We start from the raw sequence: 114,185 nt of genomic DNA on the forward strand, positions 1-114,185 counted from the left end.
TTGGTCATGCCCTTCGCGCTGACCCTGATCCTGCAGGTGGCGTTCGGCTCCCTCTTCGACCCAGAGCCGCGGCTCGGGATCGTCGACCGGGGCGACTCCCAGATCACCGCGGAGCTCACCGCGATGGAGGGCTTAAGCGTCATGGTCCTCGACGACCCGGAGGTGCTCCGCTCGCAGGTGGAGGCGAACGACCTCGACGCCGGCCTCGTCCTTCAGGCGGGGTTCGACGAGGCCGTGCGCGCTGGAGACCAGCCCGACCTCGAGTTCTGGATCGGGGGTGAGAGCCTGGCTGCGAACCGGATCATCCTCTCGGTCACGACGATCGACCTGGTCCGAGCGCTGGAGGGCGACGATCCGCCGGTGGCGGTCGAGGTCGTCAGCTTCGGGGAGGAGGGCCTGCCGATCGCCATCCGCCTCATTCCCGTGATCGTCTTCTTCGCACTCGTCATGGCCGGTGTCTTCCTGCCGGGCTCGAGCCTGGTGGAGGAGAAGGAACACGGCACGCTGTCGGCGCTCCTCGTCACCCCGGTCCGCGCGAACGAGGTCCTGGTCGCGAAGTGGCTCCTCGGCCTGCTGCTCGCCGGAGTGATGGCGGTCGTGACCCTCGCCCTCAACCGTGCCGTCGCCGGCAACTGGCTCGCGGTGCTGGTGGTCGTCCTCGTGGCCGCCGCCCTGGCCTCGGTGTTCGGGCTCCTCGTCGGCGTTGCCGCGAAGGACTCGGCGGTGATGTTCGCGATCGTCAAGGGCATGGGGTGGTTTCTGTTCGCCCCCGCGCTGTTCTACATCTTCCCCGACTGGCCGCAGTGGATCGCGATGCTGTTCCCGCTGTATTGGATCGTCGAGCCGATCTGGCAGGTCGCGGTGATGGGCGAGGCGCTGTCCTCCGTGGGGCTGGAGCTGGGGGTCGCTGTGGTCATCACCGCCGGACTCGGTGTCCTCGCCGCCAGGCTGGCCCGGCGGATGCAGGCTCAGCTGGCTGGGGCGTAGAAGCCGGCGTCACCACAGTGGGGGTCGCTCTCACACGACGGGGGTATGCGCTGGGCACCGGCCCGTGGATCGGTCACTTCCAGGGGGCACGGGTCATGTCAACGAACGGGTCGCCGCCTGCATAGCCCCGATCACCATCGACGGCAACCCCATCCGCAGCACGCCTGCATCGACTGCCCCGAGATCGACGCCCACATCATCGACTGAGAGAAGTTCCTCCCCCGCTTCGGCCAGTTCCGCGCGCAGGAGCAGGAGAGCCGCGTGAGGAACGGGCTGGCCTGGGCTGGTTCTCGCGAGGCTCACTGCTCTGCGTTGCCGACGGTGTTGCGGCATGCTTCTGCCATGGGGGTGGCGGGAGCATCGAGTCGAGACAAGTACAAAGAACTGTCGCGCCGATGGCACCGGATCAACCGGCGCTTGTTCATCGTCATTGGGGCGATTTGCGGAGCCATCATCGTCGCCTCCCTCGTGGTCGCGGAGCTGTGGCCTGACCAGGGCTGGATGGCAGGCTTCTTCGGTGGCGCAGCCGCTGCCTTCTTCATGGCCGCGTGGCTCAGCCCGCCTGGGTGGATAGAGAACTGGCAATCCGGAGCGTGGGGCGAGGAGGCCACCGCCAAGGCACTGCGACCACTCGAGGGTGAGGGCTGGGTCGTCCTCCACGACTTGCCTGCTGAGCGTGGCAACGTAGACCACATCGTCATCGGACCACCAGGGGTCTTCCTCTTGGATTCGAAGCGCCTGTCAGGCACGGTCCGAATCGATGGGGACGGCTTGGCTAACGTGGATCGTGCCGACGACAACTCGCTGAGCTACCGGCATCCTGGGGACAGGCACCTCCTCTCCTTGGCACGCGAAACTCACTCCCGCGTACTGGCTAGCAGCCGAATCCGCCTCTGGGTGGCACCAGTCATGGTGATCTGGGCTGACTTCCCGCAACGTGTCGTCGACGAGAACCGATGCGTCTACGTCCATGGGGACGAGCTCGTGTCCTGGCTTCGGGGAAGGGAACAGAAGATCGCTCCGAGCCGAATGCAGACCATCGTTGAAGCGGTGACGGCGGCGTGGACGAGCGACATAAGCACCACTCAGCAAGGTCAAGATAGATGAGCGATCCGCATGCTGGGGGCGGCGACCCCAACATCAGCTTTGGAGAGGTCGGCGTCATTGAGCGTCTGATGAACCTGCGTCAGCATCAGCAGAACGGCAAGCGCTCGCCTCACAAGCCTCTCCTTGCCCTGCTCGCCCTCGCCCGGATCGAGGCCGTCGGATCGAGCGCCATTCCCTGGGTAGAGGCTCGCGAGCAGCTAGGGAATCTCCTGGTCGAGTTCGGGCCCACATCCACCGCGAGCGCGGCGCAGTCGGCGGCGTACCCCTTCACTCGGTTGCGCTCTGACGCCCTGTGGGTTTTGGACGAGGACGTTCCCATGGATCGCATCGGTCCGCTGGAACGCCATCACGTCACCGGCCGCTTCGTGGCGTCGGTCGAGCATGCGATGAAAGACCGCCAAGCCCTGTTTGCCACGGCGCGCGCGCTCGTGGAAGCAGAATTCCCGCCTTCGATCGCCAGCGATATCCTCGCCGCGGTCGGGTTCGACCCAGATGAGATCTTGGGCCGCCCGGGCGCCGCGGCCAGCGCGGGCACCGATTCGACTCAGGTGCGTCGGCGTTCGGCGAACTGGCGTGGTCGGATCCTGGCGGCATGGGACCGTCAGTGCGCCTTCTGTGGCTTCGACGGACAGTTGGGCTTTGGGTCAGTGGGTCTGGAAGCGGCGCACGTGCGGTGGTTCACCTACGACGGGCCCGACTCCCTCGACAACGGCGTGGCGCTGTGCGCTCTCCATCACAAGCTGTTCGATCGGGGTGCCCTCGGCCTGACCGAGGACTACCACATCGTGGTCTCGAATCAGTTCACCGCGAGGACCGAAGCAGGCCAACGAGTCTACGAGTTAGCCGACCGCCCACTTCGACCGAGGCCAGGAACGAAGCTCCCCTCGGCGGAGCATGTTCTCTGGCACACGACTCAGGTCTTCAAGGAGCGCGTGGGGGCCGAGTAGGGACCGCGCCAGATCGATCTTTGGGTCGGCGCAACTGGCGATATCCGGCGAGAGGGGTCGCTCATCGCGGGATGTAGCTAGGCGCGTCCTCCACCGCTGCCGACAGAGTCGAGCCAGCGGCGGGTCACTTCGTGTGACTTGGCGACATAGAGAACGATCTCAGCCCGAAGCGGTGAACCCTTGAGAACGGCGCGGCACAGGGGCACTTTGTCACGCTCTGCCACGTACTGCACGATGTCCGTCAGCTTCTCTGACATGGCCTTCGTCAACACGCCGACTCGGTGCCCGTCAAGGCGCACCTCGACGCATTGATACGGCTGGGACCGTTCTGTCTTCTGCTCTTGCACGACGTGGAGCGTGACCGCCAGGTAGCGCTCGCCTTCCGACACGTAGCGACCGAGCACGTCCATGTGCTGCTCCTCGCCGCTCACTTGGATCGCTCCGCCGTGAGGGAGCACCTCATAGGGCTGTTCCGGGAACTCGTTGAACGATTGCACCCCGTGCGCCGGCGGAAGCTTCAGGGTTACGCTTGCCGCTCGTTCCGTATCGCTGGTCGGTGCTACCCACACGCGGGCCTCGACCCTCAGACACTCGCCTCGATCGGCCAAGTCCTGCAGCGATGGCGAGTAAACGGCCGCGTCATCACGAGGCAGGTATCCGACGAGGCGTCCTTGAACAAGCACGGCTACAGCGTTTGGGTCGAACGGATTGTCGGGCTCGGCGATCACCGTGGCTGAAAGGTCACGCATCTCCGCGCCAAAGTCGCCCGCCCGCGCGTCGTTCTCGAGCAGCAAGGCCCGAAACGCCTCTGGGTACTGATTCTCACCGACCACGCGTTGATGCTCGGTGGCCTTCGCCCATGGCCGAACCGGCCTCAACTCTGAAGCTGCCAGTTCGGACGGCGCTTCTGCTTGGCGCTGAACGTCCTCGACGATGGGGTGGTAATGATCAGTCCACTGAACACCATCCCACCAACGGACATACCCCGGACGGTCCGCGGCCGGATGCCACCCCGCCGGAGGCTGCTCGACCTTCTCGACGGATCTGCGACTAAACAGCCCCATGAGTCCCCTTCCTCAACGTACCTGCGTCCCATGCACTGTAACCAGGCGACGGGCAATCGCTTCAACGAGGCCGGCGGTTCTTTGCAGGCTACGGGGGCCGGTGCCGGGAAGGCGACGAATGAACGGCCACTCTGACGGTGGGACGTAAGCCAGCCGCGAATGAGTCAGTGCGGACTCATAGAGGAGCGATAGCCGGCGGAGTGTCGCAGCAGTCTGATCAGTACGAACAGTCTCCGTCTGCGAGAAGGAGGCTGGCATCTCCCTCGTTATCAGGATCGCCCAGGGTCGGCGCCCGCATCGGCACCCCTATGAGCAGGACTCTCTCCAGCAAGTTCCTCCGTCGCTCCTTCCGGATCAGAGAAGAGACCCTCGGGGATCACGTCACCATGAACCCGGGAGAGATACTCGCGGGCCTCATCAATGGAGGGGTCGTGCTGCAGACGTTCTTGGAAGAGGGCGAGCCGTCGTCGGCAGTCCTCAATAATCTCGCTCCATGTGCGAACCCATACCCGGACCTTTGTCTCTGGTGCCGAAGGCAAGTCGGGTTCAAAGACGAGACCGCGGGGTCGGTCTCGTTGAGCCGCTTCTTGGCGGACGTCCTCGTCTATGTCGGTTACCACGAGCCAGAAGTCCCATATCGTCGCACTGTTGGCGAAGCGCGCGTCAGCGACGATGGCCTTGGCGTACGCCTTGATTTGGCTCAACTCCTTTTCTGTAGCCGTGACCTTCGGCGCCTTCAACTCGACCACTAGGTGTCGGTTCCGGTCATGCTCGGTTGCGGCCGCCGAGAGCAACAGGTCGAGACGCCCGGAAGTGCCGTCCAACTTCCGTACTCCAGCTGTACTGGTGCGCACAACGCCGAGTATTTCCAGATGGCGCTCGAGCACGGCCGACAGTCCTCGTTCACTGATCATCTGGTTGAACTGCTCCCCGAAAATCCAGAGCTCGTTCTCCAGGATCTTGTGGAGGTGATCGCGCTCGCCAACCAACTTGTTGGCGTCGGGGTCGTACACCATCAACTCGAGGGCGGCAATGAACTCGAGCCGATTAGCAACGCTCGTGGACGCCCGGATCACGCGTGAGAGCCCAGTTCGCTTCAGTAGGCGGTCCAGTTGATGTCGCTCGTCATCTGGGAGTCCGAGGAACTGGTCAAGCAGGTGCGACACATTGGCGGGACGCTGCTTGAGGCTGTCGCGGAGCAAGCCTAGCGTGAGTCCTTCTTGCTGCTTGTTCTTGCTGGGGATGTGCCGGCCTATCGACGTAGCCACGACATCGAAGGCTGCCCGCTCAACCTTCTCTTCCTCGGTCTCAGGTTCGCCCTTGTATGGATATGTCTTGCGTCTTTTCCACTCCTCGACCTGTTCCCTGCGACGTTCATCACGTCGCGAATCGAAGTGTTCCTCCAGGGCGTTCAAGGCAACGTCTATAAGGCCACCGAGCGGGGTGTTGTGACTCTCCAGGTCCGTTATCATCCACTCGTTTCTATGGGTTGGCATGTCCGCCCATAGAACGTACGCGGTGAAGGGGAAATCGGGTGCGGGAAGCCTCAGGTCGGGCTCATCTACCGGAACCCCCGCTTGGTCACACAACAGCAGAGATCGACTCGATCCGCTGCGCCACTCGATGACGCGGAGCGCCGCCTCGAAGGTCACTTCATCGGTTTGCCAAGACAGCGGAAGTGTGACATCGCGCTCCGCTTCCGCATTCGGATTGACATGTCGTCCGTTATATCGAACACTAACGCGGCTCTGCGCCATCAGGTATGGCGCGAGTTCTCGGGTAACGCGTTCGAACGCCTTGTCAGTGTCCAGACGGTTGAGGCTGTCGAGGCCGACAGCCTCGAACCGCGTGCCCGTTGGCTCGTCGGAGGCGTCTGCTTCTGAGCAATCGAACCCGTCCTTGGAAGACGCACGAGCGCGCACAATCGAACGGCGACGCGCGCCTGTCACGTCGTCGGCAACAGTGGTCCAAGTGACCTCGTTTCCGATCGCAAAGGCCCTCAGTCGCCCCTGACCCGCCTGCCCGTGAAGAGGACGCTTCTCGCCCTGGCTGACCCGAGAACCACGCTTCCAGGAATCCCCCACCCGCTTGAAGTAGGAGCGCACATCCGCCGGGCTGATCCCGTGGCCGTCATCCTCCACGCTCACGCCGATCACGCCATCAGCATCATTGCGTAGGAGATTGACAACCACGCTGTAGGCATCCGCGTCGAGACTGTTCCATACCAGTTCGATGACTGCACCCACCGGGTCGTGCGGCTTCGTGAGGGCCTCAACGAGGGTCCGACCTGCTTCGAGTTGGTAGTGCGTCATCTTGATACCTTGTCAGCCGGGTCCGACAGGCTTGTCGGCTTCAGTCGTGCTTCCATGCCGGTGGTCGCCTTGAAGCCCTCGGGTGTCCCGCACTTCTTGATCAGGTGCCTCACGTAAGCCCTTGTGTAGCGGTACGACCTCGTTGGCTCGTCGTACTCACAGAAGTCCGGATTGGTCCGATCTGGGTTTGAGTCGCCCCCGGGCGGGCGGACCTTCAAATGGCGCCAAGCCGCCGCAAAGTGGTTGAGGTTGAACACGTAGGGGATGCCGGCCTCTACTTCGGCTGCGGCAGGTTTCGGCATTAGACGACCAAGTCCGGAAACCGGCTGCCGTCGGTGGCGAACGATGACCTGCCCCTTGCGGCCCATCTCCTCAACGGCGGCACGCTCCTCCTCTGTCATGTCGTCGAAATGGGTGAACTGCACCGCAACGGCGTCGGGGTCCTTGGGCGCCAACTCCACCGTGGCGCGCAGCCGGAACTCATACCGGGGGTCATGTGACACATCACTGTCTAGCCCCGACTCGTAGTCGGTCAGGAAGCTACGTAGATCAGGGGGGAGGGACTTCCGGAGACGCCTCAGCGCCTGTTCTCCCTGCGCGCTGAACGTGCCGACGAAGAGAGGAATGCGTAGGCGCAGTGCGAGTGACTGTTCGTCTCCGAACTGGTTCGTGACCTCATCCTCGTAATTGAGAAGCAGCGCGTGAGCGTGTCCAGCCAGCGTGATCATCAAAGCTGTATCGGCGTGTGCGTGTCGGTGTTCGAGCCGGTTCCGCAATCGGATGAACAAGCTGAGATTTGCGCGCACTGGCTCCTGGTCGCTAGGCCAGCGCTCCCGTAAGCACCGCTCCAGCTCCCACCTCTTCGGCTCGCCATCGACGCGCAGTAGGCGCTTCTTGTAGCGCGAGTCCCAATAGCGGTAGTCGGTGCCATCGCGGATGAACTGGGCGTGCAGGAGGTAGAGCCAGGCGAGGTGCATGTGCACGACGAAGCCTTCGAAGGAACGACTTTCTGCGGCGTCGTTGTATAGGCGCACTGCGAGGCACGCTTCCTTCACGCTGGCATCCAGCGTGTTCTGCCAGCGTGGAGGTCGTGCCATGATTCGACGCTACCTGCGCTGCGGCGGCGACGCCCGCAACGACCCACGATGGGCCAGCTCATTCAGCCAATTGCGACGCCGCACGGCTGCGGGACGAGTTCGAAGTCGTCGGCTCTGTCCGACTGAACCCCGCGATCGCAACAGGCGGTGCGCGAAGTCGGCACCGCCTTCGTCCATGGAGTGCCTACGCCTGAGAACCGACCGGACGAATCTGCGCGTAGGGGGCGTGCACGCATCCCATTCTGGGCGAAGCGACGCGCCCCCCACCTGGTCGTTATCGAAGGAAGCGGGTGTCGAGGTGCCATGTGACCGCGTCCTGGTTGGGCCGGTCAGATCTGCGCCTCGGAACCCCGATCTCCGCTCCAGCCTTGGCGTAGAACTCCTCCCCGTTGCCGAAGTCCATACGCAGTCTGGGGCTCACCTGAAGCCGGTGGCGTGGATCAACGCCCAGGTAGCCGCGATCGAAAAGGATATGAACGTCTGAACGAAGCAGCATGCCGTTGTCCACCCGGTGCTCCCCGTTATCCGATACCGGCCGGATATGTGCTGCCTGCAGGACCGGCTTGACCCGACTACCGGTGATTGCGCAGCGACGTTCATACGAGGACAAGACCAGGGACTTAAACGCGTCCTGGCCGACGCGTGGCACAGTCAAGGTCGGCAGGCCCCTCGTTGGACCCGGCACCAAGAGCGTGTCTCCCTCGGCCAGGCGCAGGGTCGAGATGTCGAGAAGCCGACGCAGGTCAGCTTCGATCGGGCTCTCATTGGTGAGGTCATAGCCCTTGTAACTGACAATGTTCTTCGCGAAGTCGGCCGGCCCAGGTAGGCCACCGCCAGTCTCATCAAAGAAGAGGTCACGGAGGAGGATGCATCCGATCGGCAGGGAAGGGTCGGGCTGCACCTGGCGGTAGTTAGCGATCGTTTGGGTCAGTTCCGCAAGCGAAGAGACACCGTTGCTCTCACCGTGAATCTCCCACGCCTCGGCGACGGTGAGCTCCGCGAAGCCACTGAAGAACCCTCCACCGACAAGTCGATTGTTCGGCCAGTGAGTCTTGAAGAGGAACGGTTCTCCAATGGCCAAAGCGCGGAAGGTCCGTGCCGATGGCATCCAAAAGTTCGCCTCCGTGATGTGGGGTCTGTCCCGGAGGTACGCAGCCCACGCGTTGTCGGTCACGCCGACGACGGCCCTCATGGCCAGACCATATCGTCACGAACCTATCTAGAGCCGGATATGTCCGACCGCTCTCCCGCGACTCGGAGTGGCGGATTCGACGTGCCGTCAGACGGCCACTGCCGATTCAGCGAACAAGTCCGCCGGCATTGGGGTGCGCAGACGCCAAGTGATGGCAATCGGCCGCTCCCCTTGGTGGCTCACGTAGTCAACTGGGCCGAGGAAGACGTAGGGCGCGGTCCCGAAGTCACCATTTCTCTCGCGCCGGACAAACAGCAGCTTCTCACCAGACCCTTCGATGTAACGTTGCCCGGTCGGTGACCTAACCGACGTCGTCGACTGCGACTCCCAGTGGAACAGCGTCGGGCTGATCGGGTAATCGGCGTACATTGTCGTTGGCGAATACTCCGCCTCGCTCTTCTTCAGCGTCACAAGAAACGCGTCGATGTCGCCGTGCGGGCCATCCACGCGCACGACCCCGGCCATGAACGATGATGGCCGCCGCTGCAGTGACGCATAGCCGAGAGCACTGAGCACCTCCTCGCGCTGATACCGCGCGTGGACAAAGAGTGGGATGCCCTCGAGTGCGCCACCGAGCGGTGTCGGCACGTGCCGTGCCTGGTCAAGCCCGAGCTCGGTCACCTCGGCGATCTCGCCGGCGACGCTGAGCTCGCTGCGCACCTCCTGTAGCCCCTCCTCGATCGAGACGTGCTTCCCGCTTGGGAACAGGCTGAAGTACAGCATCGCCGAGAGTCGCTGCTCAGCAACGGACATCTCCTCCAGCGAGAGCGCAGTAGTCGGGTCAAGCAGCCGTCGATACACCTGCGCACGCAGCGGATCGTCCACATGCACCAACGCCCGCACCCGCTTCGACAGCGTCGTCTCCATCGGCGACGCGGCACCCGTCAACAACCCAGCCTCCCGCCGCAAGGTCGTGAACGACCGATCGGCCCGGATGACATCGGACAACTCCACCCCGGCCCTGGCCAGGAACTCGGTGAGCGCGTCGGTCGGATGCGCCCGCAAGGCATTGACCAGTTGCTCACGCCGCACCGCCAGATGCGACTTCACGCTCTCCAACGCCGCGTCCTGGGTCTGCCGATCGAGCACCACCTGACAACCTGACGGCAGGGTCGGAAAGCCCCGCTCGATCTCATGCACCAGCCGCCGGCGCGGCGTCCCAGTCATCGCGCGATAGCGCTCGGCGAGCTTGAACTCTCGCCGGTGCGCTCCGACGAAGTCCAGCACCGTGAGCACGGCCTTGTCGGGAGCGATTCGCAACCCCCGTCCGAGCTGCTGCAGGAAGATCGTCGCGCTGTCGGTCGGGCGGAGGAACAGCACGGTGTCGACCTCAGGGATGTCGAGCCCTTCGTTGAACACGTCGACGGCGAAGAGCGTCTGGACCGACCCCTCCCGCAATGCGGCGATCGCCTCCTGCCGCGCCTGCGGCGCCGTCTCCCCCGTCACGGCGCGCGCCGCCAGGCCAGCCGAGCGAAACCTCTCCGCCATGTACTCCGCGTGCGCGACGCTGACGCAGAAGCCGAGCGCACGCATACGGAAGGGGTCAGTGATCTTGGCGCGGATCTGCTCCAGGATGATCCGCATGCGGGCGTCGTTGCCGGTGAAGACGTTCTCGAGCTGGGCCTCATCGTAGCGTCCGGCCCGCCACGCAACCCGGGTCAGGTCGGTGCCGTCAGCGACGCCGAAGTAGTGGAATGGCGATAGCAGGTCGGCCTCGATCGCGTCCCAAAGACGTAGGTCGGCCGCGGTCCGCCCGTCGAACATGGTCCGCACATCGGTGCCGTCGCCACGCTCCGGAGTGGCGGTAAGGCCGAGCAGCTCCCGCGGAGCAAGATGGTCGAGGATCCGACGGTACGTGCGAGCTTCCGCGTGGTGGAACTCGTCCATGACCACAACGTCGAAGGCGTCGGCCGGGATGGAGCGGATGTCGTATGCGGTGAGCGACTGGACACTGGCGAAGACATGCTGCCATCGCTCGGGTCGGGCGCCCCCGACATACAGCTCGCCGAACCCAGCATCGGCAAGGACCTCGCGGTAGGTGCGCAGGGACTGAGTGAGGATCTCCTTGCGGTGGGCGATGAAGAGAAGCCTTGGACGTTCTTTGCGACCGGAGTCATGTGTCCAGTTCCGAGCCAGCCGCTGGTAGTCAAGGGCGGCGACGACGGTCTTACCGGTGCCGGTGGCAGCGACAACGAGGTTGCGGTGCCGGTCGTGGACTTCACGCTCGGCCTCGAGCGCATCGAGGATGGCCTGCTGGTATGGGTAGGGCCGCACCTGCAGACCGGAGAGGACCAGCCCAGCGTCGCGCGGACCTCCCCCGCCGCCGGCCGCCAGCCGCAAGGCGTCATCGAGTCGGTCCCGGTCGACGTCGGGGTCATAGGTCTCGAAGTGGTCTGAGTTCCAGTACGTCTCGAACGTCGCAGCGAACTTCGCGAGCAGACCCGGGGTGGCGACCTTGGACAGCCGGACGTTCCACTCGACGCCGTCGAGGAGGGCGGACTTCGACAGGTTCGACGACCCCACATAGGCGGTGTCAAAGCCGCTGTCACGCCGGAGGTGCCAGGCCTTGGCATGCAGGCGGGTGCGTCGCGCCTCGTACTGGATCCGGATCTGCGCGCCGTACTCCCGGACGAGTCGGTCAAGCGCCTGGCGCTCGCTGCCGCCGAGATAGGTCGTCGTGATGACACGGAACGGCACGTCTCGCTCCCGGATGAGCGCGAGTTCGGCCTCGAGGACTCGCAGCCCGTGCCACTTGACGAAGGCCATGATGCAGTCGACTCCGTCGGCGGTGAGCAGCTCCTTGCGCAGCTCTGAGCCCAGCTGCGGTTCGCCTGGTGCGTTGGTGAGGAGCGCGGACTCGGAGAGTGGAGTTGACGGGTGCGTCGTGTTCCTCACGGGAGCACCGAATGCGGTCGGTGTGACCACCGACTTGAGCATCCGAGGTGGGGCCTCAGGAGTCTCGTTTAGGTCTTCGACCATATCGAGGAGCGCGGTGACGAGGTTGACCTGGTGCTCCGGATTGCGAGTGTCCTTGAGGGCTCGCTCGAGCGATGCCGTCACATGACGACCGAGAGTATGGGGCAGGTCGGCTTCGTCGATTGCGGCGAGCTCCGCCACAAGATCGGGTCGAGCTGCCAACGCTCGCGCCAGTCTGCGCGTCAGCAGACGTTCGTGGATCCCCTCCGCCAGATGCTCTCCCCGCTCCATGACGTGACAGCTTGCCACGGGCAAGCGCGCGCCTCAGCCGCCTCCGTCGAATCACTCCGGGTCAGAGGCGCATTCGAGGTCCTCCGAACGGTGGATGCCGAGCTCGACAAAGACACGAAACGGTCACATTCGCAATGCACCCCAACATGCACATGTCGGGAAGAGCGCGAGGGGAAACCAATATGGGCGCTATGAGGAACACACGGGGAGCACTACAAGCATCGGTCGCGGCACTTCTAATTGGGGGCTTGCTGACTGGATGTGGATCCGTCGCCGAGACGGCCTCCACTGAAGGGGAGACTCAGTCTCAAGTCGTGGGGGGACAGGCCGCCACTGAGGACGCTACGACCGAAGCGGCTGAGCCAACCGAAACAGAAGAGACCGAGGCGGTCGCTGAACTTGAAGTCGCGGAATACGGCTTCACTCAGCTCGACGGCGGTGAGTTCGATACTCCAGGTGTTACTTACGGGGTGGTCATTGCGAACAACGGCACTGGGATCGCCAGCGACGCTCAAGCGCAGATCAGCTTTGAGGACGCAGACGGCGTCGTTGTGGATACCCGAGAGGAGTACCTCAACGCGGTACTGCCCGGAAGCTCCGTGGCCCTCGGCGACTTCGTCTACGACGCGACCGGCGTTGAGACGATGACTGTCCAGATCCTTCCTGGCACAACTGAGGAGCTGGAAAGCGAGCCCGCCAACTTCACTGTCAGTGACGTGACTACTCGTGAGCAGGAGTTCGGCGGCTACAAGACCACGGCAACTGTCGCGTCGCCGTTCACACGTGATCTGGAGGACCTGCAGGCTGTCGCGATCTACCGCGACGACGCTGGCGACATCGTGGGCGGCGCCTACACGTTCCTGAACTTCGTCCCAGCTGGCGGAGAGGCGGCCGTATCCATTGATGATACGGCTAGCGGCCTGTCGACGCCGGCGAGCACAGACGTGTACATCGCCATCACGAGCCTGACCCTCCTCGCAGACATGTGAGAAATGCGTACGGGGCATTGTCGTGGGACCAGCCTCGTAGGCTTCCAAGGCAGTCATCACCGTGGCCTAGCAGTTGCAGGGCGTCAGACAGCAAGTTCGTTCGAGGGGTCAGATGTTCGTAGGGAAGTTGGCTATTGGGGTTGCGGCGGTTCTCGCCGTCGGCACCGGCGTCGCAGTAGCAGGCGGCATTGGCTCAGAGCCCACTGTGGTGGTTGCCGTCGTCGACGGAGACACGATCGACGTCTCGACCAATGGTGACGTCCAGAGAGTGCGGCTCCTCAATGTTGACGCGCCGGAAAGCGTGCACCCGGACAAGTTCGTGCAGTGCCTGGGGCCTGAGGCAACGGCCTACCTCGAGGAGCTCCTACCCGTTGGGACGGAAGTGGAACTTGCCTACGACCGTGAAAGGACCGATCGCTACGACCGCGAGCTAGCGGGGGTCACGCTGGGAGACGTGCTCGTCAACGCCGAGATTGCCCGAGCCGGGCTCGGAATTGCTGTTCTGTTCGAGCCGAACAGCCGCTTCTACGAGGAGGTTCGCGACGCCCAACTCGAGGCCATCGCTGCCGGGCGTGGCCTCTACGACGAGAAGCTCGGTTGCACACTGCCAGGCCGGGTGGCAGAGGTCACCGCCAGCGCCGAGACGGTACTTGATGAGCCTGTAGGCGTTGAGAACGGACTTGAGGCCATGGAGTCCTACTCTGGGGTCCTTGCTGAGACGATGGTCGGTGTCGTCGCTCTGACCGCGTTGCTGGATGGGGATGGCGACAGCCTCTATGCAGTTGTGCACCGCCACAATGCCGGTCCACGAGACGCACTAGCACAGGTGCACCAGCGGCTCGAGAACGCACAGCGGCGGACGCGCGAGGCGATCCAGACCGAGAGGGACCGCATCGAGGCTGAGCGGCTCGAAGCGGAGAGGGTGGAGAGGGAGCGCCAGGAAGCGGAGAGGCGGGAGGCCGAAAGGGAAGAGGCGGAACGCCTTGCAGCCCAGGAGCAGCGTGAGCGGGAGCGTCGCGAGGCGGAGCGTCGCGAGGCGGAACGGCGGGCCGCCGCCCAACGCCCCTCCACCGGTGGGTCCAGCTCGGGATCTGGGTCCGGTTCATCCGGCGGAAGCTCGGGGTCCGGCGGCTACGACGGCTACACGGGTTGTCGAGCCTATGGAGGCAAGTACCCTCCCAACGCCATTGACGAGCAAGGGCGGCCGTACACGAAGATCGACTGCTCTACCAAGCGCCCCATCGGCGGCTGACCCGCTTCTTCCGCGCCGAGGAGACGCCCCAGACCTGGCGACCTGAGTGGTCAAGTCGACCAGCGCATACAGGTCATCCGAACCTGCACACGACCTTCACGTTTCCTCCCCCAGCCGGCGACCCCTCACTCCGTAGATTCCGAGTGATCCACAGCGACGACGCGACCGAAGCGAGGGACCCCATGATCAGAGTCGAGGGACTGAACAAGCAGTACGGCTCGGTGCGAGCCGTCGACGACCTCACCTTCACCGTCGAGCCGGGCAAGGTCACCGGCTTCCTCGGCCCCAACGGTGCCGGCAAGTCGACGACGATGCGGATGATGCTCGGGCTGGACCGCCCGACCAGCGGGACCGCGACCGTCCGGGGCAGGCGCTACGCCGACTTCCCCGCGCCGCTGCGGGAGGTCGGGGCGCTCCTCGACGCCGGCGCCATGCACCCCGGCCGCACCGGCCGGGCCCACTTGCGCATCGCCGCCCACTCCAACGGCATCCCCGGATCGCGGGTCGAGGAGGTCATCGACCAGGTAGGCCTGGAGTCCGCGGTCGGACGGCGGATCAAGGGCTACTCGCTCGGCATGCGACAGCGGCTCGGCATCGCCGCCGCGCTGCTCGGCGACCCTCCCGTCCTACTCTTCGACGAGCCCGTCAACGGCCTCGACCTCGACGGCGTGCGCTGGATCCGCGCGCTCCTGCGCGGCTGCGCCGACGAGGGCCGCACCGTGCTCGTCTCGAGCCACCTCATGAGCGAGATGCAGCTCATCGCCGACCGGGTCATCGTCATCGGCCGCGGCCGCCTCATCACCGACACCCCCACCTCCGATCTGCTCCGCGGGCTGGGAGCCGGCACCGTGCGAGTCCGCGGTCCGCGGCTCGACGAGCTCGAGCATGCGCTCGCCCCGCGCGCCGAGGTGACCCGGTCGGCGCCGGACGAGCTCGAGGTGACCGGCCTGACCGCCGCCGACATCGGAGACCTCGCGCACTCCCTCGGCCTACCCGTCCACCACCTGGCCGAGGCGGAGCAGTCGCTCGAGAGCGCATACCTGCGCCTGACCGAAGACCAGGTCGATCACCATGGCCGGCAGCCCGAGCCGGTCGGAAGCGGGGCCCTGCGATGACCGCCACGATCCTCGCTCGCACCTGCCGCGCCGAGTGGAGCCGTATGCGCTCGCTGCGGTCGACCTGGATCCTCGCCTTCGCCACGGCGACCGCCGTCGTCGGGCTCGGCGTGCTCATCGGGGTCGACGCGGCTGGCTCCGCGACCCCGCCGCCACCGGACGCGACGGCGTGGGAGGGCGCGCGCGTCACCGCAATGTTCGCGCTCTTCGGGGTGCTCGCGCTGGCGGTGCTCGCGAGCACCGCCGACCACGCGACCGGCGCCATCGTGCCGACGCTGCAGTGGACCCCGCGACGCGGTGTGCTGCTCACCGCCCGCTCGGCGATGATCGCCTCCGTCACGACAGTCCTGGGCGTCGTCCTCGTCGGGGTCGCGAGCGTCGTCGTGCGCTGGCTGGTGCCGGAGGTGGGCCTCCCGCTCGGAGAAGGGATGGAGAGCCTGGGCGGCCTGGCGTTCCTGTTCGGCACCTCCGCCCTCCTCGCGATCGGCCTCGGCCTGGCCCTGCGCAGCACCGCCGGAGCACTGGTCACCGTCATCGCGCTGATCCTCGTGCTGCCGCTCGTCCTCGGGAACCTGCCCCAGCAGTGGGCCCAGGACGTCGCCGCCCTCCTGCCCGGCTCGAACGTCATCTTCCTCATCTCCGGCGAGGGTCTCAGCGACGACCTGACCGTCACCTCTGCCCGCACCACGATGGCGGCCTGGGCCTGCACCGCCGTCGCCGCCGGCGGGTGGCGGCTGCTCCGGGCCGACGCGAGCCGATGACCGTCGCCGCCGGTCCCACCGAGCGGTTGTGTCATGGAGACACGCCGGTTGGAGACCCGCGGATTCAGCGTGTCCCCATGACACAACGGACGGATGACACCTGGCGACGCAGGCGGGAGCAACAGCGTGAGACGGCCACCGCATACCGAGTGTGGGCATGCCGGCCATGCCCTGGGCAAGGAGCATGCATGCGGCCATCTCTCGCGTTTTTGGCGTTTAGGTCTCAGGCTTCTCCACAGACGAGCGGCTCGCCCCTTCCTTAGTCTTGTTCCGTGCTGGCTCTGGACGTCGACCGGGATCGCTTGCGCGAGGTGTGCGAGCGATACGGCGTGGCGTCCTTGGAGGTGTTCGGCTCCGTAGCCCGCGGCGAGAACCGTCCTGACAGTGATGTGGATCTGCTCTATGTCCTCAAGCCCGGCACCAGGCTTGGCTTCCGGTTGTTCGACCTCGAGGACGAGTTGGCGGCCGTCTTCGGCCGTCCCGTCGACCTCGTGGCGCGCACATCGGTCAACAAGTACCTGCGCGAGCAGGTCCTCACCGATGCGCGCCCCCTCTATGCGGCGTGAACTCCTGCTGCTGCGCGAGATGCGCGATGCGGCCGCGACGATCCAGGAGTTCGTGGGTGAGCGCAGCGCCGACCAGGTTGAGGCTGACGGACTCCGGCGTTCGGTCCTCCGGGGCACTTCACGGTCCTCGGTGAGGCGGCCAGCCAGGTACCCGCGAACGTCAAGGATTCCCATGAAAGCCTCTTTCGACGTCGGTGGCGGAGGGTGTTATCTGATCAGATAATGTATAAGGATGGATGAAGACAGTGCAGAGGTCGTCAGGGGTCTCGAGCAGGCACTCGCTGCGAGCGGTCTCAACCAGGCCGAGTTCGCCGCGTGCCTGGGCACCTCGGCCTCCCGGTTCAGCGCCTATCGGGCCGGCCGAACCGTTCCTTCGGCTGCGTTCTACCTGCGCGCCCTGCGGCTCGCGGCCGCCCTCGAGTCCGCAAGGGACAGCGGGTGGATGACGCCGATGTCCACCGCGCGCGAGATCCGACTCGCGCTCCGTCAAGGCGATGACGTCTGGGCCTTGAAGATCGCTCTCCAGGGCCGGGACCATCTGCGAGAGCTCCTCCGAACCGACGACGCGACAAGCGACGCGTGGACCGCCTCGCCCCGGACGACTGGAGACCGGAGATGGGATGCGCTGTTGGGTGCTCTGACCAGACACGAGTTCATGACGGTCGGCCGCCAAGCCCCCACCTGGACGACCCGTCCCGCCCGACATCTGGACAGGGATGACGAGTGGGTTCTGCCCAGCCTCCTGCTCGATGAACCCGAGGTTCGCGCGACAACGCCGAACTGGCTTGCCGAGCATGGCATCTATGCGGCCGAACGTGACCTGGTGACAGCGTGACCCTGGTCCAGTTCGACCGCACTGAGATCGAGCGCCTGCTCGGGCTCTTGGACGAGCGGCTCCGCACGCGCGGTGTCTCTGGCAGCGTCTATGTCATCGGCGGTGCTGCCATCGCCGTCACTGTTCACGACGCACGTCGCACGCTCGATGTCGACGTCCTCGTCTCGGACCCTCTCATCCTGGAGGAGGCTCGGCTCCTGGCTGATGCTGAAGGAGTGCCGCCGACGTGGCTGAACGACAGCGCACGGCCGTGGGTGCCGCCTCGGCTACCTGGGTCGGACGCTCGTCCGACAGAGCCCGGACTCTTCGTCCACTGGGCGCCGCCAGAGCACCTGCTCGCGATGAAGCTCGTCGCCATGCGACCTCAGGATGCGCCGGACATCGTGGCGCTGGTCGAGCTGCTCGGGCTAGGCAACGATCCCAGTGCTTACGCCGACCTCCTCGAGCAGGTCTACGGCGGGGAAGGTGTCCTGCCGCTTGTCCTCGGCGTGCCCGATGACGCGGCGCGGGACGAGGCCCGTCGCCGGGGCGACATCGCCGTATCGCTTGTTCGGCGGGCCAAGGACTGACCCCACGCCGGGGGTGGGCGCCATGTGGTGCACGCGTCCAGGAGCTGTCGGTCGAACCTGGCAGGCTCGCACCGAGCACCCCGAAGGTGACAAGAGCGCGGGCCCGAGCCGCGCATACCGACGACGTCCAGCAACCACACGAGAACGGAACACACCCTTGGCGATCCCCGCACGGGCGCACCTGGCGAGGCTCCTCGCGGGTGCCGGCGAGAAGACCTCGCAAAGCGCCATGGTGCGCCTGCCCGCAGAGGTGCTCGACCTGCACGTCGACGGCGTTGGCACCGTTCCGCTGCCGGTGCGCGCGCCTCTCGCCAGGAAGCTCGTCGCCGCCTCCACACCCGCGCACTTCGGGCGGGGCGAGGACACGTTGCTCGACGCCTCGGTGCGCGACACCGGCGAGATCACGCCTGACCGGGTCACGCTCGCGGGCGACCGCTGGCAGGCCGGTCTGGCCGAGGCGCTCGAGACGCTCGGGACCCGGCTCGGCATCCGCGACCCGCGGCGACTGCGCGCTGAGCTGCACGCGCTGCTCGTCTACGGCAAGGACCAGCACTTCGCGCCGCACCAGGACTCCGAGAAGCACGACGCCATGGTCGCGACGCTCGTCGTCATGCTCCCCTCGAGCCATTCCGGCGGCGAGCTCCTCGTCAGCGACCAGGGGAACTCCAAGGTCTACACCGGGTCGACGTACGAGCTCACCCTCGTCGCCTTCTATCCGGACTGCCGGCATGAGGTGCTGCCGGTGCGCTCCGGGTGGCGGACCGCGCTGACCTTCAACGTCCTCCTCGACGAGCCGCCCGAGGCCGAGCCGGCCGGTCCGGTCGACCAGGTGACGGCGCTCCTGCGGGAGCACTTCGACACGCCGGTCCGCCTGTCGTACGGCACGAAGGACAGTGACCCTCCGCAGCGCCTCGCCGTGCTCCTCGACCATGAGTACAGCCGCCGCGGCCTCACCGCGGGCCGGCTCAAGGGCGAGGACGTCGAGCGTGTGGCGCTCGTGCGGGCGGCGGCGGAGGCGGCAGGTTTCGAGAGCGCGCTCGCCCAGGCGGAGATCGACGAGACCTGGGACGCCGACGTCGAGGACTATCTCGACGACGAGGACTACGAGCTCGGTGAGGTGCTCGACGGCAACACGGTCCTCACGTGGTGGGCCGACCGGGACAGCGCCGGCGAGATCTCCCTCGCCCTGGACGACGAGGAGGTATGCGCGCCCACCCCCTCCCATCGGCTCACCCCGTACGACAGTGAGTACGAGGGGTACATGGGCAACTACGGCAACACCGTCGAGCGGTGGTATCGCCGGGGCGCGGTCCTCGTCTGGCCGCCCGACGCGGGCTTCGGGATGCGCGCCGAGGCGAGTCCCGGCTGGGCATTGGACCGGATCGCGGAGTCGCTCGGCGGGGGTGAGCCCGACCGGGCGCGCGAGGAGGCCCGGGCGTTGGTGAAGGAGTGGGGGCCCGCCGCTCCGGCATTTCTCGCGCCCGCGCTCGAGGTGGCCTGCGGGCTGGATGACGCCGGGTTGGCCGCCGAGCTGCTCGCGCCGTTCCACCTGGAGATGCTGACCGTCGACAACGCTGAGTCGCTGGCGGCCTTGCATGAGGTCTATCCGCAGTCATGGTGGACAGCGCTGGCCCGGCAGTGGGACCGGCGGCGTCCTGCTCGCTTCGGAGCTGGTCGCCCCGGGGATGGGCCTCCGGACCGGCGGACCTGGGTCGCGACCGTGCTGCCCGTTCTCTGCGAGCGGCTGCGGGGCGTGGGGGCGCCGGCCGTTGCGGACTGGCTCACGGTGTCGCTGGGCGAGTGGGTGGCCGGGGAGGCGCAGTCGCTCAGTGCCATGACGCATCCGGCACGTCGTGCCGAGGAGCTCGAGCGGCTCGGGCCCTCGCTCGCCACGGTCCTCTCAGTCTCGACAGGTGAGGGGGCCGGCGAACTGGACTCGCGCATACGGGATCTCGGCGATTCGGCCCTGCCTCTTGTGTTCGCCGCTCTGCGCTCGGCCGGGTCTGTGGTGGGGTCGGCACCTGCGCTAGTGGCGCTCGCCTCGCACGCACGCGAGCGGCTCGAGGCGAGCCTCGCTGCGCCCCCGCGCGACCCCGGCGACTGGTCCATCCCCTGGGAGAGCCCCGGTGGTGACGACGCGGACCGGCTCGGCCGGTTCCTCACCTCCTCGACCGAGCGGACCCTCGCCTGGCCGCTGGCCGCACCGCGGCGGCAGGCCATCCATCGCCTCATCGACGAGGCCGGTCTGCCCGTGACGCACCGGACGATCCGTTCGGGAAGCCCCTACACCCTGCTGCTCGAGAAGACCGACGAGCTGTTCGCAAGGGAGGTGGCCGCCCGGCGGCGGGCGGAGGAGGACCTTCGATGGGTGACGTCGGGAGGATCCTGAGTGCGGGAAACAGTCTCAGTCCATGCAGTCCACGGCGACGGCGAGCGCAGCGCAGATCTGTCGCATTCGATCATCCGCCAGCCGTCCCAGGCGCTCGACGAGGATCCCGAGCGAGACACTCTCGACGGAGTCCAGGTTGACCGCCGAGCGCCGTGGCACCGGATCATCGTCGGGCTCGAGGACGACCTCGCTCTGCAGGCCCCGGATGGTCGTCGTGCAGGGCGCGACCAGAGCGCGTCGATGGCGTGGGATGACCGCGTCCCGCGAGAGGACGACGACAGGTCTGCGACCGATCTCAGCCATCTCGCACCACCACACCTCACCTCGGGCGGGCAGCTCCGTCATGAGGCCGCGGCCGCGCGACGGAACGACGCCAGGTCACCCCACTCGTCCGGCTCGTCGAGGGGGTGCGAGTCATAAGCGGCGTAGCTCGCGTCCACCTCGGCTGCGCGATGCCGGGCGAGCAGAGCGGCGAGGGCGTCGTCGATCATCGCCGAGTCGGGCTTGCCCGACGCTTTGCGGGCGCCGGCCAGGAGGTCGGCATCCACCGTGGTGCTCAACCGTGTGCGAGTCATGCCATCATCATGCCACTTCGCCGGCGGCCCGCCCTGGATAGGTCGTTCTGCCGGAACCGCCCTGACGACGGATGGTGTTGAGCACGCGTCCGGCTCGAAGGCGCCACCGCAACCATCCGTCAAGGCGACGACGTGAGGCGACCACCGCACACCCGCCATCCGAACCTGCACACGACCTGCACGTTTCCTCCCCCAACTGACGCACCCTCGCTCCGTAGATTCCGAGTCAGCCACTGAGGCGACACGACCGAAGCGAGGCACACATGATCACAGTCCAGAGCCTCACGGCCGACGTCCTCGTCGTCGGGGCCGGCCTCGCCGGGCTGCACACCGCCACCCGCCTCGCCGAGCTCGGCCACGACGTCCTCCTCGCCGAGCGCCGCGCCGACCTCACCGCCGGCATCCGCACGACCGGCATCTTCGTGCGCAAGACCCTCGACGACTTCACGCTCCCGGAGGAGCACCTCGGCCCGCCCATCCGCCGGGCCGTGCTCTACCCGCCGTCGCTGCGTCGCCCGGTCGAGCTGGGCAGCGACCGGGACGAGTTCCGCGTCGCAGACATGCCCGGCCTGTATGCGTCGGTCGCCTCCTCCGCCCTCGCCGCCGGAGTGCGGATGCGGCTGCGCACCCGCTTCGTGCACCACGAGGACGGCGTCGCAGGGTTGGACGGACCCGACGCGCCGCTGTCCGTGCGGGCGCGGTTCGTCGTCGGCGCCGATGGCGCCCGCTCGCAGGTCGCGCGCCGGCTCGGGCTCGACGTCAACCGCCGGATGCTCGTCGGTGCCGAGGAGGTCTATGCGAGCACCGGGTTGGCGGGCGGGCCGCCGACGTTCCACTGCGTCCTCGACCCCACGCAGGCGCCGGGCTATCTCGCGTGGGTCGTCGACGACGGCGAGCACGTCCATGTCGGAGTCGCCGGATATCCCGACCGGTTCCCGCGCGGTCTCACCGAGGCACTCGCCCGGTTCCGGCGCAGCGCCCCCGGTCTGCCGCCTGACCTGCCTCCCGAGCCGCTGGAGCGACGCGGCGGGCCCATCCCCGTCGGCGGCGTGCTGCGCCGGATCGGCTGCAGTGCCGGGCTCCTCGTCGGCGACGCGGCGGGCGCGGTCTCACCCCTCACTGCAGGCGGACTCGACCCCTGCCTGCGCCTGTCCGACCACGCGGTCGCGGTCCTCGACGAGGCGCGGCGCACCGGCAGCGCCGAGCCGCTGCGGCACTACGACGGAGCCGTCATGCGCAGCAACTTCCGCGGGCGCATCGCCCTGCGCTCGTGCCTCTCCAGCGTCCGCACCCCGGCGCTCACCGAGACGGGCTTCAGCCTGCTGCGCACACCACCGGGCCGCGCCATCGCCCGGCGCATCCTCTTCGGCGACCGCTCGTTCCCCGACGTCGATGCCCCAGCCACCTCCGCTCCCGCCGATCCGAGCGGTTGTGTCATGGAGACACGCCGGTGACGGTGGGGAGGATTCAGCGTGTCTCCATGACACAACGGCCTGGGGTGGGGGTGGCAACCAGCGACGCAGGTGCACCGAGAACGTGAGGCGAGCGCCGCATATCGAATGTGTCCTTCGGCATGGTCAGTCGACTCGCTGCAGCGGCTTGCTCGTCCACACGAACTGCTCGCCGACCCATCCGCGGAAACCGTCCGCGGTGAAGCGCAGCTCGCCGTCGTCGAGCGAGAAGCCGGCCTCGAAGTAGCGGTACGGCTCCGGCTCGCACCAGTACCCGCGCTCGACGGTGAAGGACGCGCGTCCCTCGTCGACGGTGAAGGACCCGACGCACACCGGGTCCTCCCGATCGGGGCGGCTCACCACGTATCGTCCGGTGTCCGTCAGTTCCAGGGTCAGGTTGGCGGCGAGGTCGGAAGCCCAGATCTCCAGCTCCTCGACCGAGCGGTCATCCAGCGAGCCGCCGGCGGCCGCTTCGAATTCGGCGACCATCGCCTCATGCAGCTCCTCGGTCTCCCAGGTCAAGTGGTAGGTGCCCGCCAGCGCCGCCTGGCCCTCGGTCGAGTCGTTCCTGAGCTCCGCGAGAACCGGGCAGTGCTCGAAGCCGAACCGCTCGCACTCGGCCGCGGTGAAGCCACGGGTCAAAGCCGACCGGCCGATTCGCAGCAGCTCCGCGGAGTCCGTCGTGACGACGATCAGGTTGCCGTCGCGCGGCGTGACGGCGAGGTGATGCTCGCCGACCCAGGCCACCCCCTGCAACGGACCGTGGTCGAGGGGCACTTCATGGCGCATCTCGCCGCTCTCGGTGTCCCAGACCCGCACCAGCCCGTCGTCGCCGCCAGTGGCCAGGCGAGACCCGGTCGGGTGCATCGCCGCCGCGCTGACCCGGCTGTCGTGGATGGTGAGCTTGGTGCGCAGGGGCTCGAGCGTGTCGGGGTCCAGCCAGTGCAGGGACCCGCCCGTGCCCTGCACCGCGAAGGTCCCGCCGGCGAGAAGCGCGCGGCCGTCGTCGACGTAGCCGAACAGACCCAGCGCCCAGGCTCCATCAAGGCCCTCCACATCGACCGTCTCGATCTCCCAGGTCTCCGTGGAGATGCGGAGGACCGTGTTGTCCCCGCTCGACACCAGCAGCTCGGCGGAGTCCGGGGTGAAGAGCAGGTCCCGACCCAGACCGGGAGCCGCATCCGCGAACAGCAGCGCGCCCGTCTCCGCGTCCCACACGACCACCGGTCCCTCACTGCTCACGGCGGCGATCATCGACCCGTCGGGTGACCATCGAAGCGCCCTGTGGAAGAGGAAGAACGGCGGTTCGGGGAACTCGGAACACGCGGACATGTCCGGTCCTTCAGCTCGGGCGTGAACGGTGCACACCCCCGACAGTGCGACCACCTCAGCACCGGAGCCGACATCGCGCACCGACAGCCCTCCGAGCGTGAAGGGCACCTCGCGTGGGTTGCCGATCCCGGTCTGCATGACGAACCTCGTCCCGTCGGGAGACAGCTCGACATCCTGGCCCACGAACCCCTCGACGATGCGTGCGGTCGCCCCGGACCCGACGTCCCATACATAGCCGGCGGAGACGGAGACCACCGTCCCGCCTCGGTCGAGGCGGGCGTCGGACGATGGACGCGTCCTCTTTGACTGCACCGGGGTGACCGAACCTCGCAGCAACTACGTCCGGTGCTGGTAGACGACTCGCGCCGAGAACGTGTGACCACGAAGCCGGCCACCGCTCGTCTCCCGACGTCGACCAGCCCGACGAGGGATGGTGTCGGGCACGCTTCGGGCTCGAAAGCGTCACCGAAACCATCTCTCGTCGCGTCGAGGGTGAGGCGAGCACCGCATACAGCTGAAGTGCCGGGTGCACTCCCTCGCGAGATCGACGCCAAGGCGCTCAGATCAGGACGCGACGGGCCTCGGCGCGTACCTCCTCGGCGACGGCGTCGATGAGGCTCGAGCGCAGGTTCCACTGCTGCCAGTGCAGCGGCACGTCGAGGTGCCGGGCGGGTGCGAGGTCGACGAGCTCGCCCGACTCGAGCGCCGCGGCGGCGTGCGCGTCCGGGAGCATCGCCCAGCCGAGGCTGAGCCGGACGGCCACGGCGAAGTCCGCGGAGGCGGGGACGAAGTGTCGGGGCGGGTTCGCCGCTCGTCGGGAGATCCTGCGGTGGAATCGCGCCTGCACCGTGTCCTTGCGGTCGAGGTCGATCCGCGGCGCCCGGGCCAGCGCGTCCGCGGTGAGACCGTCGGGGAACCAGTGCGACGCATACCCCGGGGTCGCGCAGGCGCGATAGCGCATCCGGCCGAGCGGAGTCGAGACGCACCCGGCAACGGGGCTGGCGTTGCTCGTGAGGGCCGCCATGACGGACCCGGAGGCGAGCAGCTCCGCCGTGTGGTCCTGGTCGTCGCGGATCAGGTCGACGACGATGGACTCACGCGCGGCGACCCGCGCCAGCGGCGGCAGGATCCACGTCGCGAGCGAGTCCGCGTTGACCGCGATGGGGATGGGCGTCGGCCTGTCGTCGGCGCGCTCGGCGCCGAGCTCGCGCAGGGTCTCCCGCTCCAGGAGCGCGAGCTGCTGCCCGAGGCGAAGCAGCGCCTCGCCGGCCTCGGTCGGACGCACCGGTTTGGAGCGCACGACGAGGACGCGGCCCACGCGCTGTTCGAGCGCCTTGATGCGCTGGCTGACCGCACTCGGTGTCACGTGCAGACTGCGCGCCGCGGCGTCGAAGGTGCCGTCTGAGACGACTGCGGACAGGGTCTGGATGAGCTCGGACGGAATCATCAATCTCACTAATGATGGCTAAGAAACCTGAACTGGATTAAGTACGGATGTGATCGTAGCGTCGCAGCATGACCTCCGCACAGCTCCTCACCTCCGCCCTCGCCGGTCTCGGCCTCGGGCTCGGCCTCATCGTCGCCATCGGCGCCCAGAACGCGTTCGTCCTTCGGCAGGGCATCCGCGGTGAGCATGTGCTGCCCGTCGTTCTCATCTGCATCATCTCCGACGCCGTGCTCATCGTCGCGGGGGTCGCCGGCGCGGGCGCGCTCTTCACGGCAATGCCGTGGCTGGCCACCGCGGCCACGTGGGGCGGAGCAGCGTTCCTCATCTCGTATGCGGTGCTCGCCGCCCGCAGGGCCGTGCGCCGGCCCGAGGGGGCCGGGGCGGGGGCGAGCCTGGACCTCGACAGCTGCCCCGAGCCGGCGATGGGTGGCTACTCGGCCCCGGCGGCCGATGACCTGCCCGGATCGACGGCAACTCGAGTGGACGGCACGGGTTCGACCCTCGTGCGGGAGCGACCCGCTGCCACGGCCGGCGCAGGGAGCGCCGGTCGTCGGGCCGCCGTGCTGGGCACGGTGCTGGCACTGACCTGGCTCAACCCGCACGTCTACCTCGACGCGGTCGTTCTCCTCGGCTCCGTCGCCGCCACTCACGGCGAGGGGCGCTGGGCCTTCGCGGCCGGAGCGGTCCTCGGGAGCACGGTGTGGTTCTCCGCTCTCGGGGTCGCGTCGCGGGCCCTCGCGCCGGTGTTCGCCCGACCCGCGGCCTGGCGAGTCCTCGACGGAGTCATCGCCGTTGTCATGACGGCGATCGCCGTCGCGCTCGTCCTCACGCACTGAGTACGCCCTCAGCACTGAGCACGCCCTCCCCGACGAGGGATGGTGTCAGGCACGATCCAGCCAAGGAAACGTGCGTGACACCATCCCTCGTCGAGTCACGGTGCACCGGCGAGCAGCATCGACACCGCGGCGGGGACGTCGGTCAGTGCCCGCGGCGTCTCATCGCCTTGTCGATGGCGGCCGTCAAGCCCTCCGGTTCCCGTCCGAGCTCGGCCACGACAGCCCGGCGAACCGCGGCCCTCAGCTCGTCCGGCGCCGGTGCCGGCGCGGCGCCGCCCGGCATGGGTGCGTCGGCCGCCCTGGAGGGAGCGGCCTGCTCCCGGACGATCCGCACCCCGAGGTCCTCCGCGCGCTGGGCGGCCTCGTCGGTGACGACGTCACGCCCGCCGACGTGGACCGCGGAACCGGAGCGCGCGGCATCCTCGACGTGGGTGCGGGTGATGAAGCGGCGTCGCCCTGCCCGGTCGGGCCGAGGCTGTGGGTCATTCGCGGCCATCGATGGCCTCCAGTGCCGAGACGGCCGCGTTGCGCGCCGCGAGGATGTCCGCCTCGGTGCCGGCCATCCAGAGCCGGCCATAGACGCCGACCGAGGTGACATGCATGAGGTTGACCGCCGCCGCCTTCTCGGCCTCGTTGGCCGCGAGGTTGATGTAGGCCGCCGGAGTGCACTCCAGCACGAGCATGGTCTGCCCGGCGACGAGCATCATGCCCCGGGTGAAGCGGTTGAGCAGCTGGGACTGGTACGGGCTGACGTTGGTGATGACCTGCATCGAGGCGATCTGCGGCTTCTTGCGGGCGGCGACGTCGAGGTCGAGCTCGCGCAGCACGGCCTCGCCGGCCTGCAGCACCTCGGCCTGGGACTCCGAGTGCAGCTCGAACATGCCGAACTGGCGCTCGACGATCTGCGCACCCGGGCGGGACATCGTCGCCTTGACGGCGACGTCGACCACCCGGAAGACATGGTTGCCGGGCGCCATCTCGACATAGAGCGCGGCCATCCCCTCGATTGGGAGGTCACCCTGCGTCACGGTCCCGACGAAGGAGGCGTACTGCGGCTGCATCCTGTCGAGATAGCAGTAGGCCCGCAGCTCGAACTCATCGGCCATGGGAACTCTTCTCCTTGTCGGGGTCTGTCGGGCCGGGCACGTCAGGTGCCCGCCGGGGTTTCATCGGGAGACCGATCGGTAGCCCACCTCGAGGGCGGGGGCGGTGCGCGCGATGCCGAGCGGAGTGACGAACAGCGGCGCCACCGGGACCACCGCGTCGAGGCCGGACGCCTGTGACACCACCTCGGCGAAGCCGGGGAAGGCCGCGCTTCCGCCGACGAGGTACACGCGCGGCGTGGGCCAGCCGCGGGTGTTGCTCGAGACGATGGAGGCGACCTTCTCCATCACGGGGCGGATGAGCGGGAAGAGCCGTGGCTGCTCGGCAGGGTCCTTCTTGATCCGCTCGGCCTCGTCGATGGGGATGCCGAGCGCGCCGGCGATGACCAGGGTGAGGTGCGTGCCGCCGGTGGGCTCGTCGGCCGTGTGGACCACCGTCCCGTCCTGCACGACCGCGATGCCGGTCGTGCCTCCGCCGATGTCGACGACGACTCCGTCGCGCAACCGGAGCACGGCGTTGGCTGCGCTCGGCTCGTCGACCAGTCCGGTGCACTCCATCCCCACCGACTCGATCACGTGGCGCACCGCCCGCACCGAGCCCGCCTCCACCCCCGGCGGGAACGCTCCGTGTGAGCCCGGCAGCGCCACTCCGAGGCGCTCCTCCACCTGGTGTTTGAGCCGCTGCACGACATCGACCGCACCCACGAAGTCGGTGACGACGCCGTCGCGCACCACGTCCGCAGCCTCGTATGCGGCGGCCAACGGCCGGTCGTCGGCGTCCAGCGCCACGAGCGCGACATACGCCGTCCCGAGATCCACGCCGCCCTTGACCAGCACGGGAGGGGTGTCGAGCGGGGTCGGCACCATCGACGCGTCGAGAGCGGCCATGGCGTCGCGCAGCCTCGGAGCATCCATCACGAGCTCCAGTCGGCCGGGTAGGTCACGTAGAGGAACTTGGCCCATGACGGTGTGCCGAAGGTGATCGACGATCCCTTCGGCACCGCGATGACGTCGCCGGGACGCCCGATGGCCTGCTGGGTCGCGGTGGTGATGTGCAGCTCGCCCTCGATGACGTACTCGACCTCGTCGTAGTCCAGGGTCCACGGGAACGAGCCCGCCCGCAGGCTCATCACGCCCGCCGCCATCGGCATCCCGTGCTCCGAGGTCACCACGTCGAGCAGTCGCACGTCCATGTCCGGCCGGTGCAGGTCCACCGGGAATGGGTTCAGCGCCACCAGGTTCACCCCGGACACGTGCCGGAGTGGTGCGGGGCCGCCGCCCACCGACCCGTCGACGTCGCCCCGCTCGGCCGCCCGTTCGGTGATCCGGATCCCTCTGTCACTGGCCACATCCCGGGCCAGCGGTGTGACCAGATCTCCAGGCATGACGACGAGCTCGGTGTCGCCCCGGTGGGCGACGGCGAGCACATCGTCGGCGGTGTGGACCCGGCGACTCACCGCTGCGTCCTATTCCTCCTCGCGGACCAGCGGGTTCACTTCGACGCGGCTGAGGAGACGTCCGTGTTCTGCGCGGGAAGGATGAACTCCACGTCGCTGTGCGGGCGCGGGATCACGTGAACGCTGACTAGGTCACCGACGCGCTGCGCGGCGGCGGCGCCGGCGTCGGTGGCGGCCTTGACCGCCCCGACATCACCGCGGACCATCACGGTCACGTAGCCGCCGCCGATCTGCTCCTTGCCGATCAGGGTCACGTTCGCCGCCTTCACCATCGCGTCGGCGGCCTCGATCGAGCCGACGAGTCCGCGGGTCTCGATCATGCCGAGGGCGATCATCTGGGGGTTTGTCACTGGAGTGTCCTCTCACTGTGGTGCTGCCGGGGTTGTGGGGTATGCGTCTGCTGGGTGGGCCGTCTCGTCACCGGTGGCCATCGCTCGCCGACCGGCGGCGCGGGCCCGCGAATGCCCTGACGTCCGGTCATGGGCCACCTCCCAGCTCGCCGAGCACGCGGCGGACGATGCGATCCACCTGGTCCTCGCTCGCCGGGGGCGCGGTCTGCCGCCGGCCCCTGTCGGGCGACGCGGTGCCGCCCGTTCCGGACGTGGTGTGCCGTGGGGCACCGCGGACGTCGGGGGCATGGTGGTATGCGCCGGGCGGCGGCTCCTGCCGGGCGAAGGCGAGGCGTTTGACGTTCAAGAGGTGGGTCACCGTGATGTTGTCACTGACGACGGCTCCACCGATGCCTCCGGGTGCCAAGGTCATCGCGGGCATGACACCGGTCGTCGCCCCGATCGCCCCGAGCGTGCCCCAGGTGTTGACGAGGATCCGGAAGGCCGGCTTCTCCAACCCGAACGCCATGATGACGGCGTCATCGGTCGCATGGATCACCAGGGAGTGCCCGTCCCCGCCGAAGCGCAGCAGCTCGATCGAGCGCTCGCAGCCGGCGCGCCACCCGTCCTCGACATACCAGCCGAGCACGGTGGTGAGCTTCTCGGCACTGAGCGGCTCCTCACGCCCGACACCCGCGAGCTCCGCCACGAGGATCCGGGCGCTCGGCGGGACCTCGATCCCGGCCAGGGCGGCCAGCGCCTGGGGCGTCTTGCCCACCGCCGCCGGGTTCATGCCCCCACCGGGGTTGAAGACGGTCCGCTCGAGCGCGGCCTTCTCGCTCGCGGTGACGAAGTGCGCCCCCAGGCGCTCCATCTCGGCGCGCAGCTGGTCGGCCACCGGGGCGTCGACGACGACGGACTGCTCGGTCGCGCAGATGGTCGACGAGTCGAAGGCCTTGCTATTGACGATCGCGGTGGCCGCCGCCAGGACGTCGGCCGAGCGGTCGACGTAGACCGGCACGTTGCCGGGTCCCACGCCGAGTGCGGGCTTGCCCATGCTGTGCGCCGCTCGCACCATCGGGGTGCCGCCGGTGGCCAGGATCATCGAGGTGGCGTAGTGCCGCATCAGCTCCTGGGAGCCGGGGAGGCTGACCTCCTGCATGCAGCCGACCAGCCCACGCGGCATCCCGGCCCGCTCTCCCGCCTCGATCATCAGGCGCACGGCCTCGTACGTGCAGGCCTTGGCCGAGGGGTGCGGCGCGATGATGCAGGCGTTGCGGGCCTTGACCGAGATGAGCACCTTGTAGACGGCGGTCGAGTTCGGGTTCGTCGACGGGCACAGCCCGACGACCACCCCGACCGGCCATCCGATCTCGACGATCCCTTTGTCGTCGTCGCGACGGAGCACGCCGACCGTGGGGATGTCGCGGATGGACTCCCACACCGTGCGGGAGGCGAACTCCACCTTGATCCGCTTGTGCTCCGGGACGCCGTAGCCGGTCTCGTCGGTGGCCAGCTGCCCCAGGCGTGCCGCGTCCCGGTACACCGCGTCGGCCATCGCCGCGCAGATCCGGTCCACCTCGTCCTGGGACGCGTGGGCGAACTCCCGCTGGGCCGCGCGCGCAGCGAGGGCGAGCCGCCGGGCCTCCTGGATCGACCTCAGGTCGCTGTCGAGCTCTACGTGCGACATCACACCTCCCGCGGACGGGCCGCGACCTCGAGGACGGCGTCGCGGAACGCGGCGCACGCTGCCACGACGGCGCTCTGGGTGCCGACGAGGAAGCCACCGGAGAAGTTGGTCTCGGACGGCGGCGGGAACCACACCTGCAACTCGACCTCGGCAGCCTTCAGGGCTGCGTCCAGCGCATACGTCGCCTCGAGTGGCGGGGCGATCAGGTAGGCCATCGGGGTTCCCTCGGGGATGCCGGCCTCCTTGCTCAGGTAGCGGCCGGTCCGCGAGATCGGGTGGGCGAAGAAGCCGAGCTCACCGGCGTCGTCGGCGGCGTGGAACCACGCTTCCTGCTCGGCGTAGTCGACGCAGGCCGTCAGCCCGGCCCGCGCCTCGGCCGGCGAGGGAGCGGCGAGGATGCCGATGATCTCCCCCGAGAGCGGACCCGATGCGTGCGCCGAACCGGCGTAGAAGCTGTGCGCGTACACGACCTCGACGTCAGCCATCTTCGTGGCCTCATCGAGCGAGACGTACAGGCTGTCGTCGATGTCGCAGGTGACGATCGCCAGGCTGCGCTGGGCTGGGGTCAGCTCGAGCTTGGCGGCGAGCGCGCGGTCCACGTTGGGGATGATCCTCGTGGCGAGGATCGTGGGCTTGATCGGGTCCAGGACGGCCATCACCGACTCCCGCTCTCTTCGAGACGCAACTCGACCCCACTGGCCTGGTGTTTCATGACCTTCTTGACGTGCTCGACCACGAAGGCACCCGCCTCCAGCGGGTTGGTGCCACCGTTCTCGGTGATCATGCAGATCACGTCACGGTGCGCGTCGGTCTTGCCGGCGGTCGGCCGCCACCCGGAGTAGACGCTCATCGCATCCGCCACGCCGAGGCCGGGCCGCTCCCCGATGAGCAGCATGACGACATCGGCCCCGACGATGTCGTTGATGTCGTTGATCACGCCCACCCGGCAGAACCGCACGAAGAACGGTGTCCCGAGGGTGAGGCCGGCATCGCGCAGACCCTGCTCGAGCACGGGGTAGATCTGCGGCAGGTTGTTGGTGACCGCGGCGGCTGACAGGCCGTCGCCGACGACGATCTGGACCTGCGGCTTCTTGGTGCACTTCTCCTGGACCATTCGCCGCGCGTCGTCGTCCAGCTCTCGGCCGAGGTCCGGACGCAGCAGGAACTCGTCCTGGCTGGTGACCCGCGTCTGCACGGTGAACAGCCCGAACCGCTCGAGCAGCTCGGTGGGCACGTCCCCGAAGATGGCGTCCTGGGTCACCGCGTGGTCGGCGCCGAAGAGCAGCACGCTGCGGGTGGGGGGCCGGGGTCCGGCGCGGCCGACGGCGAGACGCGCCGACGTCGACGCCGCGAGGTTGACCAGGCCGCTGGGGTTGGCGGGGTCCTTGACGCCGATGCGGTGCCGCTCCTCCGGGACCGTGGGATCGGAGACCTCGATGTTGACGTTGGTCCCGCCCCCGCCCGTGCCCGTGGCCGTCCTCTCCGACGAAGACTCAGCCCGGGCCGCTGGACGGGAGGAGGGCGCCGCCGAAGCGGGTTTCGTCGCGTCGCCGGCACCGGCGAGCTCGGCGAGAACCTCCGCGACGATGCTGCGGAGCTCGTCGGTGGAGAATGCGCCCGTGCTCATGCTGCGCTCCTACCTGCCCAGGAAGAAGGACGCGTCGCCGGCCTTCTCCGTCAGTCGGCCGTCCCGCATCAGCCCGAGGTCCTCCATCCATGCCTCGAACTCCGGCAGGGGTCGGAGCCCGAGCAGCTGCCGGAGGCTGGGGGCGTCGTGGTAGCTCGAGCTCTGGTAGCTCAGCATGGAGTCGTCACCCATCGGTATCCCCATGATGTAGTTGACCCCGGCGGCTCCGAGGAGGACGGCGAGGTTCTCCAGCTCGTTCTGGGTGGACCGGGCGTGGTTGGTGTAGCAGACGTCGGCGCCCATCGAGATCCCGGTCAACTTGCCCATGAAGTGGTCCTCGAGCCCGGCCCGCGTGATCTGGGTGGAGTCGTAGAGGTACTCCGGGCCGATGAACCCGACGACGGTGTTGAGCTGGAAGGGGTCGTATCGCTTGGCCAGGCCGTAGCACCGGGCCTCCATGACGACCTGGTCGGCTCCGTGGTGGGCATCGGCGGAGAGCTCGGCTCCCTGACCGGTCTCGAAGTACATGTGGTTGGGACCGGTGACCACCGAGTACCGCTTCGCGAGAGCGTTCGCCTCGTCGAGCATGGCGACATCGATGCCGAAGGACTCGTTGCCCTTCTGGGAGCCGGCCAGGCTCTGGAAGACCAGGCCCACGGGCGCACCCTTGCGCATGGCCTCCATTTGGGTGGAGACGTGGGCCAGCAGGCAGTTCTGGGTGGGGATCTCCCAGCGGGTGATGATCTCGTGGGTCATCTCGAGGAGACGAGAGACGCTGCCCAACGAGTCGTCGGACGGGTTGATGCCGATGACGCTGTCGCCGGATCCGAAGCTCAGTCCCTCATAGACCGCGGCCCTGATCCCCTCGACCGAGTCCGTCTGGTTGTTGGGCTGGCACCGTGACCCCAGTGTGCCGCGCAGTCCGATCGTGTTGTTGGCATGCTTGACGACCTTGATCTTGCTGGCCGCGAGCATGAGGTCCATGTTGGACATCAGCTTGGTCACGGCGGCGACCATCTCCGCGGTCAGGCCGTTGCTGAGGCGCTTGATCATCGCCTCGGTCGTCGTGTCGGCCAGCAGCCACTCACGCAGCTCACCGACCTGCATACCCTTGATCTCCGCGAAGACGGCCTCGTTGACCGCGTCGTCGATGACCCTGGTGACCTCGTCCTCCTCGTAGGGGACTGCCGGGTTGGCGCGCAGGGTCTCCAGCGTGACCTCGGCGAGGACGAACCGGGCGGCCATCCGCTCCGCCGCGCTCTCGGCCGCGACACCGGCGAGCTGGTCCCCGGACTTCTCCTCGTTGGCCTTGGCGAGGAGGTCCTTGATGTCGCGGAACTGGTAGCGGGTGCCGAAGAGCGTCGCGGCTAGCTGCATGGGGACACGCTCCTTCCCGAGACGGCCGACTCAGTCATAGAACACCAGCGTCTTGATGGACAGCGGGACTGCGCGACCGTCCAGGACGGGCAGGCCGATGTCGATGAAGTCGCCCTCGCCGAGACCGACCTGGTCGACCACCAGGAGGGGGATCCCTGGGCGGATGCCCTGGATCGTCTGGCCCAGCACCTGCGCATAGTCCTGCTGCAGGACCAGGACGAGGGGACGCTCGCCGTGGCCGGCATCGTGGAATGCCACGATCTCGGCGGCGACGGCTTGGAGCGCCGGGTAGCCGAGCTCGGTGGGAAGGTCCACGACGATGGCCGCATCGGCGTCCTGGTCGAGGTCCCACCGCGCCATCGCCTCCCGCACCGAGGCGGCGAACGGCGGGCCGCCACCGCGTCCCGGCAACGCCGGACGCAGGACGGGCAGGTTGCGCAGGGGCAGGATGTCGCGGTTCGCCCAGATCGTGGAGCCGCTCAGGGTGACCGTCTGCGCGGCCGCTCCGAGCACCGTGGCGCGCAGCGTCTCGGGTGGCTCTCGGACGTTCAGCTGACGGAGACGCTCGTTGCGGTGCAGGGAGTCTGCAAGCAGCGGCCCCACGTCGCCGTAGCGGGCCACCTCGCCCAACGTCGTCACGGGCAGCCGCTCGTAGTAGCAGGAGCCGATCCCGCCGGTGAGGAATATCGAGGAGGAGGCATCCGCACCCGTCAGGGGCGGGGTGAGCTGCACCCCGTGCCCGACCCGCACCTCCTGACCCGTGGCGAGGTCGACGACGAGATCGGCCATGACGTCGCAGAACGCCCGCAGCTCCTCGAGGGTCGCGGCCCGTCCCTCCTTCAGACCCAGTCCGAACTCGTCGACGATCGTCTGCCCCGGAGGCGCGATCCGGAGCACCGTGCCGCGATCGTCGATCTCCATCTGGCGCCCGCCTACGGCGAGGGCGGAGGAGCACAGGTGACGACCGACCTTGAACACCGCGGCGTTCGACGTCCCGCCACCGATGTCGATGCTCGTGACCTGTTCGTAGTGATCCGCGGACCAGCGGGCGGCTCCCGAACCGCGCCCGGCGATCTGGGCCTCGGCGTTGGGACCGGCGATGGTGACCACGAAGTCCCCGGCGTTCGCGGAGAGCGCGCGCAGGATCGCGTCGGCGTTCCTCGTGCGCGCCGTTTCGCCGGTGATGATCACCGCCCCCGTCTCGATGCTGGCGGGAGAGACCCCAGCCGCGTCGTACTCGTCCCGGACCAGGGCCGCCAAGGCTTCGGCGTCGACGACGTCGGGCGCGGTCAGGGGGGTGGGATGCGCCTCGCCCCGATAGACCACCGACTTCTCGTCCACCTGGATCCGCGGCACCTGGCCGGGTCGGGCGACGTCGTGCAGGATCAGGCGCGAGAAGACCACCTGGGTGGTGGTGGTCCCCACGTCGATCCCCACACTGAGGACCTCCCGTTGGACGCCGGCCATCGAGGCCTCAGCTCTTCCTGAAGGTGACGCGTCCATCCACCTCGAGTGAGTCGAGGATCCCCATGATCACGGCGTCCACGGGTTGCCCGTTCGTTGTCGCGCTGTGGCGTGCGGCGCTGCCCTCGGCGACGAGCACGAGCTCGCCCGACCCGGCGCCCACGACGTCGACGGCGACGAACACCGGTCCCGTGACGGTGTTCTCGGGGTCCGTCTCCTGGACCAGGAGCAGCTTGTGCCCCGTCAGGCTCACGTCCTTCACGGTCGAGACCGCTGACCCGACGACTCGCGCGATACGCATGTCAGTGCAGCTCGGACTCGGAGGACTCGATCAGCGCGAACTCCTCCTCCGGGGCCGAGGCCACGATGTGGTGCCGGCTGTAGAGGCCGAAGTAGGCGATGGCGACCAGGTAGACCGCCGCGGTGATCGCGACCACCCGCGTGTCGACCAGGAACCCGGCGATCAGCGCCACAACGGCCAGGGCGCACGCGATGCCGGTGGTGATCATGCCTCCGGGAGTGCGGTACGGCCGGGCCAGCTCGGGCTCCTTGATCCGCAGGATGATGTGCGACAGGGTCATCAGGATGTAGGAGATCGTGGCGCCGAAGACCGCGACGAGGATGAGCAGGTCACCCTGGTTCAGCACTGCCATGACGAACCCGATGATCCCGGGGACGATGAGCGCGACGTAGGGCGTCTTCCTCCGCCCGGTCAGGGACAGGAACCGGGGAAGGTAGCCGGCCCGCGACAGCGCGAACGTCTGGCGCGAGTAGGCGTAGATGATCGAGAAGAAGCTCGCGATCAGACCGAGGAGCCCGACCACGTTGATGAACTGGCTCGCCAGGTTCTGACCACCCCAGGCGGCCGGCGCCTCGAGCGCTTCGACAAGGGGGTTGCCCGACTCCATCAGGTAGTTGGCCCCGGAGGCGCCGGGCGCGACGATGAGGATCGAGAACGCGAAGAGGATCAGGGCCAGCATCGCGCCGATGATGCCCTTGGGCATGTCCTTGGCGGGGTTCTTGGACTCTTCGGCCGCCAGCGGCACGCCTTCGACGGCGAGGAAGAACCAGATGGCATAGGGCAGTGCAGCCCAGATCCCGATCAGACCGAACGGCAGGAAGGCGCTGGCACCGAAGGCGTCCGTCACGGGGATGTCGGTCAGGTTGGCGGCGTCGAACTTCGGGATGGCCGATGCGACGAACACCACGAGGGCGACCACAGCGATCGCGGTGATGCCGAACATGAGCTTGAGGGCCTCGCCGACTCCCCACAGATGCAGCCCCACGAAGATCGCGTAGAAGACGGCGAAGACGACCCACCCGACGTCGAAGCCCGTCAGCGACTCGACATACGCGCCGATGAAGTTCGCGATCGCGGCGGGTGCAATCGCGTACTCGATGAGAATCGCTGTGCCGGTGAGGAATCCACCCCAGGGTCCCATGGCCCGGCGAGCGAACGCGTAGCCGCCGCCCGTGGTCGAGATCGTCGAGGACAGCTCGGCGAGCCCCAGCACCATGAACAGGTACATGATGGCCATGATGACGGTGGCGATGAGGAGACCGCCCCAACCTCCCTCGCCGAGGCCGAAGTTCCAGCCGGCGAAGTCACCCGAGATGACGTAGGCGACGCCCAGGCCGGCGAGGAGCAGCCATCCGGCCACGCCTCCCTCCAGCTGGCGCTTCTCGAAGTACTCGGCCCCCTCGATGTCCGCGTCGATTCCTCCGCGCTCATGGATTCGCTTGGGGGCCTTGTCGCTCATGGCGGCACTCCTTGCTCGGGTCAAGTCCGGGGGCGTGGTGTACGAGGGTGATCCTTCAAGGTGGGGAGTTAGGCGCTGATGGCGCCGATGATGGTGGGCTCCTCCTCGCTGGCGGTGGCGTGCAGGACGGCTTGGCAGCGAGCGAGGACTTCAAGGCCGAGGTAGCGGCGTTGTTCGGCCCACTCGTCGTGCTGCTCGGCCAGGACGGCGCCGATGAGGCGGATGACGGCCTCACGGTTGGGGAAGATCCCGACGACGTCGGTGCGGCGGCGGATCTCTCGGTTGAGGCGCTCGTTGGGGTTGTTTGACCAGATCTGTCGCCACACCTCTTTGGGGAAGGCGGTAAACGCCAGGATGTCGGCGCGGGCGTTCTCGAGGTGGTCGGCGACCTGGGGGAGCTTGTCGGTGAGGGCGTCGAGGACGCGGTCGAACTGGGCGTGGACGGCCTCGGCGTCGGGTTGGTCGTACACGCTGTGCAGCAGCGCCTTGACCCAGCCCCACGCGGACTTCGGCGTGACCGACATCAGGTTGGCGGCGTAGTGGGTGCGGCACCGCTGCCAGGACGCGTTCGGTAGCGTCGCCCCGATCGCCTCGATCAGTCCGGCGTGGGCGTCGGAGGTGACCAGGGCGACCCCGGACAGGCCACGAGCCACCAGATCGCGGAAGAAGCCCAGCCAGCCGGCACCGGACTCGCTCGACGATGCCTGCACGCCAAGGATTTCGCGGTAGCCGTCGGCGTTGACGCCGGTGGCGATCATGACCGCGACCTTGACCACCCGACCGCCCTCACGCACCTTGATCGTCAAGGCGTCGGCGGCCACGAACGTGTACGGACCGGCATCCAGCGGCCGGGTCCGAAACGCGGCGACCTCCTCATCGAGGGAGGCAGCCATCTCCGAGACCTGCGACTTGGACAGGCCGGTGATCCCCAACGACTGAACCAGCTTGTCCATCCGGCGGGTCGAGACCCCCAACAGGTAGCAGGTCGCCACCACCGAGATCAGCGCCGACTCCGCCCGGCGGCGCCGTTCCAGCAGCCACTCCGGGAAGTAGGAGCCACTGCGCAGCTTGGGGATGGCGACCTCCACGGTGCCGGCACGGGTGTCCCACTCCCGGCGCCGGTAGCCGTTGCGCTGGTTCGTGCGCTGATCGCTGCGTTGCCCATAGGCCGCGCCGCACACTGCGTCCGCGTCCGCGGACAGCAGCGCGTTCACGAACGTCGTCAACAACTCGCGCAGCAAGTCGGGACTGGCCTGAGCCAGCTGCTCCTGCAGGAACGCGGCAGGGTCAATACTGGGAGATGCGGTCATCGTGGTGCCCTTCTTCGAGTCGGTTGTGAGAGATCACTCGAAGGATCACGCGGTGACCGCACCTACGTCAGCAGGACACGCTCACCGGGATCGTCGTACACCACTCTGTCGGACTCCACTCTTGCTCGCACCAATGGACGTCATCGTCCGAGGCACACGCTAGACCTGCCGACTCTCGACAGCAAAGGGTTCTTCGTCACAACCTCATGGACGGCACGTGGGCTGGCCCGCGGCGGGAGTCGCGCGGCACGGCTTCCCGCAGGCCTCGCCATCGCCCGGCGCATCCTCTTCGGCGACCGCTCGTTCCCCGACGTCGATGCCCCGGTCACCTCCGCTCCCGCCCACCCGAGCGGTTGTGTCATGGAGACACGCCGGGTGACAGACCCAAGCATCAGCGTGTCTCCATGACACAACGAGCCCGGGGTGACGACTCGCGACGCGGGCTGGGGATTTGCGCATGACCCGACCGGCGCATACCTGCCGGAGACTCTCGCCCCCGGTCCTGGAGACTCTCGCCCCGGGTCCGACTCACGACCGTGGCAGGTCGTCCACCGCTGTGCGGATCGTCGCGATCTGGTCCGCGGTGAGATCCGCGCCGACGATGTAGGACCACGCCGAGACATCCTCGTTCTCCCACCCTCGCACGAGCCGTCAGGAGCCTGATCGGGCCGGGCTCGCGGTGGCCCACCGAAGCTCCCGTCCGACCTCCGTGACGGCCCGGTGCAGGTCGGCGCAGGTCGGCGCAGGTCGGTGCAGACCTACACAGAAGAGGCCTCAGGCCCCGAAGAGGCGGTCCCGCAGTGCGAGTCGGCGGGTCTCGTAGCGGCTGTGCCGCCGAGCCGCCCGCGCCATCTTCCTCTCCCCGTAGAAGCGTCGCGCCCAGAACGACTCCGGCTTGGCCAGCCTGACCGCACCGAACAAGGAGACGGAGGGCAGTGGCAGCCCGGCGATACCGATCACCAGCTTGCCCTTGAGCATGCAGATGACGCAGATCCCGACATGGAGCAGCACCACCATCGCTGTCACCCAGACGCCCGCCGAGGACACCTCCTGCTCGTCGACCCCGATCGGAGAGGTGCCGATCAGGAGAACCAGCCCGAACACCGCAGCGATCATGACCGCGTCGATGGACTTCTTGCCCTCCTGGGACCAGTAGACGTCCTCGAGATGCAGCCACAGGGCGAACTCGTCGAGCGCCAGGGCCGCACCAACGCCGAATAGGGCAGCGAGCACCTCGATCCACGGGGAGTCCGGGCTGAACCGGAAGGTCAGCAGCCCCACGACGAGGACCAGAAGAATCCCCCAGACCTGGTGGTGCACGTGAACCCCACCGATGTGGACATCCTTGATCGGGCCGGTCTCCTCGTCGGTGCCGGACTCCTTGCGCTTCCGGATCCGGACCGTGATCGTGCGGGTGACGGCATACGTCACGAGGAACCCGAGCAGCATCCACAGGGCGGCGGACCGTCCCGTGCCGACGACGTTCTCGCCGTACCACTCCCACATGAGCAATGTCTCCGGAGGTCGTGCCGTGGTCCGGGGATTCCCGGCGACTCAACGCTACTGCGCTATCGAAGGCTTCTCGGCGTTCCTCCGATCCGCCCTCTCCGCCGCCGTCGTCCGGCGCGCCCGCCTCAGCCGGCCCGATCGACCAGCCCCGTCTCGAGGGCCCGGAGCACGGCGCGGGTGCGGTCGCGGACGCCGAGCTTGAGCAGGATCGAGGACACGTGGTTCTTCACGGTGCCCTCGGCCAGGTGCAGTCCTGCGGCGATCTCGCGGTTCGACCATCCGGCCGCCATCAGGCGCAGGACGTCGACCTCACGCTCGGTGAGTTCCTCCTGCCGAGGCGTATCGTCGGGACCGTGACCGGTCGTCCCGCCCGCGGCCAACCGGTGCAGCAGGCGCGAGCTGACCGCCGGCTGGATGTGCTGACCTCCGTCGGCGAGAGTGCGGATCGCCTCCAGGAGTGCCTCGAGCGTGACGTCCTTGAGGAGATAGCCCTGCGCGCCCTCGCGTAGCGCGGCGAGGACCTCGTCGTCGTCATCGAACGTCGTCAGCACGAGAACCGCCGGCCGATGCCGCGCAGCGCGCAGACCCCGCAGCGTCCCGATCCCGTCCAGGACGGGCATGCGCAGGTCGAGCAGCACGACGTCCGGCTGGGTGTCCGCGATGAGGTCGAGCGCAGCCTGCCCGTCACCCGCCTCGCCCACGACATCGACGTCCTCGGCGAGCGAGAGCAGGCTGCGGATGCCGGCCCGCACGAGGGTCTGGTCGTCGACGAGGAGAACGCGGATCACCGCAGCACCTCCGAGGTGGCGTCTGGCGCCATGTCGGCGGCGGTGATGTCCGGCACCTCGATGGTGACCCGGAAGCCCCCGGTGCCGTCGACGGCGACCAGCCCGCCGAGGGCCTCGACCCGTTCGCGCATCCCGGTGAGCCCGTTGCCCGGGGTCAGGCGGGCCGCGCCCACCCCGTCGTCGACGATCTCTGCCACGAGCCCGGGGCCGCTGCCGCCACCACTCCTGCGCACGGTGACGCGGACGTTGTCGGCGCGGGAGTGCCGCACGCTGTTGATCAGCGCCTCCTGGACGCTGCGAACGACGGCGTCCCGGACCGCAGGCGACGGGATCTCGAACTCGTCGGGGATGTCGACATGGACGGTCGGCCGAGGCAGCTGCGCCGCCACCGCGTCGACGGCCGAGCGCAGGTCCGGCGGCTCCTCGCGCAACCGGCTGACGACATGGCGCACGTCGGCCAGCAGGTCCTTGGCGATGACCCGCGAGCGCTGCACCGGTTCGACCGCGGCGCCGTCGGCGACGTGCGAGGCGACCTCGAGGTTGAGGGCGAGCGCGCTCAGCTGGTGGCCGACGAGATCGTGCAGGTCGCGTGAGATCCGCAGCCGCTCCTCGGTGCGGGAGTTCTCGGCGAGGAGGATCTGCGCGGCCTCCAGCTCGGCGTGCGCCCTGGCGAGCTCGGTGTGCGCCGTGCGCAGGCTCTCGTGCACCTCGGCGATCCGCTGTCGTGCCGCACTCTCCCGCCTCGCGATCTGCCCGGTCATGACTGCGAAGACCTGCAGGCCGAGATAGAACACCGCGGCGATGAGACCGCCCTCCTGCTCGACGCGCCAGCCGATCCCGAACATGACCGCGCTCTGGAGGCCGACGACCGCGAGCCCACCGGACAGCGGCAGGACCAGCCCCGCGCTCGCCGCAGTGATGACGAGCGGCACCCCGCCGAACCCGTAGAGCGGCTCCACCGCATACATGGCACTGCCGATGGCGACCATCGGGACCAGGAGCAGGCGGGCCCACCGCTGGGTCAGGTCGAGGAGCACGTCGACGAGGAACACCGGGATCCCAACGGCCCACAGCGCCCACCACTGCCACGCCATCGACAGGTCGATGAGGACCGGCAGGAGGCCGACCATCGCATAGGTGAGCCCGCCCGCCACACCGGCCGTGCGCTCGAGCCCGACGTGCTCGCCGCCCTGGGCCTGCTCGCTCATGCCGTCCAGGGTAGGTCGAACGCCCCGACCGCCGCCCGTGCCGGAAGTCATGGGGCCACCCCTGCCCGAGGTCACGACCGCCCTCACCGAGGTCGTGACGAGCGGCACTGACGCCGGGCGCCGGCCGCTCCGTAGCGTCGATCTCATCACCGAAACCACGCCGCACACGCACATCGGAAGGCAGCCATGAACGCCATCGAAGCCCGCTCACTGGGCAAGGACTACGCCGCGGTACGGGCCGTCGACGCGATCGACCTCGACGTCCCGCGCGGGCAGGTCACCGCCGTCCTCGGCCCGAACGGCGCCGGCAAGACGACGACCATCGAGATGCTCCTCGGCCTGCGCCGCCCGACCCGCGGCAGCGTCCGGGTCCTCGGCGGCGACCCGCAGAGCCGGGCCGTGCGCTCGCGCGTCGGCGCGATGCTCCAGGACACCGACGCCCCCGAGAGCCTCACCGTGCGTGAGATCATCGACCTCGTCGCCGCCTACTACCCCGCGCGGCTGCGCACCGAGGACGTCCTCGCGCGAGCCGACCTCGGGCCGTCCGCCGACCGACGGGTCACCCAGCTGAGCGGCGGCCAGCGGCAGCGCCTGTCGTTCGCGCTCGCCATCGCCGGCGACCCCGACCTGTTGTTCCTCGACGAGCCGACCGCCGCGCTCGACGTCACCGCGCGGCGCGAGTTCTGGCACCAGGTCTCGGGATTCGCCTCACTCGGCAAGACCATCTTGTTCTCCACCCACAACCTCGCCGAGGCCGACGAGTTCGCCGAGCGGGTCGTCGTCATCGCCTCCGGCGCCATCGTCGCCGACGGCCCGCCCGCGCGGATCAAGCAGCTCGTACCGGGGCGCACCCTCACCCTGCGCACCGACGCTCCGGAGCCCTGGCTGCGCTCGCTGCCCGACGTCCGCGACGTCGCAGCCCTCGACCAACCCCCTAGCGACCGGAGCCCGGGCGGCATCAACGTCGTCGCCGGGACCCGTGCCCTGCGCCTCCAGGTCGTCTCCGCCGAGACCGTGCTGCGTGAGCTCTTCGCCGCCGGCCACGAGGTCGCCGACCTGACCGTCGCCGAAGGCTCCCTCGAGGACGCCTTCGTCCACCTCACCGGCCGCGACGCGGCACCCGCCGAAGAACCCCTGACCACCGACCGACTGGAGGCCCGGCTGTGAGCGCCACCACCGCATACCCCCGCACCACCTCACCCGATGCGATCCCCGGCAGCGGCACGCCGTATGCGCTGCTCGCCCAGGTGCGCTCCGAGGTCGTCCGCTACCGGCGGATGCCCGAGTACTTCATCGGCGTCGTCGTCCTGCCGATCATCCTCTACGCGATGTTCGGCCTGCCGAACGCCGGCTCCAGCCTGCCCGAGGGCACGACCGTGACGGCCATACTCTTCGTATCCTTCGCGTGCTACGGCGTCGTCTCACAGGCGCTGTTCTCCTTCGGCGCCGAGCTCGCGACCGAGCGTCAGAAGGGCTGGCTGCGCCGACTGCGGGCGACCCCGATGCCGATGTGGCTGTACTTCACCGGCAAGCTCGCCCTCAACGTCGTCTTCATCCTCGCCATCATCGGCGGCCTCATCGCTCTCGCGGCCACCGCCGGGCAGGCGAACTTCGAGGTCGACGCGCTGCTCCGGACCGTCGGGGTCCTCGTCCTCGGGACCGTCGCGTTCTCGCCGATGGGCGCCGCGATCGCGTACTGGGTCCGTCCCAAGGCTGCGACGACGATCGTCAACCTCGTCTTCCTGCCGTTGGCCTTCATGTCCGGCTTCTTCTTCTCGCTCTCGTCGCTGCCGCAGGTGCTGCAGGACATCGCCCCCTTCCTCCCGACGTACCACTTCGGCCAGCTCGCCTGGGGCGCGATGGCGCCGTCGGAGGCCGACCGTCTCGCCTTCGGCCTGCCGCAGGCGACCGACCCCGCGCTCAGCGCCGCTGTCGTCGCGGGCTGGTTCGTCCTCTGCTCCGTCATCGCCGCCGCCGGCTACCGCCGCGAGCTCGAGCGGGAGCGCGACTGAGGCCGACGGGTCCGCTCGAGCACCCTCCCAGCCGGCGGCGTCCTTCGGGCTCGGGTGACACCGCGAGCTCCGCCGAGATCCTCCCTCCGACGGCTGCACCATGCCATGCGCCGATCGCGCTGGGGGCCTACCCTGCAGTGCATGGGCACCACGTCGGGGATCGTTCTCAAGGCAGTGGGGTGGATCCTTGTCGGGCTCTTCGTCTGGGTCATCGGCGTCTTCGGGATCGCCCGCGGGCTCGAGGACCGGTGCCTCCTCGTCGCGGATGAGCAGGGCTATGGCGCGAGCACGCAGACGTCGTCGATCTGGCCTCCTCGGTTCACCTGCGAGCTGAGCGGGCCCGATGGCGCGTCCGAGACCAGCACCGTCGTGAGCCAGCCGGCGGTGGCACTCCTGCGTTCCGGGTGGACGCTCGGCTTCCCCGCCGTCTGGCTCGCTGTGGGGGTCCTGGTCCTCGTCCGACGGACCTCGCGGGACGAGGTCCTGCCGACCGGCTGACGCGGCGAAATCCCCGCCCACGTGCGCGTTCTCAGTTCGACGAGCGCTCGACGGGCCCCCGTGGTAGGAATGTCCCACTCATCAGGGGAGCGGGGAACATGATGTCTATCCGACGCAGCATGGCCGCGGCAGTCGCGACGACAGTGATGGTGCTCGCCTACGCACCCGCCCTGGCGAGAGCGGACATCGCCGAGGGCGCCGCAGACTGCGCAGCAGCAACGATCGTCGGAACCGACGGCGACGACGTGCTCGTCGGCACCGCGGGTTCCGATGTGATCCGCGCCGGCTCAGGCGATGACGTCGTCTACGGGCTCGGCGGCGACGACGTGCTCTGTGGCGGGAACGGTGTCGATCGACTGTTCGGCGGGCCGGGGGACGACACGATCGACGGCGGCAACGGAGACGACCTGGCGGTCGGCGAGGACGGTGCCGACCGGGTCGACGGCGCTCGGGGGAACGACACCGTCTTCGGCGGCGCGGGCTCGGACAGCCTCGAAGGCGCGGAGGGGAACGATGTGCTGGGGGGTGGCACCGCCTCCGACCGGCTCGGCGGCTCGCGCGGTGACGATGTGCTCGTCGGGGGCGGCGACTCGGACTCGGTCGCCGGTGGCGCGGGCTCCGACACCTGCACGGCCGAAGAGACGGACACGTGTGAGGTGCCCGGCCCCACAGGCGAAGACGTCGTCGTCGAACTCTCTGCTCCGCCCAGTGCGACGAACGACCCATTCGACGTCACGGTGGACGCCAGTGCGCCACGGGGCGTGGCCCTGGTGCTGCTCGAGGTCAACGGTGAACTGACGGCGGATCGCTCGATCGAGCCGCCGAGCCCGACGCTCGCCACAACGTTCACCCTCGACCCTGCCGATCTGCCCAACGGACTCGTGGGTCTCACAGTCGTCGTCTACGACCGCGATGGCAACGAGGTGCGCAGTGCCCCTGCGGTCGTCGACGTGCAGCGGCTGCTCGGCTACGAGGGTCCGTCCACGTCGGCTCGCCTGGCCTCACCCACGCCGCTGAGCGACCTTGCCCCCATTCTGCGGCTCGTGGACGCACCGATAGCCGAGTTCCGTCACACCCGGGAGGCGGCCGAGCCGCTCCCCGTGCCACGACAGATCTCCGAGAGGGCCAGCGCGCGCGGCGTCACGGTCGACCCCGGGGGCACCGACCTCGTCGGCGGTTTCTACGGTCGGGGCCTGGCTCTCGAGGATCAGTTCGCGCTCTATGCCGGCCTGTCGAAGGAGGCGGACGGCGACCCCCGCGTCACCGGGATCCGCTTCAGCGGCGCACTCGACGACCGCCAGCGCGCCCTGCTCGGATCGCTTGTCCAGTCGTATGCCGCGGTGCCCGGCCAGACAGTCGGCGAGCCCGAATCCGTGGAGCAGGAGGCGCCCGCCCCGGCGGCTCGCGCGGCCCTTGGCCCGACGACTCCGACTCCCAAGCCGAGCGACCTCGACGAGGCCTACGCCACCGACCCGGGACCGGCCCAGCGCAGCGCGGCTCTCGCGGCGGACGACGTGGTCTCGGACATCGATGAGCAGGTCTACTGGCCCACGTTCGGGCAGCTCGACACGACCGAGTACACCGAGCGGATCGTGCGCCCGTTCTGGTTCGACTCGGAGAACGACCGGGTCGCGTTCCAGCACGACATGGTCTGGGTCCCTGGCGTGTTGGACAACTTCGGGTCGCTGAACCGGGCCTACGAGCACGACCTCAAGACGAGCACCGACGCGCTGACCCTCGGCTCTCGTGGCTTCATCGGCTGCGTCTTCGTCAACCCCTTCACGTCATACGACGACGCGTTCTACGCCTACCGCGAGGGTGGGGTCTCCTGGGAGACCAACGTCCCGGACGACGCCGACCCGTACTTCGACACGGACCTGTCCGACGGGTGCGGGATCGAGGACCTCTCGGTCGGCATCCGCGCTCCGGAGATCCTCGACGACGGCCTCGCCGAGGGTCACTCGACCCACTACTGGTTCACCGTCGACAGCGCCCGCGGGAACCCCGAGACGGGCGACTTCACCTACTCGGCGCAACGCCTCACCCGCCTCGGCGACACGGCCTGCTGGTTCCTGGGCACGGCGAACTGCACCGGCCTCGATCCGGACGAGACCGTCAGCCGCTTCTTCGTGCGCACGGGCGGCGACCTCGTCCCGGGAATCACGCTCCCGGTGTGCTTCACGTGGCAGTGGGAGCCCGACCCGGACCTCACGAGCAACAACGTCGGCTCGCGGTGCAGCGGCGACTCCGACGGTGACGGGTGGGACGACACCGTGGACTGCGAACCGGACGACCCGGCCATCAATCCGGGAGCGATCGACATCCCGAACGACGGGATCGACCAGAACTGCGACGGCTCGGACCTCGTGGTCGGCGACGGCACCCTACGGTTCACCCTGATCTGGGACAACGACAACGACCAGGACCTCCACGTCATCGAACCGGACGGCACCCGGATCTGGTACGCCTCGCCCGGTCCGTCCCCCACGGGCGGCCGCCTCGACCGTGACGACAACGTCGGCGTGTGCGGAGTCGACCCCGAGCCCGGCGGGGTGGAGAACACCTTCTGGCCGGCCGATCGCGCGGCGCCCTTCGGGACCTACACCGTCGAGGTCCGGCAGTACAGCAGCTGCGGCACGCCCGCGGAGTGGACGCTGCTCATCTACGCCAACGACGAGCTGCAGGTCACCTCGAGCGGAACCGGCAGTGGGGTCGTGACCTTCGCCTGGGACGGTCAGTAGGCCCATATCGGCCAGCCTCACATCAGCCAGGTCAGCCTGACCACAGCCCGCGACGAGAATGGCCGCCGTCGCTATCGTGGGCAGGGTTCGCGACGTGAGGATGGAGCCGACATGGACAAGGCACGCACGGGTCGGTCGACCAGGAAGCCACCGGAGCCGTCCGACAGCCACGACGTCATCGACGCGTGGATGCGCAGCCAGATGCCCGACCTCCAGCCGGTCGTCACGGGCCTCGACGGACTGATCCAGGACACCCTCTCCGACCTGCACTACGCCGTGAAGTGGAAGAAGGCCTACTACGGGGTGCCGGAGCAGGGCTGGGTCATCGAGATGGTGGCCTACGACGTCTCGGTGAACATCGTCTTCCTCGGCGGGGCGGACCTCGACCCGCCTCCGCCGCTGGGGGACTCCGACCGGTCGCGCTATCTGAAGGTCAAGTCATGGGACGAGGTCGACCACGCACAGGTGCGCGGCTGGATCCGGCAGGCCGGCACCGTCGCCGGCTGGTCCTGACCACGGCTCGCGGTATGCCTCACGCCGGCGCCGGAGGGCTGTCACCGAGCACGCAGCGAGGGGACTCGTCGGCGCGATGTGACGTCGTGCGGGGTGCCGCCGATCCGGGTTGGTCGGTGGATACCGTGTGAGGTGAACGCCCCGACCGACGAACGGGAACGCATGAGCCCACGACGCGCTAATCCCTGGCTGGCCCTGGTCAACGACACCATCAGCTGGAGGGACTTCGTCGACTACCGGCGCAGCTTCGAGGTGGCGCAGGCCGGCGAGAACGTCCTCGAGCGGCTGACCGCCGAGCTCGACGAGCACGGCGCCGCGGTCGCCGACGAGATCGGGCCTGCGGCGAAGCGCCTGATGATCCGCCTGCAGCAGATCCAGATGCACGCGAACGACTCCTCGGGCGTGATCGGCGGGGCCTGCCAGGCCGCCCTCGACCTCTATGCGCGGTGCTGCCGCGAGGGCAGCCCGGACGCGGTCAAGCTGGCCCGCTGGATCGTCACCGCCCGCGAGGACTCACCCGGCTGGCCGAACATCACCCTCGAGCCCTTCGCGCCCGCGCTGACGGAGCCCGCTTGGACGACCTACCGCGCGGCGGTCGCCGAGCTCGACGCGAGGACCGAGCCGGGCCCGTACGGCACCGACCGCTTCGAGGTCGAACGGATGCTTCTCGAGCTGCTCGACCACGACGGTGACATCGACGGGGCGATCCGGCTGCTGTCCGAGCGGAAGGCCCCCAGATTCGGTGCGATCATCACGCGGCTGCTCGCGGTCGACCGCACCGACGAGGCGATGGACTGGCTCGACCGAGCCGTCGCGGCAGGTCGCATCTGGCACCAGGACGACGACTACCACCTCGCCTACGGCACCGCCGCCGACCTGTACGCGCAGGCCGGCCGGGTCGAGGACGGCATCGAGGTCCTCCGCGGCGGCTTCCGACGACACGCCGGACCGGACTCGTACCGCTCCCTGGTCGGCTTCGCCACCACGCACAGCCGCGGGGAGGCCGAGCGGGACTGGGCCATCGCGGAGGCCGCCCGCCAGGCCGGCCTGACCGACGGCGGAGCACTGGTCGGGATCCATCTCTCCACCGGCGACGAGGAGGCCGCGTGGGCCGCCGCTCGAGACTACGGCGCCGGGGTCTACTGGTCGGAGCTGGCGACGTGCTTCCGAACCAGCCACCCCGACCGGGCCGGGGAGCTCCATGCGATGCAGCTGCCCGGCATGCTCGCCGTCGCCAACACCCGCGCCTACCCCGGCATCGCCCGGCACCTGGTCGAGATGGAGCACCTGTATGCGAGGGCCGGCCGCTCCGACGAGTTCCGTTCTCTCATGGCCGAGCTGCGCTCCACGTATGCCCGGCGCCCCTCGTTCATCAAGGCTCTCGACAAGCGCGCGCTGCCGTAGGCGAGACCGCGACCAGAGCTGCACCGGTATCCCGCAGCCGGGTGAGGATGCCGTGCAGCTGTGCCTGGTCGACCGGGCCGGTCCGCAGGGTGGTCGTGCCGTCGTCGCGGTGGACGAGGTCGGTGCAGCCGGTCCACGCGGTCCAGTGGTCGGCCAGATGCCCGCGCACCTGGATCGCGTAGACCTCGCCGTCGGTGCTCACCACGTCCTCGGGTCGCTCCGGCGTCGGATCGCCCACTCGGCGACCGCGAGGTTGACGACCCAGCCGGCTCCCTTGGCCACATCGCCGACGAGCACACCTTCGCCGAACAGCGCCTCGGCGAACCCCTCGGTGAACACCTGCGTGCCGGCCCCAAGCCCGATCGCGTAGGCGCGGATGACCCACGTGCGATGACTGTGGACCTCGCCGCGCCGGATCGCGACGAACCCGAGCACCAGGCTGACGAGCATCGCCGTGCCGAAGACGAGCCGGAATGCATACAGCAGCGCGCCTGTGCCCGGCTGTGCCTCGTAGAACACGGTCAGCCAGAGCGCCGAGCCGCCGACGGCGAGCCCGGTCACCATCAGCGCGCGCCCCGCCCGACGGTGCCAGCGACGGTGCGAGCGCCGGAAGCGCGGCAGGAACTGCAGCACACCCACGAGCGCGAACAGCGCCGAACCGACGATGTGCACGATGAGCGCGACCGGGACCTCGCCGAACCGGGGGTCCGCCGGCCTCACCTCCGGCCCGCCCGCGAGCTCCATCAGCCGCAGGGCCCCGGCCAACAACGGGATGGCGCTGAGGAGCACGAGCCCGACCGCGAGCCTCCACCCACTCCCACTCCGGACACTCGACCGCGGCGCGGCCGGGTGCCCGGAGACCTGAAGGACGCTCATCGCACCGCTGCCGGCTCGAACGCCGCGGCGGGAACAGCGGCCGGGTCCTGGACACTACGCCGCAACGAGAGACCCAGTCCGATGAGCGCGATGCCCATCGGCACGGCGAAGGGCCGGTTGAACGACTCGGGCAACACCGCCAGCGCGAGCGCCGAGACGGTCGCGAGAGCCAGCAGCGCGCTGGCCCAGCGGGCCAGGACGTTCGCCCGGAACAGGGCGACGCCGAAGACCAGCCCGCCCAGCGCATACCCGATCGCGGAGATGAGGAGCAGCTCGTGCAGGTGACCGATCTGACCGGAGGCCGGCCCGCCGACGGCCTGGTCCAGCACCCGCTGGACGAAGACGGGGTCGCTCGCGGCGACGCTCGGCAGGACGAAGCCGACGATGCACTGCAGGGCGAAGATGGCGAGGTATCCCACGGAGAGCAGGGCGAACCCGACCAGGCCGAGGACGCCGATCCGGCGGACCTGGCGCAGGTACATCCCGGTGAACCCGACGAGCGCGAGAGCCGCCATGACCGCCTTCGCGCTCTCGCGCACGACCATCTCGGTGGTGAGCAGATGCGCGACGTCGGCGGGCGGGTGGTTGATCTGGACGGCGATGAAGATGGCACCCGCGGCCGCGGCGCACATCCCGGCTGCTCGGGTCAGGGCGGTGGGGGTGATGGTCATGACTGCTCCTCGTTCGGTGCGGGTCGACCGGTCGGTCCGGCCGGGTCCCTCGACCGTAGGAGCGGGCGTGATGACGCCACATCGCACGATGATGCGACCGAGGTGGTGATCCTCCACCGTCGTCAGAGCAGACCGCGCTCCCGGGCCCGCGACACGGCCGCGCGGCGGGTCGTGACGTCGAGTTTGGTGAAGATCCGCCGGGTGTGCGTGCGCAGCGTGTTGATCGAGACGAACAGGTGCGCCGCGACCTCCGGGCCGGTCAGGTCGCTGTCGAGGAGGCGGAGCACGTCCAGCTCTCGGAGAGTCAGCTCGTCGGTGCCGAGCGTCGACGGATGCCTCGCCTGGGTGGCCGGTCGGCTGTCAGTGAGGAGCCCACGCGCCGCCGCATGGGCCGCTGCGGCACCGGGCTGGTCGAGGAGGTCCCGGAGCAGGCCGTCCATCGCCTCGCCCTCGTCGAGGTAGACCCGCCGGTATCCCGCCGGCACGCCGACGACGAGTGCGCGGGCGAGGTCGTTCACCCCCGCGGCCGGCGCGCCGAGCGCCCGGTGCGTCAGGGCGCGCACGACCAGCGCGTCGATGAACCTGCCGAACCTCCCCGCGGCCTCGGCGGCCGTCACGATCCGGTCGAGCATCACGAGGCTCGCCTCGAGCCCTGGGCCGCCTTCCGCGAGCAGCAGCCGGGCGAGGGTGAGCCGCGCATACTCACTGCGGTATTCGGTGCTCCCGTCCACCACCGACCCACGCTCCGCGGCCCACGCCCGGGCCTCGTCGATCCGGCCGAACCGCACCAGGATTCGGGCGCGCCGCGCCGGAAGGGGCGCGATGTCGGGGAGGAACCCGGGCAGGTGCAGCCGCTCCGCGCGGTCGAGCATCGCGAGGGCCCCCTCGAGGTCACCGGTGGAGGCGAGGAGGTCGGCGCTCACCGCATAGAGGCGGAACCGGTTCTCCGGCAGGGATGCCACATCCCCGAGGCCTCGTGCCGCGTCGAGGTGGTGTCGGGCACCCTCGACGTCGCCGGCCTCGCGCAGGACGTCGGCGAGCGTGACGTGCAGGTCGGCATGGCTGGCCAGGGTCGGCCCCTCGTGCGCCTTCGCGGTGGCGAGGTCCTCCTCGAGAAGCCGGCGCGCGAGGTCGGGGCGGCCGAGCCCCACGGTCATGGCGGCGACCGGGACGCTCGTGCCGAGCGCGTCGGCGAGGTCGCCGACCGCCTCGAGATGGACCCTGGTCTCCTCGAACCGCGCCTTGGCCTGCGCCAGATCGCCCTCGACCCAGTCGGCCAGACCCAGGAACCCGGCGGCCGACGCGAGGAGGAGATGGTCACCTGGCTGAGCGAGGTCCCGGGCCCGGGTCGCGTGCTCGACCGTGGCGGCGACATCGCCGGACGCCTGCGCCAGCGACGCCCGGTAGATCGCGACCGTCCCCGGCACGAGCCGGACCTCGTGGTCGCGGTCGGCGGTGATGTCGGGCGGAAGGTCGAGCTGCTGCTCTGGTGAACCGGGCTGCGACGGTCGCTCGGCGATGGTGAGCCAGCCGTCGACCTTGTCGACCTCGCCGGATGCGAGACGCGCCCACGCCCGCGTCGTCGCCAGCAGCGGACTGGCCCGCACGACGGCCTCCGGCAGCGGGGTCACCCAGTCGATGATCGTCTGGTCCCGCCGCTGCCGACGCAGCGCTGGGATCGCGGTCTCGACGAGGTATGCGGTGAGCCCGTCGTCGCCCGACTCGCGGGCATGAAGGACGGCGTCGCCGATCGAGCCGTGGCGCGCATACCACCGGCTTGCGGTGCGGTGCAGCTCGCGGAACTCCTCGGGAGACTCCGCCAGCAGGCGCGCCCGCAGGGCGTCGGCGAACAGGTGGTGGTAGCGGTACCACCGCCGGCCGTCGTCGAGCGGCATGACGAACAGGTTGCGGCGTTCGAGCCGCTCCAGCATGGCCTGGCTGTCCTGGCGCCCGGTCAGGGCGTCGCACAGCGGTCCGCTCAGTACCTCGAGCACGGACGTGCGCAGCAGGTATGCGCGGGTCGCGTCGTCCTCCGCGGCCAGCACCTCGTCGAGCAGGTAGTCCAGGACGAACCGGTTGCTGCCGCTGAAGTCGCGGATGAAGAGCTCGACGGCGTCGGCGTCCTCGACCCGGGCGAGGGCGGAGAGTGCGGCGAGCTGCAGGCCCGCCGGCCAGCCCTCCGTGCGAGCGGCGATCGCCGCCACCTGGTCGTCGGCGAGCTCGAGGTCCATGACGTCGGTGAGGAAGGCCCCGGCCTCCGGCGGGGTGAAGCGCAGGTCGACGGCGCGCAGCTCGAGCAGCTCGCCGCGCGCCCGCATCCGGGCCAGCGGCAGGGCCGGGTCGGCACGGGTCGTCATCGCCACGGTGGTCCGTGCCGGGAGGTGCTCGGCGAGGAAGGCCAGCGCCGCGTGGACCTCCGGGGAGGCGGCGACGTGGACGTCGTCGAGCGCGATGACCAGCGGGGTGGCGAGCTCGTCGAGCTCGGTGACGAGATGCGCGAGGACCTCCTCGGGGGGTGCCTGCCTCTCGCCCTGGGAGTGGGCGCTCGCCTGGGGGACGCCGCCGCCGGTGGCGTGGTCGACGCTCGCGACGAGGCCAGTGAGGAAGCGCCGCACGTCCCGGTCGGCCGGCTCGACCGAGAGCCAGGCCACGGCCGGTGACACGGGTGCGTGGCTGAGCGCCGTCAGCCACTGCGTCAGCAGTGTCGTCTTGCCGAACCCGGCCGGGGCCGCGAGGAGGACGAGTCGCGGCATCCGGTCCGGCTCGGTCGGCAGGCGCCGCACCAGACGCGCCCGCTCCACGAGCGCCCGCCGCTGAGGCGGCACACGGAAGCGGATGCCTGGTCCGGGCATGGGGACACGCTACGCCCGGGGTGTCGGCGTCTGGATCGGGCGGACGTCCTGCGCCATCGCTACTGCCCGGGCGTCGTGGATGCTGCGCTGACGTACTCGCTCACCTCGTCGTCGCGATGGCGTCCTCTCTCACGGAGGTTCAGTCCGTGCAGTCCACGGCGATGGCGAGAGCAGCGCAGATCTGCCGCACCCGACCCTCCGCAACCCGCCCCAGCCGCTCGACGAGGATCGCGATCGAGACACCCTCGACCGAGTCCAGGTTGACCGCCGACCGACGTGGCACCGGGTCCTCACCGGGCTCGAGGACGACCTCGCTCGGCAGGCCCCGGATGGTTGTCGTGCACGGCGCGATCAGGGCGCGGCGGTGGCGTGGGATGACGGCGTCCCGCGAGAGGACGACCACAGGTCTGCGGCCGATCTCGTCGTTGGTCCCTGGCGAGGCGACGGCCGTGCGCGTCGAGCTGTTCCCGGTCGCGCATGCTTTCCGCGAGGGCTCCCGGATCCGGCTCACCGTCGCGGGTCCCGGCGACAGCAGGTGGCGCTGGGGCTTCGACCCGGTCTCCGGGCCGTTCGAGGTGACGGTGCTGCACGACGAGAGTCACCCGAGCTCGATGGTGCTTCCGGTGGTGGATCCCGACGTGACCCTGCCTCCACTCCCCGCGTGCGGCACCGTGAGCAGTCAGCCCTGTCGCGCCGCGAACTGACCGCGGTCGTCACAACCGCCCCACCACATCCCCGCGCCCACCGGCGCCGTGCCCGACAGAGGGCACAGCGCCGAAGCCGAGTGTGGGTGCGCAGGGTGTTGATCGAGACGAACAGGTGCGCCGCCACCTCCGGACCGGTCAGGTCGCTGTCGAGCAGGCGCAGCACGTCGAGCTCGCGCGCGGTCAGCTCGTCGCACCAGGACCCGCGCGCGCCGCGCCGGCAGCGGCTGGGCAGCCGCAGGGCAACGGTCAGCCCTTGTCGCGCCAGTAGTCGTTGGCAGCGGCGATGGTCGCGAACTCGACTGCGACGACGTGCGCGGCCATGGTGAGCGAGTCCGCGTCAGTGGAGTAGCCGGGGCGCAGCGTCTGGCGTGTGCCGGCATCCGGCTGGATCGCCCCGATGCTCTTGCGTGCTATCGCCATGGCGAGTTCACGACCCTCCTGTGGGGTGGCGGTGATCAGGGTGTCACCCGGTATGAGCTCCATGGTGAGCCTTCCTTGTCGGTCGTTCGAGACGATCAGCCACTCGTGGTGGCCATGGATCGATCCTGCCAGGTGGGCCCGGTCCACGGCCGTCGCACGACACGTAGAGGGCGGGCGTGCAGGTCCGGTCCGCCGAGGCGTTCGCGACTCGATGGCCATCGTGCCGGGAGCCTCCGTCGAGCTTCGCAGGGGTGCCGGCGCTAGCGGACCCAACCCTGACGGTGTGGACGGCGTGAGGTCTACGCATCCCACCACACCGGGATCGCGGGTGAGTGGGCGATGCTCCGCCGCTGCGCCGGCAGGGGCAGCCGCGGGAGCGGGTACGGGTTGCCGCGAGGGAAGCGGGCGTCGCGCTCTGTCACCAGCGCGCCGAGGTGGCGCACCGCAGCCCAGCCCGACCTGACCCGGCCCTCCTCGACACAGACCGGCAGCTCCGGTCGGTCCAGGGCCGTGTAGGCCGAGGCCCAGTGCCTGCTCAGCCGCCACGCAGCGGAGGTGAGCGGTCCGCCGCCGATGGCTACCGCATACCCGGACTCGCTCAACACCTCAGCCGTGGAGCAGCCGTGCAGGATGGGCCTGGTGAGCAGGTAGCGCAGCACATCGGGATTGCCGATGTCCGCGTTGTCCTGCCAGTAGCGTGCGAAGAGCAGATGCCGGACATGGTCGCCGACACCGGCCCCGACAGCCTCGGCGAACCCGGACAGGGGTGGCAGCGGCGTCGGCGCGATCCGGGGTGCCAGCGACGGGGTCGGCTCTCCCCTGATCGACTCGGTGCGCCATGCCTTCTCGACCTCGGCTATCTGCGAGAGCCTGACCTCACCGAGCGGTTCGGAGACGGTGCGCAGCGTGGGGTGCCGGATGACGGCGCGCCACTCGACCTCCACCCCCGCCACGCGTAGCGCATCGACGCGAGTCGAGGCAATCCGTGACATCGCGTCAGTGAAGTCTCCGTAGAGAGTAATAGTCATGGTGTGCTCACCGCCCTGAATAGTCCGTGTGCGCCGCTTTCGGCCAGCGGCATGTCGTGGGTGACGAAGGGATAGGTGCCTGCCTCCGGCAGCGTCATCTCGACGAATCCGCCCTGCCCGGGTTGCAGGGCTAGTGCCTGGCTCCCTGCGGAGTGCGAGCCGAAGGCGTCGGCGCCGTCCTTGAGCAGGTATCCGCCTTCCGCGTAGGTCGTCTCGAACTGACTCCCGATCACGTGAAAGCTCATTGAACCGGTCGGTCCGGCGTTGAGCAGCCACGCGCGAACCCGCTCGCCCACCTCGACCTCGATGGGCCGGTGGTCATACTGGAAGGCGACCCCGTTGAAGGTGAAGAACGACGGCGCACCGGTCAGGGCCGCGGCCGCATCGACCTCCTCGATGCTGGTGCGGCCGTCACCCAGGACGTATGCGCCGCTCTGCTGGAAGACATAGCTCGCCTCGACCGGAGGCAGGCCAGGCGGTTCGATGACGACCGCGCCGTGCAGGCCTGCGGCGATGTGCGCGCTCATCGGCATCGTCGCGCAGTGGTACATCCAGATGCCCGCCCGCTGCGCCGTGAACGTGTACGTCAGCGACTGCCCGGGCGGGATGGTCCGCATGGGCCGGTCCGGGGCGAGCGCGCCGGCGTGGAAGTCGATCGAATGCCCCATGCTCGCGTCGTTGACGAGGGTGATGACGAACGTGTCACCGACGCGGCCGTGCAGGGTCGGGCCGGGGACCTCCCCGTTGAAGGTCCACCGAGTCTGGCGGACCCCCGGGGCGACCTCGAGCTCGGTGTCCTCGACGGTGAGCGTGAGCTCGTGGGTGGTGGTGCTCCCCAGTGGCGGCAGGCCGGCGTCGACGGCCCTGAAGTCGGCGGGCACGGTGTCATCCGCAACCGCCGACACGGGCGGCACAGGCGCCGATGACGCCGCATGATCGCTGTGCTCTGCGCTCTGGGCGCCCTCGGCTGCCACCAGCAGCGTCATCCCCATCTGGCGGTGGCCCACGATGGAGCACCACCCGTCGAGGTCGCCGCCGATGATGCCGACATCCAGGGTCATCCGCTCGCCGGGCATGAGGCGGCCGCTGTCGGCACCGTTGGCCAGGACGAGGTCGTGCGTGGTCGTCGGGTCACTGTTGACGAGCTCGATGAGGAGCCGGTCACCGACGGGCACGCTGATCCGCTCTGGCGTGAACCGCATCCCCTCCATCGACACCTCGACGGTCGTGGTGTTGCCGGTGGGCCGCACCTCGCCGCGCCCTGCGGCGGCAGCAGCGGTGCTGGTGAAACCGGCTGCGGCAGGGTCCCAGGCGACCGCGGCCGAGAGGGCAACCGCCACGACTGCCAGTCCGGCTACGAACTGCCCGGTGGACCAGATCCCACGCTCCGGTGTCACCGGCGGCCGCGGTCCATCGTTGTCATCCCGTCGGGCCCGCTTCGCTCGCACGGCGGCTCGCGTTGCCAGGACGAGGATCGGCAGGAACGACCCGAGCGCCAGCAGGGTCATCCCTGCCGCCGTCGTCCTCACGGCCGGCGGTGTGGGCGCCAGCCACAGAACCAGGCCGAGGTTGGCGATGGTGAGGCGGGCCACCGCATACCGGTTGAAGACCGCCTGACCGGTCCGCCACACCCGCGCCCCGCCGCCGATGATCACCGGGATCAGATGGGAAAGCGCGCCGATGAGCAGCTGGGCCGCGAAGCCGGCCGTCACGGCAATGGTGATGGGGGTGTATGCGTCGGCCACCGCAGCCCATGACGGTTCTCTGACCAGTCGGAGGGCGATGAGGACCAGGGCGACCGCGAACCACACGAGGGCGGCTGCCACCGACCAGGAGGACATATGCCGTGGAGGTGCCGTGCGCGTCGGAAGAAGCAGCGCCCGACCCCACCAGAGGACGCCGGCCAGGTAGCCGACCAGACCGGCAACGGCACCCCAGCGCAGACCCAGGGCAGCGCTCGCGACGACAACGGCCAGTCCAGCAAGGATGAGGGGCAGCGCCTGGCGGGCGAGCAGGTCGGCCCGCTCGTCGAGTCGGGTGCGCAGCATGGTCGCCCAGAGGGTCAGCAGCGTCCCGATCACGGTCAGGCCCACCCATCCGAGCACCATCGTCAGCGAGTGGGCGACGATCAGCCTGCCGTGGAGCTCCTCGCCAGGCCCGGTGGCGAGCAGCACTCCGAGGCCGGCGCCGACCGGCAGGCAGGCAGCAGAAGCAAGGTAGTAGCGCACGGTGACGCGGAACCGCCCCGGCAACGCGACGCGCAGCTGTTGCCAGAGCTCCACGCCGTGCCAGATCACGGCTGCTGCCACGCAGGTGGCGCCGACGGCGGTCGCCGTGACAGTCCCGAACGACACCCCACCCACGACGAGCAGCGTCCCGACGATGTGGATGACGATGCGCTGGCTCTGGCGGCGTTGGGCGGCCTGCGTGAGCCGGGTCTTGAGCAGGGCACGGGTGAAGTGCGCCGACCACACCAGGATCGAGTGGCTGAGCGCGCCGAGAAGCAAGAGGTGGATCGCGACCCAGCCCAGTCCGGGGAACCACGGGTGCAGCAGCGCGAAGATCAGCGCCACGGCGAGCCATAGGACTGGCACGCGGTCCCGCAGCGCCGAGGAGCCGCCCCGCTGCGGCACCTCGGGAGCCGTGGCCGATCGTGGAGTGGGCGAGGAGGTGATGGTCATGGACGGGCGGGTTCCTTCGTGCGAGTCAGGCGAGAGCGATCAAGCCCGGCCTCGCGCCGGGCGGCCGTCAGGACGAGCGTGGCGGCCAAGACGGGCAGCAGCAGGAGGGCGGCGGCGGTCAGCCACAGACCCATTCGATACATCGGCAGGCTCCCGAGCCCGGCACCGAGGACCAGTCGCAGTACGAGCCCGACCTGCAGCAGGAGCAGCAGCGCCCACATCACCGGGTGATACGGCAGGGGCCGATGCACGACCGCCGGCAGGATCACCGGCGCGTGCGCCAGCACCATCGACATGGCGAAGCCGAGGAAGACCGCGTGGACGACGACGTCATACGCCGCCCGTGAGGACGGCGGCCCGCCGAGGATCCACACCAGGGCGGCCGCGACGAGCCACACGTAGCCCACCAGCATGGCCGCGGCCGCGAACCGAGGGAGCCCGGTGGTCCGGATGGTGTGCCGAGCGACGTCGCCGACCGCAGTCCACAGAGTGAGAACCAGGACCGCGAAGCCGAACAGCCGCACACCGTATGCGGGGGCCAGGACGGTCGTGCCCGCCGCCATGAACACGAAGACGCCGAGGATGAGCAGGATCCGCTCGCTGCCCGGGGGTCGGTGCAGCCGGGCCAGCTCGACGCGTTCGCTCGTGATGGTCAGCACGACGAAGGCCACGAGCCACGGGACGAGGTCGTAGACCTCCACACGCAGCCAGAGCAGAGCCCCGATGAGGGCGGCCACCGCGCCGAACGCTCCCACGGCAGTGGCCTCGTCGTGCTGCCGGGTGAACAGCGCCGAGTAGACGGCGGCTGCGACCACACAACCGTCGACGAGCAGGATCGCACCGAGGGGCTGAGGGCCCCCGAACGCCAGAGTCAGGGCGCCGGCCCCGAGCAAGGCGGGGCCGGCATACCCCCAGGGCGCTCGCAGGGCCACCGCCCGCTCCAGCGCGATGAGTGTGCCGAGGAACCCGAGGACCATGAGGATCCCGTGGCGAGCGGCGAGATCCGCCCTCGTCATCGGCGCGGGCAGATCCCCGAGGAGCAGTCCCGCGTTGATCCCGACGAGGAGGGAGAGTCCGGCGGGAGCGAGGAGAAACGTCGGGTTCAGCGGCGGGCGAGCCGAAGGCGCCATGCCTGCGGGCCCTTCTCGAGATAGCTCACCTCGATGTCGTCGCCTTCCCGGTCGGCGATCTGCGCGAGCAGCGGCTGCGGATCGTGCGGGGCGACGAGGATGAGCGAGCCGCCCGGGGCGATCGCCGAGAGGGCCCCGAAGATCGTGGCATGGCGGATGGCGTGCGGGATGGTTCGGGCGTCGAGCTCAGGCTCGCCATGATCGGCGCCACAGGCGCAGCCGGGTGTCTTCTCCGTCAAGGACAGCTCGGTCATGAAGGATCCTTCCAGGTGGTGTGCACGGGCCTGGTGTGCACGGGTCTTATTATTTAACATGTTGCTTGTATAAAGTACCAGTGGACCCGAGAGTGAGGAGTGCGTCATGACCCACGTGATCGCCCAGCCGTGCGTCGACGTCAAGGACCTCGCGTGCGTCGACGAGTGCCCGGTCGACTGCATCTACGAGGGGACCCGGGCGCTCTACATCCATCCCGACGAGTGCGTCGACTGCGGTGCGTGTGAGCCGGTCTGTCCCGTCGAGGCGATCTACTATGAAGACGACCTGCCAGAGCGGTGGAATGGCTACCTCAGCGACAATGTCGCGTTCTTCGAAGAGAGACTTCCCGGGCAGGGCGAGCCGCTCGGCTCGCTGGGTGGGGCCGCCTCGCTCGGCGTCGTCGCTGCGGACGCCCCACTCGTGGCGTCCCAACCGGAAGGAGTGGCGCTGTGACCAGCACCTCGGGCACCCGTGCCAGGGTCCTCGCGGCCGTCCGTAGCGCGCCGGAGCCGGTGACCATCGAGGACCTCGCTGCCGATCTCGACATTCACCCGAACACGGTCCGCTTCCACGCCGGCGCGCTCGAGGGCGAGGGCCTGGTCTCGCAGGGACGGCAGCCGACCGGTGGGAAGGGTCGACCCCGCACTCTCATCTACCCGACCGAGAGAGGTGCACGCAGCGGTAGGCGCAACTACGAGCTGCTGTCCACGGTGCTCCTCGCACAGCTCGCAGCAGCCTCCGAGCGGCCCGCTGACGTGGCCCGCGCTGCCGGGAAGTCCTGGGGCACATCCCTGGCCGCTCGGCCCAACCACGATGGACGAAGCGCGGCCCAGGTCCTCGACGACTTCCTCGCCGACATGAGCTTCGAGCCCGACCGGGAGACGCGTCAGAAGCCCGGCCAGATCCTCCTTCGGAACTGCCCGTTCCGCGAACTCGTCGATACCCATCAGGAGCTCGTCTGCAGCCTGCATTCCGGGCTGCTCGAGGGCCTCGTCAGCGATCGACCCGAGACCGTCGAACTCATCCCCTTCCACTCCACTACCTCATGTTTGGTGCGTCTATGCCCGTCAATGTAAGCGCGACCCTCGGCGACCTTGTCGCAGCCGACCCCCGACGCAGCCGCGTCCTGGAGAGATGGGGAATCGACTACTGCTGCAACGGGCACCGCACGCTCGCAGCGGCCAGCGAGGAGGCTGGGATAGCCCTCGATGAGATCGCCGGCGCGCTCGATATACCCGACCCGCCACCGGCCCCGCAGTGGCAGCACCTCGAGATCTCCGCTCTCGCCCATGACATCGTCGACACCCACCACGCCTACCTGTGGGAGGAGATGCCGCGGATGCTCGCGCTCGTCGCCAAGGTCGAGGGCGTGCACGGCGACCGACGCCCGGAGCTCGCCGAGGTGCACCGCGCATACCGCCAGTCCGTCGCGGAGATCGAGCCGCACCTGACCAAGGAGGAGCGGGTCGTGTTCCCGGCGATCAGCCGGCTCGAGAAGTCCCAGACGCCCGTGCAGTTCCGCTTCGGCTCGCTGGCCGACCAACTGCGGGAGCTGCTCAACGAGCACGACGTCGTGGGCGAGCTGTTCACGGAGATCCGGAGCCTCACGGACGGGTATGCGGTGCCCGCGGACGCGTGCAACTCCTATCGGGCGATGCTCACCGGTCTGGAGGAGATGGAGCTGGACCTGCACGAGCACATCCACAAGGAGAACAACATCCTCTTCCCCCGGGTCATCGAGCTCGAGCAGCGGCTCGCCGGGCGCTGAGTCAGATGTGCAGTTACTGCGGATGCCGAGACATCGGCCCGATCGGTGACCTGACTCGCGAGCACGAGTTCATCCTCAACACGATGGGGGAGGTGCGTCGAGCGGTCGGCCGGGACGACCTCGACGCCGCGGCAGACCACCTCACCACGCTCATGCCGGTCCTCATCCTGCATGACACCGTGGAGGAGCTCGCGATCTATCCCTCGATGAAGAACGTGCCGATGCTGGCCGAGAAGGTGGCCATCCTCTTCGACGAGCACGACGAGGCGGACCAGGTCCTGGACACAGCGATAGACACGCTGACAGAGAGCGGGCCGACGGCAGTCGCCTGGGCGGAGGTGCTGCGCGTCTTCGCCATGCTGTGGGAGCACATCGACCGCGAGGAGAACGGCCTGTTCCCCGCCGCGGCGATCGCCTTCGAGACCGAGGACTGGGAGAGAGCCGAGCAGGTCCGGGCGCGCGCCGAGGCCCAGCGAACCATGGTGTGACGGCTCTCAGCCAGAGGAGTCATCGAGGCCCGCGAGGCCGGCTGCCCGGCACCGCCGACACGTGCCGCACGCCGGCGCGCTATCCAGCGGCAGCATCGCGAGCACGTTCGCCGCGCCCCTCTGGTGACGCCGAGCCGTTCATCATGACCCGCGGGGTGGGGAGGGCGCCGGCCTCGGCCTGGACATCTGGCGGCGGATCGTCGTCGAACGCCCACTGCCCTCTTCAACGATCAACGGTATGCGTCTCGCCGGTGGACGATGGCGATCACCTCCACGAGGATGCGGCCATCGTCGATGCGGTAGACGATCCGGAACTTGGTGGGCCGACAACGGCTGCGCCGGCGAGATGCACCTCGCGTTGGACGACGAGGAGGTATGCGCGCCCACCCCCTCCCGTCGGCTCACCCCCCACGACAGCGAGCACGAGGGGTACATGGGCAACTACGGCAACACCGTCGACCGGTGGTACCGCCGGGCCGCCCTGCTGGTCTGGCCACCCGATGCCGGCTTCGGGATGCGCGCCGAGGCCCGCCCGGCATGGGTGCTGCGCCAGGTCGCCGCCTCCCTCGCCGCCGGAGAGCTCGACCAGGCCAGGGAGGACGCCCGGACCTCGTCGACCGGTGGGGATCGCCCGGGGAGGAGCTGCTGACATTGGCGATCGACGTCGCCCGAGGAGTGGATGACGCGGAGCTGGCGCGCGAGCTGCTCGCGCCCTTCGACATCCAGATGGTCACGGTGGACCACGCCGCGCCGCTGGCGTCGCTCTCAGGGGTATACCCGAAACCGTGGTGGACCGCGCTGGCTCGGCGATGGGACCGGACGGCTCCGGTTCGTTTCCATGTTGACCCCGATGGGAGTCGGCCGATGGACCGGTGGACCTGGGTCGAGACGGTGCTGCCGGGGCTCTGCGAGCGCTTGCGGTCCGCTGGGGCACCCGAGGTGACCGCGTGGCTTGCGAGATGGATGGGCGAGTGGGTCTCGGGAGAAGCGGAGGCGCTCGTCGACGTCGCACACCCGACGCGCCGTGCCGACGGGCTCGAGCGGCTGGGCCCGGCGCTCGCCGCCGTCCTCTCCGTCTCCGAGGGCGAGGCGGCCGGTGAACTGGCCACGCGAATACCGGAGCTCGGCGGTCGGGCCCTGCCGCTCGTGCTCGTGGCCCTGCGCTCGGCCGAGACTGCGGGTGGCTCGACGCCGGCCCTGGAGACGCTCACCGTCTATGCCCGCGAGCGGCTGCAGGCGCATCTCGCGCAGCCACGACGGGCGCCCGACGACTGGTCGATCGGATGGGACAGCCCCGGGGCGACGACGAGGACCGGCTCGCGCAGTTCCTCGGCTCGTCGACCGAGCGCACCCTCGCCTGGCCACTGGCCGCACCCCGGCGACGCACCATCCACAGCCACATCGACCGCGCCGGCCTGCCCGTCACACACCGGACCATCCGCTCCGGGAGGCCCTTCACGCTGCTTCTCGAGAAGACGGATGCGCTGTTCGCGCTGGAGGAGGCCGCGCGGCACCGGGCACAGGAAGACCTCCTCTGGCTGTCGAGACCGACGTAGCCCACCCGGGGCGCAAACCAACCGGGCCGACGGCGGCATCGGTGAGGTGAGCACCGCATACCTCGGATGTGCCGGTGCCCGGCCGACCCCGTCCCGCGGCGGACGCCAACCCTCGCGGAGCATGCCGGTCTGACGCACACTGGAGTGATGCCCCAGGACGCGGACGTCAGGCGCGACGGGAGGGACGCCCTCGAGCGAGGTCGTGCCGCGGTCGAGCAGCGCGCCTGGGACCGCGGCTGCGACGCGCTGACGGCTGCCGACGACGCTGGCCTCCTCGCCGAGCCGGAGGATGTGGAGGGACTGGCGCTGTGCGCCCAGCTCACCGGTCGCCCGGATCTCGCCGAGGCCGCATGGGCGCGGGCGCACGAGGGCTTCGTCGACCGTGGTGAGGTGCGCGCGGCGGTCCGGTGCGCGTTCTGGCTGGGCCTGGTCCTCATCGTCGGCCGCGGCATCGAGACCCGGGGCGGTGCGTGGGTCGCGCGGGCCCGGCGGCTCCTCGACGAGGACGGGCCACGGGACTGCCCGGAGTGGGGATACCTGCTCCTCCCCGACGCGCTGCGCACCCTCGACGGCGACGAGCCCGACCTTGCCTACGTCGCCTTCGGCGAGGCCATGGCGATCGGACAGCGCTGGGCGGACGACGACCTGATGACCCTGGGCCGCCTCGGGCAGGGCCAGGCCTCGCTGCGCCTCGGCGAGCCGGCGCGGGGTCTGGCGCTGCTGGACGAGGCCATGCTGTCCGTCGAGACTGGCCGGGTCTCCCCACTGGCGTCGGGCATCGTCTACTGCGCGGTGCTCATCGCGTGCCAGCAGCTCTTCGACCTGCGGCGCGCGCGGGAGTGGACCGAGACCTTCAGCGACTGGTGCGACGCCCAGCCCGGCCTCGTCCCCTTCCGCGGACAGTGCCTCGTGCACCGCTCGCAGGTTGCGCAGCTCAGAGGTGACTGGCGCGAGGCGACCGCAGAGGCCGACCGCGCCTGCCGGTGGTTGTCGGACCCGCCGGACCCCGCGCTGGGGATGGCGCACTACCAGCGGGCCGAGCTGCACAGGATCCATGGGGAGTATGCGGCAGCCGCGGCCTCCTATGGCGCCGCCACTGACTGTGGTCACGACCCGCACCCCGGGCTGGCGCTCGTGTGGCTGGCCCAGGGGCGCACCGAGGCGGCGGTCGCCGCGATGCGCCGGGCCCTCGACCAGACGTCCTCGACCCTCCCGGAGGTGCGTGACGAGCTGAGCCGACCCCGCTCGCGGGCCGAGTCGCTGGCCGCGTCCGTGACCATCATGGTGAGCGCGGGCGAGGACGAGGCTGCCGATCGGGCCTGCTCCGAGTTGGGCAGCATCGCCGACGCCGTGGGGACCGACGTGCTCCGGGCGATGGCGAGCCACGCGCGGGGGCAGGTGCTCCTCGCTCGTGGACGCCCGGGAGACGCGTTGGAGCACCTCGCGTCCGCGCGCCGGCGGTGGCTGGGACTGCGGGCGCCCTACGAGACGGCGTGCACGCGCGTTCTCGTCAGCCGGGCCTTGCGCGAGCTCGGCGACACGGAGACGGCGGAGGTCGAGCTCGCCGCGGCCGACCGCGCGTTCGCCGAGGCCGGGGTGGAGCCCGACCGGGGGGTCCGCGCGAGCACGACCGCCTCGCCGTCCCCGGGTGACGCCCACGGCCTCAGTGCGCGCGAGGTCGAGGTGCTCCGGCTCGTCGCCACGGGCCGCACCAACCGGGAGATCGCGGGCCGACTCGTCATCAGCGACAAGACGGTAGCCCGCCACCTGCACAACATCCTCACCAAGCTGGACCTGCCCAACCGCTCCGCCGCCACCGCGTATGCATATGAGCACCGCATCCTCTGACGGCAGGAGTCGCTGAGGGCGCCTGGCGGCGATACACCGATCGGTGCGCTGTCCCCTGGCAAAGATGCATCGAATGACCGACGCGGGGATCCCGGCTCGCTCGTAGCGTCGAAGGATCCGACGGGACAGACGACCGCTCATCCCTCATCACCTCAGGTAGGTGCGCCATGGAACAGAACCGTCAGCACGCCGTCGTCCTCGGAGCCGGCTGGGCCGGACTCCTCCACGCCATCCCGCTGGCTCGACGCTTCGACCGGGTCACGCTCGTCGAGCGTGACGTCCTGCCGCGCGGGCCTGAGCCGCATCGCGGGGTGCCGCAGGGCGATCACATCCACCTGCTCGTCCCCGGGGGCCTGGCCCGGCTCGAGCAGCTGCTGCCGGGGGTGACCGACGAGATGACCACCGCCGGCGCGCACCTCATCGACTCCTCGTTGTGGCGACTGCACATGGGCGGCGGGCCGGTGGACCTCACCGACGCCGACGTCCGGATCACCGGTGCGACCCGTCCGCTGCTGGAGAGCGTCGTCCGCGAGCGCGTCCTGGAGATGGACGGGGTGGATCTCCTCGAGGGCTGGGGCGCACAGGAGCTGACGACGACCCCGGACCGGGACCGCGTGACGGGCGTGCGCCTGCAGTCGCAGCACGACCCGCAGCAGGAGCAGACACTGGCGGCCGATCTCGTCGTCGACACCACCGGCAAGGGCTCGCGCTCCCCTCGGTGGCTGGCGGACCTCGGCTACGGACGCATCGAGGAGGTGCGCGTCGCGGTCGACATCCACTACGCGACCCGGCTGTTCCGACGCGACCCGGCCGATCTCGACGGGTGCCAGAACGTGCTCGTCGACATCCCACCGGACGGCACCCGGGGTGGGGTGGCACTGGCGGTCGAGGACGACCGGTGGCTCGTGACGCTCATTGGGATGCTCGGTGAGCGGCCACCCGCCGACCTCGACGGCTTCGTCGAGTATGCGCGCAGCCTCCCCTTCGCGGACCTGCACGACATCGTCCGCGACGCCGAGCCCGTGAGCGAGCCCCGACAGCGCGCGTTCCCGGCGGCGTCCTGGCGACGGTTCGACCGGCTGGCCCGCCTACCCGCGAGATATCTCGTCAGCGGGGACGCGGTCTGCTCCTTCGACCCGCGCTTCGGCCAGGGCATGACCGTCGCGATCATCGAAGCCGTCGAGACCGGTCGCGTCCTCGACGACGGCGGCCTCGACGACGCCGGCCCACGGCTGCTCGCCGCTGCAGGATGGGCCGTCCATGACGCCTGGGACCTGGCGACGGGCTCCGCACTCGCCAACCCGCGGGTCGACGGGCCCGGCCGCTGTCCTGGCGGGTCACCAACGCCTACCTGCAGCGGCTGCTCCCGGTGGCCCACCGCGACCCGGTCGTCGGTGCGGCCTTCGTCCGCGTCATCGGGATGCTCGCCCGCCCGTCCGAGCTCATGCACCCCCGCATCGTCACGCGCGTCCTGGCCGGCTCGCACCGCCCCGCCCGGACCGCGGCGCCGTCGCAGACATGACCTGGCCTCGAGGCGTCCTCTCTCCCGGAGGTTCAGTCCGTGCAGTCCACTGCGATGGCGAGAGCAGCGCAGATCTGCCGCACCCGACCCTCCGCAACCCGTCCCAGCCGCTCGACGAGGATCGCGATCGAGACACTCTCGACCGAGTCCAGGTTGACCGCCGACCGACGTGGCACCGGGTCCTCACCGGGCTCGAGGACGACCTCGCTCGGCAGGCCCCGGATGGTTGTCGTGCACGGCGCGATCAGGGCGCGGCGGTGGCGTGGGATGACGGCGTCCCGCGAGAGGACGACCACAGGTCTGCGGCCGATCTCGGCCACCTCGCACCACCACACCTCACCCCGGGCGGGGAGGTCCGTCAAGAGGCCGCAGCTGCGCGCCGGAACGAGGCCAGGTCACCCCATTCGTCCGGTTCGTCGAGTGGGTGCGCGTCATAGGCCGCGTAGCCGGCGTCCACCTCGGCTGCACGATGGCGGGCGAGCAGTGCGGCAAGGGCTTCGTCGACCATGGCCGAGTCGGGCTTGCCCGAAGCTTTCCGGGCGCTGGCCAGGAGGTCTCCGTCGACCGTCGTGCTCAACCGTATGCGCGTCATGCCACGATCATGCCACGGCTCGGAGGTGCGCCCCCGAACCGACATCGCGGGCGAGAGCCCGGATGAGCACCTCAGACCCCAGACGTGCCGCTGCGTGGATCGGGGCCGGGCGTACATTGACGGGCATGGACTCGGTCATCACCGTCGAGGGACTGGTCAAGTCGTACGGCTCGTTCACCGCCCTCCACGGCCTGGACCTTCAGGTGGCGCGCGGGGAGGTGCACGGGTTCCTCGGCCCCAACGGCGCCGGCAAGTCCACGACGATCCGGGTCCTGCTCGGCCTGCTCAGGGCCGACGCCGGCCGGGTCGAGGTCCTCGGCGGAGACCCGTGGCACGACGTCGTCGAGCTGCACCGTCGCCTGGCCTACGTGCCCGGTGACGTCAGCCTGTGGCCTGCCTTGACCGGCGGCGAGGCGATCGACCTGCTCGGCAACCTGCGCGGCGGCCTCGACGAGACGAGGCGCGCCCACCTCATCGAGCGCTTCGAGCTCGACACGACCAAACGCGGCCGGCAGTACTCCAAAGGGAACAAACAGAAGGTCGCCCTGGTCGCCGCCCTCTGCTCCGACGTCGAGCTGCTCATCCTCGACGAACCCACCTCCGGCCTCGACCCGCTCATGGAGATGGTGTTCCAGGAGGAGATCGAGGCCGAGAAGGCCCGCGGCCGCTCCGTCCTGCTCTCCAGCCACATCCTCTCCGAGGCCGAGGCCCTCGCCGACCGGGTCAGCATCATCCGCGACGGCGTCGTCGTCGAGACCGGCACCCTCGACCAGCTGCGCCACCGGACCCGCACCCAGGTGCGGGCCACGCTCGAGCGCGCGCCGCATACCGTCGAGGAGCTCGCCCTCCTCGAGGATGCCCACCTCGACGGCACCCACGTCTCCGGCGCGGTCGAGGCCGACCGCGTCGGCGAGGCGATGGCGCTGCTCGGCCGCTACGGGATCACGTCGCTGACCGTCTCGCCGCCCTCGCTCGAGGACCTGTTCCTCCGCCACTACGGGGAGGGCAACTCGGTGGCCGGCGACGCCGGTCACGTCGGGCGGCACGCGAAGCCGGAGGCCTGAGTATGCGCGCCCGCCTCACCGGAGCACGTCCCCTTCTGCACGTGGCGCTCACTCAGGACCGCGTCAACATCGCGCCGTGGATCGCGCTGATCTCGGTCCTGTCGGCGAGCTCGGTGCTCGTCTACGACTGGGTGTTCCCCGATCCCGAGGCCCAGCGGATCCTGCAGCTCAACATCACCGCGAACCCGGCGATGGCGCTGATCTTCGGCAAGCCGATCGACCTGACGACAGCCGACGGGTTCAACGCCTGGCGGGCCGGCGCGCTCGGCGCGTTCTTCGCCGGGATGATGGCGATCTTCATCGTCGTGCGCAACTCGCGCGCGGACGAGGACTCCGGCCGTGCCGAGCTCGTGGCGACCGGAGTCGTGGGGCGTGCGGCGCGACCGGCGGTCGCGGTGGCGCTGGCCTTCATCGCCGCGGTCCTGCTCGGTGTGGTGTCCGCTCTCGTGACGATCGCGTTCGGCGGAGCGGTGGCGGACTCGGTCATGCTGTCGGCGACCTTCACGGCATCGGCGATGCTCTTCGCCGGGGTGGGGATCATCGCCGCGCAGATCGGGTCCGACGCCCGGTCCGCGTCGACCGTAGCGGTCTCGGTGCTCGCGGGACTGTTCGTCGTGCGCGGATACATCGACTCCTCCGGGGCGCCCGACTGGGCCACGTGGCTCACGCCGTTCGGCTGGCTGCAGGAGACGCGGCCGGCGGTCGACAACGTGTGGTGGCCGTTGCTGTTGGTGGTCGGGCTCGCGGTCGCGCTGGTCGCGGTGGGGCTGACGCTGCACGCGCGTCGCGACTTCGGGATGGGGCTCGTGCCGCCGCGTCCGGGGCCGGGGCGCGCGGGGATGGTCGGGAACGTCTGGGGGCTGGCGCTGCGGCTGCACCGGCCGACGATGGTCGCCTGGATGGTCGGCTTCGTCGTCCTCGGCACGCTACTGGGGTTCCTCGCCAACACCCTCACCGACGTCATCGCGGAGAACCCGGGCATCGGGCAGGTCCTCGCCTCGGGCGCGGTCTCCCAGGACGACCTCGTCGGCGAGTTCCTCCTGACGATGATCCGGATCCTCGGGATCTACGCCGCCGTCCACGGCGTGCAGATCGTCATGCGGCTGTACGCCGAGGAGACCGAGGACCGCGCCGACCCGATGCTCGGCGGCGCGATCAGCCGGGCCACGCACCTGGCCAGCCACGCGGTCATCGCGTTCGTCTCGACCGCGGTCGGCATGCTGCTCGCCGCATCGGTCATGGGGCTCGTGGCCGACGCCACCGGCGACACGATCGGCTTCGGCGACGTCCTCGGTCAGGCGGTCGCGACGATCCCGGCGGTGTGGGTGCTCGTCGGCCTGGCCATCGCCGTCGTCGGCGCCGAGCCCTCGAAGCGGCTCATCGGGTGGATGGCCGTCGTCGCGACCTTCGCCCTGACCATCCTCGGTCCGCTGTTCGACCTCGACGAGTGGGTGCTCGACATCTCCCCGCTCTGGCACGTGCCCAACGTCGGCGCCACCGACCCGGCCTGGTTCGGACTGGTCGGGCTCGCCGTCGTGGCGGCGCTCTTCACCGCAGTGGGGTTCGTCGGCTACCGGCGGCGGGACATCGCCTGAGGGGCGTCGCCGGTGGGCACGACGGATGGTGTTGCGCACGCTGAAGGGCCGAAAACGTGCGCACAACCATCTCTCGTCACATCGTGTGTCGCGACCGATGATCGAGCTCGGATCATCGTCAGCGGTATGCGTCACGGCGGTGCTGGATGGTGATCACCTCGACGAGGATGCGGCCGTCGTCGATGCGATAGATGACTCTGAACTCGCCGCGGCGCGCGGAGTGCCGACCCTCGAGTCGGCCACGGAGCGGCTTGCCGACGCGATGAGGGTTCTCCGCGAGAGGACCTCGGATGAACTCGAAGCACGCGGCGGCGGCCGCTTGGGGTAGGACATCGGTCAACGCCCGCCTGGCGCTCGCGGATAGAACTATGCGATACGTCACGACCCGGTCTGGGTGCGGGCTGCAAGAGCAGCTCCGACCTCGTCCACGGTGCTGGTCTCCTCGCGGCGGATCTCTGCCTCCCCCTCGACGATGGCGGCCACAAGCTCGGAGTCACTCAGGACGTCGAGAGTCTCCATGATCGAGTCGAAGTCGTCGACACTCAGGATGACCGCCGCACGACGTCCGTTCTTCGTCACCTCGATGCGCTCGTGCGTCATCATCGCCTCGTCGACCAACCTGGACAGGTTCGCTCGGGCTTCGGCCAGGGGGATCGTGATCATGTACATAATTCTAGCGTGCGCTTCAGTGGACAGGGATCGCGATCTCGCACGACATAGGTGGAGCCGGAGGATGACCACTGTTCCGGCACCAGGAAGAGTGTGCCGAGCTCAAGGACGCACTGCACATCCAACTGCAGCTCTGAGGTTGTCATGCGGAAGGCGCCAGCCCACCTCCTCGGCATCCGCCCGGGGGTCAGACAGGGGCCCTGACCCGGATCCGATCCGCGAGTGCCTCGGTGGCCTCGTCCGGCACCGCCACCGACGGCTGCTCACTGCGCTTCTCGTGCAGGGCCAGCCCGACGACGGCGGTCAGGAGGACGACGAAGCCGACCCATTGCGAGACCTCGGGGCGAGCGCCCAACGCGGCGACCCCGACGACCGCGGCTGTGAGCGGGAAGGCGAGCTCGGCGAGGGTCGCGCGGGACGCGGGCGTGTGGCTGAGCCCCCGGTAGTAGAGAACGAGCGCGAGCAGCCCGGGGAGGAGGGCGAGCAGGGCGATGTTCACCGCCGCGTCGGTGCCGATCGTCAGGGGCGTGTCGGTGACGACCGCGGTGACGGCGAGGGTGACGAACCCGAGGGCGAACCGGAGAGCCGTCAGGTCCGAGAAGCGCAGCTCGGCGCTCGCGGCCCGGCCGAGCACCGTGCCCGCCGCCCACAGCGCGGCGGCGCCGACCGCGAACAGCGCCGCCTGCGCGCTCGCCACCGACACCGACAGGGGGTCGGGGAAGGCGAGCAGCCACGCCCCGACGATCGCCGGAGCAGCGAACCACAGATAGCTGGGCCGCAGCCGCTCGCGCAGGATCACCGCGGCGAGCGCGATGGCGATGAGCGGCTGCAGCTTCTGCAGCACCTGCGGGGTGACCGGGTCGCCGAGGCGGAAGGCCGCCGTGAACAGGACCGTCGCGAGGGCGGAGGAGCCGGCGCCGATGACGAGCACGCTCAGCTTCGTGCGAACGGAGGCTAGGGCCAGGCGGCGCAGCGCGGGTCGCAGCCACCACAGCGTGAGCAGCGTGAGAACGACGTGCTCCCAGAACACGATCGTCAGCGACGGGTACTCCCGGGCGAGCGGGCCGCGCCACAGCGAGGAGATGCCCCAGAGGGACGCCGCGACTGCGATCAGCCAGGTGCGGTCACCACGGCGACCGGTCGTCGGTGTCATCGGTGCTCTCTGATGGGGTCGGTCGCGGTCGTGGTGCTCAGGCGGCCTCGACCTTGGGCATGATCTCCTCCTTGAGGCGCTTGAGGTCATCGAGTGTCTTCGACACCGGCACGTCCGCGAAGGGCGGCCAGAGCAGCGGCATGGTGAGCCCCGCCTCCTTGTACCGCTTGAGCATGTCGGCGATCTGGTCGGCCGTCCCGACGAGGATGTTGGAGACCTTGCCGTTGTCGGTCTGGTCGACCTCCTCGTCGGTGATCGTGAACCAGATCATGCTGCACATGTCGAGGTCGTCGATGGACTTGCCGAGCTCCTCCAGCTCGCGCGCGATGGCGGTCCGCCATTCGGTGAACTCGCGCGGGGTGTCCTGGATGCCGATCCACCCCGCGAGGCCGTACTTCGCGACCCGGTTGGCCGACCGCTTCGGGTCGCGCAGGCCGCTGAAGTAGATCGGCGGGTGCGGGTCCTGCAGCGGCTTGTGGCCGAAGCCGCACGGCTCGAAGTCGGCGAACTCGCCGTGGTACTCGAACAGCTCGTTGGTCCAGATCCCCTTGCAGATCTCGATCGTCTCGCGCACATGGGCGTGCCGACGGGGGAACCGGTCGGCGGCGCTGGCCGCCGCGAACTCCTCGGGCATCCAGCCGGAGCCGATGCCGACATTGAGGCGACCGTTGGAGAGGTGGTCGACGGTCGCGCACTCGGCGGCGAAGACGCCGGGGCCGCGGAACGGGGTGTTCGTGATGCTCATGCCGATCCGCAGCTTCTCCGTGCGTGCCGCGAGCCACGGCAGCAACGGCCAGCCCTGGAACCACTTGCCCCGCGACTCCACCGGCAGCTGGGTCGGGAACTCCTTCATCATCCCGAAGGAGTACTGCAGCTCACCGCGATCCGAGGCCTCGGGCACGACGACCCGGTCGAGGGTCCAGACGGAGTCGAAGTCGAGCTCCTCGGCGAGGTCGGTGAGGTCGGCGAGCTCCTGGACCGTGACGTGGTTGCGGAACGTCGGCAGGTAGAGGGCGAGCTTCATCGGTCACATCTCCTTCGGGCGGTCGTGGCCGGGCCGTCCGGGGCTGGGCTCCAGTCCCGGTCGGCCCTTGTGACGTAGACAACCCCGCGGCCCGCGGCCCCGCAAGGGGTCCGGACCTCATGGTTTCCTCAACGCTGCTTCCTCAACACGACCCAGACCCCGCCCCCGCCGCGCTATCGCGCCGCCCCGTCCCGCAGCTGCTCGCGTAGCTCCCGCTTGAGGACCTTGCCGTAGTTGTTCGTCGGCAGCGCGTCGACGAAGTGGTACTCCTTCGGGCGCTTGTAGCGGGCGATCCGCTCGACGCAGGTGCGGTCCAGGTCCTCCCCGGTGGGCGCGGCACCGTCGCCGCCTGCGACGACGAAGGCCACCACCGACTCACCCCACTCCGGGTCGGCCCGGCCGACGACGGCGACGGCCTGCACCCCGGGGTGGGTCATGATCGCCTCCTCGACCTCACGGGGGTAGATGTTCATCCCCCCGCTGATGATGAGGTCCTTGGACCGGTCGTGCAGCGTCAGGTACCCGTGCTCGTCGAAGCTGCCGACGTCGCCGGTGTGCAGCCAGCCGCCGCGCAGCGTCTCGCGCGTCGCCTCCGGCTGGTCCCAGTAGCCCGCCATGACGACGCCACCGCGCACGACGACCTCGCCGGCCTCGCCCGGCGGGAGCTCCCGCTCGTCCGCGTCGACGACCCGGACCTCGACGTCGGTGCGTGTCGAGCCGACGCTCTGCATCCGTTCCCGCCACCGCGGGTGGTCACGGTCGGCGTGGTCGGCCTTCGACAGCCCGGTGATCGTCATCGGCGACTCGCCCTGCCCGTAGATCTGCGCCAGACGGGGACCGAACGTCTCGAGAGCCGCTTCGAGATCGGGCAGGTACATCGGGGCGCCGCCGTAGATGACCGTCTTGAGCCCCGACAGGTCTGCACCCGCCAGGGCAGGGTCGGCGGCCAGGCGCCGCACCATGATCGGCGCCGCGAAGAACGACATCCCCGGCCAGCGTTCGAGGAGGGTGAGCAGCTCGGCGCCGTCGAGCGGACCCGAGGCAGGGATGACGCTCACCGCGCCCTTGGCGATGTGGGGCATGCCGTAGAGCCCCGACCCGTGCGAGAGCGGCGCAGCGTGCAGGACGCTGTCGTCGGCGGACACCGCGTCGATGTCGGCGAAGTAGCTCAACGAGGCCATCAGCAGGTTGCCGTGCGTGAGGGTCGCGCCCTTCGGACGTCCGGTCGTACCGCTCGTGTAGAACAGCCACGCCGGGTCGGCGGCGGCCCGGTCGACGAGGCCCATCGGCGCAGCTGACAGCAGCTCGTCCCACTCGGGACCCGGGGCGACGATGACCCGCTCCACAGAGTCGACCGAGACCTCGAGCGGGGTGACGTCGCCTGCGTGCGCCTCGTCGATGAGCACGACGCGGGTGCCGCTGTGGTCGAGGATGTAGCCGATCTCGTCGGGGTGCAGGCGGGCGTTGACCGGAACGGCGACGAGCCCCGCGTGCCAGGCCGCGAGCATGGCCTCGAGGTACTCGGGCCGGTTGTTCATGACGATCGCCACGCGGTCGCCGGCGGACAGACCGAGTCCCTCGCGCATACCTCCTGCGAGCGTTGCCACGCGCTCGCTGAACCCGCCCCAGGTGGCGTGCACCTGCTCGCCGACGGCCACCGCAGGCCGGTCCCGCAGTCGGCGTCCGTTGCGCTCCACCCAGGCGGCGAGGTTCATGCGGCCAACATCCCGGCTCGGCCGCGGGGCGTCAAGGCGCCTCCCGCCGCGTTGAGAGAACGATGATGTCGCGCACCTAGTCTGAAGTCTCCCGCCCGCGACCACGAAGGAGCCGAGCGATGAGACTCTCCGCCGAGAAGGCACGCGCCCGCCTGGACGCCGAGGTGCACGGTGTGCTGTGCACGCTCCACCCCGAGCGTGGTCCGGACCCGCAGCCGGTCGTGTATGCGGTGAGCGGGGACGGTCATATCGGTGTCCCGATCGATCGGGTCAAGCCGAAACGCTCCTCGCGGCTGCAGCGCGAGGACAACCTCGAGTCGGACCCGCGCGCCTCGCTCCTCATCGAGCACTGGGACAGCGAGGACTGGTCCCGGCTGTGGTGGGTCCGGGCCCGGCTCGAGCATGTGGACGACCCGCCGGAGACGCTGACCGACGAGCTCGCCGACCGGTTGTCGCGGACCGTTCCGCAGTATGCGGACAAGCCGTTCCATAAGGTGCTCGTCTGCCGGATCGTCGACGTCACCGGATGGGCGGCCTCAGACAGCGCGTGAGGGTCACGCGGGCCGTGCCTCGGTGAGGGTGGCGACCGCAGCCGCGGTTCGGGGCCCGACGCCGAGGGTCAGTGCGACGTCCAGGTCCTCGAGGGTGTCGACGTCGTGACGTGCGCGTGGGGGTGCCTGCTCGAGCGGTGTCAGGCCGAGCTCGCGGTGGCGAGCGGCGGACCCCGGGCCGTAGCGGGTTGCGGCCGACCGACCTGCGGCGTGGACGACGATGGTCGTCCCGGTGCCCCCGTGGTCCGGGACGAAGGCGCCGTCCGTCTCCTGGCCGAGGCGGACGACCCGCTCGACGTCCTCCGGGCGGAGCGACGGGAGGTCGGCCGGGACGACCACAACGCCGAGGCCCGGCCAACACACCGCAGCGGCCGCGATGCCGACGGCCACCGCGTCGTGCAGGGCGGTGGTGTCGTCGGGCACCACGGCGACGCCCGTCCGATGCAGATGGGAGGCGACCTCGGGGTCGGAGGTGACGACGAGGACGCCGGCGACCACGGGACTGGCACGCAGCGCGTCGACGGTGTCGAGGGCGAAGGCGAGCGCCAGAGCAGCGCGCTGGTCGGAGGGGAGCCGCAGCCGTGACTTCGCGGCCGCCAGACGCTTGACCGGGACGACCGCCGCTACTCGCGTGTCGCTCACGAGGACGCCTCGGGTCGCGGGAGCCGCAGCGTGATCGAGGTGCCGGTCGAGGTCGAGCGGCTGAGGGCCAGGTCGCCCCCCATGGCGTCCATGAGCCCGTGGGCCAGTCCGAGGCCGAGGCCGATGCCGTCCTCGTGCGGGCCGTCGGCCGCTGCCTCCGTCGCGGGCGGCTCGTCGGCCGACGCGGCGCTGGGCCGGGCGAACGCGGTGAACGCCCGCGGCAGGAAGTCGGGCGGGATGCCGGGGCCGTCGTCGTCGACCGACAGCACCACCCAGGTCGGGTCGGCGGTCCGTAGGACCCGGACGTCGACGCTTCCGCCGGTGTTGCCGTGCCGGACCGAGTTGCCGACGAGGTTGAGCAGGACCTGACGGAGCCGGCGCCGGTCGGCGAGCACCACCTGGTCGTCGACGTCGTGCGAGAGCCCGACTCGGCGCTGCTCCGCCTTCGCCGACAGCAGCGCGAACACTTCGTCGACGACCTCGTCGACCCGAACCGGCTCGAGCGCGAGCGGCAGCGCGCCTGCCTCGAGGCGGCTGAGGTCGAGGACGTCGGTGAGCAGGTCCATGACGTGCCCCGCGGCCGCGCTGATGTGGTCGAGAGCCTCGCGGCGCCGCTCCGGCTCGAGGTCGATGGTGCCGAGCAGTTCGGCGAAGCCGACGATCGCCTGGATCGGGGTGCGCACCTCGTGCCCCACTGCGGCGAGCAGCTCGGACTTGACGTGCGAGAGCTCCTCCGCCGTGCGGCGCGCCGTCTCGGCCTCGAGCAGCGCGCGGCGGTGCCGCTCGGCAGCCCGGCGCTCGGTGAGGTCGAGGACGTTGACGATGTATTGCGCAGGCCCGCCGTCGTGGCCGTGCAGCAGCGACATCGTCGCCTCGATGTCGACGTCGGGGCGGCCGGCCCGGTGCAATGCGGCCTCGAAGACGACCCGGGCCGCGTGACCCCCGTCGAGTGTCTCGAAGCGGTCGTCGAGGGACCCTTGGGTCGGCGTGAGCAGGGCGGTGAACGGGCGGCCGACCGGCTCGGAGCCGTCGAGGGCCAAGGTCGTCAGGGCGGTGTTGCACCGGGCGATCACCCGGTCGGGACCGAGGATGGCCATGCCGATGGGGTTGTCGTCGAAGGACCGGCGGAAACGTTCCTCGCTGCTGACGAGATCGCCGATGAGGGCGGCGTGCGCGATGGCGACCGCGGTGAGGTGGGTGAAGCGCTCGACGAACAGCGCCTCTCGCCGGGTCGGGCTGTGCGGCACATGGTGATAGACGGCGAAGGTGCCCACGGGCAGCCCGTCGGGACCGTCGATGGGGGTCGACCAGCAGCTGCGGAGCGCGGCCGAGTCGGCGATGTGCCGGAACCGGATCCACCGAGGGTCGGTGCGGACGTCGGTCGCGACGACAGCCGTGTTGAGAGCGGCGGCCGTCCCGCACGAGCCGGCGTCCGCGCCGATCGCCATGCCGTCGATCGCGGCGACGTAGTGCTCGGGCAGGCTCGGCGCGGCGCCGTGGTGGAGGGTCCCACGATCCCGATCGAGGAGCAGCACGGAGCACCGGGCGCCCGGCATCAAGGACTCGAGCGAGGTGAGGATCTCGGTGAGCACCTCGTGCAGCGGTGCGGCGCGGGCGATGAGCTCGAGCACCTGCGTCTGGCGGGCCAGCATCAGCTCGTCGTCGGAGACGGCCCCCGGACTGTGGCGGAGCGGCTCGGCCGTGCTCACGACTCGTCCATGAGCTGGTAGCCGATACCGCGCACGGTGCGCAGCAGGCGCGGGTGGGACGGGTCGGCCTCGAGCTTGAGGCGGAGCCGGTGCACGTGCTCGGTCACGGTCGCCTCGCCGAGCCACTCGGAGGACGAGTGCCAGACCTTCTCGAGCAGCTGGGCACGGGTGAACACCTGACGAGGATGCACCGCCAGGAAGGCGATGAGGTCGAACTCCTTCGGCGTGAGCTCCACCTCGACGCCGTCGACGGTGACTCGTCGGCTCGCCACGTCGACGTGGAGGGGGCCCACCACATGCGCCTCTCCGGTCAGCTCCGGGCTGACGCGCCGCAGCACCGACCGGACCCGCGCCGCGAGCTCACCGGGTGAGAACGGTTTGATGAGGTAGTCATCAGCCCCGAGGTCGAGGCCCACGATGCGGTCGGTCTCTCCGCTGCGTCCGGACAGCACGATGATCGGCAGGTCGGTGCGCCCGGTGCCGCCCCCGCGCACCTCTCGCAGGACGTCGAGACCCCCGAGCCTGGGCAGTGATAGGTCGAGGACGACGAGAGCCGGGTGGTCGTCCCGGATCCGGCGCAGCGCGGCAGCGCCGTCCTCCGCCTCGAGCACGCGATACCCCGCATAGTCCAGCTGCCAGCGGACCACGGTGCGGATCGCCTCGTCGTCGTCGACGACCAGCACCGTCGGGCCGCCGACGTCGGCGGGACGCTCGCGCGCGGTCTGGCTCACCTCACGATGGCTACCACACGCGGGCGCAAAGGTCACCTCTGGGGCCGGGCCGTTGTGGCCTCGTTGAGACATGCATCCCTCAGGTCGGTCCGGACGTCGAGAGCGAAGGGTCGAGAGAGAAGAGTCGGTCGGTCGTCGTGCCACAGTGTTCCGGTGACCTCGAACCGCCCCCTGCTCGGGTTCGGCCTGCCGGTGTCCGGGCCGTGGGCGACGCGGGAGACGATCATCCGGGTCGCGCGTCGGGCGGAAGAGCTCGGCTACGCCTCGCTGTGGGCGTACCAACGCATCCTCTCGCCGGCCGACGGACGGCTCGGGCCGGCCCACCGCAGCGTCCTCGACCCCGCGGTCGCCCTCGCGCTGGCGGCCGGGCACACCGAGCGGATCGGTCTGGGCACGGCGACGGTATGCGCGCCGTTCACCTCTCCCGCACAGCTCGCCTCCACGATGGCCTCGCTGGACGTCGTCTCCGGCGGCCGGCTGACCGTGGGCGTCGGGATGGGCTGGCTGCCCGAGGAGCACATCGCCGCCGGCGTCCCGATGGAGCGGCGGGGCGCCCGCTTCGAGGAGTACCTGCGCTGTCTGCAGGCGCTGTGGACGCAGCGACCCGTCGAGTTCTCCGGCGAGTTCTACACCGTGCCGGCCTCGTTCCTCTCTCCGGCCCCGGTGCAGCAGCCGCACCCTCCGATCCTCGTCGGAGCGAGCGCCGAGCCGGCGTTGCGCCGGGCCGGCCGACTCGCCCAGGGCTGGATCGCGAGCAGCACCCACGACTCTGGGACGATCGCGCGCAGCGTCGAGACCGTGCGTGAGGGTGCGATGGACGCGGGGCGCGACCCGCATACCCTGCGTATCCTCGCGCGAGTCGTCCCGGACCTGTGGGACAACGAGGCGGGTCCCGAACGCAGACCGTTCCAGGGCAGCACGCGGCAGATCCTCGCCGACCTCGAGCGGCTCGGGTCCGACGGTGCCACCGAGGTTCTTCTCGACCTCAACCTCTCCCCTCGCGTCGACCGCCTGTCCAGCCACCCCCGCGAGGCGCTGGCCTACGCCGAACGCGTCCTCGACGAGTTCGCTCCGCACCGCTGACGCGGTTCGCCGGGTCGGACGTCGCCACACCCTCAGCGGGTTCGCGGCACGGCCGCGACGAACGAGGCGCCGTATCTAGCGTTCGTCCGTTGCCGAGAGGAACGCGTGCGAGGTGAGAGGCCCGGCGATAGCGGTCATGACCTCCTGCAGAGCCTTCGTCTGGGCCGCGCTGAGGTGGTCGAAGACGAGGTTGCGGACGTCGGCGAGATGCTGCCGGTACACCCGCTCGACCTTCTCGCGTCCCTGGTCGGTGAGGACGACGACCACCCCTCGCCGGTCGTGTTGGTCGGGGCGCCGCGCGATGTCCCCAGCGGCCTCCAGACCCTTGAGGCGGTGGGAAAGCCGGCTCGAGCTGATCCCCGCCAGGTCTGCGAGCTCGCCCGCGGGCATCGCGCTCTCGGGCTGCTCGGCGAGGACGGCCAGGAAGCCGTACTCCAGGTGGCTCAGCCCCACCCGGCGGAAGGTGCGCTCCAGCTTCGGGAGACCCAGCCGCCAGAACACGACCATGGCGCGCCAGGCGGCAGCCTCGGTCGGATCGAGGTCCCGTACATTCACCCGGTCAGAATAGTTGACCCTTCAGGTAATCCGCTCATAAGATATCTGAAACTTCAGGTAATACTCAGAGATGAGGTCCCCGTGTCCGACCATCCAGCCCGCCTTCCCCAGCAGGGAGCACGACGATGACCCACGTCCACGAGATAGCCGTCCGCAAGGTCAAACCGGGCAAGGAGCAGACCTTCCGCGAGCGTCGGGCCGCCTTCATCCGGGTGCTCAAGCAGCAGCCGGCCGCGCTCGTCGACCGCGAGTTCGAGTCCTTCCTCGCGATGCCGACCCCGGACGAGACGGATGTCTTCATCGGGATGACGACCTACGAGAGCCTGGCCGCCAACGCGCGGATCCAGCGCAACCCCCGGGTGGTCTGGAACTTCCTGCGCTTCGCCCGGACCATGGATCTCAAGGCCTACGTCTACGTCGAGCCCACCGAGGGCCCCGCGTTCGATCTCGCCGACCTGGCCTCGAAGCCCGGCCAGGTCCTGGAGGTCGGCGTGCGGCGGGTCACCGACCGCTCGCGCTTCGAGAAGACAAGACCGGAGTTCATCCGGCTCCTCTCCGAACAGCCCGGCGTGCGCGACAGCTGGGAGTTCCGCGTCGTAAAGGGCAAGGACGCCGACGACCTCGCGGTCGGGATGACCGTCTACGACGACCGCGCCGCCCTGGAGGCGGTCATGGCCTCGATCCTCGGCGACCCCGTGACCCAGGCCTACTTCGCCACCTTCGAGCCGGTGGCCCTTCAGTACGCCACGTCGACGACCAACGACTGACTCCTGCGCGAACCGTCGGCTCAGAGTCCGAGGACCCCTGGGTTGAGAACGCCGCGCGGGTCGAGGGCGGCCTTGACAGCCCGAAGGGCGGCGGCGAACGGCTCGGGACGCTGTCGCGCGTACCAGGGGGCGTGGTCGCGACCGACCGCGTGGTGGTGGGTGATCGTCCCACCGTGGGCGATGATCGCCTCGGAGACGCCGGCCTTGATCTCGTCCCACATCGGCACCAGGGAACCCCACCGTCCCGAGGCGTAGACGCCGTAGTAGGGCGCAGGACCGTCCGGATAGACGTGCGTGAAGCGGCAGGTGAGGACCCCGGGAGCGCCGACCGACGTCATGACGTCGTAGGCAGCCGTCGTGATCGCCGCGTGCAGCTCGTCGAACCGGTCCCACGTGCAGGCCGTCTCGAAGGTCTCGACGATCAGGCTCCGGCGGGCGACGGCGTCGCGTTGGTAGGGCATCCGCAGGAAGGACGAACGCCATGCGTCGGCCGGGCTCGTCGGCGGCGGGGAGTCCCGGCCCGGCTCCTTGGCCACGACCCGCCCGGGGTGGCCGCCGTGGTCGCGGACGATCTCCAGCCCGCGATCCAGCCACGGGCCGACCGGGTGGTCGGCAGACTCGAACGCAAGCACGAGCAGTCCGCCCTTCGTCGAGAGGCCCGCGCCAACCATGGACTCCATCGGGTCGAGGAGCCGGCAGTTGCTCGGATGCAGTCCGGACTGGGCGACGGCACGCGTCGCCGCGGCCGCGTCGTCGAAGGAGTCGAAGTCGACGGTCACCGACCGCTGCCAGCCGGGACGGTCCTGGAGGCGGACCCACGCCTCTGTGATCACGCCGAGCGCCCCCTCCGAGCCGAGGAACAGTCGGTCCGGGGACGGTCCTGCGCCCGACCCGGGCAGCCGTCGCGACTCGCTGACGCCCGCCGGCGTCACGACTCGCAGGCTCTCGGTCAGGTCGTCGATGTGGGTGAGCACGGTCGCGTAGTGACCACCCGCACGGGTCGAGAGCCAGCCGCCCAGACTGGAGAACTCGAAGGACTGCGGAAAGTGGCGCAGCGTCAGCCCATGGGGACGCAGCTGGTCCTCGAGTGCCGGCCCGAGGACCCCGGCCTGGACGCGGGCGGCCCGGCTGGCGCGGTCGATCTCCAGCACCTGGTCGAGGCCGGTCAGATCGAGGCTGGCGGCAGGCGCGTCGAAGCGCGGCTCGACCCCACCGACCACCGAGGTGCCGCCGCCGTACGGCACGATCGCCACGCCGGCCGAGGCCGCCCAGTCGAGGGCGTCGACGACGTCCTGCTCGCCACGTGGTCGCAGGACGACGTCGGGAGTATGCGCGAGGTCGCCTTCGAGATTGCGCACCACATCTCGGTAGGCCTTGCCACGGGCATGCGCCACTCGGTCCTCCGGGTCCGGCGACGCGATCGCCGCCAGGGCGTTCGGGACGACCACACGGGACGGCGGCAGGTCGAGGTCGCTGACCTCGGGCGGCTGGTGCACGGTGAAGTCATGGTCGGGCAGGAGCCCCGCCACCCGGGCGACCAGCGCGTCCTCCTCGGCGCCGGTGACGGCATCCTCGACGTTGCCCCAGCCCCACCAGGATCTCGGTGCCATGAGCCGACAGTAGGGCAAACCGAAGATCGGAGTTCTCCTGCGCCTCGGGGAGCAGCGGCGTACCGTCGGAAGAGACGCGATGGCGCCGACCTGAGCCTCGATGGCCGAGGCCGGAGCGGCCTGTCGAAGGAGGGGCCATGACCAGACGGAGGAGGATGGCAGTGGTTCTCGCGGTCGCGATGGCCGCCGCGACGGGAGGAACGGCCTCGGCCGGGGGTGCTGCCGGATCGACCCCGACGACGGTCGACAGCCTCAGGTACTACCAGGCGTCGGTGTTCGTCGATGGCGGGCCTGGGGAGCTCGTGGGCGCCGTCGGCTTCCGCAGCGTCGTCAAGGGTGAGGTCACCGTCGACGTGTTCTTCGGCAGCGAGGAGCCGGTTTCGTGCCCGGACGGGAGCGAGGACGTGCGCACCGAGACGGTGCGCACCGAGGACCCGTTCGCCTCGCGGCCCGGGCCCATGGTGTTCGACGTCGACCCGCGGCTGCTGACCGCGCACGGCGAAGGCGTCGTGGACCTGGTGCACAGCGTCGTCGCCGGCTGCGGCGCCGACGAGGTGACGACCGTGCTTCCCGCGCGGCACGTCTCGATCGACGTCACCGGAACCACCGAACTCATTCGCGCGCGAATGACCGGCTCCGCTTCCGCACGGAACGCCTTCGACCGGGCGCGCGTCACGAGCATCGCCCGCGACGGTACGGGCCAAGCCGTCATCGACGGCTTCGTGGACGCGGACAGCGACGCGGCGTGGCTGAAGTACGCCGTCGAGCACTTCGTGCGCCGCGGCACCCAGCCGGAGGTCCCTGACAGTGTCGCCCCAGAGGGCGGACTCGGCGCCGTGGGCGGCGCGTCGGCCTTCTACGAGCCCGAGAGCGGCTTGGGAGTGCTCTTCGAGGACGCCATCGTGGCCGCGACCGTCGGCCCGGCACCCGCGAAGAAGATGCTCCTGACGGCCTCGGCGCTGGGTGTGACCGCGGTCGAGTGCGCCGACGGCGAGATCGGCTACCGATACCGGGACACCTTCGGGGAGGTCGCGACACCGGTGCAGGTCAGTCACCGCCTCGATGCCGCCGATGCCGCAGCCACGGCGCAGCTGACGGAGATCACGTACGACGAGTGCACCGGCGCGGAGAGCAGTCGCATCGTGGCGGCACCCGTCGCTCTCGACCTGGTCGCGACCGGCCCGCCCGTGCGCGTGCGCGACACGTACTACTTCTCCGCCCCGCCGCAGCCGACCACCCGCATCAACGGGTGGTCGCTGCGACGGCCGGCCGCCGGCACGGTCAGGGTCGGCACGTTCAGGGAATCCACGGATTTCGGCGCCATCTCGCGCGCCAGTCGTTGACCGCCAGCACGCCTATCCACGACAGAGAGGGAAGGACCACCCCATGGCCAAGAAGAAGTGGGACGAGCTCACCACCAGACAGCGCGCCACCGCGCTGACCATGATGTCCATTCAGCTGTCTCTGGCGGTCAGCGCTTGGGCCGACCTGGCCACCCGCCCCGCGGACCAGGTGAACGGCAGCAAGGGCAAGTGGGCCGCCGTGATCGCGATCAACTACATCGGCCCGATCCTGTACTTCACGAAGGGCCGCAAGTCAGCCACCGCCTGAGCGAAGGCCGCGACCGGTTGTGTCATGGAGACACGCCGACGAACCGTGTGCGACGTCGGCGCGTCTCCATGACACAACGCCCGGATGCGGAGCAAGCGGAGCCGCACCGCCTCCGAGTACGCGCTCAGTACGCCTGCTCTTCCTCGCGCGGCAGCGGGGGCGCGTCCCACTCGTCGTCGCTCGTCCGCAGCACGGCGAGCGCGACGATCGCAAAGCCGAGCGTCGTCGCACCCCAGCCCCCGATGACGTCGAGCGCCCGGCTCGGGACGAGGACAGCCGAGATGACGTGGACCGGCTGCGCGACGACGATGAGCACGCCGACCCACCAGTGCACGAGCCCCGAGCGCGCGACCGCGATGCCGAGCAGGATCAGTCCGAGCAGATGGCCGAAGACGAAGGCGAGGATGCCGACCAGCCCGGTCGGGTGATCCATGACGAGGGTGGACACGTCGACCACCGTCGCGTCGTCGTAGCCGGCTCGCAGCATCGCCTCGGCAACGACGTCGCTCGACCCGACCATCGCCCCGAGCGCGTACGCCATGAACAGCACCCCTGAGCCGATCGTGGCGAGCACCGGCACCCGGCGCCGCAGCGCGAAGCCGAGCGCCAGCGCACCGAGCAGCATGAACGGATAGCCGAGCAGCGCCAACCAGTTGAGCGCCGCCATCCCGCCGAGGTTGTCGGCCATGATGGGGACCGCCTCGTCCGTCGTCTGGTCCGTCCAGTACGGCATGACCCACCGCATGAAGGTCACCGCCAACGGCCCGAGCGGGATGACGATCGCGGCGAGGATCCGCCAGGTGCGGCGCAGGTCCCGCCGCGTCGCGACCGCGACGGGCACGGCCGCTGGCGCACCGGACGACGGTGGTGGGGTGAGGGTCTCGGACATGTCAGCCTCCTGGACTGTGCTGTGACTGGGACGTCGACTAGGACTGGACCAGTGCCGGGCGGCGGTTCGCCCGACCCCTGCCAGCCTGTCGGCGGCGGCCCGCGAAAGCCTCGTGGCGCATACCGAATCCGTCGCCCGGGCGGACCCCGACAAAGCCTCCGTGCCTGCACTGATGACGCGGCCGCCGCCGCGGCCCTACCGTGGGCTCGTGCCCTGGCCCAAGCGCGTGACGGTGGCCCTGTGGGCCGCTACGGCGGTGTTGTTGCTCCTCTCGCTCTGGGCGACCATCGACCTCGGCGGGCGCGCCAACATCTTCGTCACCGCCCTCTCATGGGTCGTCGTCATCGCGCCGCTCGCGGCCGGCTACCTCGTCATCCGTCACGACCCGGCCAACTGGGTCGGCACGTGGCTCACCGCCGCCGGCACGGCGATCGCGCTCATCAACGCGCACGGCACATGGCAGGACGCCCTCGCCGCCGAGCCGAGCGGACTGCCTGCGAGCCCCCTCCTGTGGGTCCTCACCCAGGGCGTGTGGATGGCGTGGTTCGTGCCGTATGCGATGGTCGTCGCCCTCTTTCCCGACGGCCGACCCTGGGGTCGGGTCGGGCGGGCGAGCGTCGTGGCGCTGCTGACGATTCCCGTGCTGTTCAACCTGCTCACCGCGGTCATCCCCGAGCCGCTCATGCCGCCGCTGGACGACTGGCCGCGCCCGCTCGGCACGCATCCGGTCGGCTACCTCTCCCTCGCGCTGCTGCCGTTCTTCCTGCTGGCGCTCATCGGCCCGGGCGTCTCGCTATGGCGTAGGCACGCGGCGAGCACCGACCCGCGCGCACGCGCCCAGATGCGCTGGATGCTGCTCGCCGCGTCGCTCCTGCCCGCCACGCTCGTGCTGTGCTGGGTGGGCTACCTCGTCGTCGGCGGACCCGAGCCGGTCGTCGTCGGCCTCGTCGCGTTCAACCTCGCGATGCCGGCCGCGACGTTCGTCGCGATGCTGCGCCACGACCTCTACGACGTGGACCGGGCGATCGTGCTCGCCGGCGTCTACGGGATCCTCGCCGTCGGCGTCCTCGCAGGGTATGCGCTGGTCTCGGGCCTCCTCGGCCGCACCCTGGGCGCGGACTCGGTCACCGCCGCCGTCGTCGCGACGGTGGCGGTGATGATCGCGCTCCTCCCGGCCCGCTCGTTCCTGCTCCGCGTGCTGGGACGCCGTCTTCACCCGCGGCGCGCAGCCGCCCTGGACGCCGTTGCCGCGCTGGCCGAGCGGGTCGGCGCCGGGCGCGACGAACCGGAGCGGCTGGAGGAGGTGCTGCGCGAGGCATTGCGGGACGACGGCCTGCGGGTGGGCTACCGACGGCCCGGGGGCACCGCATACCTCGACGTCTCCGGCGAGCCGGTCGAGGACGTGCGGGGACAGCCGATCCGCTCCGGCGGGCACGATGTCGGGCTCGTCGTGCCAGGGCCACGTGGAGCGCCGGTGCCGAGCGAGATCCTCACGGCCAGTGGGCTGCTCGCCGACCAGGTCCGGCTGCGGCGCGAGCTCGCCGACGCACTGGCCGAGGTCGAGGCGAGCCGCGAGCGGCTGCTGGAGGCGGGCTACGAAGAGCGGCGGCGCCTGGAGACGGACCTGCACGACGGCGCGCAGCAGCGGCTCGTCTCGCTCGGCATGCGGCTGCGGGTGGCTCAGCGGCACGCGGCGTCCGGGCAGCCGGTCGACCTCGACACCCTCGTCGACACAGCCGTCACCCAGATCGCCGACGCGGTCGGCGAGCTGCGCGCCATCGCCCACGGCCTGCGCCCCAGCTCACTCGACGACGGGCTGCCGGCGGCGCTTGACAACCTCACCCGCTCCAGCGCCCTGCCGGTCGAGGTGTCGTACTCGGCCAACGGCATCCCCGACCACGTCAGCCTCACTGCGTACTACGTTGCGAGCGAGGGCGTCGCGAACGCCGTCAAACACGCCGGCGCATCGCGGGTCGCGATCGACGTGCGACACGACGACGAGCACCTGCGGGTCGTCGTCCGCGACGACGGGGCCGGTGGGGCGAAGGTCGTGCCGGGCTCGGGGCTGGCGCGGCTGCGGGACCGGGTGCACGCTCACGGCGGGTCGCTCGACGTGAGCAGCCCTCTCGCGCAGGGCACCTCGATCGAGGCGGTGATCCCGTGCGGATCGTGATCGGCGAGGACTCGGCGCTGTTCCGTGAGGGGCTGGCGGCGCTGTTGGGTGAGCTGGGACACGAGGTCGTCGCCTCGGCCGCGGACGCGCCCTCCGCGCTCGCGGCGGTCCTCGAGCACCGGCCCGATGTCGCCGTGCTCGACATCCGGATGCCGCCGAACAATGCCCACGACGGCGCCGAGGTCGCCGCCGAGGTGCGGCGGCGGGCACCCGAGGTGGGGGTGCTCCTGCTGTCGCAACACGTCGAGACGCGGCTCTCCGTAGAGCTGGTCGCGACCGGCCGGTTCGGCTACCTGCTCAAGGACCGGGTGCTCGACGTCGACGAGTTCGTCGACGCGCTCAGTCGCGTTGCGGCGGGCGGCTCGGCGCTCGACCCCGAGGTCGTCGCGCGACTGCTGGCCGGCGGTCGCGACTCCCTGTCCGCGCTCACGCGACGCGAGCTCGAAGTGCTCGCGCTCATGGCCGAGGGCCTCGCCAACCCCGGAATCGCCGCTCGGCTCGTCCTCGCCGAGCGAACCGTCGAGTCGCATGTCGGCAGCATCCTCGCCAAGCTCGGCCTCAGCGAGGGCGGCCCGTCGGAGCACCGCCGGGTCCGCGCCGTGCTCGCCTACCTCGAGGCGCGCCACGGGAGGGCCGGCTGAGCCCGTCTCAGCCGCCCGCGATGACGTGGCCGTCGCGGACCACCCACTGCGGCGCGGCGTGCTCGCGCAGGACGTCGACGACCCGCTCCTGGTCATGGATGCAGAGATTGGCCGGATTCCCCTCGTGAATGCGGTGGCCAGGCAGTCCGAGCACGTCGGCCGCGCGGGTGGTGACGAGCTCGAGCAGGTGTCGCTGCTCGACCGCGCTGAGGAAGCCGAGGAGGTGCGCGGCGAGGAAGGCGACCTCGAGCATGTTGTGCCGACCGAACGGGTAGTACGCGTCCTCGATGTCGTCCTGCCCGAGTGCGACCGGCAGCCCCTCGTCGATGAACCGGCGCACCGGCAGGTGCAGCGGCCCGGTGTGCGGGTCGGAGACGAAGCCGAGTCCGGCCCTGCGCGCCAGCCCGATGAGTCGCAGCAGTGAGGGTTCCGGATAGGTGCCCAACGCCCGTGCGTGGCATGCCACCCCGCGTCCCAGGAGGTCGTGGCGGAGCATCGCCTCGGCGAGCATCCCCGTCGTGCGCAGCGAGGGGTCACCTGAGTCGTCGACGAGCATCGCCACCCGCCTGCCCTGCGCGGAGGCGAGGGAGCAGGCCCACTCGACGTGCGCATACGCATCGGTATCCGTGTGCTCGATCCACGGGATGCCGCCGACGACATCGGCCCCCATCCGCAGCGCCTCCTCGCACAGCTCGGCCGCGCCCTCGTCGCGGATGAGACCGTCCTGCGGGAACGCGACCACCTGCAGGTCGACCCGCCCGCGGTACTCCTCGCGCACGGCGAGGACCGACTCCATCCCGACCAGCCCAGCGGTCGTGTCGACGTCGACGAAGGCCAGCACGTGGAGTGTGCCGTAGCGGACCGCCTCGTCCAGCGCGCGCCGCACGTTGGGCTCGATCCAGGACCGGTCGTACTGCCGCTTGACCGCCGACGCGAGCTCGATCGAGGTCATCGCGCCGCCCATCGACCCGGCGGTGTAGGCCCCGAGTGCCTCGTCCCCGACCATCGGGAGCGTGTAGACCTTCTCGAGGTGCATGTGACCGTTGACGAACGACTCCGTGACGAGTCGGCCGTCGGCGTCGAGCACGTCTGCCGCCTCTTGCTCGGGAGTGCGGACGTCGGATGCATCGGCGATGCGCGCATACCGGCCGTCGCGGATGTCGATCGACACGACCCGCCCATCGACGAGGCGGGCGTTGCGGATGAGGAGGTCGCTCATGACCCGACCCTAGGGTGCGCCTGCAGCGGTGGTGTCTTTCGCATCGACTCAGCGGCGACTTCGCCTGGCCCGGCTCGTTCATCGGCTGATCCTGCGAGAGTCCAGACGACGCCAGCGCAGACCGAGGGCCCGGCACCAGTTGGGTGCCGGGCGGTGGCGTCCTCACAGACCCGTGCGCGCCTTCACAAAGCCGGCTGCGCGCGACGAAGCTGGTGCTCGGCCAGGTCGAGCGCCTCGTCGATGTCGAGGACCGCATCATCCGTGCCGGCCGGCGTCGACTCCGCATCGAGCCGCAACTCAGCCGACTCCCACTGGTCGAGGAGCCGCCGAGGAACGAGCGGGGTGAGTGGGACACCGAGCTCTGCGCGGCCACGCGTCGCCGCTGCCAGGAGGCGCGCAGCCACCGTTTCCTGCCCGGAGGCGGCGAGCACCGTTCCGGACGCCTCGAGCGCGTCGAGCCGCAGGTCGCTACCGAGGGTGCGACTCAGCTCGGCGGCCCGCAGGGCGTCGCCCGCAGCCACGCCGAGGTCGCCGAGGAGTGCTCGGCACGAGGCCAGCTGGGCTAGGGCCAGCGACATCCGCGGATGGAAGCCCAGTTCGCTCGCAATGGCCAGCGAGCGCTCGAGCAACGGAACCGCCTCGTCGAGCCGGCCCTGCTGGATCCTCGCCTCGGCGAGCGACTCGGCCGCCTCTCCGATCCCCTCGGGCGTATTCAGCGACTCGAACATGCTCAGGCTCGACCCCAGCAGCTCTTCTGCTTCGTCGAACCGCCCCTCGGTCGCGGCGATATAGCCGAGGTTGTTCAGCGCGTGCGCCTGCCCCCACGTGTTCCCCGCCCCTTGCATCAGCACCAGGGCAGAGTTGAGCTCTTCGACCGCCTCCGCTCGCCGATCCGCCATCGCCAGCACCGCACCCACACGTATGCGCAGCTCACCTTCCCCGACCGGGTCGTGAACCCTGCGGAAGGCCTCGATGGCCTCCACGGCGCGGCTCTCCGGCATGCCGCCAGGCCGCCGGAGGTCGAGCGCGAGCTGCTCGGAGAGTACCTGCGACAGCAGTGCGTCCTCGCCACGCTCGCGCAGCAGCCGCTCCGCTGCCGCCAGCGTCACCTCCACCTGGGCGAAGTCGGCCTGCTCCACCCCGAGCCTGGCGGCCACGAGCAGCAGCGACGCGTGCAGAACCGGGTCGGTCGGGCGCTCGGCCAGGACCCGCTTGACCAGGTGGCGTCCGGTCGTGAGCTGCGCTCGGAGCCGCCAGTACCCGTGCATCCCGACGGCGATCCGCCCCGCCCGGTCCGGGTCGCCCTGCTCCAGACACCAGCCGATCGCCGCCACCACGTCGGCGGACTCCTCCTCGGCCCGGTTGAGGAGCTCTGCCTGGCGCGGCCCGAACAGGTCGGCGGCGATCTCCTCTGTGAGCGCCTCATAGTGCCGGGCGTGCTCATCGCGGCACCGCGGCAGGTCCTCGGCCACCTCCTGCGCGTAGGCCTTGACCGACTCGAGCATGGCGAAGCGCGATCGCCCGTCGGGCGTGGCCAGTCGACGCAGGAAGCTCTTGTTCACCAGGGAGGTCAACACGTCCAGCACCGGCTCTGCATCGTCGGCGGTGACCTGCTCCGCCGTGGCGAGCAGCACCGGTGCGGCGAACACGCTCAACTGCTCGAGGAGCCGCCGCTCCGGGGGGCCGAGCAGTTCGTGGCTCCAGGCGATCGCGCCGCGGAGCGTCCGCTGCCGTTCGGGCAGGTCCGACGGGCCTCCGGTGAGCACCCCCAGGCGGCTCTCCAACCGGGTGGCGAGCTCCTGCGGTGACAGCACGCCCACCCGCGCCGCTGCGAGCTCGATGGCCAGCGGCAGACCCTCCAACCGGTGGGCCACCTCGGCCAGCGCGCCGGCGTTGGTCTCATCCACCTCGAAGCCCGGCACGACCGCCTGCGCCCGGTCGACGAAGAGGCGGACGGCGTCGATGTCGCGCAGCCGCTGCGGCGACATCGGCGTACCCGCCGGGGGCACCGGGAGGGTGTCCACGACATAGGCCTGCTCGCCGCGGATCCGCAGCACCTCGCGGCTGGTCACGACCACGGAGATCCCGGGGGCCTCGTCGAGCAGCTCGGCGACGGTGCCGGCCGCTGACATGAGGTGCTCGACGTTGTCGAGCAGCACGAGGTGGCGCTGACCGCGGGTGTACTCCCCCAGGGCGACGACCGGGTCGCGCTCTGCGACATCTGCCAGTCCCATCGCGCCGGTGATCGCGGCTCCGACCAGACCCGGATCCTGGACCTCGGCGAGACGGACCAGCCACACCCCGTTCGGGAATTCCGCGAGCGCATTCCGCGCCAGATGGAGCGCCAGGCGCGTCTTGCCGGTGCCGCCGGGCCCGGTCAGCGTGATGAGCCTTCGGGTGGGCAGCAGAGCAGCCAGCTCATCGAGCTCCGCGGTGCGGCCGACAAAGCTCGTGCGCTCCCGGGGCAGGTTCGTCGGCGTCGCGGTCTGCGTCGACAGCGGAGGGAAGTCCCTGGTCAGGCCATCGCCGACGAGCTGGAAGAGGTGCTCCGGTTCGGAGATGTCCTTGAGACGATGCAGTCCGACGTCGATGACGTCGAGCCCCGGAGGCAGCGGCGCGGCCAGCGCACGCGTCGCCGAGGACAGCAGGACCTGGCCTCCGTGGGCAGCGCCGCTGATGCGGGCGGCGCGGTTGACGTCGTGTCCCACATAGGAGCCCGGCCCGTGCTCCGGCGTGCCGGTGTGCAGGCCCATCCGCACCTTGACATCGACCCTGTCCGGCCATCGGTGGGCTGCCAGCGCAAGTTGCGCCTCGGCTGCTGCGGCCAGGGCGTCGCGCGCCCGTGCGAAGACCGCGAACATGGCGTCACCCTCGGTGCCGAACTCGAGCCCACCGTTTGCTGCAATGCTGCTGCGGAGCAGCTGGAAGTGGTCGCTCAGCACGGTCGCGAACTTCGAGCCGAGACGCTCCACCAGCCGCGTGGACCCCTGCAGGTCGGTGAACAGCAACGTGACGGTGCCGCTCGGCAGCCGACCACCCCGACCTTCGGGCGCGTCCGACCTGGTCGTTGTGGGCCCCACGTCGTTCATCATTGCGTCCGCCCGCCTCGCACGTCCAGAACGACCCGCACAGGTCTAGCATCGAAGCAGTCGTTCCGAGGAGGAGCCATGGCGGAGCCGCCCTGCCAGCACCTTGACCGCGTGCGCGATGTGCGACCGTCGGCCCAGGGATGCGAAGACTGCCTCGCGATGGGAGCGCGGTGGGTGCACCTGCGGATCTGCATGACCTGCGGGCACATCGGCTGCTGCGACAGCTCGCCGAACCGGCACGCCACCGAGCACTGGCACGCCCACGGGGACCACCCGTTGGTGCGCTCGTTCGAGCCGGGGGAGAACTGGTGGTGGTGCTACCCCGACCACGTGGCGTTCGAGGTCGAGGGCGCCGAACCGGCGCCGTCGTACGCGCGGACATGAGCGCCGCCGACTCCGCCTGGCCGGAGCTGCCGGTCGCGACGTGGGCGGACACCCGCGACACCCTCACCCTCTGGCTGCAGGTGGTCGGCAAGGTCCGGATCGCCCGGACGCCGCTGCTCAACCACTGGTGGAACTCGCCGCTCTACCTCACCGCCCGCGGCCTGACGACGTCGCTCATCCCCGACCGGCCGGGACGCAGCTTCGCCATCGACCTCGACCTCGTCGACCACCGGCTCGACATCACGGCGACGACCGGCGAATCCCGCTCGATGGCGTTGGAGTCGCGCTCGGTCCGCGACTTCCACGCCGAGCTCATGGCGCGGCTGGACGAGCTCGACCTGACGACCGAGATCTGGCCGGTGCCGGTCGAGCTGCCCGATGCGATCCCGTTCCCGGACGACGAGGTGCACACCGCATACGACCCGGCGGCGGTGACCACCTTCTGGCGGATGCTCGTCGAGATCGAGCGGGTCTTCGACCGCTTCCGGGCCGACTTCGTCGGCAAGTCCAGCCCGGTGCACCTGTTCTGGGGTGCCCTCGACCTCGCGACGACGCGGTTCTCCGGGCGGACAGCGCCACCGCACCCCGGTGGTGCGCCGAACTGCGGACCGCACGTCATGCACGAGGCGTACTCGCACGAGGTCAGCAGCGCCGGCTTCTGGCCGGGCGGGGACGGCGAGGGGCTCTTCTACTCGTATGCGTACCCCGAGCCGGACGGGTACCGCACCTATGCCGTGGGGCCGGATGGAGCGCACTTCGACGAGGCGATGGGCGAGTTCGTCCTGCCGTATGCGGTGGTCCGGACCGCGGCGGACCCCGACGCCGCGCTGCTCGAGTTTCTACAGGGGACCTACGAGGCTGCCGCCGAGCTCGCCGGCTGGGACCGGGCGGTACTGGAGCGGTGAGGCTCCGCGCGGGAGGAAAGGCGAACGCTTAGCCGCCCCGCGCATACCGACATATGCCAAGGTGAGGGCACCTTTCATCCCGTCTACGTCTGCAGGGGGACGTCATGACGCCGGAAAGCATCGGCTTCGCACTGCTGGTTCTCGGACTGTTCCTGCTCATCGGCAAGGTCATCCGCGTCAAGGTCGGCATCGTCCAGCGATTGTTCCTCCCGAGCTCGGTCATCGGCGGAGCGCTCATTCTTTTGCTGGGACCGCAGGTTCTCGGGCAACTGGCGAGCCCGTGGGCCGAGAACGGCCTCTTCACCGAGACGATGATCGAGGTGTGGCGGGTCCTGCCCGGACTGCTCATCAGCGTCGTGTTCGCGACGATGTTCCTCGGTCAGGAGCTGCCCACTCCACGACGTGCCGCTCGTCTGGTGGGGCCGCAGCTCTCGCTCGGCGTCGCTCTCGGCTCCGGGCAGTACGTCGTCGGGCTCCTGCTCGCCGCGCTCATTCTCGTACCGGCATTCGCGGCCAGCCCGATGACCGGCGCACTCATCGAGATGGGCTTCGAGGGCGGCCACGGCACGGCGGCCGGGATGCGCGGCGTGATGGAGGATCTCGGGTTCGGCGAGGGCGCCGATCTCGCCGTCGGGCTGGCCACCGTCGGTATCGTCGGCGGCATCGTCGTCGGCATCGCGCTGATCAACTGGGGGGTGCGCACCGGTCGCACCGAGATCCTCACCGGCGACGTCGAGGCCTCGGTGGAGGAGCAGAAGGGCCTGTTCCGCGAGGACGAGAACTACACCGCCGGCACGATGACGAGCCGACCCGCATCCGTCGAGCCGCTCTCCCTGCACATCGCCGTCGTCGCCGTCGCGATCCTCATCGGCTGGTGCATCCTCGAGGCGCTGCGATGGATCGAACAGCAGACCTATGCGAGCGTCCTCATCAACGGCGACACCCCGCTGGAGATCTTCGCCTACGTGCCGCTGTTCCCCCTCGCACTTCTCGGCGGGGTCATCCTCCAGGTCATCGCCGTAAGGGTCGGTGCCGACCACCTCATCGACCACCAGATCATGCTGCGCATCCAGGGCTGGGCGCTCGACTTCCTCATCGTCGCCGCCATCGGCACCCTCTCGCTGCAGGCGATCGGCGAGAACCTCGCCGCCTTCGCGATCCTCGCCGTCGCGGGGATCGCCGTCAATGTGGGGATCTTCCTCTGGCTGGCCCCCCGGATCATCGGGCGCTACTGGTTCGAGCGCGGCATCGGCGACTTCGGCCAGTCGATGGGCGTCACCGCGACGGGCCTGATCCTCATGCGCGTCACGGACCCCGAGGGCAAGAGCCCTGCCTTCGAGGCGTTCGGCTACAAGCAACTCGTCTTCGAGCCGTTCTTCGGCGGCGGGCTGGTCACCGCACTGGCGGTCCCGATCATCTTCCTCACCGGAATCTGGCCGTTGTTCTTCGCCATGCTCACCGTGTGGCTCATCGCTGTCGGGTTCGGCTGGTTCTACTTCAAACCCCGGGCCGAGAAGGAGCGTGCAGAGGTGGCGGCGGCAGGCAAGGACGGCGCCGAGGCGGTCACGACCTGAGGCTCGCCCCATGCGACGTGCCGACGATCGGGCTGATGGCTCGCGCCGAACTGGGAGAGAGGCACCCATCGCGGAGGGGCACGGCAAGGTGGCCGCAAGGAGCTGCCCCCGCGTCAGACGTCGTCGCAGATCAGCGGCCCGGCGAGGGTTCCGCGGACGGCGCGCACCGCATACGGTCGCCGGATGGACATCCTCAGCACCCACCCGAGCAAGGACACCTTCGACCTGGCACAGCTGCGAGCCGCGATCGACGCGGCGAGCGCCTGCGCCACCACCTGCGCGAGCTGCGCCGACGCCTGCCTGCACGAGGACGACCCGAAGTCGATGACCCGCTGCATCGACCTGTGCACCCAGTGCGCGGCCATCTGCCGGACCACCGCCGAGATCCTCTCCCGCCCCGGCCCCAACGGTGACAGCTGGCGCTCGATCGTCGAGGCATGTATCGCCGCCTGCCGCGAGTGCGCCGACGAGTGCGATCAGCACGCCGGTCACCACGAGCACTGCCGGATCTGCGCCGAGGAGTGCCGCCGCTGCGCCGACGCGTGCGAGGCCCTGCTCGGCGTCGCCGACTGAGCGGGGCCCTGGCCCTCCTTCCCCCCACCCGGAAGGAGGGCCACCTCTGCCGCAGGGGACCCACGGCCGGCGCACCACATTCAACGGGACCACCCGAAGCGGGTGAAGCCGAAACGCCCGTCTCCGCACACTTCCGTACCGCCCTGAGCACGACCCCCGCACGGACCCGTACAAGTCCGTACACCGAACGAACGACCCCTTTTGTCACCGTTGCCCCCACCTGAGCCCGAGGCCGTACCTATATTGCGCGCATGGGTGGAACCACGGGGGGTATGCCGATGACGAGCGACGGCGCCACATCGGGTATGCCGTTCGACCCGGCCGAGATCGACTCGCCTGCGGCCTTCGCCGACCTCCTCACCGAGGCGCGACTGCGGGCGGGAATGTCGATCAGGGACGTCTCTCGGCGGACCGAGGTGCCGGTCAGCACCCTCGGCGGCTACTTCGGCGGACGCCATCTGCCTCCGCCCAACCGTCCCGAGGCGCTCCGTGAGCTCCTCGCGGCCATCCGGGTTCCGGAGAAGGACCACGACCGGTGGCTCGCCGCGCTCCGTCGCGCCGCCAAGGGCAGGCGCACCCCCGCCCCCACGGTCAGCACCCCGTACCCCGGACTGCGGCCGTACGGCACGGACGACGCCGCCACCTTCTTCGGCCGGGAGCGCGCGACCGCCGACCTGACTCGCCTCGTCCACCGGGCACGCACGGAGTCCGACACCCCGCTCGTCGTCGTCACCGGCGCGAGCGGCTCCGGCAAGTCGTCGTTGCTGCGGGCCGGACTGGCACCCGCCCTCACCGGCTGGCACGTCGTCGTGCTGGAGGTCGGCGACGATCCGGCGGGGAGTCTCGACCGCATACCCGATCCGGCGGAGGACGCCGTCGGGCTCTGCCTCGTCGTCGACCAGGCCGAGCGGCTCTGGTCGACGACGGATGCCATGGGTCGCGCCGAGTTCCTCGAGCGCCTCACCGCGTGGGCGCGACCCACCTCCGCCGCGGCTCCTCCCGATGACGCACCACCGCGCCCGACCCGCCCGCGGGTGGCCGTCATCGGACTGCGCGCCGACTTCTACGCCCAGGCAGCCGAGCACGAGACCCTGCGCACGGCGCTGCAGACCAGCCATTACATCGTCGCTCCGCTCACGGCCACCGAGCTCGCCGAGGTGATCGTCGAGCCCGCCAAGCTCGCCGGCGCCACCGTCAGTCCGGACCTCGTGGCGGTCATCGTCGAGGAGTGCATGGCCTCGAGCGGCGGCGGGGCCAGCTTCCTGCCGCACCTCGCCCACTGCCTGTCGCGGATGTGGACCAAACGGCGGGGCGGCGAGCTCACCCTCGCGATGTACCGGGACTGCGGTGGGCTGCGCACGGTCATGCGGGAGTCCGCCGAGAGCGCCTGGCAGACCCTGTCGGAGGACCGGAGACCGCTCGCCCGCCGGCTCCTGCTCGCCATGGTGCAGATCGACCCGGAGCTGCCCACGACCTCACGGGCCATCGCGCTGGACCCCCTTTCCCCGGGTGAGCGGGACATCCTTGCCGCCTTCACCGAGGCGCGGGTCGTCACCGTGTCGGAGGACTCGGCCTCCCTCTCGCACGAGACGCTCATCGCCGCCTGGCCGCGACTGCGCGAGTGGATCGAGGAGGACCATGAACGGCTCACCCTCGTCCGGTCGCTCGAGCGCGAGGCCGGCGAGTGGTCCTCCTCAGGGCGAGACGAGGACCTGCTGCTCCGAGGCTCCAGACTGGTCGCCTTCGAGGACCTCGCCGAGTCCGGCCAGACCTACATCGGCGCCACCGAGTCCGAGTTCCTCGCCGCCAGCCGGGTCGTCGCCGACCGTGCGGAGCAGGCCCGACGTCGCCGCGAGCGACAGACCACGGCGCTGCTCGTCGCCGCCTCCGTGCTGGCCCTGGCGGCGATCGTGGCGGTCATCGGATACGTCACGGCGAACCGCAACCTCGGACTCGAGCGCGACGCCGCCGCATCCCGCCAGCTCGCAGTGCTCGCCTCGCAGGCCGGCGAGTCGAACCAGAGCGCCGGCATCGGCCTGGCCCTGTCCGCCCTGCGCACGGCAGACACCCTCGAGGCCCGCTCGGCGCTGATCTCCACCTCCCTGCTCGGCGAGGTGACCCGCTTCGCCGGGCCGGTCGGGCACCGTGTCGTGGCCACCTCGCCAGACGGCACGGTCATGGCGGTGGCCGGGGCGGACCGCTCGATCCTCCTCTACGACGCCTCCGGAGAGGCACTCACCGAGATGGGGTCCGTCGCCGCGCCAGGCGGCGACGGCGACATCGTCTTCGCGCTCGAGTTCTCGCCCGACGGCCGCACCCTCGCGTCCGGCGGAACGGGTGGCGTCGTCCGGCTCGTCGACGTGTCCGACCCCCGCGCGCCCGCCGCCGGTCCCGAGGTCGGCACCGACGGCACCGTGTATGCGCTGGCCTGGTCGGGCGGGTCCGACCTGCTCGCCGGGACCCAGAACCCGAACGTGCTGCGGTGGCGCCACGAGGGTGACACCCTCACCCCGTTGGCGCCCCTGCCGACCGAGAGCGCCGTCCTCGCCCTCGCGACGCGGAGCAGCACCGTCGCCGCCGGCGACGAGGGCGGCGTGGTCACGCTCTGGACGGTCGACGGGAACGATGCCACCGAGACGGCGCGCGCCAGTATCGGGGCCGGCGGCATTCCCGCCGTCGCGATCGAGGACTCAGGCGACCTGCTCGTGGGTGGGCGCGACCGCATCCTCAGGCGGATTCCCGTGGGCGAGGACCTCGGCGAAGCCACCGAGCTCCTCCGCTTCGGTTCGTGGGTCAACGCGATCGCCACCACGGAAGGCTTCGTCGCGGCCGGGTCGTCGGACTCGACCGTGCGGGTGCTGCGCTCGGCGGACGACACCACCGGCTCCGAGCTGCCCTTCGCCGCTCCGGTCACCGCTGTGCGCCCCCTCGCCCAGTCCCGGCTCGCCGTGAGCCTGACCAACGGCGAGACGCACGTCGTCGACCTGAGCCGGGCGCGGGTCTTTCCCGGACCGGGGAACGTCTTCACGACCCGCTACTCGGCCGACGGCGAGCGGCTGCTCGTCGTGCCCGGGACGGTCAACCGGGCCTCGGTCTACGACACGTCGGTGCCGGGCGAGCCCAGCCTCCTCACGACGATCGAGGGCGACGACGAGGCCGGCTTCCACGGCGTCGGCGCGATCAGCCCCGACGGCGGCCTCGTGGTCGTCGCCCGCCGGGACGGGGTCGTGCTCGGGTTCGACCTCACGGGGGCGGGCGAGCCCCGGCGGGTCTTCTCGCTGCCCGTGAGCGACCAGATGCCGGAGCAGCTGGCGTTCTCACCGAGCGGCGGCTACTTCGTCGTCGGCGGCGACGACCAGCAGGTGCACGTCGTCTCGCTCGTCGGCGGGGAGGCAGTCGTCGAGGCCTCCTTGGACGGGCCGGACAACTACGTGCTCGGCGTCGCGATCGCGCCCGACGACTCGACCATCGCGGCCGCGAGCCTGGACGGTTCCCTCCACCGGTGGGCCCGCTCGGACGAGGGGTGGGAGGCGATCGCGCCGATCGAGGTCGGCAGCCAGCTCCTGACCGTCGCCTTCCATCCCGACGGCGACCTGCTCGCCGCCTCCGGGACCGACCGGATCGTGCGGGTCTGGGATGTGCGCGACCCGGGCGCACCCGAGCTGCTCGAGGAGCTGGCCGGTCCGGACAACGAGGTCTACCAGCTCGGCTACTCGCGCGAGGGAGAGCTGGCTGCCGCCTCGCTCGACCAGACGGTGACCACCTGGTCCAGCACCGGCTCGGGGGCCGACGTGAGCCACGTCAAGGAGTTCGTCCTGCGGCCCGGATCAGGCGCGTTGTTCGCCGTGGACTGGCGTCCCGGCGGCGACGAGCTGGTCGCCGGCGGCGTCGACGGCGCGGTGCACATCTGGGACACCGACCTCGCCCAGATCCGCGATCAGGTATGCGGTGGTGGCGGCGACCTCCTCGGTCCCGACGAGTGGGAGCGCCTCGTCGGCGGACTCGAGTTCCGGCCGCCCTGTGGGTGAGGGGACGGGGGCTGTCTCGTCGGGCACATCCGCCCGCCGACCTGCGGACTGAGGCGTATACCGGAGGTGGAGACGACCTCTCCCGCCGTGCCCCGTGGCACGACGAGTCGATGGAGGTGACGGTCATGACAACCCTGCACCACCGCCCCAGCCGGGTGTCGGCGAGCCGGGGCCTGAACGCTCTGGGCACCTTCCTCGTCGCCCTGCCTCTCCTGGGCGGTGTGGCCGGCCTGCTGCTCGCGCTCACCGGTCGGTTCGGCGGACCGGACAATGCCCTCACGGCGGCGTGGTACATCCCCGCGGCGATGGCGGTGTCGGCGCTGCTCGGCGCGGCGCTCCTGCTCGTCGTGCACCGGCACGACCACTGGCTCAGGCCCATGGCGCTCTGGTCGGCGCTCGCCGTGGGCGGCTGGGTCTTCGCGATGGGGTCCGCGCAGATCACCGGACTGGCGCAGTCCGAGACGATCGAGCACGCGACGCTCGCGAAGGGTCTCCTCTTGGCAGGCTTGGCGGTCTATCTCGTCGCGCTGGTCGCCCTCACGGTCGTCGGCGTGCGTGCGAGCGCACCGCCCGAGGACGACTGGTACTGAGCGGAGCGATCGGACCTCCGGCCGTGGGGCTGGCGTGACGACGCCGACGCCGGTCCCTCACCGAGCAGTTCTTCACCTCGCGGTCACCGGTTGTACGACGTTTGTCCTAGGCGCATCGTCCCAGGTGAGGCGTACTCTCGAAGGGTGAGTACGGTGGGCTACCACGAGGGTGTCGGGCGACTGCTGGACAGCTACCTCGCGGTGCCCGAGGGTGAGCCGGTCCGTCTCGCCAAACGAACCTCCAACCTCTTCCGCTCACGGTCCGGGTCCACGAGGCCCGGACTCGACGTCTCCGGCCTGACCGGCGTGATCGACATCGACCCGGAGCGGCGCACCGCCGATGTCGCCGGGATGTGCACCTACGAGGACCTCGTCGCCGCCACCCTCCCGCACGGCCTGACCCCGCTGGTCGTGCCGCAGCTCAAGACGATCACGCTCGGCGGCGCCGTCACCGGGCTGGGGATCGAGTCCACCTCGTTCCGCAACGGCCTGCCGCACGAGTCAATGCTCGAGCTCGACGTCCTGACCGGCGCGGGTGAGGTCGTGACGGCCTCACCCGAAGGTGAGCACGCCGACCTGTTCCGCGGCTTCCCGAACTCCTACGGCAGTCTCGGCTACGCGACCCGGCTGAGGATCGAGCTCGAGCCGGTCCGCTCCAGGGTCGCACTCCGGCACTACCGGTTCGGCGACCTCGGCGAGCTCCTCGACGCGGTGGGTCGGATCGTGGCGAGCCGCGAGTGGGAGGGCCAGCCGGTCGACTACCTCGACGGGGTCGTGTTCACCGCCGACGAGTCCTACCTGGCCCTCGGCCGGCGCAGCGACGAGGCGGGCGCGACGAGCGACTATACGAAGGACCGCATCTACTACCGCTCGATCCAGCACGACGTGGCCACCCCCAAGCACGACCTCCTCACCACCCACGACTACCTCTGGCGATGGGACACGGACTGGTTCTGGTGCTCTCGCGCGTTCGGCGCGCAGAACCCCCGCCTCCGAAGGGTCTGGCCGCGGCGGCTCCTGCGCTCGAGCGTGTACTGGCGGCTCGTCGCTCTCGACCACCGCTTCGGGATCGCCGACCGCATCGAGGCAAGGAACGGCCGACCCCCTCGCGAGCGCGTCGTCCAGGACGTCGAGATCCCGCTCGAGCGCACCGAGGAGTTCCTCCGGTGGTTCCTCGACGAGGTCCCGATCGAGCCGATCTGGCTGTGTCCGCTGCGGCTCCGCGAGGTGCCCGGGGATCCGCTGGCGTCCCTGGGGCAGCCGTGGAGCCTCTACCCACTGCGACGCGGCGAGACCTACGTCAACGTCGGCTTCTGGTCCACGGTCCCCGCCACGCCCGGCGAGCCCGGCGCCACGAACCGGCGCATCGAGGCCGCGGTCGGCGCGCTCGGCGGACACAAGTCGCTCTATTCCGACAGTTACTACGACGAGGACACCTTCGACCGGCTCTACGGCGGCGCCGAGCTCGCCGACCTCAAGGAGCGCTACGACCCGAAGGCACGCCTCCTCGACCTCTACAGCAAGGCGGTGCGCAGACGATGACGGCAGTGACATCCACCGAGACGATGACCCTCGGTCAGGTGGTCGAGGAGTTCACGGGAGGGACGATGCCGGTGCGGTTCACCGCCTACGACGGCTCGACCGCCGGTCCGGACGAGGCACCGTACGGCCTGGACCTGAAGACGCCCCGGGGCGCCGCATACCTCGCGACGGCCCCGAGCGACCTCGGTCTGGCGCGTGCCTACGTCGCCGGCGACCTCGACCCGGTCGGCGTCCATCCGGGTGACCCGTACGACCTGCTCGTCGAGCTCAAGAACATGCACTTCGAGCCGCCGACACCGGCGCGGGCGCTCACCCTGATCAAGGCTCTCGGCCTGCGGGGGATCGTCCCACCCGAGCCGCCGCCGCAGGAGAGCCTTCCGCGCTGGCGGCGGATCGCGGAGGGTATGCGGCACAACCTCCGTCGTGACGCCGCCGCCATCCACCACCACTATGACGTCTCGAACCGGTTCTACGAGCGGGTGCTGGGCCCGTCGATGACGTACACCTGTGCGGTCTACCCGATCCCGCGGGCCTCTCTCGAGGAGGCGCAGGAGAACAAGTACCGGCTGATCTTCGACAAGCTCGGCCTCTCGGCCGGGTACCGCCTGCTCGACATCGGCTGCGGCTGGGGCGGGATGGTGCGGTATGCGGCGGCTCGCGGAGTGCGCGTGCTCGGCGTGACCCTGTCGGCGCAGCAGGCGCAGTGGGCGCAGCAGCGGATCCGCGAGGAAGGGCTCGAGGACCTCGCCGAGGTGCGGCACGCGGACTACCGGTCCGTCACCGAGACGGGCTTCGACGCTGTCTCGTCGATCGGGCTCACCGAGCACATCGGGGTGCGCAACTACCCGGCGTACTTCGGCTTCATCCGCGACCGGCTGCGCGAGGGCGGCATGCTGCTCAACCACTGCATCACCCGACCGCACAACCGGCGCCAGGAGACCGGGGCGTTCATCGACCGCTACGTCTTCCCCGACGGCGAGCTCACCGGGTCGGGCCGGATCATCAGCGACGCCCAGGACTCGGGCCTCGAGGTGCTGCACACCGAGAACCTCCGACCGCACTACGCCCTCACGCTCGCCGCCTGGTGCCGCAACCTCGTCGAGAACTGGGACGACTGCGTCGCCGAGGTCGGCGAGGGCACGGCGCGGGTCTGGGGGTTGTACATGGCGGGCTCCCGGCTCGGCTTCGAGCTCGGCGACGTCCAGCTGCACCACGTGCTGGCAGCGAAGACGTGCCGCCACTCCAGCGCCGAGATCCCGCTCCGACCGTGGTGGGAGGACTGAGGTCGCGCTCCGGCTGGATCGCGACTTCAGCGACCGGTCATGAACGTCGACCCGCTCCGCCTCGTCACCCCGGAGGAGCGCGTCGTCGCGATCAGTCTGCTGCGGCGGGCCGCCGAGAAGGGCAGGCTGAGCGACGCCGAGCTCCAGCGACGGCTCACCGCGGCCCGGCAGGCGCAGCTCGTCGGAGGTCTGGCCTTCGCCCTGGAGGGGATCGACCACTTCCCGTTCGACGCCCCGACGATCGAGTGGCCGACCTTGCCGGCACCACCGACGTCCGTCGTGGCGGAGCAGAACGGTCGCAGACCCTCCGTGACGCTCGGCCACCGGCCCGAGGAACCCCTCACCGTCACGGCCGTGTTCCAGAGCGAGCGCATCGGAGGCCCGTGGATCGTGCCGCCCTACCTGCGGCTGCAGGCCCTGCTGTCGTCGGTGAAGATCGACTGCCGCCGCGCCCATGCCGCCGCCTCGACGATCGACGTCGAGGTCCGGGCGGGCACGATGACCGTCGTCGTGGTCGTCCCGCCCGGCTGGGGGGCCGTTGCCGGAGCCGTCTCGAGGGATCTCGGCACCCTGCGGCTCAAGGTTCCGCAGAGCCCTGCGAGCGGGTGCCCGGCCGTGGTGTTCCACGGCCGGCTCGGCATCACGACGCTTGTCGTGCGACACGAGAGCGCGTACGACCGCTGGCGTGACTCGCCCGAGGTGGTCTGAGGCTTCAGCCGCGGTGGCGGCGCCCCTGGACGTGCCACATGCCGCCGAGCATGAGGAACACCAACAGGATCGGCACCGCCACCCCGACCCCTGGTGAGTCCGTGATGAGGTAGGCGATGAACAGCAGGACGAGCCCGATCACGCCGATGACGAGCCAGGCGTTCCCGAACGTGCGCAGTGACTCGCTGCCCTGTTCCGGCGGATCCTCGTCGCCCGGGGCGACCTGCGGCTGCTGATCGCTCATCACTCGACGGTAGACCGCATACCCGCAGATGGGAAGGCTGCGCCCCCGGTGGCCGGCGGGGGGCGGCGGTCTGAGCCGGTGGCCCACATCTGCGCAGATGCCGCAGATCTCGGCTCCTGACGCAGAAATTGCTGCGCCCCCTGCCGGTTTCTGCGGCACCTGCCGACTTCTGCGTCCCCCGCGCGCTTCCGCGTCAGGTCAGTGCGCGAGCCAGGGTGCGCCGGCACCGCCGACCAGGCCGATCGGCGCGGCGAGCCGCGCGTAGGTCTCGGACGCACCGGCACGCCACACCCGGTACGCGGTGACGTCGTCCGGCGCCGGCTCATAGGTGACCACGGACGTCTCCGCGGGGGCGAGCGCCGAGGCCCCGTCGGCGAGGGAAGCGGCCTGGCCCAGCGCATACAGGGCCAGGGCGGCCGCACCACGGGCCGAGCCGGCGGCGCTGTCGGTGACGACGACCGGAAGCTCGGTGAGGGCGGCGAGCACCCGACCCCAGACCGGGGCGCGGAAGGCACCACCCGTGGCGCGGATCTCGGTCACCTCCTCGAGGAGACGGATCTGCTCGACGACCGCCGCGAGCTGGACCGCGACACCCTCGACGGTGGCACGGACCAGGTGGGCGCCGGTGTGGTGGTGCCGCAGACCCAGGACGGCGCCGGGGATGTCGACGTCCCACAGCGGTGACCGTTCCGGGCGCAGGTAGGGCACGACGTAGAGCCCGTCGCTGCCCGGGCTCACCTGCCCGGCGGCCGCCAGCGCCTCCGTCTCGTCGTCGCCGTCCCGGTCCTGCTGGTGCAGCAGGTCGACCACCCAGCGGCTGGCCGAGCCGCCGTTGCTCGCGGCCCCTCCGACCACCCAGAGGTCGTCGGCGAGCGCGTAGCAGAACAGGCCCCGGGGCAGGTCGAGGACCGGCCCGGGAAGGACCGCGCGGGCGGCTGCGCTCGTGCCGATCGAGACCCCGATGGTCCCCGGATGGATCGCGTCGGTGCCGAGGTTGCCGGTCGGTCCGTCGCCGGCGCCGATGACGACCGGGGTCCCGGGTGGCAGGCCGGTGACCTCCGCCGTTTCCGTGGCGAGCGGCATCGAGTGGGTGGTGGGCACGATCGGCGGGAGACGCTCGGCGCCGATCCCCGCCCACGCCAAAGCCCCCTGATGCCACGTGCCGGTCGCGCGGTTGAGCAGCCCGCTGTCGGAGGCCGACGACAGGTCGCAGACGACCTGCGCCGTCAAGCCGCGGACGATCCAGGTCTTGAGGCCGACCCACTGGTCGACGGCGGCGCTGAGCTCCGGCTCGTTGCGGGTGAACCACATGATCTTGGCCAGCGGGGACATGGGATGGACCGGCGTGCCGGTGGCCCGGTGCAGCTCGAGGTCCTGTCCCGACTCGCGCAGCGCCTCTACCTCGTCGACGGCCCTCGTGTCGGCCCACGTGACCAGTGGGGTGAGCGGTGTGCCGTCCTCCGCCAGCCCGATCAGCCCGTGCATCGCCGTGCTCACCCCGAGGCCGACGACCTGAGCCTCGCCGATCGCGCCGACGCACTCGGTCAGTCCCTCGAGGACCGCGGACATCAACTCCGCCGGGTCCTGCTCGTGCCAGCCGGGATTGGGATGCTCGGTCGGGTAGGTGCGCGACGCGACATGGGTCCACCTGATGTCCAGTCCGAACGCGACGACCTTGGTGGCCGTGGTCCCGACGTCGACACCGATGACCACCCGGGTGGGTCGGGTGGGTGGCGCGGTGCTCATGCGTGGCTCTCCAGACGGGCGGGGCGTGATGGGCGTGATCGGCGGGACGAGGCGGGGCGTCGACCGCGATGGGCTGCTCTCCTGTCTACCCGCAGGCGGCGTCCGGCGCGCAGGGGTTGCCAGAAGTTGCCGACCCACACCGACCGGTCGACGCGACTCATGTCCTCGCGGGGCCGGTCGACTCCCGCACGACGAGGTGCACCGGCAGCACCGTCGCCTGGTCGGTGCGCGGCTGGGCGCCCTGGCGCATCGCGACGAGCGTCTGCACGCCGCTGCGGCCCAGCAGCACCGAGGGTGAGGCGACCGTCGTCAGGCCTGGCACGACGAGGTCGGCCGGCAGCGTGTCGTCGAAGCCGACGACGCTCACCTGACCCGGCACGTCCACCCCGGCCGCGCGCAGGCCCTTGAGGACGCCGACACCGACGAGGTCGTTGTAGGTCTGGACCGCGGTGTGGTCGCCGCGCGCGATGTCGAGTGCGGCCGCCATGCCGCCCCGGACCGTTGGGGCGACCGGGCCGATCCGCTGCGCAGCCAGCCCCAGCTCGAAGGCGGCCTCGCGCAGGGCCCGCCACCGCATACCGTCGGCCCAGGACGCCTCCGGGCCGGCGACATAGACGATCGAGGTGTGTCCGAGCTCGCCGAGGTGCTCGGCGGCGCGCTTGACCCCCCGCGTGTTGTCCGGGACGAAGCACGGCAGTCCGCGCACCTGGCGGTTGAGGACGACGACCGGCTTGATCCGGGCCAGGCCGCGCAGGTCGGTGTCGGACAGCCGGGAGGAGGTGATGACGAGACCGTCGACGAGGTGGAGCTGGCGGTCGAGCATCTCCCGTTCGGCCGCTGCCGACTCGTATGCGTCGCCCACGACCAGCGTCAGCCCCGCCTCCGCGGCGGCCCGCTCCGCGCCGCGGATGACCCCGAAGTAGAACGGGTTGGTGATGTCGCTGACGGCGAGACCGATGATGCTGTGCCTGTGGGTGGCGGCCGGCCGGAAGATCTCCTCCTGGCGGTAGCCGAGCCGGTCGGCGACGGCGCGGATGTGGGCACCGGTCTCGCTGCTGACCCGCCCGGGCCGGGCGAAGGCCCGTGACACCGTCGACGGGCTCACCCCCGCCTCCTTCGCCACGTCGTAGATCGTCACGCGGCGGGTGCTCGGCCCCTCGGGCGCTCCCATGCCTGCGACCTTACCGGCGGAGTCGAGCGCCCGGGCCAACACATGGCAACCGGTTGGCAACCGCCTCACCTGCGCGGTTGCCTGAAGGGATCACCCGACGCTTCCGTCACCGATCTCACGAAGGAGAGCACATGATCCGCCCCCAGGACACGTCCACGAGAGAGCGCAAGAACCTGAACGGGCTCTGGAGCTTCCGCCTCGACCACGACGGGGTGGGTCGGGAGCAGCAGTGGGCCAGCGGGCCGGTGCCCGAGGCGTCCGAGATGGCCGTTCCCGCGTCCTACAACGACATCTTCGCCGACGCGACGGCCCGCGACTTCTCCGGCGACGCGTACTACCAGCGCAGCGTGCGCATACCGCGCGGTTGGGACGGACAGCGGATCACGCTGTACGTCGAGTCGGCGACCCACCACGCGACGGTCTGGGTCGACGGGATCGAGGTCGCCCAGCACGCCGGCGGCTACCTGCCGTTCGAAGCCGACCTCACCCCACATGTGAGCGCCGGCCAGGAGGTCCTCCTGACGATCTGCGTCAACAACGTGCTGACCTTCCAGACCATCCCGCCCGGTGTCGTCGAGGACTCCCCGACCGGCCCGAAGCAGATCTACTGGCACGACTTCTACAACTACGCCGGACTGCACCGCACCGTCTGGCTCGCGGCCAGCGCGCCGACCCGGGTCGAGGACGTCACAGTGCGGACCGAGGTCGACGGGACCACCGGAAGGGTTGCATACGACGTGGTCGTCGAGGGCGGCGAGAGTGGCGGCGAGAGCGTTACGGTCCGTACCGAGCTGCGCGACGCGGACGGTGCGGTGGTCGCCACCGGGACCGGCTCGAGCGGTGAGCTCGTCGTCGAGGACGTCACCCTGTGGCAGCCGGGCGCCGCATACCTCTATGACCTGCGGGTCGAGGTGACCGTCGGCGACGAGGTCGTCGACAGCGTCGACCAGACCGTGGGCGTGCGCACCGTCGCCGTCGACGGTACCCGTTTCCTCATCAACGGCGAGCCGTTCCACTTCACCGGCTTCGGCATGCACGAGGACCACGACACCGTCGGCAAGGCCCACGTCGACGCGCTCATGCTGCGCGACTTCCACCTCCTCGAGTGGATCGGCGCGAACAGCTTCCGCACCTCGCACTACCCCTACAGCGAGGACGTCATGGACTACGCCGACCGGGCCGGGATCGTCGTCATCGACGAGACGCCCGCGGTCGGGCTCAACGCGGGGATCGGCGGGGGCATCTTCGGCGGCCAGGGCTACACTACTTTCTCTCCCGACACGATCAACGACGCGACGCGGGAGGTGCACGCCCAGGTCATCCGCGACCTCATCGCGCGCGACAAGAACCACCCGAGCGTCGTGCTGTGGTCGATCGCCAACGAGCCGGAGTCCGACACAGAGGGCGCCGAGGAGTACTTCCGGCCGCTCTTCGACGTCGCCCGCGAGGCCGACCCCACCCGTCCGGTCGGGTTCGTCAACGTCATGCTCGCTCCGCATGGCACATGCCGGGTGAGCCAGTTCGCGGACGTCATCATGCTCAACCGCTACTACGGCTGGTACGTCAACACCGGCGACCTCGCGAACGCCGAGCTGGCCTGGACGGCGGAGATCGAGGGCTGGGCGAGCGACGGCAAGCCGATCATCATCACGGAGTACGGCGCGGACACGATGCCGGGTCTGCACCAGGTGCCGGCCGCGCCGTGGTCGGAGGAGTACCAGGTGGAGTACCTCGAGATGAACCACCGCGTCTTCGACGCCTGTGAGGCCGTCGTCGGCGAGCAGGTATGGAACTTCGCCGACTTCGCCACGACCCCCGGCATCATGCGGGTCGGCGGCAACAAGAAGGGCGTCTTCACCCGCGACCGCCAGCCCAAGGCCGCCGCCCACTACCTGCGGCGTCGCTGGACGAAGCCGACCGACTGAGCGGTATGCCGTGGTTCCGCGGGCCGCGATCGCGAAATGGCCGTTCCGGTGCAGTCACCGGAACGGCCCTTTCGTGTGGGTTCGCGCTACCTGACCCACTATGTGCTCCTGCCGACCGCTCGCCGTTCCGCTCGCCGTTTCGGTCCTATTCGGAAGAAGTGGCGAGCCCGGACGCCGCCACCGGGAGTCTTCCCGTGACGGCGTCCCTGTCGGTATGCGGTAGTCGCCTTACCGAGCCGCCGACCGCTCGGAGATGGCCGCGTCGACCGATTCGAGCAGCTCGTTCCACGCGTTCTCGAAGGACTCGACGCCCTGCTCCTCGAGGGTGTGGGTGATGTCGTCGAGCTCGACGCCGACCTGGCGCAGGCCCGTGATCACCGCCGCTGCGTCGTCGTAGTTCGACCGCACGGTGTCGCCGCGGACCTCGCCGTGGTCGGCGACCGCCTCGAGCGTCGCCTCTGGCATCGTGTTGACCGTGCCGGGGGCGACCAACTCGGTGACGTAGAGCGTGTCCGCGTACTCCGGGTTCTTCACGCCCGTGGACGCCCAGAGCGGACGCTGCGGCCAGGCGCCGGCCTCACGCAAACGCTCCCAGCGCTCACCGCTGAAGGTCTCCTCGTACGCCCGGTACGCCAGGCGCGCGTTGGCGACGGCGGCCTTCCCGCGCAGCTCGAGCGCCTCGGGCGTGCCGATCTCCTCGAGCCGGGAGTCAACGGCGGTGTCGACCCGGCTGACGAAGAAGCTCGCGACCGAGGCGATCCCGGCGACGGACTCGCCGGCGGCCAGTCGCTGCTCGAGTCCGGCGAGGTAGGCCTCCATCACCGCGCGATAGCGCTCCAGGGAGAAGATCAGGGTCACGTTGACGCTGATGCCCTCGGCGATCGCCGACCGGATGGCGGGCAGGCCGGCGAGGGTCGCGGGGATCTTGACGAGCATGTTGGGCCGGTCGACCTCGTGCCACAGCTCGTGCGCCTGGATGAGGGTCGAGTCGGCGTTGTGGGCGAGTCGCGGGTCGACCTCGATGGAGACCCGACCGTCGACGCCGCCGGAGCGCTCATGGACGGGCGCCAGGAGGTCGCAGGCCTCGCGCACGTCGTCGGTCGTCAGCGCGCGGACGACGCCGTCGGCACCGGCCTTGGCGTACTGCGCGATCTGCTCGTCGTAGAGGTCCGAGCCGGTGATCGCGGCCTTGAAGATCGAGGGGTTCGTCGTCACACCGACGACCGATCCGTCGGCGACCAGCGCGGCGAGGCTGCCGCTCACGAGTCGCTCTCGCGACAGGTCGTCGAGCCAGACGGATACGCCCTCTCGGGCGAGGTCGTGCAGGGGGTTGGTCATGAGCTCTCCTGTGGGTTGGGTTGGTGTCGTGTACGCGGTGGTCGACGCTCGCAGGCCGCGACCAGGTGTCGCTCGATGAGCCGGCGTCACGATCCGTGCAACGCGATCTGGGCGCGGGCCTGCTCGACGACGGCCTCGGGGGTGAAGCCGAACTTCGTGAGCAGCTCCTTGAGCGGCGCCGAGGCGCCGAAGGTCGACATGCCGATGACGGCCCCTTCGGAGCCGACGTAGCGCGCCCAGCCGAGCGTCGAGGCCTGCTCGACCGCGACCCGGGCCTTCACCGCGGGCGGCAGCACCGAGTCGCGGTACGGCTGGTCCTGCCGGTCGAAGATCTCCCACGACGGCATGGAGACGACCCGGGCGGCGACGCCCTCGGCCGTGAGCGTCTCGTAGGCAGAGACGGCGAGCGCGACCTCCGACCCGGTCGCGATGAGGATGACCTCCGGCGCGGCACCCGACTGGGGGTCGGCCAGGACATAGGCGCCGCGCGAGAGGCCCGCGGCCGACGCATACCGGCTGCGGTCCAGCGTGGGCAGCGGCTGGCGGGACAGGAACAGCGCGACCGGGTCGTGGCGGCGCGGCATGAGCCAGCGCCAGGCCTCGGCGACCTCGTTGGCGTCGGCCGGACGCAGGTCGACCAGGCCGGGCATGGCCCGCAGGGAGACGATCTGCTCGACCGGCTGATGGGTGGGGCCGTCCTCGCCGACGCCGATCGAGTCGTGCGTGAAGATGTGAACGACCGGCAGCTCCATGAGGGCGGACAGCCGGATCGCGCCACGCTGGAAGTCGGAGAAGATCAGGAAGCCGGCCTGGAACGGGCGGACCTTGCTCAGCGCGAGGCCGTTGGCGATGCAGCCGGCGGCGTGCTCGCGGACGCCGAAGTGCAGGTTGCGACCCGAGCGGTCCTGCGGTGAGAACGACCCGGCGTCGGGCCCGGTGATGGTGGTCTTGGTGGACGGAGCAAGGTCGGCGGCACCGCCGATGAGCCACGGGACGCGACCGGCGACGGCGTTCAGGACCTTACCCGAGGCCTCCCGGCCGGCGACGCCCTTGACGTCCGGCTCGAAGGCGGGGATGTCGGCGTCCCAGTCCTCCGGCAGCTCGCGGCGCTGCATGCGCTCGACCTGGTCGGCGAGGTCCGGGTACTCCTGGGCATAGGCCGCGAAGGCCGCCTCCCACTCCTCGCGCGCCGTGTGGCCGCGCGCACCGATGCCGTCGGCGAAGTGCTCGTAGACGTCCTCGGGGACGAGGAAGTCGCTGTCCTCGGGCCAGCCGTAGAACCGCTTGGCGCCGCGGATCTCGTCCGCCCCGAGCGGCTCGCCGTGGGCGCCGTGGGTGCCCTCCTTGGTCGGCGCACCATAGGCGATTCGGGAGTCGACGATGATCAGCGTCGGCCGGTTCTGCTCCGCCTTGAACGACGCGAACGCCCGGGCCAGCATCCGGCGGTCGTTGGCGTCGCCGACGCGGGTGACGTTCCAGCCGAGGGCGACGAACTTCGTCGCGATGTCGTCCGAGAAGGCCAGTTCGGTGTCGCCCTCGATGGTGATCTCGTTGTTGTCGTAGACCCAGCAGAGGTTGGCCAGGCGCAGGTGTCCGGCCAGTGACGCCGCCTCCTGGGCGACGCCCTCCATCATGTCGCCGTCGCCGCCGATGGCGTAGACGTCGTAGTCGAACAGCTCGTAGCCCGGACGGTTGTAGGTCGCGCCCTGCCAGAGGGAGGCCATCGCCATGCCGACGCTCGTCGCGAAGCCGGTGCCGAGCGGTCCGGTCGTCGCCTCGACACCGGCGGTCCAGCGGTACTCCGGGTGGCCAGGGGTCTTGGAATCGAGCTGCCGGAAGCTGCGCAGGTCGTCGAGGGACACCGACGGCTCGCCGAGCGTCTCGTACTCGGGGTTGACCGAGCGGACCCCGGTCAGGTGCAGCAGGGAGTACAGGAGCGTCGAGGCGTGACCGGCCGAGAGGACGAAGCGGTCGCGGTTGGGCCAGATCGGCGCCTGTGGGTCGAACCGGAGGAACTCCTGCCACAGCGTGTATGCGACGGGCGCCAACGCGACCGGCGTCCCGGGGTGTCCGGAGTCGGCAGCCTGGACCGCGTCCATGGCGAGGGTTCGGATCGTCGCCACCGCGCGGTCGGCGGGGTCGGGAATGGTCACGGACGTCATGGAGTCTCCCTTGTGCTGGGGTGGGTTCTGGCGGCATACGGGTTCGCGTCCAGCCTTGTCGAGCCGGGAGCCGACGGCTAAACGATTGCCGCTTGTTGCCGTGGAGTGGCCGATCGCCTTGCCCCGAGGCAGGACCCATGGGAGAGACTGGCCGGGTGGACAACGCGAGCCGTCGACCGGAGCCGCTCGAGCTGGCCGCCCGGGTCCAGGAGCGGATCCGGGACGTGGCCCGGCTCGGGGTGGCCTTCTCCGGTGGCGCCGACTCCTCGGTGCTGCTGGCCCTCGCCCTGCGCGAGCTCGGGCCGGACCGCGTCGTCGCTCTGCTCGGGGTCTCGCCGTCACTCGCCGCCCGGGAGCGCAAGTCCGCGCACGAGGTGGCCCGCGCCCTCGGCGCTCGTCTCGTCGAGATCGAGACCCACGAAGGGGACGACGCGGACTACCGGCGCAACGGGCCGGACCGTTGCTTCTTCTGCAAGCAGGAGCTGTTCCGTCGCATCGACGACGAGGTCGCCGACCGCTTCGGCCTGACCGCGATCGCCTACGGCGAGAACGCCGACGACGTGCTCCGCCCCGACCGTCCCGGGTCCGAGGCGGCGCGCCGACACGCAGTGCTCGCCCCGCTCGCCGACGCCGGGCTGACAAAGGCGGATGTTCGTGCGGTCGGCCGCGCCCTCGGGGTGCCCTCGGCCGACAAGCCGGCCGCGCCGTGCCTCGCCTCCCGCGTTCCGCACCTGCGCGAGGTCACGCCCGAGATCCTCGGCCAGATCGAGCGGGCCGAGGACGCCCTTCACGACCTCGGGTATGCCGTGCTCCGCGTCCGCCATCACGGCACCCTGGCGCGGGTCGAGCTGGGTGACGAGGAACTCGTCAGGGTTACGGGCAGTGACGACGAGCGTGAGGCCGTCGTGGTTGCCGTGCGCGCGGCCGGGTTCGAGGAGGTCGAGATCGACCCGCGCGGTCTGCGGTCCGGGGCGAACACGCTCGCCGCGCTTGAGGGGGCCCGGTGAGCGAGCAGTCAGCCGACCTGCCTGCGGGCGTCGACACCCGGCACGGGATCGAGCTCGACCTCGGCCGTGGCGAGCGTCGGGGCTATCCCGAGGCGGTGTACTGCGAGGGCAAGACCGCCGACCAGGTGGGCCGCATCGCGCGGCTCGTCGCCGAGGCCCACGACGAGTCCTGCGAGGGCACCGGATCTGGGGTCACGCTCTTCACCCGAGCCCGACCCGAGCATGCGGCGGCGATCCTCGCGGAGCTGCCCGACGCATACCTCGACGAGCGGGCGCGCCTGCTGGCCTGGCCTCCGATGCCGCCCGAGCCGACCGGGGGTCTGGTCGTCGTCGCAGCCGCCGGCACGTCCGACCAGCCGGTCGCCCTGGAGGCTGCGCACACCGCTCGGTTCCTCGGCCGGGAGGTCGAGTCGGTCGACGACGTCGGCATCGCCGGAGTGCACCGCACGCTGGCCCGGGTCGACCTGCTGCGGTCAGCGGCGGCCATCGTCGTCGTTGCCGGGATGGACGGTGCACTGCCCGGGCTCATCGCCGGTCTGGTTCCCGCGCCGGTCGTCGCGGTTCCGACATCGGTCGGGTATGGGGCGGCGTTCGAGGGGATCGCCGCGCTGCTGACGATGCTCAACGCGTGCGCCCCTGGGGTGGCAGTCGTCAACATCGACAACGGCTACGGCGCCGGGCACATGGCCGCCCAGATCGCGCGCCACGCCCCTCCGCCGACGGGCTGAAGCGCCGGGCGCAAGGCCGTTGTCGGCGCAGAGCAGCGGCAATAGACTTGAGGAACCCTGCACCACGTGGAGGTGGATCATGGGTCGTCTCTTGTGCCTCATCGGCCGGCACCACTGGGTGCATCACGTCAACCGGGAGGCCAGCGGTCCGGGCGGGGGCTACGACCTGTGCTCGCGCTGCGGACGTGAGAAGAACGTGTACGAGCCCGGCAGAGGACCTGTCGGCGGAAGTGTGTGATGCGCCGTTCGGCGCAGAGCCATTGTGAGCGCAGGTCGGCGGTCCTAATCTGGGAAGACTCTGCAACACCCGGAGGTGGACCATGCGTCGTCTCATGTGCCTGATCGGTATGCACCGCTGGCAGCATCACATCAACCGGGAGGCCAGCGGCAAGGACGGGGGCTACGACCTCTGCGCGCGTTGCGGCCGCGAGAAGAACTCGTACGAGTCCGGCAACGGGTCGTTCAAGAGGCCGATGATCCTCTGACGTCAGGCCGGCGTCCCGGGACTGCGCTCGGCGCGAGCGTCGTCGGGCACCGGTGCTCCGGCGACAATGCCCCGCTCGGCTGCGGCCT

106 protein-coding genes and 1 pseudogene (2 of these 107 running past the window's edge) are annotated in these 114,185 nt (G+C 70.1%); 49 read left to right on the top strand and 58 right to left on the bottom strand.

Annotation, left to right across the window (positions count from 1 at the left end; genetic code table 11):
* From GA707_RS11940 to GA707_RS11950, 3 genes are all read left to right on the top strand, one after another.
* On the top strand, positions 1-987 hold the 3' portion of the coding sequence (locus GA707_RS11940) for an ABC transporter permease (protein WP_152178644.1). 78 nt of this gene lie to the left of the window's left edge; only the last 987 of its 1,065 coding nucleotides appear in the window; the start codon falls outside the window, past its left edge; the stop codon is at positions 985-987.
* 261 nt (positions 988-1,248) lie between these two features.
* Positions 1,249-2,094, top strand: a complete 846-nt coding sequence (locus GA707_RS11945; protein WP_152178645.1) for a nuclease-related domain-containing protein — start codon at positions 1,249-1,251, stop codon at positions 2,092-2,094.
* Positions 2,091-3,041: a phosphorothioated DNA-binding restriction endonuclease gene (locus tag GA707_RS11950; RefSeq protein ID WP_226963743.1), complete on the top strand. Its 951-nt coding sequence runs from the start codon at positions 2,091-2,093 to the stop codon at positions 3,039-3,041. Before GA707_RS11945 ends, GA707_RS11950 begins: the two co-directional genes overlap by 4 nt.
* Before the next feature lie 77 nt (positions 3,042-3,118).
* On the opposite strand, the gene GA707_RS11955 is transcribed toward GA707_RS11950, so the two are convergent.
* The 5 genes from GA707_RS11955 to GA707_RS11975 form a co-directional block, all read right to left on the bottom strand.
* The gene (locus GA707_RS11955; protein WP_152178646.1) at positions 3,119-4,105 is read right to left on the bottom strand and encodes an HIRAN domain-containing protein; all 987 of its coding nucleotides are present in this window, start codon (positions 4,103-4,105) and stop codon (positions 3,119-3,121) included.
* Positions 4,106-4,374: 269 nt separating this feature from the next.
* Entirely contained in the window at positions 4,375-6,417 is a 2,043-nt protein-coding gene (locus GA707_RS11960) for an ATP-binding protein (protein WP_152178647.1), read from the bottom strand.
* Positions 6,414-7,514 carry a DUF3644 domain-containing protein gene (locus tag GA707_RS11965; RefSeq protein ID WP_152178648.1) on the bottom strand — a complete coding sequence of 367 codons (1,101 nt, stop codon included), beginning with the start codon at positions 7,512-7,514 and terminating at the stop codon, positions 6,414-6,416. The genes GA707_RS11960 and GA707_RS11965 overlap by 4 nt, the downstream gene beginning before the upstream one ends.
* Before the next feature lie 274 nt (positions 7,515-7,788).
* The gene (locus GA707_RS11970; RefSeq protein WP_152178649.1) at positions 7,789-8,706 is read right to left on the bottom strand and encodes an HNH endonuclease; all 918 of its coding nucleotides are present in this window, start codon (positions 8,704-8,706) and stop codon (positions 7,789-7,791) included.
* Positions 8,707-8,793: 87 nt separating this feature from the next.
* A complete protein-coding gene (locus GA707_RS11975; protein WP_152178650.1) occupies positions 8,794-11,913 on the bottom strand; it encodes a DUF3427 domain-containing protein in 3,120 nt (1,039 codons plus the stop codon).
* A 191-nt stretch (positions 11,914-12,104) separates the two neighbouring features.
* Between GA707_RS11975 and GA707_RS11980 the strand changes: the two genes are divergently transcribed.
* The 8 genes from GA707_RS11980 (at position 12,105) to GA707_RS12015 (ending at position 20,389) form a co-directional block, all read left to right on the top strand.
* Positions 12,105-12,902, top strand: coding sequence for a hypothetical protein (locus GA707_RS11980; RefSeq protein WP_152178651.1), 798 nt, complete (start codon positions 12,105-12,107; stop codon positions 12,900-12,902).
* Positions 12,903-13,014: 112 nt separating this feature from the next.
* The gene (locus tag GA707_RS11985; protein WP_152178652.1) at positions 13,015-14,154 is read left to right on the top strand and encodes a thermonuclease family protein; all 1,140 of its coding nucleotides are present in this window, start codon (positions 13,015-13,017) and stop codon (positions 14,152-14,154) included.
* Between the two features lie 182 nt (positions 14,155-14,336).
* Positions 14,337-15,269 carry an ABC transporter ATP-binding protein gene (locus GA707_RS11990; RefSeq protein WP_152178653.1) on the top strand — a complete coding sequence of 311 codons (933 nt, stop codon included), beginning with the start codon at positions 14,337-14,339 and terminating at the stop codon, positions 15,267-15,269.
* On the top strand, positions 15,266-16,030 hold the full coding sequence (locus tag GA707_RS11995) for a hypothetical protein (protein WP_152178654.1): 765 nt from the start codon (positions 15,266-15,268) through the stop codon (positions 16,028-16,030). Before GA707_RS11990 ends, GA707_RS11995 begins: the two co-directional genes overlap by 4 nt.
* Before the next feature lie 272 nt (positions 16,031-16,302).
* On the top strand, positions 16,303-16,596 hold the full coding sequence (locus tag GA707_RS12000; protein ID WP_226963744.1) for a nucleotidyltransferase family protein: 294 nt from the start codon (positions 16,303-16,305) through the stop codon (positions 16,594-16,596).
* A gap of 232 nt (positions 16,597-16,828) precedes the next feature.
* Positions 16,829-17,431, top strand: coding sequence for a helix-turn-helix transcriptional regulator (locus GA707_RS12005; RefSeq protein ID WP_152178655.1), 603 nt, complete (start codon positions 16,829-16,831; stop codon positions 17,429-17,431).
* A complete protein-coding gene (locus tag GA707_RS12010) occupies positions 17,428-18,000 on the top strand; it encodes a hypothetical protein (protein ID WP_152178656.1) in 573 nt (190 codons plus the stop codon). The genes GA707_RS12005 and GA707_RS12010 overlap by 4 nt, the downstream gene beginning before the upstream one ends.
* A 157-nt stretch (positions 18,001-18,157) precedes the next feature.
* Complete coding sequence (locus GA707_RS12015; RefSeq protein WP_193315308.1) at positions 18,158-20,389, top strand: 2OG-Fe(II) oxygenase; 2,232 nt, start codon at positions 18,158-18,160, stop codon at positions 20,387-20,389.
* A 15-nt stretch (positions 20,390-20,404) separates the two neighbouring features.
* On the opposite strand, the gene GA707_RS12020 is transcribed toward GA707_RS12015, so the two are convergent.
* Together GA707_RS12020 and GA707_RS12025 are read right to left on the bottom strand one after the other, a co-directional pair.
* Positions 20,405-20,734, bottom strand: a complete 330-nt coding sequence (locus GA707_RS12020) for a type II toxin-antitoxin system PemK/MazF family toxin (protein WP_152178658.1) — start codon at positions 20,732-20,734, stop codon at positions 20,405-20,407.
* The gene (locus tag GA707_RS12025; protein ID WP_152178659.1) at positions 20,731-20,964 is read right to left on the bottom strand and encodes a DUF2191 domain-containing protein; all 234 of its coding nucleotides are present in this window, start codon (positions 20,962-20,964) and stop codon (positions 20,731-20,733) included. Before GA707_RS12025 ends, GA707_RS12020 begins: the two co-directional genes overlap by 4 nt.
* A gap of 263 nt (positions 20,965-21,227) precedes the next feature.
* Between GA707_RS12025 and GA707_RS12030 the strand changes: the two genes are divergently transcribed.
* Complete coding sequence (locus GA707_RS12030; RefSeq protein ID WP_152178660.1) at positions 21,228-22,418, top strand: NAD(P)/FAD-dependent oxidoreductase; 1,191 nt, start codon at positions 21,228-21,230, stop codon at positions 22,416-22,418.
* A gap of 123 nt (positions 22,419-22,541) precedes the next feature.
* Here GA707_RS12030 and GA707_RS12035 read toward each other — a convergent pair whose 3' ends face one another.
* Positions 22,542-24,002: a WD40 repeat domain-containing protein gene (locus tag GA707_RS12035; RefSeq protein WP_152178661.1), complete on the bottom strand. Its 1,461-nt coding sequence runs from the start codon at positions 24,000-24,002 to the stop codon at positions 22,542-22,544.
* Positions 24,003-24,306: 304 nt separating this feature from the next.
* Positions 24,307-25,194 (bottom strand): LysR family transcriptional regulator ArgP, encoded by an 888-nt coding sequence (locus tag GA707_RS12040; RefSeq protein WP_152178789.1) that lies wholly within the window; start codon positions 25,192-25,194, stop codon positions 24,307-24,309.
* Positions 25,195-25,262: 68 nt separating this feature from the next.
* Here GA707_RS12040 and GA707_RS12045 point away from each other — a divergent pair, with 68 nt between their 5' ends.
* The gene (locus tag GA707_RS12045; RefSeq protein WP_152178662.1) at positions 25,263-26,030 is read left to right on the top strand and encodes a LysE/ArgO family amino acid transporter; all 768 of its coding nucleotides are present in this window, start codon (positions 25,263-25,265) and stop codon (positions 26,028-26,030) included.
* 142 nt (positions 26,031-26,172) lie between these two features.
* Here the strand turns inward: GA707_RS12045 and GA707_RS21640 are convergent, their stop codons facing one another.
* The 16 genes from GA707_RS21640 to GA707_RS12125 all read right to left on the bottom strand — a co-directional run bounded on the left by GA707_RS21640 (position 26,173) and on the right by GA707_RS12125 (position 41,652).
* Entirely contained in the window at positions 26,173-26,526 is a 354-nt protein-coding gene (locus GA707_RS21640; RefSeq protein ID WP_152178663.1) for a hypothetical protein, read from the bottom strand.
* A complete protein-coding gene (locus GA707_RS12055) occupies positions 26,513-27,136 on the bottom strand; it encodes a hypothetical protein (RefSeq protein ID WP_152178664.1) in 624 nt (207 codons plus the stop codon). Before GA707_RS12055 ends, GA707_RS21640 begins: the two co-directional genes overlap by 14 nt.
* A 60-nt stretch (positions 27,137-27,196) precedes the next feature.
* Positions 27,197-28,048 (bottom strand): ethanolamine utilization protein EutJ, encoded by an 852-nt coding sequence (gene eutJ / locus GA707_RS12060; RefSeq protein ID WP_152178665.1) that lies wholly within the window; start codon positions 28,046-28,048, stop codon positions 27,197-27,199.
* Positions 28,048-28,590, bottom strand: a complete 543-nt coding sequence (locus GA707_RS12065) for a cupin domain-containing protein (RefSeq protein ID WP_152178666.1) — start codon at positions 28,588-28,590, stop codon at positions 28,048-28,050. Before GA707_RS12065 ends, eutJ begins: the two co-directional genes overlap by 1 nt.
* 35 nt (positions 28,591-28,625) lie before the next feature.
* Entirely contained in the window at positions 28,626-28,925 is a 300-nt protein-coding gene (gene eutM / locus GA707_RS12070; RefSeq protein WP_152178790.1) for an ethanolamine utilization microcompartment protein EutM, read from the bottom strand.
* Between the two features lie 142 nt (positions 28,926-29,067).
* The gene (locus GA707_RS12075) at positions 29,068-30,609 is read right to left on the bottom strand and encodes an aldehyde dehydrogenase family protein (protein WP_152178667.1); all 1,542 of its coding nucleotides are present in this window, start codon (positions 30,607-30,609) and stop codon (positions 29,068-29,070) included.
* Complete coding sequence (gene eutL, locus GA707_RS12080) at positions 30,609-31,265, bottom strand: ethanolamine utilization microcompartment protein EutL (RefSeq protein WP_152178668.1); 657 nt, start codon at positions 31,263-31,265, stop codon at positions 30,609-30,611. The genes GA707_RS12075 and eutL overlap by 1 nt, the downstream gene beginning before the upstream one ends.
* Positions 31,265-32,236, bottom strand: a complete 972-nt coding sequence (gene eutC, locus GA707_RS12085; protein ID WP_152178669.1) for an ethanolamine ammonia-lyase subunit EutC — start codon at positions 32,234-32,236, stop codon at positions 31,265-31,267. Before eutC ends, eutL begins: the two co-directional genes overlap by 1 nt.
* Positions 32,237-32,245: 9 nt before the next feature.
* Positions 32,246-33,613 carry an ethanolamine ammonia-lyase subunit EutB gene (locus tag GA707_RS12090; RefSeq protein ID WP_152178670.1) on the bottom strand — a complete coding sequence of 456 codons (1,368 nt, stop codon included), beginning with the start codon at positions 33,611-33,613 and terminating at the stop codon, positions 32,246-32,248.
* Positions 33,614-33,643: 30 nt separating this feature from the next.
* Positions 33,644-35,080, bottom strand: a complete 1,437-nt coding sequence (locus GA707_RS12095) for an ethanolamine ammonia-lyase reactivating factor EutA (RefSeq protein ID WP_152178671.1) — start codon at positions 35,078-35,080, stop codon at positions 33,644-33,646.
* 7 nt (positions 35,081-35,087) lie between these two features.
* Positions 35,088-35,378, bottom strand: coding sequence for a EutN/CcmL family microcompartment protein (locus tag GA707_RS12100; protein WP_152178672.1), 291 nt, complete (start codon positions 35,376-35,378; stop codon positions 35,088-35,090).
* A gap of 1 nt (position 35,379) precedes the next feature.
* Positions 35,380-36,837, bottom strand: coding sequence for an ethanolamine permease (eat, locus tag GA707_RS12105; protein ID WP_152178673.1), 1,458 nt, complete (start codon positions 36,835-36,837; stop codon positions 35,380-35,382).
* Between the two features lie 68 nt (positions 36,838-36,905).
* Positions 36,906-38,147 (bottom strand): IS256 family transposase, encoded by a 1,242-nt coding sequence (locus GA707_RS12110; RefSeq protein ID WP_152178674.1) that lies wholly within the window; start codon positions 38,145-38,147, stop codon positions 36,906-36,908.
* A gap of 774 nt (positions 38,148-38,921) precedes the next feature.
* Positions 38,922-39,653 (bottom strand): hypothetical protein, encoded by a 732-nt coding sequence (locus GA707_RS12115; RefSeq protein WP_152178675.1) that lies wholly within the window; start codon positions 39,651-39,653, stop codon positions 38,922-38,924.
* Positions 39,654-39,781: 128 nt separating this feature from the next.
* On the bottom strand, positions 39,782-40,444 hold the full coding sequence (locus GA707_RS12120) for a response regulator transcription factor (RefSeq protein ID WP_152178676.1): 663 nt from the start codon (positions 40,442-40,444) through the stop codon (positions 39,782-39,784).
* Complete coding sequence (locus tag GA707_RS12125) at positions 40,441-41,652, bottom strand: sensor histidine kinase (protein ID WP_193315309.1); 1,212 nt, start codon at positions 41,650-41,652, stop codon at positions 40,441-40,443. Before GA707_RS12125 ends, GA707_RS12120 begins: the two co-directional genes overlap by 4 nt.
* Positions 41,653-41,838: 186 nt before the next feature.
* Here GA707_RS12125 and GA707_RS12130 point away from each other — a divergent pair, with 186 nt between their 5' ends.
* The 6 genes from GA707_RS12130 to GA707_RS12155 all read left to right on the top strand — a co-directional run bounded on the left by GA707_RS12130 (position 41,839) and on the right by GA707_RS12155 (position 48,820).
* Complete coding sequence (locus tag GA707_RS12130; protein WP_152178678.1) at positions 41,839-42,819, top strand: ABC transporter ATP-binding protein; 981 nt, start codon at positions 41,839-41,841, stop codon at positions 42,817-42,819.
* Complete coding sequence (locus tag GA707_RS12135; RefSeq protein ID WP_152178679.1) at positions 42,816-43,664, top strand: ABC transporter permease; 849 nt, start codon at positions 42,816-42,818, stop codon at positions 43,662-43,664. Before GA707_RS12130 ends, GA707_RS12135 begins: the two co-directional genes overlap by 4 nt.
* 141 nt (positions 43,665-43,805) lie before the next feature.
* Positions 43,806-44,162 carry a hypothetical protein gene (locus tag GA707_RS12140; protein WP_152178680.1) on the top strand — a complete coding sequence of 119 codons (357 nt, stop codon included), beginning with the start codon at positions 43,806-43,808 and terminating at the stop codon, positions 44,160-44,162.
* A gap of 119 nt (positions 44,163-44,281) precedes the next feature.
* Positions 44,282-46,903 (top strand): hypothetical protein, encoded by a 2,622-nt coding sequence (locus GA707_RS12145; RefSeq protein ID WP_193315310.1) that lies wholly within the window; start codon positions 44,282-44,284, stop codon positions 46,901-46,903.
* 111 nt (positions 46,904-47,014) lie between these two features.
* Positions 47,015-47,416: a DUF1801 domain-containing protein gene (locus tag GA707_RS12150; protein ID WP_152178682.1), complete on the top strand. Its 402-nt coding sequence runs from the start codon at positions 47,015-47,017 to the stop codon at positions 47,414-47,416.
* A gap of 162 nt (positions 47,417-47,578) precedes the next feature.
* Positions 47,579-48,820, top strand: a complete 1,242-nt coding sequence (locus tag GA707_RS12155) for a lipopolysaccharide assembly protein LapB (RefSeq protein ID WP_152178683.1) — start codon at positions 47,579-47,581, stop codon at positions 48,818-48,820.
* Here GA707_RS12155 and GA707_RS12160 read toward each other — a convergent pair.
* From GA707_RS12160 to GA707_RS12180, 5 genes are all read right to left on the bottom strand, one after another.
* Positions 48,789-49,022 (bottom strand): hypothetical protein, encoded by a 234-nt coding sequence (locus GA707_RS12160; RefSeq protein WP_152178684.1) that lies wholly within the window; start codon positions 49,020-49,022, stop codon positions 48,789-48,791. The genes GA707_RS12155 and GA707_RS12160 overlap by 32 nt on opposite strands.
* Positions 49,019-49,696, bottom strand: coding sequence for a DUF2306 domain-containing protein (locus tag GA707_RS12165; protein WP_152178685.1), 678 nt, complete (start codon positions 49,694-49,696; stop codon positions 49,019-49,021). The genes GA707_RS12160 and GA707_RS12165 overlap by 4 nt, the downstream gene beginning before the upstream one ends.
* Positions 49,693-50,367, bottom strand: a complete 675-nt coding sequence (locus tag GA707_RS12170) for a hypothetical protein (RefSeq protein ID WP_152178686.1) — start codon at positions 50,365-50,367, stop codon at positions 49,693-49,695. The genes GA707_RS12165 and GA707_RS12170 overlap by 4 nt, the downstream gene beginning before the upstream one ends.
* Before the next feature lie 122 nt (positions 50,368-50,489).
* Positions 50,490-53,219, bottom strand: coding sequence for a LuxR C-terminal-related transcriptional regulator (locus GA707_RS12175; protein WP_152178687.1), 2,730 nt, complete (start codon positions 53,217-53,219; stop codon positions 50,490-50,492).
* Between the two features lie 139 nt (positions 53,220-53,358).
* Positions 53,359-53,637 (bottom strand): type II toxin-antitoxin system PemK/MazF family toxin, encoded by a 279-nt coding sequence (locus tag GA707_RS12180; RefSeq protein ID WP_226963761.1) that lies wholly within the window; start codon positions 53,635-53,637, stop codon positions 53,359-53,361.
* Between GA707_RS12180 and GA707_RS21555 the strand changes: the two genes are divergently transcribed.
* A complete protein-coding gene (locus tag GA707_RS21555) occupies positions 53,549-53,923 on the top strand; it encodes a CocE/NonD family hydrolase C-terminal non-catalytic domain-containing protein (RefSeq protein ID WP_255425080.1) in 375 nt (124 codons plus the stop codon). The two genes, GA707_RS12180 and GA707_RS21555, sit on opposite strands and share 89 nt — an antisense overlap.
* Positions 53,924-54,014: 91 nt before the next feature.
* Here the strand turns inward: GA707_RS21555 and GA707_RS21805 are convergent.
* The 6 genes and pseudogenes from GA707_RS21805 to GA707_RS12210 all read right to left on the bottom strand — a co-directional run.
* Positions 54,015-54,191: pseudogene (locus GA707_RS21805) on the bottom strand (hypothetical protein); the annotation flags it as partial.
* The gene (locus tag GA707_RS12190) at positions 54,173-54,409 is read right to left on the bottom strand and encodes a hexameric tyrosine-coordinated heme protein (protein ID WP_152178688.1); all 237 of its coding nucleotides are present in this window, start codon (positions 54,407-54,409) and stop codon (positions 54,173-54,175) included. The pseudogene GA707_RS21805 and the gene GA707_RS12190, both read right to left, overlap by 19 nt.
* 236 nt (positions 54,410-54,645) lie before the next feature.
* On the bottom strand, positions 54,646-55,338 hold the full coding sequence (locus tag GA707_RS12195; protein WP_152178689.1) for a hypothetical protein: 693 nt from the start codon (positions 55,336-55,338) through the stop codon (positions 54,646-54,648).
* 32 nt (positions 55,339-55,370) lie between these two features.
* Complete coding sequence (locus GA707_RS12200; protein ID WP_152178690.1) at positions 55,371-58,055, bottom strand: multicopper oxidase domain-containing protein; 2,685 nt, start codon at positions 58,053-58,055, stop codon at positions 55,371-55,373.
* The gene (locus GA707_RS12205) at positions 58,052-59,185 is read right to left on the bottom strand and encodes a hypothetical protein (RefSeq protein WP_193315312.1); all 1,134 of its coding nucleotides are present in this window, start codon (positions 59,183-59,185) and stop codon (positions 58,052-58,054) included. The genes GA707_RS12200 and GA707_RS12205 overlap by 4 nt, the downstream gene beginning before the upstream one ends.
* The gene (locus GA707_RS12210) at positions 59,158-59,439 is read right to left on the bottom strand and encodes a DUF2249 domain-containing protein (RefSeq protein ID WP_152178691.1); all 282 of its coding nucleotides are present in this window, start codon (positions 59,437-59,439) and stop codon (positions 59,158-59,160) included. Before GA707_RS12210 ends, GA707_RS12205 begins: the two co-directional genes overlap by 28 nt.
* Before the next feature lie 106 nt (positions 59,440-59,545).
* On the opposite strand from GA707_RS12210, the gene fdxA reads away from it, so the two are divergent.
* From fdxA to GA707_RS12230, 4 genes are read left to right on the top strand one after another with little or no spacing between them, the layout of a single operon-like run.
* The gene (gene fdxA / locus GA707_RS12215) at positions 59,546-59,893 is read left to right on the top strand and encodes a ferredoxin (protein ID WP_152178692.1); all 348 of its coding nucleotides are present in this window, start codon (positions 59,546-59,548) and stop codon (positions 59,891-59,893) included.
* A complete protein-coding gene (locus GA707_RS12220; protein WP_152178693.1) occupies positions 59,890-60,516 on the top strand; it encodes a metalloregulator ArsR/SmtB family transcription factor in 627 nt (208 codons plus the stop codon). Before fdxA ends, GA707_RS12220 begins: the two co-directional genes overlap by 4 nt.
* Positions 60,501-61,208 (top strand): iron-sulfur cluster repair di-iron protein, encoded by a 708-nt coding sequence (gene ric, locus GA707_RS12225; RefSeq protein ID WP_193315313.1) that lies wholly within the window; start codon positions 60,501-60,503, stop codon positions 61,206-61,208. The genes GA707_RS12220 and ric overlap by 16 nt, the downstream gene beginning before the upstream one ends.
* 5 nt (positions 61,209-61,213) lie before the next feature.
* Positions 61,214-61,696 (top strand): hemerythrin domain-containing protein, encoded by a 483-nt coding sequence (locus tag GA707_RS12230; protein ID WP_152178695.1) that lies wholly within the window; start codon positions 61,214-61,216, stop codon positions 61,694-61,696.
* A 230-nt stretch (positions 61,697-61,926) separates the two neighbouring features.
* On the opposite strand, the gene GA707_RS21810 is transcribed toward GA707_RS12230, so the two are convergent.
* On the bottom strand, positions 61,927-62,073 hold the full coding sequence (locus tag GA707_RS21810; RefSeq protein ID WP_152178793.1) for a type II toxin-antitoxin system RelE/ParE family toxin: 147 nt from the start codon (positions 62,071-62,073) through the stop codon (positions 61,927-61,929).
* Between GA707_RS21810 and GA707_RS12240 the strand changes: the two genes are divergently transcribed.
* From GA707_RS12240 to GA707_RS12250, 3 genes are all read left to right on the top strand, one after another.
* Positions 62,043-62,345 (top strand): hypothetical protein, encoded by a 303-nt coding sequence (locus GA707_RS12240; protein WP_152178696.1) that lies wholly within the window; start codon positions 62,043-62,045, stop codon positions 62,343-62,345. The genes GA707_RS21810 and GA707_RS12240 overlap by 31 nt on opposite strands.
* Before the next feature lie 634 nt (positions 62,346-62,979).
* Positions 62,980-63,252, top strand: coding sequence for a hypothetical protein (locus GA707_RS12245; RefSeq protein ID WP_152178697.1), 273 nt, complete (start codon positions 62,980-62,982; stop codon positions 63,250-63,252).
* Positions 63,253-63,399: 147 nt separating this feature from the next.
* Complete coding sequence (locus GA707_RS12250) at positions 63,400-65,100, top strand: helix-turn-helix transcriptional regulator (protein WP_152178698.1); 1,701 nt, start codon at positions 63,400-63,402, stop codon at positions 65,098-65,100.
* A 1,554-nt stretch (positions 65,101-66,654) separates the two neighbouring features.
* On the opposite strand, the gene GA707_RS12255 is transcribed toward GA707_RS12250, so the two are convergent.
* Together GA707_RS12255 and GA707_RS12260 are read right to left on the bottom strand one after the other, a co-directional pair.
* Positions 66,655-66,957: a type II toxin-antitoxin system PemK/MazF family toxin gene (locus GA707_RS12255; RefSeq protein ID WP_226963763.1), complete on the bottom strand. Its 303-nt coding sequence runs from the start codon at positions 66,955-66,957 to the stop codon at positions 66,655-66,657.
* A 23-nt stretch (positions 66,958-66,980) separates the two neighbouring features.
* On the bottom strand, positions 66,981-67,214 hold the full coding sequence (locus tag GA707_RS12260) for a DUF2191 domain-containing protein (protein ID WP_152178700.1): 234 nt from the start codon (positions 67,212-67,214) through the stop codon (positions 66,981-66,983).
* A gap of 125 nt (positions 67,215-67,339) precedes the next feature.
* Between GA707_RS12260 and GA707_RS12265 the strand changes: the two genes are divergently transcribed.
* Both GA707_RS12265 and GA707_RS12270 read left to right on the top strand, forming a co-directional pair.
* Entirely contained in the window at positions 67,340-68,278 is a 939-nt protein-coding gene (locus GA707_RS12265; protein WP_152178701.1) for an ABC transporter ATP-binding protein, read from the top strand.
* Between the two features lie 2 nt (positions 68,279-68,280).
* Positions 68,281-69,873, top strand: a complete 1,593-nt coding sequence (locus tag GA707_RS12270) for an ABC transporter permease (protein WP_152178702.1) — start codon at positions 68,281-68,283, stop codon at positions 69,871-69,873.
* A 118-nt stretch (positions 69,874-69,991) separates the two neighbouring features.
* On the opposite strand, the gene GA707_RS12275 is transcribed toward GA707_RS12270, so the two are convergent.
* From GA707_RS12275 to GA707_RS12295, 5 genes are all read right to left on the bottom strand, one after another.
* Positions 69,992-70,255, bottom strand: a complete 264-nt coding sequence (locus tag GA707_RS12275; protein ID WP_152178703.1) for a type II toxin-antitoxin system RelE/ParE family toxin — start codon at positions 70,253-70,255, stop codon at positions 69,992-69,994.
* A complete protein-coding gene (locus GA707_RS12280) occupies positions 70,252-70,536 on the bottom strand; it encodes a type II toxin-antitoxin system Phd/YefM family antitoxin (protein WP_193315314.1) in 285 nt (94 codons plus the stop codon). The genes GA707_RS12275 and GA707_RS12280 overlap by 4 nt, the downstream gene beginning before the upstream one ends.
* Before the next feature lie 193 nt (positions 70,537-70,729).
* A complete protein-coding gene (locus GA707_RS12285) occupies positions 70,730-71,695 on the bottom strand; it encodes a DMT family transporter (protein WP_152178705.1) in 966 nt (321 codons plus the stop codon).
* Positions 71,696-71,732: 37 nt separating this feature from the next.
* Positions 71,733-72,719 carry an LLM class flavin-dependent oxidoreductase gene (locus GA707_RS12290; RefSeq protein ID WP_152178706.1) on the bottom strand — a complete coding sequence of 329 codons (987 nt, stop codon included), beginning with the start codon at positions 72,717-72,719 and terminating at the stop codon, positions 71,733-71,735.
* A gap of 173 nt (positions 72,720-72,892) precedes the next feature.
* Positions 72,893-74,434, bottom strand: a complete 1,542-nt coding sequence (locus GA707_RS12295) for an AMP-binding protein (RefSeq protein ID WP_152178707.1) — start codon at positions 74,432-74,434, stop codon at positions 72,893-72,895.
* A 119-nt stretch (positions 74,435-74,553) separates the two neighbouring features.
* Between GA707_RS12295 and GA707_RS12300 the strand changes: the two genes are divergently transcribed.
* Positions 74,554-74,985 (top strand): pyridoxamine 5'-phosphate oxidase family protein, encoded by a 432-nt coding sequence (locus GA707_RS12300; protein WP_152178708.1) that lies wholly within the window; start codon positions 74,554-74,556, stop codon positions 74,983-74,985.
* Between the two features lie 3 nt (positions 74,986-74,988).
* On the opposite strand, the gene cofC is transcribed toward GA707_RS12300, so the two are convergent.
* From cofC to GA707_RS12315, 3 genes are read right to left on the bottom strand one after another with little or no spacing between them, the layout of a single operon-like run.
* A complete protein-coding gene (gene cofC, locus GA707_RS12305) occupies positions 74,989-75,627 on the bottom strand; it encodes a 2-phospho-L-lactate guanylyltransferase (protein ID WP_152178709.1) in 639 nt (212 codons plus the stop codon).
* A complete protein-coding gene (locus GA707_RS12310; protein WP_226963745.1) occupies positions 75,624-77,336 on the bottom strand; it encodes a GAF domain-containing sensor histidine kinase in 1,713 nt (570 codons plus the stop codon). Before GA707_RS12310 ends, cofC begins: the two co-directional genes overlap by 4 nt.
* Complete coding sequence (locus GA707_RS12315) at positions 77,333-78,067, bottom strand: response regulator (RefSeq protein WP_226963746.1); 735 nt, start codon at positions 78,065-78,067, stop codon at positions 77,333-77,335. Before GA707_RS12315 ends, GA707_RS12310 begins: the two co-directional genes overlap by 4 nt.
* Positions 78,068-78,220: 153 nt before the next feature.
* Here GA707_RS12315 and GA707_RS12320 point away from each other — a divergent pair, with 153 nt between their 5' ends.
* Entirely contained in the window at positions 78,221-79,150 is a 930-nt protein-coding gene (locus GA707_RS12320) for a TIGR03619 family F420-dependent LLM class oxidoreductase (RefSeq protein ID WP_152178711.1), read from the top strand.
* Positions 79,151-79,225: 75 nt separating this feature from the next.
* Here the strand turns inward: GA707_RS12320 and GA707_RS12325 are convergent, their stop codons facing one another.
* On the bottom strand, positions 79,226-79,705 hold the full coding sequence (locus tag GA707_RS12325) for a MarR family winged helix-turn-helix transcriptional regulator (protein WP_152178712.1): 480 nt from the start codon (positions 79,703-79,705) through the stop codon (positions 79,226-79,228).
* A 125-nt stretch (positions 79,706-79,830) separates the two neighbouring features.
* Between GA707_RS12325 and GA707_RS12330 the strand changes: the two genes are divergently transcribed.
* Entirely contained in the window at positions 79,831-80,472 is a 642-nt protein-coding gene (locus GA707_RS12330; protein ID WP_152178713.1) for a hypothetical protein, read from the top strand.
* Between the two features lie 20 nt (positions 80,473-80,492).
* On the opposite strand, the gene GA707_RS12335 is transcribed toward GA707_RS12330, so the two are convergent.
* Entirely contained in the window at positions 80,493-82,082 is a 1,590-nt protein-coding gene (locus GA707_RS12335; protein WP_152178714.1) for an FAD-binding oxidoreductase, read from the bottom strand.
* Between the two features lie 137 nt (positions 82,083-82,219).
* Here GA707_RS12335 and GA707_RS12340 point away from each other — a divergent pair, with 137 nt between their 5' ends.
* Both GA707_RS12340 and GA707_RS12345 read left to right on the top strand, forming a co-directional pair.
* Positions 82,220-83,425, top strand: coding sequence for a hypothetical protein (locus GA707_RS12340; RefSeq protein WP_152178715.1), 1,206 nt, complete (start codon positions 82,220-82,222; stop codon positions 83,423-83,425).
* A 43-nt stretch (positions 83,426-83,468) separates the two neighbouring features.
* Positions 83,469-83,693: a PLDc N-terminal domain-containing protein gene (locus GA707_RS12345; protein ID WP_152178716.1), complete on the top strand. Its 225-nt coding sequence runs from the start codon at positions 83,469-83,471 to the stop codon at positions 83,691-83,693.
* Positions 83,694-83,817: 124 nt separating this feature from the next.
* Here GA707_RS12345 and GA707_RS12350 read toward each other — a convergent pair whose 3' ends face one another.
* Positions 83,818-84,582, bottom strand: coding sequence for a hypothetical protein (locus GA707_RS12350; protein ID WP_152178717.1), 765 nt, complete (start codon positions 84,580-84,582; stop codon positions 83,818-83,820).
* A gap of 208 nt (positions 84,583-84,790) precedes the next feature.
* Here GA707_RS12350 and GA707_RS12355 point away from each other — a divergent pair, with 208 nt between their 5' ends.
* Both GA707_RS12355 and GA707_RS12360 read left to right on the top strand, forming a co-directional pair.
* Positions 84,791-86,755 (top strand): histidine kinase, encoded by a 1,965-nt coding sequence (locus GA707_RS12355; protein WP_193315315.1) that lies wholly within the window; start codon positions 84,791-84,793, stop codon positions 86,753-86,755.
* Positions 86,743-87,396, top strand: a complete 654-nt coding sequence (locus GA707_RS12360) for a response regulator transcription factor (RefSeq protein WP_152178719.1) — start codon at positions 86,743-86,745, stop codon at positions 87,394-87,396. The genes GA707_RS12355 and GA707_RS12360 overlap by 13 nt, the downstream gene beginning before the upstream one ends.
* Before the next feature lie 7 nt (positions 87,397-87,403).
* Here the strand turns inward: GA707_RS12360 and GA707_RS12365 are convergent, their stop codons facing one another.
* Both GA707_RS12365 and GA707_RS12370 read right to left on the bottom strand, forming a co-directional pair.
* Positions 87,404-88,615, bottom strand: coding sequence for an amidohydrolase family protein (locus tag GA707_RS12365; RefSeq protein WP_152178720.1), 1,212 nt, complete (start codon positions 88,613-88,615; stop codon positions 87,404-87,406).
* Positions 88,616-88,797: 182 nt separating this feature from the next.
* Positions 88,798-91,695 carry an adenylate/guanylate cyclase domain-containing protein gene (locus GA707_RS12370; RefSeq protein WP_193315316.1) on the bottom strand — a complete coding sequence of 966 codons (2,898 nt, stop codon included), beginning with the start codon at positions 91,693-91,695 and terminating at the stop codon, positions 88,798-88,800.
* Between the two features lie 87 nt (positions 91,696-91,782).
* Here GA707_RS12370 and GA707_RS12375 point away from each other — a divergent pair, with 87 nt between their 5' ends.
* From GA707_RS12375 to GA707_RS12415, 9 genes are all read left to right on the top strand, one after another.
* The gene (locus GA707_RS12375) at positions 91,783-92,088 is read left to right on the top strand and encodes a UBP-type zinc finger domain-containing protein (RefSeq protein ID WP_152178722.1); all 306 of its coding nucleotides are present in this window, start codon (positions 91,783-91,785) and stop codon (positions 92,086-92,088) included.
* Positions 92,085-92,993 carry a DUF5996 family protein gene (locus GA707_RS12380; protein WP_152178723.1) on the top strand — a complete coding sequence of 303 codons (909 nt, stop codon included), beginning with the start codon at positions 92,085-92,087 and terminating at the stop codon, positions 92,991-92,993. The genes GA707_RS12375 and GA707_RS12380 overlap by 4 nt, the downstream gene beginning before the upstream one ends.
* A 104-nt stretch (positions 92,994-93,097) precedes the next feature.
* Positions 93,098-94,567: a sodium/glutamate symporter gene (locus GA707_RS12385; RefSeq protein ID WP_152178724.1), complete on the top strand. Its 1,470-nt coding sequence runs from the start codon at positions 93,098-93,100 to the stop codon at positions 94,565-94,567.
* 183 nt (positions 94,568-94,750) lie between these two features.
* A complete protein-coding gene (locus GA707_RS12390; protein WP_152178725.1) occupies positions 94,751-95,140 on the top strand; it encodes a four-helix bundle copper-binding protein in 390 nt (129 codons plus the stop codon).
* A 251-nt stretch (positions 95,141-95,391) separates the two neighbouring features.
* The gene (locus GA707_RS12395) at positions 95,392-99,168 is read left to right on the top strand and encodes an AAA family ATPase (RefSeq protein WP_152178726.1); all 3,777 of its coding nucleotides are present in this window, start codon (positions 95,392-95,394) and stop codon (positions 99,166-99,168) included.
* Between the two features lie 125 nt (positions 99,169-99,293).
* A complete protein-coding gene (locus tag GA707_RS12400) occupies positions 99,294-99,758 on the top strand; it encodes a hypothetical protein (protein WP_152178727.1) in 465 nt (154 codons plus the stop codon).
* A 144-nt stretch (positions 99,759-99,902) separates the two neighbouring features.
* Complete coding sequence (locus GA707_RS12405) at positions 99,903-101,300, top strand: FAD-binding oxidoreductase (RefSeq protein WP_226963747.1); 1,398 nt, start codon at positions 99,903-99,905, stop codon at positions 101,298-101,300.
* Positions 101,297-102,583 carry a cyclopropane-fatty-acyl-phospholipid synthase family protein gene (locus tag GA707_RS12410; RefSeq protein ID WP_152178728.1) on the top strand — a complete coding sequence of 429 codons (1,287 nt, stop codon included), beginning with the start codon at positions 101,297-101,299 and terminating at the stop codon, positions 102,581-102,583. Before GA707_RS12405 ends, GA707_RS12410 begins: the two co-directional genes overlap by 4 nt.
* Positions 102,584-102,622: 39 nt before the next feature.
* Positions 102,623-103,291, top strand: a complete 669-nt coding sequence (locus GA707_RS12415; protein WP_152178729.1) for a DUF1707 domain-containing protein — start codon at positions 102,623-102,625, stop codon at positions 103,289-103,291.
* A 4-nt stretch (positions 103,292-103,295) separates the two neighbouring features.
* Here the strand turns inward: GA707_RS12415 and GA707_RS12420 are convergent, their stop codons facing one another.
* From GA707_RS12420 to GA707_RS12430, 3 genes are all read right to left on the bottom strand, one after another.
* Positions 103,296-103,535, bottom strand: coding sequence for a hypothetical protein (locus GA707_RS12420; protein WP_152178730.1), 240 nt, complete (start codon positions 103,533-103,535; stop codon positions 103,296-103,298).
* A 198-nt stretch (positions 103,536-103,733) separates the two neighbouring features.
* A complete protein-coding gene (locus GA707_RS12425) occupies positions 103,734-105,281 on the bottom strand; it encodes a gluconokinase (protein WP_152178731.1) in 1,548 nt (515 codons plus the stop codon).
* Positions 105,282-105,438: 157 nt separating this feature from the next.
* Complete coding sequence (locus GA707_RS12430) at positions 105,439-106,452, bottom strand: LacI family DNA-binding transcriptional regulator (RefSeq protein WP_152178732.1); 1,014 nt, start codon at positions 106,450-106,452, stop codon at positions 105,439-105,441.
* A 131-nt stretch (positions 106,453-106,583) separates the two neighbouring features.
* On the opposite strand from GA707_RS12430, the gene uidA reads away from it, so the two are divergent.
* Entirely contained in the window at positions 106,584-108,377 is a 1,794-nt protein-coding gene (gene uidA / locus GA707_RS12435; RefSeq protein ID WP_152178733.1) for a beta-glucuronidase, read from the top strand.
* Between the two features lie 228 nt (positions 108,378-108,605).
* Here the strand turns inward: uidA and tal are convergent, their stop codons facing one another.
* Together tal and tkt are read right to left on the bottom strand one after the other, a co-directional pair.
* Complete coding sequence (gene tal / locus GA707_RS12440) at positions 108,606-109,715, bottom strand: transaldolase (protein WP_152178734.1); 1,110 nt, start codon at positions 109,713-109,715, stop codon at positions 108,606-108,608.
* A gap of 86 nt (positions 109,716-109,801) precedes the next feature.
* Positions 109,802-111,877, bottom strand: coding sequence for a transketolase (tkt, locus tag GA707_RS12445; protein ID WP_152178735.1), 2,076 nt, complete (start codon positions 111,875-111,877; stop codon positions 109,802-109,804).
* Positions 111,878-112,032: 155 nt separating this feature from the next.
* On the opposite strand from tkt, the gene larE reads away from it, so the two are divergent.
* From larE to GA707_RS20885, 3 genes are all read left to right on the top strand, one after another.
* Complete coding sequence (larE, locus tag GA707_RS12450) at positions 112,033-112,884, top strand: ATP-dependent sacrificial sulfur transferase LarE (protein WP_226963748.1); 852 nt, start codon at positions 112,033-112,035, stop codon at positions 112,882-112,884.
* Positions 112,881-113,612: a nickel pincer cofactor biosynthesis protein LarB gene (gene larB, locus GA707_RS12455; protein WP_226963749.1), complete on the top strand. Its 732-nt coding sequence runs from the start codon at positions 112,881-112,883 to the stop codon at positions 113,610-113,612. Before larE ends, larB begins: the two co-directional genes overlap by 4 nt.
* A gap of 320 nt (positions 113,613-113,932) precedes the next feature.
* Complete coding sequence (locus GA707_RS20885; RefSeq protein WP_193315317.1) at positions 113,933-114,097, top strand: hypothetical protein; 165 nt, start codon at positions 113,933-113,935, stop codon at positions 114,095-114,097.
* 2 nt (positions 114,098-114,099) lie between these two features.
* On the opposite strand, the gene larC is transcribed toward GA707_RS20885, so the two are convergent.
* On the bottom strand, positions 114,100-114,185 hold the end of the coding sequence (gene larC / locus GA707_RS12460) for a nickel pincer cofactor biosynthesis protein LarC (RefSeq protein WP_152178737.1). It continues 1,165 nt past the right edge of the window; 86 of the gene's 1,251 nt are visible here — the last part of the coding sequence; the start codon falls outside the window, past its right edge; its stop codon occupies positions 114,100-114,102.

Origin of the sequence: Nostocoides sp. F2B08, from assembly GCF_009184895.1 — a bacterium.
Taxonomy (GTDB): domain Bacteria; phylum Actinomycetota; class Actinomycetes; order Actinomycetales; family Dermatophilaceae; genus F2B08.

Bases quoted from the DNA above. Each gene is read 5' to 3' on its own strand.
- GA707_RS12250 (WP_152178698.1), top strand. From the start codon at position 63,400: ATGCCCCAGGACGCGGACGTCAGGCGCGACGGGAGGGACGCCCTCGAG.
- GA707_RS12025 (WP_152178659.1), bottom strand. From the start codon at position 20,964: ATGACTCGCACACGGTTGAGCACCACGGTGGATGCCGACCTCCTGGCC.
- GA707_RS12290 (WP_152178706.1), bottom strand. From the start codon at position 72,719: ATGAAGCTCGCCCTCTACCTGCCGACGTTCCGCAACCACGTCACGGTC.
- GA707_RS12420 (WP_152178730.1), bottom strand. From the start codon at position 103,535: ATGAGCGATCAGCAGCCGCAGGTCGCCCCGGGCGACGAGGATCCGCCG.
- GA707_RS12340 (WP_152178715.1), top strand. From the start codon at position 82,220: ATGACCAGACGGAGGAGGATGGCAGTGGTTCTCGCGGTCGCGATGGCC.
- GA707_RS11955 (WP_152178646.1), bottom strand. From the start codon at position 4,105: ATGGGGCTGTTTAGTCGCAGATCCGTCGAGAAGGTCGAGCAGCCTCCG.
- tal (WP_152178734.1), bottom strand. From the start codon at position 109,715: ATGACCAACCCCCTGCACGACCTCGCCCGAGAGGGCGTATCCGTCTGG.
- eutM (WP_152178790.1), bottom strand. From the start codon at position 28,925: ATGATCGCCCTCGGCATGATCGAGACCCGCGGACTCGTCGGCTCGATC.
- eutJ (WP_152178665.1), bottom strand. From the start codon at position 28,048: ATGGATGCTCCGAGGCTGCGCGACGCCATGGCCGCTCTCGACGCGTCG.
- GA707_RS12140 (WP_152178680.1), top strand. From the start codon at position 43,806: ATGGGCACCACGTCGGGGATCGTTCTCAAGGCAGTGGGGTGGATCCTT.
- GA707_RS12350 (WP_152178717.1), bottom strand. From the start codon at position 84,582: ATGTCCGAGACCCTCACCCCACCACCGTCGTCCGGTGCGCCAGCGGCC.
- GA707_RS12040 (WP_152178789.1), bottom strand. From the start codon at position 25,194: ATGATTCCGTCCGAGCTCATCCAGACCCTGTCCGCAGTCGTCTCAGAC.
- GA707_RS12380 (WP_152178723.1), top strand. From the start codon at position 92,085: ATGAGCGCCGCCGACTCCGCCTGGCCGGAGCTGCCGGTCGCGACGTGG.
- eutC (WP_152178669.1), bottom strand. From the start codon at position 32,236: ATGAGCACGGGCGCATTCTCCACCGACGAGCTCCGCAGCATCGTCGCG.
- GA707_RS12365 (WP_152178720.1), bottom strand. From the start codon at position 88,615: ATGAGCGACCTCCTCATCCGCAACGCCCGCCTCGTCGATGGGCGGGTC.
- fdxA (WP_152178692.1), top strand. From the start codon at position 59,546: ATGACCCACGTGATCGCCCAGCCGTGCGTCGACGTCAAGGACCTCGCG.
- GA707_RS12100 (WP_152178672.1), bottom strand. From the start codon at position 35,378: ATGCGTATCGCGCGAGTCGTCGGGTCAGCGGTCTCGACCGTGAAGGAC.
- GA707_RS12395 (WP_152178726.1), top strand. From the start codon at position 95,392: ATGGGTGGAACCACGGGGGGTATGCCGATGACGAGCGACGGCGCCACA.
- GA707_RS11990 (WP_152178653.1), top strand. From the start codon at position 14,337: ATGATCAGAGTCGAGGGACTGAACAAGCAGTACGGCTCGGTGCGAGCC.
- GA707_RS12190 (WP_152178688.1), bottom strand. From the start codon at position 54,409: ATGGAGCTCATACCGGGTGACACCCTGATCACCGCCACCCCACAGGAG.
- GA707_RS21555 (WP_255425080.1), top strand. From the start codon at position 53,549: ATGGTTGTCGTGCACGGCGCGATCAGGGCGCGGCGGTGGCGTGGGATG.
- GA707_RS12045 (WP_152178662.1), top strand. From the start codon at position 25,263: ATGACCTCCGCACAGCTCCTCACCTCCGCCCTCGCCGGTCTCGGCCTC.
- GA707_RS12200 (WP_152178690.1), bottom strand. From the start codon at position 58,055: ATGACCATCACCTCCTCGCCCACTCCACGATCGGCCACGGCTCCCGAG.
- uidA (WP_152178733.1), top strand. From the start codon at position 106,584: ATGATCCGCCCCCAGGACACGTCCACGAGAGAGCGCAAGAACCTGAAC.
- GA707_RS12410 (WP_152178728.1), top strand. From the start codon at position 101,297: ATGACGGCAGTGACATCCACCGAGACGATGACCCTCGGTCAGGTGGTC.
- eutL (WP_152178668.1), bottom strand. From the start codon at position 31,265: ATGGCCGTCCTGGACCCGATCAAGCCCACGATCCTCGCCACGAGGATC.
- GA707_RS12110 (WP_152178674.1), bottom strand. From the start codon at position 38,147: ATGACCGCATCTCCCAGTATTGACCCTGCCGCGTTCCTGCAGGAGCAG.
- GA707_RS12055 (WP_152178664.1), bottom strand. From the start codon at position 27,136: ATGGCCGATGAGTTCGAGCTGCGGGCCTACTGCTATCTCGACAGGATG.
- GA707_RS12005 (WP_152178655.1), top strand. From the start codon at position 16,829: ATGGATGAAGACAGTGCAGAGGTCGTCAGGGGTCTCGAGCAGGCACTC.
- GA707_RS12075 (WP_152178667.1), bottom strand. From the start codon at position 30,609: ATGTCGCACGTAGAGCTCGACAGCGACCTGAGGTCGATCCAGGAGGCC.
- GA707_RS11970 (WP_152178649.1), bottom strand. From the start codon at position 8,706: ATGAGGGCCGTCGTCGGCGTGACCGACAACGCGTGGGCTGCGTACCTC.
- GA707_RS12165 (WP_152178685.1), bottom strand. From the start codon at position 49,696: ATGAGCGTCCTTCAGGTCTCCGGGCACCCGGCCGCGCCGCGGTCGAGT.
- GA707_RS12260 (WP_152178700.1), bottom strand. From the start codon at position 67,214: ATGACGCGCATACGGTTGAGCACGACGGTCGACGGAGACCTCCTGGCC.
- GA707_RS21640 (WP_152178663.1), bottom strand. From the start codon at position 26,526: ATGGCCGCGAATGACCCACAGCCTCGGCCCGACCGGGCAGGGCGACGC.
- GA707_RS12095 (WP_152178671.1), bottom strand. From the start codon at position 35,080: ATGGCCGGCGTCCAACGGGAGGTCCTCAGTGTGGGGATCGACGTGGGG.
- tkt (WP_152178735.1), bottom strand. From the start codon at position 111,877: ATGACGTCCGTGACCATTCCCGACCCCGCCGACCGCGCGGTGGCGACG.
- GA707_RS12115 (WP_152178675.1), bottom strand. From the start codon at position 39,653: ATGTGGGAGTGGTACGGCGAGAACGTCGTCGGCACGGGACGGTCCGCC.
- GA707_RS12385 (WP_152178724.1), top strand. From the start codon at position 93,098: ATGACGCCGGAAAGCATCGGCTTCGCACTGCTGGTTCTCGGACTGTTC.
- GA707_RS12415 (WP_152178729.1), top strand. From the start codon at position 102,623: ATGAACGTCGACCCGCTCCGCCTCGTCACCCCGGAGGAGCGCGTCGTC.
- GA707_RS12285 (WP_152178705.1), bottom strand. From the start codon at position 71,695: ATGACACCGACGACCGGTCGCCGTGGTGACCGCACCTGGCTGATCGCA.
- GA707_RS11950 (WP_226963743.1), top strand. From the start codon at position 2,091: ATGAGCGATCCGCATGCTGGGGGCGGCGACCCCAACATCAGCTTTGGA.
- ric (WP_193315313.1), top strand. From the start codon at position 60,501: ATGCCCGTCAATGTAAGCGCGACCCTCGGCGACCTTGTCGCAGCCGAC.
- GA707_RS12300 (WP_152178708.1), top strand. From the start codon at position 74,554: ATGAGACTCTCCGCCGAGAAGGCACGCGCCCGCCTGGACGCCGAGGTG.
- GA707_RS11960 (WP_152178647.1), bottom strand. From the start codon at position 6,417: ATGACGCACTACCAACTCGAAGCAGGTCGGACCCTCGTTGAGGCCCTC.
- GA707_RS12240 (WP_152178696.1), top strand. From the start codon at position 62,043: ATGCACCTCGCGTTGGACGACGAGGAGGTATGCGCGCCCACCCCCTCC.
- GA707_RS12265 (WP_152178701.1), top strand. From the start codon at position 67,340: ATGGACTCGGTCATCACCGTCGAGGGACTGGTCAAGTCGTACGGCTCG.
- GA707_RS12390 (WP_152178725.1), top strand. From the start codon at position 94,751: ATGGACATCCTCAGCACCCACCCGAGCAAGGACACCTTCGACCTGGCA.
- GA707_RS20885 (WP_193315317.1), top strand. From the start codon at position 113,933: ATGCGTCGTCTCATGTGCCTGATCGGTATGCACCGCTGGCAGCATCAC.
- GA707_RS12400 (WP_152178727.1), top strand. From the start codon at position 99,294: ATGACAACCCTGCACCACCGCCCCAGCCGGGTGTCGGCGAGCCGGGGC.
- GA707_RS12170 (WP_152178686.1), bottom strand. From the start codon at position 50,367: ATGACCATCACCCCCACCGCCCTGACCCGAGCAGCCGGGATGTGCGCC.
- GA707_RS11985 (WP_152178652.1), top strand. From the start codon at position 13,015: ATGTTCGTAGGGAAGTTGGCTATTGGGGTTGCGGCGGTTCTCGCCGTC.
- GA707_RS12195 (WP_152178689.1), bottom strand. From the start codon at position 55,338: ATGTCACGGATTGCCTCGACTCGCGTCGATGCGCTACGCGTGGCGGGG.
- GA707_RS12375 (WP_152178722.1), top strand. From the start codon at position 91,783: ATGGCGGAGCCGCCCTGCCAGCACCTTGACCGCGTGCGCGATGTGCGA.
- GA707_RS12330 (WP_152178713.1), top strand. From the start codon at position 79,831: ATGACCCACGTCCACGAGATAGCCGTCCGCAAGGTCAAACCGGGCAAG.
- GA707_RS12205 (WP_193315312.1), bottom strand. From the start codon at position 59,185: ATGGCGCCTTCGGCTCGCCCGCCGCTGAACCCGACGTTTCTCCTCGCT.
- eat (WP_152178673.1), bottom strand. From the start codon at position 36,837: ATGAGCGACAAGGCCCCCAAGCGAATCCATGAGCGCGGAGGAATCGAC.
- GA707_RS12150 (WP_152178682.1), top strand. From the start codon at position 47,015: ATGGACAAGGCACGCACGGGTCGGTCGACCAGGAAGCCACCGGAGCCG.
- GA707_RS12175 (WP_152178687.1), bottom strand. From the start codon at position 53,219: ATGCCCGGACCAGGCATCCGCTTCCGTGTGCCGCCTCAGCGGCGGGCG.
- GA707_RS12155 (WP_152178683.1), top strand. From the start codon at position 47,579: ATGAGCCCACGACGCGCTAATCCCTGGCTGGCCCTGGTCAACGACACC.
- GA707_RS11995 (WP_152178654.1), top strand. From the start codon at position 15,266: ATGACCGCCACGATCCTCGCTCGCACCTGCCGCGCCGAGTGGAGCCGT.
- GA707_RS11975 (WP_152178650.1), bottom strand. From the start codon at position 11,913: ATGGAGCGGGGAGAGCATCTGGCGGAGGGGATCCACGAACGTCTGCTG.
- GA707_RS12345 (WP_152178716.1), top strand. From the start codon at position 83,469: ATGGCCAAGAAGAAGTGGGACGAGCTCACCACCAGACAGCGCGCCACC.
- GA707_RS12245 (WP_152178697.1), top strand. From the start codon at position 62,980: ATGGGACAGCCCCGGGGCGACGACGAGGACCGGCTCGCGCAGTTCCTC.
- GA707_RS11980 (WP_152178651.1), top strand. From the start codon at position 12,105: ATGAGGAACACACGGGGAGCACTACAAGCATCGGTCGCGGCACTTCTA.
- GA707_RS12030 (WP_152178660.1), top strand. From the start codon at position 21,228: ATGATCACAGTCCAGAGCCTCACGGCCGACGTCCTCGTCGTCGGGGCC.
- GA707_RS12210 (WP_152178691.1), bottom strand. From the start codon at position 59,439: ATGACCGAGCTGTCCTTGACGGAGAAGACACCCGGCTGCGCCTGTGGC.
- GA707_RS12125 (WP_193315309.1), bottom strand. From the start codon at position 41,652: ATGAGCGAGCAGGCCCAGGGCGGCGAGCACGTCGGGCTCGAGCGCACG.
- GA707_RS11965 (WP_152178648.1), bottom strand. From the start codon at position 7,514: ATGGCACGACCTCCACGCTGGCAGAACACGCTGGATGCCAGCGTGAAG.
- GA707_RS12230 (WP_152178695.1), top strand. From the start codon at position 61,214: ATGTGCAGTTACTGCGGATGCCGAGACATCGGCCCGATCGGTGACCTG.
- GA707_RS12130 (WP_152178678.1), top strand. From the start codon at position 41,839: ATGAACGCCATCGAAGCCCGCTCACTGGGCAAGGACTACGCCGCGGTA.
- GA707_RS12270 (WP_152178702.1), top strand. From the start codon at position 68,281: ATGCGCGCCCGCCTCACCGGAGCACGTCCCCTTCTGCACGTGGCGCTC.
- GA707_RS12430 (WP_152178732.1), bottom strand. From the start codon at position 106,452: ATGGGAGCGCCCGAGGGGCCGAGCACCCGCCGCGTGACGATCTACGAC.
- GA707_RS12425 (WP_152178731.1), bottom strand. From the start codon at position 105,281: ATGAGCACCGCGCCACCCACCCGACCCACCCGGGTGGTCATCGGTGTC.
- GA707_RS12335 (WP_152178714.1), bottom strand. From the start codon at position 82,082: ATGGCACCGAGATCCTGGTGGGGCTGGGGCAACGTCGAGGATGCCGTC.
- GA707_RS12295 (WP_152178707.1), bottom strand. From the start codon at position 74,434: ATGAACCTCGCCGCCTGGGTGGAGCGCAACGGACGCCGACTGCGGGAC.
- GA707_RS12020 (WP_152178658.1), bottom strand. From the start codon at position 20,734: ATGACGGAGCTGCCCGCCCGAGGTGAGGTGTGGTGGTGCGAGATGGCT.
- GA707_RS12145 (WP_193315310.1), top strand. From the start codon at position 44,282: ATGGCCGCGGCAGTCGCGACGACAGTGATGGTGCTCGCCTACGCACCC.
- GA707_RS12280 (WP_193315314.1), bottom strand. From the start codon at position 70,536: ATGATCACGATCCCCCTGGCCGAAGCCCGAGCGAACCTGTCCAGGTTG.
- GA707_RS12090 (WP_152178670.1), bottom strand. From the start codon at position 33,613: ATGCAGCTAGCCGCGACGCTCTTCGGCACCCGCTACCAGTTCCGCGAC.